The organism is Hyphomonas adhaerens MHS-3 (assembly GCF_000685235.1).
GTDB classification, from domain to species: domain Bacteria; phylum Pseudomonadota; class Alphaproteobacteria; order Caulobacterales; family Hyphomonadaceae; genus Hyphomonas; species Hyphomonas adhaerens.
On sequence record NZ_ARYH01000001.1, the window covers coordinates 2,133,279 to 2,248,621 of the forward strand.

General features: G+C 56.7%; 84 protein-coding genes and 7 pseudogenes (2 of these 91 cut by a window edge). 63 read left to right on the forward strand and 28 right to left on the reverse strand.

Going from position 1 to position 115,343, the window contains the following annotated elements; all coding sequences use genetic code 11:
- Window positions 1–1,636, forward strand: partial view of a sulfatase family protein gene (locus tag HAD_RS10500; protein ID WP_084331876.1) — the 3' portion only. The gene continues 110 nt to the left of window position 1, outside the view; only the last 1,636 of its 1,746 coding nucleotides appear in the window; its start codon lies beyond the left edge, outside the window; its stop codon occupies window positions 1,634–1,636.
- Between the two features lie 120 nt (window positions 1,637–1,756).
- Here HAD_RS10500 and HAD_RS10505 read toward each other — a convergent pair whose 3' ends face one another.
- A complete protein-coding gene (locus HAD_RS10505) occupies window positions 1,757–2,398 on the reverse strand; it encodes a TetR/AcrR family transcriptional regulator (protein ID WP_084331877.1) in 642 nt (213 codons plus the stop codon).
- A gap of 131 nt (window positions 2,399–2,529) precedes the next feature.
- On the opposite strand from HAD_RS10505, the gene HAD_RS10510 reads away from it, so the two are divergent.
- The 7 genes and pseudogenes from HAD_RS10510 to HAD_RS18860 form a co-directional block, all read left to right on the forward strand.
- On the forward strand, window positions 2,530–4,872 hold the full coding sequence (locus HAD_RS10510) for a TonB-dependent receptor (RefSeq protein ID WP_162177498.1): 2,343 nt from the start codon (window positions 2,530–2,532) through the stop codon (window positions 4,870–4,872).
- A gap of 215 nt (window positions 4,873–5,087) precedes the next feature.
- Window positions 5,088–5,948: a fumarylacetoacetate hydrolase family protein gene (locus HAD_RS10515; RefSeq protein ID WP_035570927.1), complete on the forward strand. Its 861-nt coding sequence runs from the start codon at window positions 5,088–5,090 to the stop codon at window positions 5,946–5,948.
- Window positions 5,945–6,796 (forward strand): polysaccharide deacetylase family protein, encoded by an 852-nt coding sequence (locus tag HAD_RS18390; protein ID WP_084331879.1) that lies wholly within the window; start codon window positions 5,945–5,947, stop codon window positions 6,794–6,796. Before HAD_RS10515 ends, HAD_RS18390 begins: the two co-directional genes overlap by 4 nt.
- 17 nt (window positions 6,797–6,813) lie before the next feature.
- Window positions 6,814–7,635, forward strand: coding sequence for an alpha/beta hydrolase (locus HAD_RS10525; protein WP_035570929.1), 822 nt, complete (start codon window positions 6,814–6,816; stop codon window positions 7,633–7,635).
- 27 nt (window positions 7,636–7,662) lie between these two features.
- Window positions 7,663–8,373 (forward strand): VOC family protein, encoded by a 711-nt coding sequence (locus tag HAD_RS10530; protein WP_035570930.1) that lies wholly within the window; start codon window positions 7,663–7,665, stop codon window positions 8,371–8,373.
- Window positions 8,374–8,483: 110 nt separating this feature from the next.
- Window positions 8,484–9,563, forward strand: coding sequence for an NAD(P)/FAD-dependent oxidoreductase (locus HAD_RS10535; protein WP_035570931.1), 1,080 nt, complete (start codon window positions 8,484–8,486; stop codon window positions 9,561–9,563).
- Between the two features lie 210 nt (window positions 9,564–9,773).
- Window positions 9,774–10,025, forward strand: a pseudogene (locus tag HAD_RS18860) (DDE-type integrase/transposase/recombinase); the annotation flags it as partial.
- A 68-nt stretch (window positions 10,026–10,093) separates the two neighbouring features.
- Here the strand turns inward: HAD_RS18860 and HAD_RS10540 are convergent.
- Together HAD_RS10540 and HAD_RS10545 are read right to left on the reverse strand one after the other, a co-directional pair.
- On the reverse strand, window positions 10,094–10,720 hold the full coding sequence (locus HAD_RS10540; protein ID WP_035570933.1) for a TetR/AcrR family transcriptional regulator: 627 nt from the start codon (window positions 10,718–10,720) through the stop codon (window positions 10,094–10,096).
- Window positions 10,721–10,762: 42 nt separating this feature from the next.
- Window positions 10,763–12,739: an oleate hydratase gene (locus HAD_RS10545; protein ID WP_035570935.1), complete on the reverse strand. Its 1,977-nt coding sequence runs from the start codon at window positions 12,737–12,739 to the stop codon at window positions 10,763–10,765.
- Window positions 12,740–12,944: 205 nt separating this feature from the next.
- Between HAD_RS10545 and HAD_RS10550 the strand changes: the two are divergent.
- Window positions 12,945–13,270, forward strand: a pseudogene (locus HAD_RS10550) (IS6 family transposase); the annotation flags it as partial.
- A gap of 56 nt (window positions 13,271–13,326) precedes the next feature.
- Here the strand turns inward: HAD_RS10550 and HAD_RS10555 are convergent.
- A complete protein-coding gene (locus tag HAD_RS10555) occupies window positions 13,327–14,586 on the reverse strand; it encodes a TetR/AcrR family transcriptional regulator (protein WP_035570936.1) in 1,260 nt (419 codons plus the stop codon).
- Between the two features lie 219 nt (window positions 14,587–14,805).
- On the opposite strand from HAD_RS10555, the gene HAD_RS10560 reads away from it, so the two are divergent.
- From HAD_RS10560 to HAD_RS18400, 3 genes and pseudogenes are all read left to right on the forward strand, one after another.
- Complete coding sequence (locus HAD_RS10560) at window positions 14,806–17,337, forward strand: TonB-dependent receptor (protein ID WP_035570938.1); 2,532 nt, start codon at window positions 14,806–14,808, stop codon at window positions 17,335–17,337.
- Window positions 17,338–17,525: 188 nt separating this feature from the next.
- Window positions 17,526–18,542 carry a tyrosine-protein phosphatase gene (locus HAD_RS10565; protein WP_162177499.1) on the forward strand — a complete coding sequence of 339 codons (1,017 nt, stop codon included), beginning with the start codon at window positions 17,526–17,528 and terminating at the stop codon, window positions 18,540–18,542.
- Between the two features lie 137 nt (window positions 18,543–18,679).
- Window positions 18,680–19,080: pseudogene (locus HAD_RS18400) on the forward strand (DDE-type integrase/transposase/recombinase).
- A gap of 95 nt (window positions 19,081–19,175) precedes the next feature.
- On the opposite strand, the gene HAD_RS10570 reads toward HAD_RS18400, so the two are convergent.
- Both HAD_RS10570 and HAD_RS10575 read right to left on the reverse strand, forming a co-directional pair.
- Window positions 19,176–20,756: an amidase gene (locus HAD_RS10570; RefSeq protein WP_084331880.1), complete on the reverse strand. Its 1,581-nt coding sequence runs from the start codon at window positions 20,754–20,756 to the stop codon at window positions 19,176–19,178.
- Between the two features lie 264 nt (window positions 20,757–21,020).
- Entirely contained in the window at window positions 21,021–21,671 is a 651-nt protein-coding gene (locus HAD_RS10575) for a TetR/AcrR family transcriptional regulator (protein WP_035570939.1), read from the reverse strand.
- A gap of 76 nt (window positions 21,672–21,747) precedes the next feature.
- Between HAD_RS10575 and HAD_RS10580 the strand changes: the two genes are divergently transcribed.
- The 6 genes and pseudogenes from HAD_RS10580 to HAD_RS18865 all read left to right on the forward strand — a co-directional run bounded on the left by HAD_RS10580 (window position 21,748) and on the right by HAD_RS18865 (window position 33,606).
- Entirely contained in the window at window positions 21,748–22,683 is a 936-nt protein-coding gene (locus tag HAD_RS10580) for a VOC family protein (RefSeq protein WP_035570940.1), read from the forward strand.
- Between the two features lie 20 nt (window positions 22,684–22,703).
- On the forward strand, window positions 22,704–23,549 hold the full coding sequence (locus tag HAD_RS10585) for a fumarylacetoacetate hydrolase family protein (RefSeq protein WP_035570941.1): 846 nt from the start codon (window positions 22,704–22,706) through the stop codon (window positions 23,547–23,549).
- A gap of 3 nt (window positions 23,550–23,552) precedes the next feature.
- On the forward strand, window positions 23,553–25,028 hold the full coding sequence (gene mhpA, locus HAD_RS10590) for a bifunctional 3-(3-hydroxy-phenyl)propionate/3-hydroxycinnamic acid hydroxylase MhpA (RefSeq protein WP_035570943.1): 1,476 nt from the start codon (window positions 23,553–23,555) through the stop codon (window positions 25,026–25,028).
- 933 nt (window positions 25,029–25,961) lie between these two features.
- Window positions 25,962–31,097: an MBG domain-containing protein gene (locus HAD_RS18020; RefSeq protein ID WP_162177500.1), complete on the forward strand. Its 5,136-nt coding sequence runs from the start codon at window positions 25,962–25,964 to the stop codon at window positions 31,095–31,097.
- A gap of 1 nt (window position 31,098) precedes the next feature.
- Window positions 31,099–32,844 carry a ShlB/FhaC/HecB family hemolysin secretion/activation protein gene (locus HAD_RS10600; RefSeq protein ID WP_051596128.1) on the forward strand — a complete coding sequence of 582 codons (1,746 nt, stop codon included), beginning with the start codon at window positions 31,099–31,101 and terminating at the stop codon, window positions 32,842–32,844.
- Between the two features lie 71 nt (window positions 32,845–32,915).
- Window positions 32,916–33,606, forward strand: a pseudogene (locus HAD_RS18865) (IS6 family transposase).
- A gap of 147 nt (window positions 33,607–33,753) precedes the next feature.
- Here the strand turns inward: HAD_RS18865 and HAD_RS10605 are convergent.
- Window positions 33,754–34,668, reverse strand: coding sequence for a LysR family transcriptional regulator (locus tag HAD_RS10605; RefSeq protein ID WP_051596129.1), 915 nt, complete (start codon window positions 34,666–34,668; stop codon window positions 33,754–33,756).
- A gap of 132 nt (window positions 34,669–34,800) precedes the next feature.
- On the opposite strand from HAD_RS10605, the gene HAD_RS10610 reads away from it, so the two are divergent.
- The 9 genes and pseudogenes from HAD_RS10610 to HAD_RS10650 all read left to right on the forward strand — a co-directional run bounded on the left by HAD_RS10610 (window position 34,801) and on the right by HAD_RS10650 (window position 45,028).
- On the forward strand, window positions 34,801–36,069 hold the full coding sequence (locus HAD_RS10610) for an acyl-CoA dehydrogenase family protein (protein ID WP_035570944.1): 1,269 nt from the start codon (window positions 34,801–34,803) through the stop codon (window positions 36,067–36,069).
- Between the two features lie 14 nt (window positions 36,070–36,083).
- Window positions 36,084–36,821, forward strand: coding sequence for an SDR family NAD(P)-dependent oxidoreductase (locus HAD_RS10615; protein ID WP_035570945.1), 738 nt, complete (start codon window positions 36,084–36,086; stop codon window positions 36,819–36,821).
- Between the two features lie 14 nt (window positions 36,822–36,835).
- Window positions 36,836–37,891 carry a phosphotransferase family protein gene (locus HAD_RS10620; protein WP_035570946.1) on the forward strand — a complete coding sequence of 352 codons (1,056 nt, stop codon included), beginning with the start codon at window positions 36,836–36,838 and terminating at the stop codon, window positions 37,889–37,891.
- Window positions 37,892–37,966: 75 nt separating this feature from the next.
- A complete protein-coding gene (locus tag HAD_RS10625; RefSeq protein WP_035570947.1) occupies window positions 37,967–38,725 on the forward strand; it encodes an SDR family NAD(P)-dependent oxidoreductase in 759 nt (252 codons plus the stop codon).
- Between the two features lie 126 nt (window positions 38,726–38,851).
- Window positions 38,852–39,514 (forward strand): annotated as a pseudogene (locus HAD_RS10630) (IS6 family transposase).
- A 294-nt stretch (window positions 39,515–39,808) separates the two neighbouring features.
- Window positions 39,809–41,950 carry a TonB-dependent siderophore receptor gene (locus tag HAD_RS10635; protein WP_035570950.1) on the forward strand — a complete coding sequence of 714 codons (2,142 nt, stop codon included), beginning with the start codon at window positions 39,809–39,811 and terminating at the stop codon, window positions 41,948–41,950.
- Between the two features lie 15 nt (window positions 41,951–41,965).
- A complete protein-coding gene (locus tag HAD_RS10640) occupies window positions 41,966–42,568 on the forward strand; it encodes a hypothetical protein (RefSeq protein WP_035570951.1) in 603 nt (200 codons plus the stop codon).
- On the forward strand, window positions 42,568–44,106 hold the full coding sequence (locus tag HAD_RS10645; protein WP_051596130.1) for a PepSY-associated TM helix domain-containing protein: 1,539 nt from the start codon (window positions 42,568–42,570) through the stop codon (window positions 44,104–44,106). The genes HAD_RS10640 and HAD_RS10645 overlap by 1 nt, the downstream gene beginning before the upstream one ends.
- Before the next feature lie 313 nt (window positions 44,107–44,419).
- Window positions 44,420–45,028, forward strand: a complete 609-nt coding sequence (locus tag HAD_RS10650) for a 2-hydroxychromene-2-carboxylate isomerase (RefSeq protein WP_035570952.1) — start codon at window positions 44,420–44,422, stop codon at window positions 45,026–45,028.
- A 15-nt stretch (window positions 45,029–45,043) separates the two neighbouring features.
- On the opposite strand, the gene HAD_RS10655 is transcribed toward HAD_RS10650, so the two are convergent.
- Complete coding sequence (locus HAD_RS10655; RefSeq protein ID WP_035570954.1) at window positions 45,044–45,913, reverse strand: LysR family transcriptional regulator; 870 nt, start codon at window positions 45,911–45,913, stop codon at window positions 45,044–45,046.
- Window positions 45,914–46,177: 264 nt separating this feature from the next.
- Here HAD_RS10655 and HAD_RS10660 point away from each other — a divergent pair, with 264 nt between their 5' ends.
- Window positions 46,178–47,311: an acyl-CoA dehydrogenase family protein gene (locus HAD_RS10660; protein WP_035570956.1), complete on the forward strand. Its 1,134-nt coding sequence runs from the start codon at window positions 46,178–46,180 to the stop codon at window positions 47,309–47,311.
- A 76-nt stretch (window positions 47,312–47,387) separates the two neighbouring features.
- Here HAD_RS10660 and HAD_RS10665 read toward each other — a convergent pair whose 3' ends face one another.
- The gene (locus tag HAD_RS10665; RefSeq protein ID WP_051596131.1) at window positions 47,388–49,034 is read right to left on the reverse strand and encodes an AMP-binding protein; all 1,647 of its coding nucleotides are present in this window, start codon (window positions 49,032–49,034) and stop codon (window positions 47,388–47,390) included.
- A gap of 886 nt (window positions 49,035–49,920) precedes the next feature.
- Here HAD_RS10665 and HAD_RS10670 point away from each other — a divergent pair.
- The 5 genes from HAD_RS10670 to HAD_RS10690 all read left to right on the forward strand — a co-directional run bounded on the left by HAD_RS10670 (window position 49,921) and on the right by HAD_RS10690 (window position 56,750).
- Complete coding sequence (locus HAD_RS10670) at window positions 49,921–50,997, forward strand: acyl-CoA dehydrogenase family protein (protein ID WP_035570957.1); 1,077 nt, start codon at window positions 49,921–49,923, stop codon at window positions 50,995–50,997.
- Between the two features lie 30 nt (window positions 50,998–51,027).
- Complete coding sequence (locus HAD_RS18025; protein ID WP_051596132.1) at window positions 51,028–52,194, forward strand: acyl-CoA dehydrogenase family protein; 1,167 nt, start codon at window positions 51,028–51,030, stop codon at window positions 52,192–52,194.
- 23 nt (window positions 52,195–52,217) lie between these two features.
- Entirely contained in the window at window positions 52,218–53,057 is an 840-nt protein-coding gene (locus tag HAD_RS10680; RefSeq protein WP_084331882.1) for an SDR family NAD(P)-dependent oxidoreductase, read from the forward strand.
- Window positions 53,058–53,248: 191 nt separating this feature from the next.
- The gene (locus HAD_RS10685; protein WP_035570958.1) at window positions 53,249–55,627 is read left to right on the forward strand and encodes a TonB-dependent receptor; all 2,379 of its coding nucleotides are present in this window, start codon (window positions 53,249–53,251) and stop codon (window positions 55,625–55,627) included.
- A 100-nt stretch (window positions 55,628–55,727) separates the two neighbouring features.
- Complete coding sequence (locus HAD_RS10690; protein WP_035570960.1) at window positions 55,728–56,750, forward strand: zinc-binding dehydrogenase; 1,023 nt, start codon at window positions 55,728–55,730, stop codon at window positions 56,748–56,750.
- Between the two features lie 27 nt (window positions 56,751–56,777).
- Here the strand turns inward: HAD_RS10690 and HAD_RS10695 are convergent, their stop codons facing one another.
- The 5 genes from HAD_RS10695 to HAD_RS10715 all read right to left on the reverse strand — a co-directional run bounded on the left by HAD_RS10695 (window position 56,778) and on the right by HAD_RS10715 (window position 63,508).
- Window positions 56,778–58,316 carry an acyl-CoA synthetase gene (locus HAD_RS10695; RefSeq protein ID WP_035570961.1) on the reverse strand — a complete coding sequence of 513 codons (1,539 nt, stop codon included), beginning with the start codon at window positions 58,314–58,316 and terminating at the stop codon, window positions 56,778–56,780.
- Between the two features lie 200 nt (window positions 58,317–58,516).
- Window positions 58,517–60,556 carry an acetoacetate--CoA ligase gene (locus HAD_RS10700; protein ID WP_156942227.1) on the reverse strand — a complete coding sequence of 680 codons (2,040 nt, stop codon included), beginning with the start codon at window positions 60,554–60,556 and terminating at the stop codon, window positions 58,517–58,519.
- A gap of 182 nt (window positions 60,557–60,738) precedes the next feature.
- A complete protein-coding gene (locus HAD_RS10705; protein ID WP_035570966.1) occupies window positions 60,739–61,401 on the reverse strand; it encodes an alpha/beta hydrolase in 663 nt (220 codons plus the stop codon).
- On the reverse strand, window positions 61,398–62,510 hold the full coding sequence (locus tag HAD_RS10710; RefSeq protein ID WP_241765360.1) for a zinc-dependent alcohol dehydrogenase family protein: 1,113 nt from the start codon (window positions 62,508–62,510) through the stop codon (window positions 61,398–61,400). The genes HAD_RS10705 and HAD_RS10710 overlap by 4 nt, the downstream gene beginning before the upstream one ends.
- 47 nt (window positions 62,511–62,557) lie before the next feature.
- Window positions 62,558–63,508 carry a LysR substrate-binding domain-containing protein gene (locus HAD_RS10715; RefSeq protein ID WP_084331883.1) on the reverse strand — a complete coding sequence of 317 codons (951 nt, stop codon included), beginning with the start codon at window positions 63,506–63,508 and terminating at the stop codon, window positions 62,558–62,560.
- A gap of 101 nt (window positions 63,509–63,609) precedes the next feature.
- Here HAD_RS10715 and HAD_RS10720 point away from each other — a divergent pair, with 101 nt between their 5' ends.
- Complete coding sequence (locus HAD_RS10720; RefSeq protein ID WP_035570973.1) at window positions 63,610–64,419, forward strand: SDR family NAD(P)-dependent oxidoreductase; 810 nt, start codon at window positions 63,610–63,612, stop codon at window positions 64,417–64,419.
- A 231-nt stretch (window positions 64,420–64,650) separates the two neighbouring features.
- Here HAD_RS10720 and HAD_RS10725 read toward each other — a convergent pair whose 3' ends face one another.
- The gene (locus tag HAD_RS10725; RefSeq protein ID WP_035570974.1) at window positions 64,651–66,279 is read right to left on the reverse strand and encodes an FAD-dependent monooxygenase; all 1,629 of its coding nucleotides are present in this window, start codon (window positions 66,277–66,279) and stop codon (window positions 64,651–64,653) included.
- Between the two features lie 196 nt (window positions 66,280–66,475).
- Between HAD_RS10725 and HAD_RS10730 the strand changes: the two genes are divergently transcribed.
- Window positions 66,476–67,867, forward strand: a complete 1,392-nt coding sequence (locus HAD_RS10730) for an FAD-dependent oxidoreductase (protein WP_162177501.1) — start codon at window positions 66,476–66,478, stop codon at window positions 67,865–67,867.
- Between the two features lie 9 nt (window positions 67,868–67,876).
- On the opposite strand, the gene HAD_RS10735 is transcribed toward HAD_RS10730, so the two are convergent.
- Genes HAD_RS10735 through HAD_RS10745 form a run of 3 tightly spaced genes read right to left on the reverse strand, consistent with a single transcriptional unit; the run spans window position 67,877 to window position 70,408 of the window.
- On the reverse strand, window positions 67,877–68,770 hold the full coding sequence (locus HAD_RS10735) for an NAD(P)-dependent oxidoreductase (RefSeq protein WP_051596134.1): 894 nt from the start codon (window positions 68,768–68,770) through the stop codon (window positions 67,877–67,879).
- Window positions 68,767–69,528 (reverse strand): short-chain dehydrogenase/reductase, encoded by a 762-nt coding sequence (locus tag HAD_RS10740; RefSeq protein ID WP_035570975.1) that lies wholly within the window; start codon window positions 69,526–69,528, stop codon window positions 68,767–68,769. The genes HAD_RS10735 and HAD_RS10740 overlap by 4 nt, the downstream gene beginning before the upstream one ends.
- A 55-nt stretch (window positions 69,529–69,583) precedes the next feature.
- Window positions 69,584–70,408 (reverse strand): enoyl-CoA hydratase-related protein, encoded by an 825-nt coding sequence (locus HAD_RS10745; RefSeq protein WP_156942228.1) that lies wholly within the window; start codon window positions 70,406–70,408, stop codon window positions 69,584–69,586.
- Between the two features lie 310 nt (window positions 70,409–70,718).
- Here HAD_RS10745 and HAD_RS10750 point away from each other — a divergent pair, with 310 nt between their 5' ends.
- The 5 genes from HAD_RS10750 to HAD_RS10770 all read left to right on the forward strand — a co-directional run bounded on the left by HAD_RS10750 (window position 70,719) and on the right by HAD_RS10770 (window position 76,692).
- Window positions 70,719–71,630, forward strand: a complete 912-nt coding sequence (locus HAD_RS10750) for a VOC family protein (protein WP_035570978.1) — start codon at window positions 70,719–70,721, stop codon at window positions 71,628–71,630.
- 177 nt (window positions 71,631–71,807) lie between these two features.
- Complete coding sequence (locus HAD_RS10755; RefSeq protein ID WP_035570979.1) at window positions 71,808–72,650, forward strand: alpha/beta fold hydrolase; 843 nt, start codon at window positions 71,808–71,810, stop codon at window positions 72,648–72,650.
- Window positions 72,651–72,848: 198 nt separating this feature from the next.
- Complete coding sequence (locus HAD_RS10760) at window positions 72,849–73,991, forward strand: acyl-CoA dehydrogenase family protein (RefSeq protein WP_035570980.1); 1,143 nt, start codon at window positions 72,849–72,851, stop codon at window positions 73,989–73,991.
- Window positions 73,992–74,368: 377 nt separating this feature from the next.
- A complete protein-coding gene (locus tag HAD_RS10765) occupies window positions 74,369–75,583 on the forward strand; it encodes an acyl-CoA dehydrogenase family protein (RefSeq protein WP_051596135.1) in 1,215 nt (404 codons plus the stop codon).
- Between the two features lie 8 nt (window positions 75,584–75,591).
- Window positions 75,592–76,692, forward strand: a complete 1,101-nt coding sequence (locus HAD_RS10770; protein ID WP_162177502.1) for an acyl-CoA dehydrogenase family protein — start codon at window positions 75,592–75,594, stop codon at window positions 76,690–76,692.
- A 111-nt stretch (window positions 76,693–76,803) separates the two neighbouring features.
- Here HAD_RS10770 and HAD_RS10775 read toward each other — a convergent pair whose 3' ends face one another.
- Window positions 76,804–77,529 (reverse strand): FadR/GntR family transcriptional regulator, encoded by a 726-nt coding sequence (locus tag HAD_RS10775; RefSeq protein ID WP_051596137.1) that lies wholly within the window; start codon window positions 77,527–77,529, stop codon window positions 76,804–76,806.
- 300 nt (window positions 77,530–77,829) lie between these two features.
- Here HAD_RS10775 and HAD_RS10780 point away from each other — a divergent pair, with 300 nt between their 5' ends.
- The 3 genes from HAD_RS10780 to HAD_RS10790 all read left to right on the forward strand — a co-directional run bounded on the left by HAD_RS10780 (window position 77,830) and on the right by HAD_RS10790 (window position 80,712).
- Window positions 77,830–79,119: an aromatic ring-hydroxylating dioxygenase subunit alpha gene (locus HAD_RS10780; protein WP_051596138.1), complete on the forward strand. Its 1,290-nt coding sequence runs from the start codon at window positions 77,830–77,832 to the stop codon at window positions 79,117–79,119.
- A gap of 44 nt (window positions 79,120–79,163) precedes the next feature.
- The gene (locus HAD_RS10785) at window positions 79,164–79,640 is read left to right on the forward strand and encodes an aromatic-ring-hydroxylating dioxygenase subunit beta (protein WP_206741259.1); all 477 of its coding nucleotides are present in this window, start codon (window positions 79,164–79,166) and stop codon (window positions 79,638–79,640) included.
- Window positions 79,641–79,704: 64 nt separating this feature from the next.
- Window positions 79,705–80,712 (forward strand): amidohydrolase family protein, encoded by a 1,008-nt coding sequence (locus HAD_RS10790; RefSeq protein ID WP_035570981.1) that lies wholly within the window; start codon window positions 79,705–79,707, stop codon window positions 80,710–80,712.
- Between the two features lie 32 nt (window positions 80,713–80,744).
- On the opposite strand, the gene HAD_RS10795 is transcribed toward HAD_RS10790, so the two are convergent.
- Window positions 80,745–81,533: an IclR family transcriptional regulator gene (locus tag HAD_RS10795; protein ID WP_051596140.1), complete on the reverse strand. Its 789-nt coding sequence runs from the start codon at window positions 81,531–81,533 to the stop codon at window positions 80,745–80,747.
- A 129-nt stretch (window positions 81,534–81,662) separates the two neighbouring features.
- Here HAD_RS10795 and HAD_RS10800 point away from each other — a divergent pair, with 129 nt between their 5' ends.
- From HAD_RS10800 to dmpG, 3 genes are read left to right on the forward strand one after another with little or no spacing between them, the layout of a single operon-like run.
- Window positions 81,663–82,451 carry a 2-keto-4-pentenoate hydratase gene (locus HAD_RS10800; protein ID WP_051596141.1) on the forward strand — a complete coding sequence of 263 codons (789 nt, stop codon included), beginning with the start codon at window positions 81,663–81,665 and terminating at the stop codon, window positions 82,449–82,451.
- A gap of 2 nt (window positions 82,452–82,453) precedes the next feature.
- Window positions 82,454–83,395, forward strand: coding sequence for an acetaldehyde dehydrogenase (acetylating) (locus HAD_RS10805; RefSeq protein ID WP_035570982.1), 942 nt, complete (start codon window positions 82,454–82,456; stop codon window positions 83,393–83,395).
- Window positions 83,395–84,432 (forward strand): 4-hydroxy-2-oxovalerate aldolase, encoded by a 1,038-nt coding sequence (gene dmpG / locus HAD_RS10810; RefSeq protein WP_035570984.1) that lies wholly within the window; start codon window positions 83,395–83,397, stop codon window positions 84,430–84,432. Before HAD_RS10805 ends, dmpG begins: the two co-directional genes overlap by 1 nt.
- A gap of 107 nt (window positions 84,433–84,539) precedes the next feature.
- Here dmpG and HAD_RS10815 read toward each other — a convergent pair whose 3' ends face one another.
- Window positions 84,540–85,259 (reverse strand): TetR/AcrR family transcriptional regulator, encoded by a 720-nt coding sequence (locus tag HAD_RS10815; protein ID WP_162177503.1) that lies wholly within the window; start codon window positions 85,257–85,259, stop codon window positions 84,540–84,542.
- Between the two features lie 447 nt (window positions 85,260–85,706).
- On the opposite strand from HAD_RS10815, the gene HAD_RS10820 reads away from it, so the two are divergent.
- From HAD_RS10820 to HAD_RS10845, 6 genes are all read left to right on the forward strand, one after another.
- On the forward strand, window positions 85,707–86,612 hold the full coding sequence (locus HAD_RS10820) for a VOC family protein (protein WP_035570985.1): 906 nt from the start codon (window positions 85,707–85,709) through the stop codon (window positions 86,610–86,612).
- A gap of 142 nt (window positions 86,613–86,754) precedes the next feature.
- Complete coding sequence (locus HAD_RS10825; RefSeq protein ID WP_035570988.1) at window positions 86,755–87,075, forward strand: 2Fe-2S iron-sulfur cluster-binding protein; 321 nt, start codon at window positions 86,755–86,757, stop codon at window positions 87,073–87,075.
- A 108-nt stretch (window positions 87,076–87,183) separates the two neighbouring features.
- Entirely contained in the window at window positions 87,184–88,326 is a 1,143-nt protein-coding gene (locus tag HAD_RS10830) for an acyl-CoA dehydrogenase family protein (RefSeq protein WP_035570990.1), read from the forward strand.
- Window positions 88,327–88,418: 92 nt separating this feature from the next.
- Window positions 88,419–89,174 (forward strand): enoyl-CoA hydratase/isomerase family protein, encoded by a 756-nt coding sequence (locus tag HAD_RS10835; protein WP_051596143.1) that lies wholly within the window; start codon window positions 88,419–88,421, stop codon window positions 89,172–89,174.
- Entirely contained in the window at window positions 89,174–89,446 is a 273-nt protein-coding gene (locus HAD_RS10840) for a hypothetical protein (RefSeq protein WP_035570992.1), read from the forward strand. Before HAD_RS10835 ends, HAD_RS10840 begins: the two co-directional genes overlap by 1 nt.
- A gap of 182 nt (window positions 89,447–89,628) precedes the next feature.
- Window positions 89,629–90,963, forward strand: a complete 1,335-nt coding sequence (locus tag HAD_RS10845) for an MFS transporter (protein WP_035570994.1) — start codon at window positions 89,629–89,631, stop codon at window positions 90,961–90,963.
- 253 nt (window positions 90,964–91,216) lie between these two features.
- Here HAD_RS10845 and HAD_RS10850 read toward each other — a convergent pair whose 3' ends face one another.
- Entirely contained in the window at window positions 91,217–92,425 is a 1,209-nt protein-coding gene (locus HAD_RS10850) for a CaiB/BaiF CoA transferase family protein (protein ID WP_035570996.1), read from the reverse strand.
- Between the two features lie 567 nt (window positions 92,426–92,992).
- Here HAD_RS10850 and HAD_RS18870 point away from each other — a divergent pair.
- Together HAD_RS18870 and HAD_RS10860 are read left to right on the forward strand one after the other, a co-directional pair.
- Window positions 92,993–93,602, forward strand: a pseudogene (locus tag HAD_RS18870) (IS6 family transposase).
- Window positions 93,603–94,247: 645 nt separating this feature from the next.
- Window positions 94,248–94,826, forward strand: a complete 579-nt coding sequence (locus HAD_RS10860) for a VOC family protein (protein ID WP_035570997.1) — start codon at window positions 94,248–94,250, stop codon at window positions 94,824–94,826.
- A gap of 63 nt (window positions 94,827–94,889) precedes the next feature.
- Here HAD_RS10860 and HAD_RS10865 read toward each other — a convergent pair whose 3' ends face one another.
- The 4 genes from HAD_RS10865 to HAD_RS18035 all read right to left on the reverse strand — a co-directional run bounded on the left by HAD_RS10865 (window position 94,890) and on the right by HAD_RS18035 (window position 99,100).
- Complete coding sequence (locus HAD_RS10865; RefSeq protein WP_051596144.1) at window positions 94,890–96,443, reverse strand: AMP-binding protein; 1,554 nt, start codon at window positions 96,441–96,443, stop codon at window positions 94,890–94,892.
- 3 nt (window positions 96,444–96,446) lie between these two features.
- Complete coding sequence (locus tag HAD_RS18030) at window positions 96,447–97,256, reverse strand: enoyl-CoA hydratase/isomerase family protein (RefSeq protein WP_051596145.1); 810 nt, start codon at window positions 97,254–97,256, stop codon at window positions 96,447–96,449.
- 50 nt (window positions 97,257–97,306) lie between these two features.
- Window positions 97,307–97,726, reverse strand: coding sequence for a GlcG/HbpS family heme-binding protein (locus HAD_RS10875; protein ID WP_035570998.1), 420 nt, complete (start codon window positions 97,724–97,726; stop codon window positions 97,307–97,309).
- An 81-nt stretch (window positions 97,727–97,807) separates the two neighbouring features.
- Complete coding sequence (locus HAD_RS18035; RefSeq protein ID WP_162177505.1) at window positions 97,808–99,100, reverse strand: spinster family MFS transporter; 1,293 nt, start codon at window positions 99,098–99,100, stop codon at window positions 97,808–97,810.
- A 354-nt stretch (window positions 99,101–99,454) separates the two neighbouring features.
- Here HAD_RS18035 and HAD_RS10885 point away from each other — a divergent pair, with 354 nt between their 5' ends.
- Both HAD_RS10885 and HAD_RS10890 read left to right on the forward strand, forming a co-directional pair.
- A complete protein-coding gene (locus HAD_RS10885; RefSeq protein WP_035570999.1) occupies window positions 99,455–101,770 on the forward strand; it encodes a TonB-dependent receptor in 2,316 nt (771 codons plus the stop codon).
- Between the two features lie 155 nt (window positions 101,771–101,925).
- Window positions 101,926–102,600 (forward strand): TetR/AcrR family transcriptional regulator, encoded by a 675-nt coding sequence (locus tag HAD_RS10890; RefSeq protein ID WP_035571000.1) that lies wholly within the window; start codon window positions 101,926–101,928, stop codon window positions 102,598–102,600.
- A 59-nt stretch (window positions 102,601–102,659) separates the two neighbouring features.
- Here the strand turns inward: HAD_RS10890 and HAD_RS10895 are convergent, their stop codons facing one another.
- Together HAD_RS10895 and HAD_RS10900 are read right to left on the reverse strand one after the other, a co-directional pair.
- Complete coding sequence (locus HAD_RS10895) at window positions 102,660–104,384, reverse strand: N-acyl-D-amino-acid deacylase family protein (RefSeq protein ID WP_035571002.1); 1,725 nt, start codon at window positions 104,382–104,384, stop codon at window positions 102,660–102,662.
- Window positions 104,385–104,387: 3 nt separating this feature from the next.
- Window positions 104,388–105,053, reverse strand: a complete 666-nt coding sequence (locus tag HAD_RS10900) for a GntR family transcriptional regulator (RefSeq protein WP_084331888.1) — start codon at window positions 105,051–105,053, stop codon at window positions 104,388–104,390.
- Window positions 105,054–105,208: 155 nt separating this feature from the next.
- On the opposite strand from HAD_RS10900, the pseudogene HAD_RS18875 reads away from it, so the two are divergent.
- From HAD_RS18875 to HAD_RS10930, 7 genes and pseudogenes are all read left to right on the forward strand, one after another.
- Window positions 105,209–105,283: pseudogene (locus tag HAD_RS18875) on the forward strand (IS6 family transposase); the annotation flags it as partial.
- 330 nt (window positions 105,284–105,613) lie between these two features.
- Window positions 105,614–107,458: an aminotransferase-like domain-containing protein gene (locus HAD_RS10905; protein WP_051596148.1), complete on the forward strand. Its 1,845-nt coding sequence runs from the start codon at window positions 105,614–105,616 to the stop codon at window positions 107,456–107,458.
- A gap of 165 nt (window positions 107,459–107,623) precedes the next feature.
- Complete coding sequence (locus HAD_RS10910; RefSeq protein ID WP_084331890.1) at window positions 107,624–108,553, forward strand: carbon-nitrogen hydrolase family protein; 930 nt, start codon at window positions 107,624–107,626, stop codon at window positions 108,551–108,553.
- A 52-nt stretch (window positions 108,554–108,605) separates the two neighbouring features.
- Entirely contained in the window at window positions 108,606–110,990 is a 2,385-nt protein-coding gene (locus HAD_RS10915; RefSeq protein WP_035571004.1) for a TonB-dependent receptor, read from the forward strand.
- 50 nt (window positions 110,991–111,040) lie between these two features.
- Window positions 111,041–112,609: a tetratricopeptide repeat-containing sulfotransferase family protein gene (locus HAD_RS10920; protein ID WP_162177506.1), complete on the forward strand. Its 1,569-nt coding sequence runs from the start codon at window positions 111,041–111,043 to the stop codon at window positions 112,607–112,609.
- Entirely contained in the window at window positions 112,610–114,784 is a 2,175-nt protein-coding gene (locus tag HAD_RS10925; protein ID WP_051596151.1) for a serine hydrolase domain-containing protein, read from the forward strand.
- Window positions 114,781–115,343 carry the start of an MFS transporter gene (locus HAD_RS10930; protein WP_035571006.1) on the forward strand. 622 nt of this gene lie beyond the right edge of the window, so 563 of the gene's 1,185 nt are visible here — the first part of the coding sequence; the start codon lies at window positions 114,781–114,783; its stop codon lies off the right edge, out of view. The genes HAD_RS10925 and HAD_RS10930 overlap by 4 nt, the downstream gene beginning before the upstream one ends.

Consider the following 115,343-nt stretch of genomic DNA (forward strand, 5'->3'; position numbering starts at 1 on the left):
GATCGGAGTTGCCCCTGGGCGGATCCGACGGCAACGCCCGAATATTCTCCTTGTCATGTCTGACCAGCAGTTCGGCTTGCCTGATCTGCCAAGCAGCCTCGATCTGCCGGGGCATGAGGCCCTGCTGAAGACAGGCGCTTCCTTCACCAATTTCCACGTCCACTTGACGCCATGCGGACCTTCCCGATCAACCTTGTATACTGGGCGACACATTCAGCAGACCAAGGTGATCGCCAATCCGAGTAATCCGCCATATCCGGAGCTGTCGCCTGATATAGCCACTGTAGGAACCTTTCTGAAGGCGCGCGGCTACCAGACGCGCTATAAGGGCAAGTGGCATCTCAGCCTGTTGGGGGACTCATCCGAGAAAGCGCTTATCTCGGCGTCAAAGAGTCGGGCGCTTGAGCCTTATGGTTTCTCGCAATTCAATGAGTATGGTGACCCGACGGGCTATACTTGGGGCGGGCTACGCTATGATCCCGGTATCGCTTCAGACGCGATCAGCATGATCGAAGACATGCGCGCTGATGCTGATGACGGGACCCCCTGGTTCCTGGCAGTCAACTTCGTGAACCCGCATGACATCATGTTCTATGACGCGACCGGCGAGCAGGAGCAAACGCGCCTGGCACAGGGCTTTATTAGTCCGCTCAAAGGTGACCCGGAAATTGGCCCGTACAGGGATTTTTTAGACGCTCCCTTGCCAGCGAGCCTGATGGGCGACGATCTGTCGACCAAGCCCCAATCCCACCGCGACCAGCTTGTTGGGCTTGACTATATTTTTGGCGTGATGGAGCGGAAGGACGAGGAAGCCTGGCGTCGGTATCGCAATTATTATTTCAATTGTGTGCGCGACCTCGACAGGAGTGTCGACGTCCTGCTGCGAGGGCTCAAGGCTTCAGGTCAGGCTGACAATACAATTGTTGTCTTCTGTGCGGACCATGGAGAAATGGCTGGTGCGCATGGTTTGCGGCAAAAGTTGTCGACAATCTACAAGGAGAATCTTCGTGTACCATTCATTGTTCGCCATCCGGATGTGAATGGCGGCTTTGAAACGAAGGCGCTGGCCTCGGCGGTGGACCTTGTCCCGACACTTCTTTCGCTGGCGGGCAATGGAAAGACCGGCGAGGATGATGCGGTCACGTTGCCGGGTCTGGATGTGTCTGGTGCAATCGGGTCGGCCTCGGGGCGGACCCGGCGGGACGAAGAAGGAATTCTGTTCAACAATGCCACTGTATATGGATGGGATAATGACTTCCTCAAACAGCAGCTCAATGCGTTCGCCAATCGGGATACCGAAACGCTCGACGCACTGCAGAAGACCGGGCCTAGCCTGAAAAATCGGGTGCTGATCAGAGGTGTCCATGACGGGCGCTACAAGTTTGCGCGCTACTTTGCTCCGGCGCAGCATCACATTCCAGACACTTGGGACGACCTGCTCCAATACAATGACCTTGAGCTTTATGACACGCTCAATGACCCTGATGAAATGGTCAATCTGGCCGCCGATCCCGGGTTGTATAAGGGGGAAATTGAGCGCCTGAATGGCATGACGAATGCCCTGATCCGGCGCGAAGTGGGGGATGATACAGGGGCAGAATATCCTGGTCCGCCAGAGCGTTACAACACGGTCTGAACAAATTGGGTGGGGGAGTACGCTTGTATCAGAGGCTTCATCATACGATATGAAGCCTCTGCGGCGAATGAAAATTCTGGGTGCAGATCAACCGGAAGCTCAACATCCAAAGTCCGGAGCTCAGAGGTCGGCTTGTCTTGCGAGTTTGGCAGCTTCCGTCGCCCGAGCCTCTGGCGTACCAAGAGCCAGCAAAATGCTCTTTGCCACATGATAAGCGTGATCAGGTCCTGTTCGGCCGGCCAGCGTTGAGTGCATCGCCTGGGTGACAGTGCCGACCATAATATTAATCGCGACCTCGTCGTCCTCTAACGTGAACAGACCCTGATCGCGTCCAGCTTGCATATCGCGGGCAATATTCGCTCCGGTTGACGCTCCAACTGGATGAGGAAAGTTCATGGCGGCGATACTCAAAATGACCCGCGCCCAGACAGGGTCGGCTTTCGTGCGATTTAGGAAACTGCCAAACGTCCAGGCTAGGCGTTCAGGCGTACCGCTAATTTCTTCCGTGTAGCTATCGATCTGATCATTCAACTGGTCGACTAACTCGCTAGCCACAGCCTTCAAAAGATCTTCCTTGGTTTCGAAATAATTATAGAAGGTGCCACGAGAAACGCCTGCCTCGCTAAAAACCTCAGCGTTTGTTGCAGCCTCTAAACCTTTCTCAGCAAAAACGCGCATTGCGGCGTCGACGAGAATAGCGCGTGTCTTTCGACGCTTTCTCCGACCGATCTCGGCTCTTTCCATGATTGTATGAGAGTTCATTCTGCTGACTTCGATTGCCTTCCAAGGACCCTAAACCAGATACCGCAAATCATCAAATTGACTCTTACTCCAATTTGGATTACGAATCCAATTCAAATCCGGCATTGGATAGCTGGGACAGGGAGGAAGTCTTGAAGAAAAATATATGGTCACTCACGTCTACAATTGCCTTGCTGTTGGGGGGCGTGGCGATTGCCGGTGGGGCTGCCTCCGCTCAGAATGCTGATGCAGACAGAGCAGACACGGAAGTCCGGCAACTCGATACCGTAACGGTGACTGCTCAGAAGCGAGAGCAAAGCGCTCAGGACGTTCCCGTTTCGATTACCGCAGTTTCGGGCGAGCAGATCGTGGAGGCTGGAGCTGGCAATTTGGAAGACCTCAAAGGCTATCTTCCGAACGTGGAAATCGTCGACTCGCCGGGAAGGAACCGCGTCGTGATCCGGGGATTAGGCAGCGGAGCGGGAAATATCGCGTTTGAGCAATCTGTTGGTATGTACATCGATGGGATCTATGCTTCGCGGGCTGCTCTTTTCCAGGCTCCGTTCCTGGATATGGAACGTGTTGAAGTTCTGAAGGGCCCCCAGGGGGTGCTGTTTGGAAAGAACAGCATTGCTGGTGCTGTAAGTGTTATCACCAACAAGCCAACGTCTGAATTTGAGGCGGAAATCTCGGGCTCCTACGAATTTGAACACGAGAGCTATGAGGTGACTGGAATCCTTTCCGGGCAAATTGCGGAGGGTCTCTACGGGAGAATTGCTGCGAAAACCTCTGATGAGGGCGCGTTCATGGACAACCCGGTCCTCGGGCGCGACGTACCAGAACTAAATACAAACGTCGTACGCGGCACGCTTGTCTGGGACGCTAGTCCCGACACGGAACTCATGCTCAAAGTCGAAGGCAGCAAGTTCAATAATGATGGTTCGTCTTGGCAGCTTTTCGCTGATTACTCGCCTGGAACACTTCCCTATATTGCGGAAAACGACCCAGCATCCCTCCCGCCCGGTTTGTTCGCGCCAATCTACTTCGGTTCGCGCGCACTTGGCGAAGATTTCATCTTGGACAACACCTCATTCATCAATGAAGAAGAGGCGACAGAGCAGGAATCTTTTACAACCACCTTTCAGGCAAAACATGATTTCGGTTCGAATGAACTGACTTACCTGTTCGGCTATGGTGAATTTGATCGGAGTCAATTTACTGATCAGGATTTTTCGGCGGCTCAGGTTCTGAGTCTCGACCGTGGAGAGGACTTTAATCAGTTTTCTCACGAGCTAAGGCTGGCCTCTACCGGTGGTGGGCCATTGGACTACCTTGTCGGACTTTACTATCTGGACCGGGAATTCACCCTCACAACGTACCAGAATCTCTTGGGAAACCTTCCGCCGGCAGCGGCCTTCAGCCTAGGTGGTAGTTATACGGAGAATACAAGCTCATTATCTGCATTTGGTCAGGTGACATGGCATGTGAGTGATGTGTTGCGCCTTACCGGAGGGCTGCGCTACTCTGAGGAAGACAAGGATGCGTCCAAGGAAAATTCCACATATGAGTTTGGGTCAACGAGTGTCCTAAAACCTCAGCCCACAAATCCTGCGCGTCCGAACTATTCTATTGATGACAGCCGTAGCGAGAGCGGTATCGATCCGGCAATCAGTGTTCAATGGGATGTCGGTCCCAGCGCTATGCTTTATGCCAGCTGGACACGCGCTAGCAAGGCAGGCGGGTTCAACTCTCAGGATGTGACGGGAACCCTGGAGAATTTTAGCTATGATGAGGAAACCGCCGAAGCGTGGGAACTTGGTGTAAAGGCCGAACTTCTTGATCGTCGACTAAGGACGAATGCATCGATCTTCCGGACAAAATTCGATGACCTGCAGGTTGGTGCATTTGATCCTAGAATTAGCGCTTTCGCTGTGACGAATGCCTCCAAGGCGATTTCTCAGGGTGCTGAACTTGAAGTGCTGTTCGCGCTGTCGGATTCAATCACGATTGGTAGTAATATTGCCTATCTTGATGCGGAATATGAGGATTTCGTTGTCAGCTGCCCTGACAATCCCGTAGCGGCAGCCAGGCTCGATTGCTTTATTGGCGGCACGCCTGCCCGTCCGCTTGTGGATCTTGAGGGTGTCACGTTGGAGAACGCGCCGGAGATTACGTCGTCGTCGTTCATCGAATACAACCAATTGGTTGGAAATTCCTTTGAATTTACAACTAAGCTCGATGCCAGTTTCAAAGACGAAACGACACTAAATTTCTCACAGGACTACAATCTTATGTCAGAGCCTGTCTGGAAGCTTAATCTGCGTGTGGCGCTTGCGAATTTGGACAATGGCTGGGAAGTGGCCGCTTCGGCTTACAATCTCACGGACGAACAGCCGATAACGTTCGCCGGGCAGGCATTCTCACAGCCTGGTGTATATTGGGCGACAAGGGACAGAGGGCGCGAGGTGCGGGTGTCGGCCAGGTACAGGTTTTAGCTGTGGTGTATTTGAGAACTGCCGGGCTTAAGCGTCAACATGGCGTGGCCGGCCCGGCGAACTCGATACCAGAGAAGCAATGTATTCCTCCCAACGTTGCTTCGCCAGAACTGGGGGAACACGGACGGGATGCCGTTGAGTGTTCTCCGCTTTTATTCAGAAGAAGCGAACCCATGCCAGCTCAGAAAATGACGTTGCAGTCACAGGACTAACTTATGAAGCTTGCGACCATCAATAATTGCACACATCTGATCACCGAAGCTGGAGGCGTCGATATTGCGCGCGCCTCTGGTGGGCGGTTCTCAGCAGACATGAAACCGCTGCTCGCCCAGTTAAGCGATTTGCGCGCTTGGGCTGACGACGCAGACTTTGTGTTTGACCCAAGTCTAGCCGAGGCGCGCTTACTGGAAGACCTTAGCGTGCTCGAAGCGCCCATCAGCAATCCAGATCAGTTATTTGCAATCGGCTTAAACTACCGCGCCCATAGCGAGGAGACCGGGTTGGACGTTCCGGACGAACCGATGGTCTTCACCAAATTCGCATCATCGATCGGAAAGCCGAGCGCAGATGTTGTTTTGCCGACTTTGACGTGTGACTGGGAAGTGGAACTCGTCGCCGTGATCGGCAAAGGCGGGCGAAACATCCCGGAAGCGGAAGCGCTCGAACATATTGCGGGTTATTGTGTGGGGCAGGACGTCTCTGAACGCACACTGCAATTCGCAAATACTCCGGCGCAATTCAGTTTGGCGAAGAGCTACCCGAATTTCGCTCCGATAGGTCCCTGGATTACGACGACAGACGAAGTGTCAGTGGACCAGCTGAAGATCGGGTGCCATCACCAAACCGCGACATTGCAAGACGGAAACACCGCGCAAATGATTTTCAGCGTCGCGGCGCTTGTCAGTTATTTATCCAAAGTGTGCGAACTAAGAACAGGCGATCTTATCTTTACTGGGACGCCTGAAGGCGTTGGTCTGGGCGATAAGCCACCAAGGTACATTGAGCCGGGCTGGGTGATTGAGTCTGAAATCGAAGGTCTCGGTCGGATGTCGAACCGTTTTGAGGTGGCGTCGTGACCGAACCCTCTGCGCATATCATCAGTTTGACCTTTGACAATTTTGGCGAGGCGTTTGATCTGCAGAATGATCGGCATCCAGATGGAATCCCCTTGGGCATGCATGCGTCTGCGAGAGTGCTGCCTGAAATCTTGGACCATCTTGAGGAGGTGGGACTCAAGGCGACGTTCTTTGTCGAAGGCTGGAATGCGGAACACTATAGTGGCTCGCTCGCTGCGATAGCGGAGCGAGGACATGAAGTTTCCCTTCACGGATGGCGGCACGAACATTGGTCAAACCAATCCGAGAGCGATCGACGATTCATTCTCGAAAGATGCATTGCGGCCTTTGAGGCAATTGGTTTGACGCCGTCAGGGTTGCGACCACCTGGCGGAGTGAGCACTCCCGATACCACAAATTTGCTGAAAGAGTTCGGACTGGTCTACCAGTCACCACTCGGAGACACCGTCAATGTCAGCCCGGAAATTGTCACGCTTCCATTTTTGTGGCCGCATGTTGATGCGCTTTATTTCGAGCCACTGCTTGCAAATGGGCGCGCGCGACTTTTGGGGCATCCGGATGTCGCAGATGTGTCTGTATGGGAGTCCGCGCTTACGTCGCTTCTCCATTCTGACACCAGCGCAGCTTCGTATCGCGCAGTGATCTTTCATCCTTACTTGCTCGCGTCTGACCCATACCAGATGCAGATCTTCAAAACTTTCACCGAATGTCTGTCTGACTGGACTCATGGGTCATGGCTGCCGTGCCGCGCCGTGGCGGACTTTGCGCGTACCAATCCGCAATGGGTGTCCGACCTGCGCTATTCGCAAAAGACGCCTGACCGCGCCGACCTTCTCTCAGCCTTTTAAATCCCCAGGAGCCGATCATGCGTCTTGAAACCCATATCCTCAATGAATTGCACAGTTTCAGATATTGTGGCGAGGACGCCAAATATGCGCTGGTCATCTCCCATGGCATCGGTGGGCACGGCGGCATCTACGATGATTTCTGCGAGCACCACGCCGCCAAAGGCGTCGATATCTGGACCTATGATGCGCCAGGACACGGACGCTCGACCACCAATCGCCCGAAAGGACAATGGCGGTTTTCTGAATGGGCGCAGGCCAGCATGGATTATGCGAGCTATGTCAAAAACCTGACCGGCTTGCCTGTCTTTACAATGGGGTCGAGTCTGGGTGTCGGCGCCGCCATCTCCGCGATCAGCCATGAGGATGTTGCCGGCTCGGTTTTGATGGGCTCAATCATTGTGCCAGGTCATCCGATATTCAATGAAGTCGGCAAACCATTTCGCACAGATGGCTGGTCTGAAGGCGTGAAACTGCTTCGGGGCGCGGGCGTCCTGGACATTCGCCGTTTTTTCAATTTCGACGTGGATTATGGCTACAAAGGTGCCCAGGCGCAGAAGGAATTGGATCCGTATAATACGTGGGCTTATGACTTAGAAAGCTGGGCAAGTCTGTGGCAATATGAGCCGCCCAAGCCGCTTTCTGAAAACGATAAACCGATCCTGTACACGGTCGGCGATAGCGACCCGACTTTCCCGGTCGATCTCGTCCGATCTGTCGCCGAAAGCATCGGCGGGCCTGTAGATTTCGTGCCATTCGAAAATGCGGGTCACCAGCTGATGCTCTTCCAGACTGAAAAGTTCTCAACCACCGTCCACGATTGGGCGCTGAAGCAAATTTAATCCGCAACGCCAACTTAGGAGGCCGTTATGTCTGCCAACATTAGAGCCAATGGAATTAATCACCTGGCGCTTTCAACAAACAGTATGAAGGAGCAGATCGAGTTCTTTTCTGATGTGCTGGGGATGGAACTGATTGCGCTTTACTGGATGCATGGCACCGAAGGTTGCTGGCATGGCTTCCTCCGCTTGAACGATAAAAGCGCGCTGGCTTTTGTCTTCAATCCAGCAAATGCTGACGCTCAAACGCTATATGGTGTCACGCAACCGGGACATATGACGGGATCGTCTGCACCAGGCACCATGCAGCATGTGGCGCTAAACGTAGATGGGATGGAGGCACTGCTGAACATGCGTGACCGTATTCGGTCGCGGGGCGTGAATGTGACGGGCCCAATCAATCACGGCTTTGCCAACAGCATTTATTTCCAGGGGCCGGAAGACATCAGTCTTGAAGTCTGCACTTTTGAAGAATGTGAGACGCCGGTTGGACCAAAAGATTGGATAGATCCTGAAGTCGTGGAAATTGCCGGCATCTCTCAGGAAGAACTCGGGCGATACATCAAGCCTGCGGAATACGCCGGTAAAGCAGGCGCCGTCGAGCAACCCCCCTTCAATCCGAATGGGTACAATCCGAAAATGCCGGAAGAAATGCTGAAGGGCATACTTGCAATGCCAGACGAGCAGGTCACGCAAATGCTCAGCGAACCGACGCCACCGTCTCAGATGCACAAGACCTAAAGCCGAAATACCAAACAAGGTACAAACCCCATTTTATACTAGGGATAATTTCAATACCCGGCCTTCCCGTGCAGGGCGAGGCCAGGTCGAATGTGCGCAGGGAGCCGAATTTGAGGAAAAGGATCGTTATCGTCGGTGGCGGCTATGCTGGCATGCGCATGGCGCATGGCTTGGACGAGCTCGCCGATGTGACCTTGATTGAACCGCGTGAAGCGTTCTTCCACTGCGTGGCCGCGATTCGGGCTGTGGTCCAGCCGGCGCTTCTTGATCGGCTGATCATTCCTTATGACCGTCTGCTGAGGAATGGCAGGATCATCAAGGCGCGTGCCGAACAGATAAGTGAAGGTTGTGTGGTCTTGGGAAATGGCCAGACAGTTGAAGGCGATTTCATTATCGCAGCGACCGGTTCCAACTATGCCCGGCCCTTCAAGGCGCAATCCGATTCGATCGCCGACTTTCGCTCACATCAGGCCGCGGCGCACGCCGCAGTCGAGGCCGCGCAGACCATCATTGTCGTCGGTGCCGGACCCGTGGGTGTGGAACTGGCAGCAGAAATCAAGTTTGCCCATCCCGGAAAGTCGATCTCGATCTTGGCGGCTTCGGATGACGTGGTGCCCGGCATTGCCTCGAAACTCTCAAAGGCGTTGCGGCCGCAGATTGCAGACATGGGAATTGATGTTCAGCTTGGAGCATTTGTCGATGGGGTGGATAGGACGGACGCTCCCTTCGCCGGGGGCCTTCATGCCGGAGGGAAGACCTACGAGGCCGATCTGATCGTTCCTGCTTTTGGTGCAAAGCCTGTACTTCCGCCTGTTGAGTGTGCTGCCGCATCGGCTTCCGGGCGCTTGGAAGTCGATCAGTGGATGCGACCGTGTGGGTATCAAGCGGTCTTTGCTCTGGGAGACGCTGCCGATAATGGTGATCCGATGACTATTGTTGCTGTGCGTCGGCAGGTCAGTTGGCTTCTCAAGACAGTGAAAAAGCTGATTGATGGTACATCTGTCGAAACACTGCCTGCCTATACACGGGCAACAAAACCCTTGCTGCTGGTTCCTTTGGGCCAGAAAAAGGGAGCTAGCATTCTGCCCATCAGCCGCTCAGGCTGCCTGGCCGGACCGTGGCTGACGCAAAAGGCCAAAGGCAGGGACCTCTTCTTGACGGATACTCGCAAGGAACTCGGATACACGTGATGGTGTTGTCAGGGCAAAAGCCCTTTAGGCGACCGATCCTGCAGCTTAGCTTGGGGGGCATTGTCAGAGGAAATCGGTTTGGTATGATATTGATGCCGGTTGTTTCTCGTCGCTCACCTCCGCACTGTAGCGGTATCAAGCTTGTTCGTCCGAAATTGGGGTGACAAGGCGGGAAGAGACAGCCAGATCTCTTTCCTCTGACAATGCCTCATTGGGAGTGAAGGTCGCCAGGAGTGCGGCCCGCACATGAACAATCGTGCCAAAAATTCCCACCTTCCTTTCCGCCGACGAGAGCGGGCGATGTCTCGGTTCCGGCGAATGCGAAGTTTGCAAAAGTTCGCTTCAATCCATTCGTCTGTGTGCAATCACTTCAATCATCAAAGGAACATCGAGAGCAGGGTCAGGTTCAAATCGCTACGCAACGCCGCTCTTCTCGAATGGCGCGAGCTTCTCGCTGCCTGAGACCTGCTCGTCCGCGAATAACGGAGACTGGTCGCATTAGCCTGACCGGACCCCTCGCATTGTAAGTCTTACCCCTTCAAAGGTTTGGGGCACACAATCAATCCTTTGAGATGGGTCAGAAGTACGTCCGCACGAGATGTCGTCTCACCCTCGGTCCGAGACAGAACGAGTCCGGACCACAGGGCGTAAAGGCTGCTCGCAAGCTGCCGTGTTGGAAGCTGATAGCTGAGCTTGAAGCGCGTTTTCAGCGTGTTCAGAACCGAGGCCAGAGCGTCATAGCTGGCGTTGCGCGCGTGTGCGCACTGCGCGGCGAAATTGGCGTCACGCTGCGCCTGTAACTGCAGCTCGATCGCCAGCAAGGACCATTGCGTTTGCTCCGCGATCGCCGTGAGGTGCTCTGCAAACCCTGCCAGAGCGTGATCGAGCGTATCGCTCGACGCGGATTTCACCAGAGACTGAAGCAGGACGGCTTCCCGTTCGATATGACGTTGGAGAACCGAGAGCAAAAGGTCCTGTTTGCTTTCGAAGTTTGAATAGAAAGCGCCCTGGGAGAACCCTGCCTTCTCGCACACGTTCCGAAGCGATGTCGCATTGACCCCGCCTTCGGCGAACAGGCTTTCGGCCGCATCCAGAAGGCGCTCGCGTGTGCGCTGTTGCTGTTCCTGCCGCGACAGTCGACGGGGCGCATGTGTCATGGCGAGGCTCTTCTGGCTGTGGCCCTGGGTTCAGTGCTCAATTCACTCAAACCCTTTGCGGACATTGGCAATCCAGCTCCCCAGCAACTTCAGCGCGGCGCCGCCCCTGGCGGCCAGGGTATCGACCTCGGCCTCAAAGGCTTCACGACGCTGAGTATCGGGTTCAGGCAAGGGTGGCAGGATGTGCGCATAATAGGTCTTGTCCAGCAACCGGTGCAGCAATCTTTCCCCCAGGAACGGCTTGCCGCTATTCAGGGCGCGCGCGGCCCTGAGCAGATTGCGGATGTCATACTGGGTTGGGCTGATATCGGGCGCCTGCTTGGGAATGTTCAGCAATTTGTAGACCCCGATCCGGGCAGTGCGGATAGACGCCTCCATGGTGAATATGATGTCGTTGCGGGTTTCCACGAACTGCCCGATCAGGCCCAGATTCGTGCATCCTTCCGGCACGACCCGGGGGCGGTCGCCGGCTGCGCGCTTCATGAATTGCGCCGTGATATAAGGCATCAGCGCAGTGCGCACCTTCGTGTTGGCGACCACGGCATCGATCTGGTCTTCAATTCCCAGATGATAGCAGAGTTCGCTGAGAATCTCCCGGCCCGTGCACTCCGACATGGTCTTGCCGACATGATTGCCGGGCTGGTCCATCAGCAGGCCGTAGACCCACAAGACAAGCGTGTCTTCGGGTTGATCACGGAAATGGGGCTGCCGGTTGCACGTCACGTTCAGCAGCCAGTTCGAGTCCGTGAACGTGATGATGCCGCCTGTCACCGTGCGCCCCGAATACGGATCATTGACGGAAAGCGTCTTGAGCTTGTCGACCAGAGGCGAGGGTTTGCAGGTCAGGGTGGCGGACTCCCAGATCGACTGGTCGGTGTCGCCATAGAATTTTTCGGGATGGCCGAAGACATCTGACTTTTCCGCCAGGTTCCGCCAGAGCGTCCAGCCGCTGTACTCGCCGGGCTCATGCCGTCCGACCGTCAGTTGGGGCACGGTATCCAGATCGCCATAGGCCGTGTTCTCCGTCATCGAGCCTGTCAGTGCAAAGACGAGATCGGTGTCACCGACTTCTAGTCGCTGCGGTTGACCCGAGACAGTGCAGACAATGCCGGTCACGGTTTTACGCCCGTCGGCCTCGCTCAGCTCCAGATCCTGCACGCGCGTGTCGAACTGAAAGCGCACGCCTTTTTGGCGCAGCATGTCTGCCAGCGGTTTGATGAAGGTATCGTATTGATTGTACTTGGGGAAAACGAGGGCTGACAGATCGCCGAATCCGTCCACCGAATCCAGGAAACGGTGCATGTACAGCTTGGTTTCCAGAAGGCTGTGACAATTCTTGAAAGCGAACATGGAGCGGAACAGCGCCCAGAAATTGCTGCTCAGAAAGCCTTTGGAAAAGTATTCCTCAATGGTCACATCATCGAGGTCTTCCTTTCTCTTCAGCATCAGACGGATCATTTCCCATTGCTGGGATTTGGTCAGCCCCATGTCGGTAAAATCCACGATTTCACCCTGATTGCGCATCAGACGCGCCTTGGAATAATTGGGGTCGTTGTCATTCAGCAGGCGGTATTCATCCAGGACCGAATAGCCTTCAGGCAGTTCCACGGCCGGGACATCCTGGAACATGTCCCACAGGGTGTCATAGTTCCAGTTCATCTCCCTGCCGCCTCGGATAAGGTAGCCGTCATCGGGGTTGCCAGCGCCGTCCATTGAGCCGCCCTCGATATCCATCTCTTCAAGAACGGTGATATTGGCAGGCGACATATGGCCGTCCCGGATCAGGTAAAATGCTGCAGCGAGCCCGCCAATGCCGCCCCCGACAATCCAGGCTTTCCGGTCTTCCACGCCGGGGGTGGGGAGGGGGCGGTGCCGGGCATAGGGGCCAATGAAATCGGGGGGCGGCAAGGTGTTCTTCGCCCGGTGGCTCCAATAGCCCGATGTGGCATCAGGTTCGTGCTCGAAACCATCCGGAGCGGTGGAAGGAGTGAAAGGGCCGAATTGTGTGCCATGGGTCATGTGAGACTCCGCTATTTGTCATCTGGCCGTGTGAACGTGACGACCTTGCAAAAGACAAATAGTGAGCGAAATCCAGATATCAATTGATATATAAAATTGCCGCCCTGTGCATAATGTCGCATCAGGACAGGCCCGGCGGCTCTTGTTCGTGCATTGTCAGTGGAACTGAGTTTGAGGCAGCTAATCCTGATGCTTAAGCTCGTAAATGAGCCAGAACCCATTTCGCTACTTCAAAACACCGCCTGAAATCATCCAACTTGCGGTAATGATGAATATCCGCTCCCTGCTGTGTTTGCGGAATGTTGAAGACCTGCTTCGCGAACGCGGCATCGACATTTGTCATGAAATGGTGCGTCAGTGGGTGGATCGCTTCGGCACTTGCTTCGCGCAAAAGATCCGCAAGTGCCGATCGGAGGGCATGAAGCAAAGTCCGCAGTGGCAATGGCATCTGGATGATATTTTTTGAAAATCCGTAGACAGACACATGATCTCTTGAGACCCGTCTATTACAAAGGCGAAGTGCTTGAAACCTAAGTCACGAAGTAGCGTGCCGATTGCTAAGCATGCCGACGGTTCGAATGCCGCTTTCACAGTTTAGGGATGCAAAGAATCTCTATCAGCTTTTTCATATCCGACCGGTTCTGCATCAGAAGTTCGTCCGAGGGCTCCATGCCTTCGAGTAACTGCACGAACCATATATTGGACGCACAAAGACTGAAGATCTGGGCATCTAGCCGACCGAACCCTGACGCTTCCTCCGCGACTCTAGACAGAAGGTCCATCGAGGTATCGCCGAAACGGGCGAATGTTCCCTCTACATGACTGCGGCTCGACTCCTGAACGCTTGCAGTCAACATTGCTCCAAATGTTCCGGCAAGGTCCTTCAGGAATGACCAATCAATGGTGTCCGGACTGAACATGCTGTTAGCCATTGCTTCAATTGATGGTGGCTTTTTATCTGCGCGTATCGTGTCTGTTCGTGACCGGGTTCGTTGAAACAGCGCGTCATGAGCCTGTTTTAGGAGCTCTTCTTTTCCCTTGATGAAATGAGTGACTGAGGAAAGCGAAACGCCCGCGGATGTGGCCACCGACCGGTGCGTAATTGCCTCGGCGCCGTCTTTCAGGATGATGTCGACTGCGGCATTGATGATTTTGACATGCGTCGGATGCATGCTCTGCGGCGCGGTCGGAGCCATGTTCCATGATGCGGCTGATTGACGAAAGGCGTTGTCGCCGTCCAGGTTAACCGGCCGGCCCTGAAGCCGTAGTGCAAACTGCCCGCACAGGCGGTGCGCCCACGGATCGAACTTCCACTGGTCTCCAGTAACCAGATAACCGAACCCCACGCCGTGTGAGAAAGCTCTCAAGGCCGCTACAAGCTGCTTATCGACCCCCGCCGTCTCAAGCAGGCGGTCCCAGAAAATCCTGGCCGCCCTCTGGCCGGCATGTGCGGACATCTGTGCCTTTGCCCGTATCGAGCGCAGGAGGGCATGCCACTGCAGCGCATGCTCGCGGTCCAGCCGGCAGTGAAGGTCACGGATGGCGGCAAACAGGCAGGCCTCGAAGTCACCCTCTCTGAGAGATGTATCGCAGATCAGCTGCGTCCAGTCTGACCAGGCAGCTTCGATACGCTGATCAGCAACAATGCACGCCTCTTCGATCAGAAGTGCCTGCGAGCCGAAATGGTAATTTACCAATGCCGGCGAAACGCCAAGTCGCGTGCCGATCTTCCTGACGGTCAGATCACCTAAGCCATCCTGCCTGACGGTGCTGAGCACGGCCTCGATGATCGCCGCCCGCATGGCTTCCGATTCGCGGACACCAGATTGATACATACGTTCAGGCATAACTACTCCACGCCGATGCTGATAATTGGCTTCTCATCAATGGGTTTTCCGTTCTGGGTCAAGGCCTTGCTACAAATATAGATTAATTAGGGCACTACAAACGATCTACAACACTTCGTAGCCTTCTTTGATCGTTCGTGACGTCACAAAAAATTAGCTTGGTACAATCGTACAGTTTTGATTAACGCCGCGCACTCCCAGAACGCAAGGAAACCTCCCATGTTCAGAACTCGCAAAGCGCTCAACCTCTTGCTCGCGACCTCAGTGCTGGCCTGGCCAGCCGCCTGGGCCCAGGAAGGGACGGATGCTGAATCCCGCCAGCAGACCGTCGTCGTGACGGGAACACCAATCCGCGATAGCCAGGTCGCTGCTATCGAAACAAAGCGGAACGCTGAAAACGTCGTCGACATCATCGCGGCTGATACAATCGGTCGTTTTCCCGACCAGAACCTCGCGGACTCGCTGGGCCGCTTGCCGGGTCTGGCGATCGAGCGCGACCAGGGCCAGGCGCGTTACATCAACTTCCGCGGTCTGCCGTTCCGCAACACCAAGATCGCCTTCGATGGTATGGATATTCCCGGTGCTGAAAACGGCCGTACGACGCGCTTTGACGCGTTCCCCTCGGTGATCACTGCGGCAGTCGAGGCCAACAAGGCGATCACGCCGGACATGCCGGGCGAAGCTGTCGCCGGCTTCGTCAATATCCGGACCTACAGCCCGTTCGACCAGGAAGGTTTCCACGTCTCCGCTGAAGCAGGATACGGGGAGCAGGAACTGGGCGGCGGCCCCGTGAAGAAATACAACGGCCGGGCATCTTGGTCGAACGATACGCTCGGTGTTGTCGTGTTCGGCTCCCACAATGCTCGTGTTCAAAATACGGACAACCGCGAGTACAGTCTCAGTCTCAACGAGACGAATGGGGAGCTTACGCTCAATTCGGTCGATTTCCGCAGCTATTTCGTCGAGCGCGAAGACTCTGCCTATGGTGGTACGATTGAGGTGCGACCGCAGTCCGATGCCGTTGATCGCCTGTTCTTCTCAACGCTCTACTCGGAGTTCATAGATACCGAACAGCGCAACCAGTACACTTTCGCTACGCAGGATGCGCCGGAAGGCAGCGAGGCGAACGGTGTCGTAGCGTTGGTGACGCGCGCACTTGAATACGGCCAATATGACAATTCGACCTTCACCAACACGCTGGGCGCAGACTTCGCGCTTTCCGGCTGGGATGTGGAGGCCCGCTACAACTACACCAAGACGGAAGACAATCTCTACCTTCCGCTTCCGTACTCTGTGTATGGTGTCGCTGGCGTCAATTACGACATCTCCAATCTGGAAGACCCGATCCTGACCCTGGTTCAGCCTGGCACTTCCACGCCGATGGCGCTTAGCGACATCAATTACGCGACGACGCTCGGCCTGTTCTACACCGGCGCATTCGACATCGATTCCAACAAGCTGAAGCTCGATGCAAGCCGCTACACCGATTTGTTCGGCGACACCGCTGTCAAGCTCGGGGTCCAGTATGACACCCGACAGGGCAAGGGGTTCGTTCCGACGGCGTCCTATATCGCAGCGCCGAGCAATATCGGCTCATATGAGACAGACACGCTCTGGTATTCGGACTTCACCAACTCCATCAATGGACACTATTACAGGAACGAGCAACTGCGTGCGGACTGGGCCGCAGAAATCGGTGGCTTCCCTGATGTGACCGCGCCAGAGGACCAGGCCACCAAGATCGAAGAGAAGATCCTGGCGCTTTATGCCATGGGCACCACGACTTTCGGCCGCGGTAGCCTGACATACGGTGCGCGTATGGAATCCACGGACTACACCTCCGATGGCTTCACGGTCACTTCGGGTGTGTCCTCACCGAACAGCTACAGTGACGATTATGTCAACGTGCTTCCCAGCGTTCACTTCAACTATGACCTGACCGACGAACTGAAATTCCGCGCGTCCATGTCGACTGGTGTGTCGCGTCCGAACTATACCGAGATGCGCTCTTCGGTGGGCGTGAACCCGCTTGCCACGCCGCGTCCGCTGGCCAACGGCGGCAACCCGCGACTTGATCCCGAAGAAAGTATTGGTGGCGACCTTTCGCTGGAATGGTATCACGGCGACGCCAGCCTGCTGTCCGTTGGTGCTTTCTACCGCTCGATCGACAATGTCATCTACGCGCAGACCGGGGAAATCGAAGCCAATCTGATTGACCCCGCGCAGGCTGACGGCGTGATCTGGGACTACAAGTCATTCTTCAACGGCTCGGATGGCCGGGCGAATGGCATCGAGGTAAATGCGGTTGTCGACCTCGCGGATTTCCTGCCTGTTGAGTCGCTGTCCGGTGTCGGCTTCAACTTCAACGCCACGCTGCTCGACAGCGAATTCAAGACCCGCGATGGTATAAAATACTCACTGCCGGGCACCTCCGACGCGATCTACAACGCATCGATCTACGTCGAAAAGTGGGGCCTGTCCGCACGCCTGAACTATCAGTATCGCGACGACTGGATGTCGACGACCGAGAATGATGGTCTGGACGAGTACTGGGCAGCGGAGACCCGGGTCGATGCCTCGCTCCGCTACACGCTGCCGTTCGAAACACGCGGTGCTCAGTTCACAGTGTTCCTCAACGGGAACAACCTGACGAACGAGACGGACGTGCGTTACACCGATACGCCGCGCACGCCGAACCAGGTGGAAGGCTATGGCCGCTACTGGCTGATGGGTCTGCGCGCCGACTTTTGATCAAACCAAAGGCGTCCCCGGATAGCGGGGGCGCCTTTCATTCTTCTATCCGAAAGGCATAAGCCATGATCCGTTCTGAGATATTTATTTCGACATTCCTCCTGGCCGGTTGCGCGACGGCTGCTGTTACGCCTGCGCCCGTGGCTTCTGTACCCGCGCCTCGCGTCGAGATTTCCGGAGCGGATGTGGTGGTCCGACCTGATGCGGGCATCTATGATATCACCTGGACGACAAGTGCCGCGGCGGCTCCGGTAGATATCTTTGTCACTTCCGACCCTTCGGGCGATGTCGGCGAGGCACGCCAGATCGCCGATGACGACACGGATGGCAAGTTTGAATTGTCCGCTCCTGAATCCGAGGAGCGGCTCTACTTCCTGCTCGTGCCCGAAAACGGCGAAGCTGTCCGGATTGCGAGTCGGCTGCTGCCATTGGAAGGTGGCCGGAATTTCCGCGACCTCGGCGGATACGAAACGACAAATGGCCAGCACGTCAAATGGGGCCGCCTGTTTCGGTCGGGCACCATGACGGGCCTGACGGACAAGGACTACGAGTACCTTTCCAGCCTTGGAATTGCGACAATTGTTGATTTCCGCACAAGCGAGGAGCGTGCTGCGGAGCCGACGAAGTGGCGGGCTGGCGACATCAGCTACGAGACGTTTCCGGATCCGGCGGAAGACGATGCGAACCCTCTGGCGGCTGTCTTCGCATCTCCGGACGTTAAGCCAGAAGACGTTCGGGCTATGATGACGCATCTGTATTCCGAAATCCTTGAGCAGCAGACGCCAGCCTATCGCGTCCTGTTTCATGACCTTACGGATGACAACGCGCCGCTAGTGTTCAATTGCTCTGCCGGAAAGGATCGGACCGGGGTCGGTGCCGCGCTGATACTCTCGGTGCTGGGCGTTCCTCGGGACGCGGTTGTCGCCGATTATGCCTTGTCGGAAAAGCTTGTGGACTACAGCGCCGAGTTCCAGCTCGGGGCGGATGGCGAAGCCAGCCAGGATGATAATAGCCCCTATGCCTATCTCCGTCGCCTGCCGCCGGAGCTTGTCGCACCGCTGATGCGCTCCGATCCGGCCTATATTGAAGCTGTACTCGACCGGATCGATCAGGACTATGGCTCGGTCGAAGCCTTCGTTCGCGAAGAGCTCGACGTCAGCGTCGAGGACCTGGCGCACATCCGCCGGAATTTGCTTGAGGACTGAAGGCGCAAGCTTTTAGTAGGGGCATTGTCAGGGCGAACAGCCTTGAGGCGTAGGGCAGGGGCGTTTAGCCTTGGAAAATGACCTAGAACCCCTTCCGCTACTTCAAGACGTCACACGAGGTCAGCCAGCTTGCGGTGATGATGTGCATTCGATTTCCGCTATCTTTGCGGAATGTGGAAAACCTGCTTCACGAGCGAGGGATCGACATTTGCCTTGAAACGGTCAGGCACTGGGTGGATCGCTTTGGCACTTACTTCGCGCACAAAATCCGGAAGCGTCGGTCCGCAGCGATAGCGAAGGGCGCCGGGAAACTGGCCGGCATCTCAACAATCGGGCTGAAAATTCACACCTGCCGTTTCGAAGGCGTGGGCGAGCTGTGTCTCGCTTTCGGCGCATGCGAAGTCTTCAGAAGTTCGCTTCAATCCATTCGTCTGTGTACAACCACTTCAATCATCTGCGAAACATCAAGAGCAGGGCCAGGTTCAAGTCGCTAAGTGACGCCGCTCTTCTCGAATGGCGCGAGTTGATCGCTGTGTGAGACCTGCTCGTTCGCGAAATGCGGAGACTGGTTCTGGTTCGTCCGACAGCACGCTCTCAAGCCCGGTTCGACTGACAATGCATATCCGGGAAAGATCAATCTCGGGCTTTCGTCAGCGTCCCCGGCTGGCAGCACGCACTTGGCGGACGACGGTGATGCGTCGCCTGTTCATACCCGTATCCTAGTTTGTAAAGGTCTGCTTCGCCTTTTGTACGGCCGAGAAACTGAATCCCAGCGGGCAGACCTTCGTGGGTGAAGCCCATCGGTACGGTCAACGCCGGCAGTCCGCTCGGCGGCGCGAGGAGTTGGGAATTATCGCCCTTGTAATCTTCTTCGACCCGATCGAGCCGCGCGGGCGGATAACGCCATGACGGATAGATCAATGCGTCCAGTTGGCCGTCAACCAGGGCTGTCAGCAGATGATTCCTGATCCGCTGGCGCACCTCATTTTGAGACAGATCTCCGCATGGCGTCCCGTCTGCTCGAGTCGGATCATCCACGCCAGATTTTCCAAACCATTCCCAGGCGCCTTTTGTATAGGAAGCATAGACGCCTGCTTCGAAGGCCTGCATAGGGTCATTGATCTTCACGTGCATGCCGGGCTGGGTGAGGTATTTATGCACATCCTTCCGAAAAGAGCGGCACCCCCAGCTTGCTTCCAAGTCTTCCTCTATATTTGGAATTGGTGCCGGGTCGACGATGATCGCTCCCGCTTTCTTCATGTCTTCCAGTGCGACGTCAAATAGTGCCAACACTTGCGGATCGGTATCTTCAACCGAGGCCAATTCGCGGACGACGCCGATGCGCGCGCCCTTCAGCCCGTCGATGTCCAATGCTGTCGTGTAGTCGGCACCATCACCGACGAGCACGGACAGCATCCGTGCATTATCTTCCACGGTACGCGTGATGGGACCGACCACATCGGAGCCGAGGACTAGCGGCACGATGCCGTCGAGACTGATCAGGCCATGCGTCGACCGCATACCGACAAGCGATAGGTGCGAGGATGGACCGCGAATCGAGTTTCCGGTGTCGGTTCCCAGCCCGGCGATCGCAAAGCTCGATGCCACGCCGGACGCTGTTCCGCCGGATGACCCGGCAGGCGTGTAGTCCAGATTATAGGCGTTGGCGGTGACGCCGGCGGTGGTGCTTTCTGTCCGCTTGGGACTGAATGCCCATTCGGCCATATTGGTCTTGGCAAGCACGATCGCCCCGGCGGCTTCAAGCCGATCGATGATCATCGCATTGTCTGGCGGAATATTGTCGATCAGCATTTTCGAACCCGCCGTGGTCGGAATCCCTGCGACGTCTATATTGTCTTTCACGAGTATGGGTGTGCAGAAAAGCGGCGGCCGGGCGTCAGAAACATCGAAGAGCCGGGCGTATTCGCGCGCTCGGTCGTACTGCTTGAACGTGATTGCGTTCATATGGCTGGCTTGGTCGAATGTTTCGATGCGTTCGATATAAGCTTCAACCACGGCCGTGCAGCTGGTCTCGCCCGCGAGGATTGCCGCCTGCACATCAGCGATGCGGCCTTCAACGATCAAGTCATCAGACGCTATGCCGGTCATCGCCTGCGTTCCGACCTTCTGATCCTGTTCCTGTCTCTGCGGACTAAAGCAACCCGCTCCCGCGCAGCACGCCAGAGTCACCCATATGATTTTTTTCGCGATCATGATTTTCTCCTGGCCTACCTCATTCGAGTGGCCAAACGTGACGTTGGCCCCTGCGTGATGCGTAACGGCATTCACACCGCCGCGCCCCAACGTATGGCTGTTAAGAACCGCCGACAACACTGATGATGAGCACAGAATCTGGCAGCCCGCCCTGAGGTGCTGTCAGACGAGAGAAAAATTCGAACTCTCAGTATCTTGACCCAAGCAACTAATGCGCCGTTACGAATTGAATGCCGGAAAAGGGCGCAAATGCAGACATTGGATTCAGCGGGACGATTTCAGCATCTGTTCCATGGATTGTTTTGCCAGTTTCCGAGATTGTACCTGATCCACGCCCAGTCCGGTCAGGGCCATGACCATCAAGTCGTGCACCCGCGCCGCCGCCTTCGGACGCGAGAGGCCTCGTTCGATGATATTGGCCATGACGGAGTGGCAGGCGCCAAGCCAAAACAGCAAGCCCGCCTCCTGAGCCTCTGGCCGAAGCAGTCCTGCAGCGGACGCAGCATCCATGTCTCTCTTCAGGCCGGCATTGAGCGGATGGTCCCGCCCAGTGGCAAGCCTGAACCCATTCACCATGATGATAGCGCGATCCTGCTCGGTCAGCGCATAGGTCGCCGCTGTCCGCATTCCGCCGGCCAGCCGTTCAAGTGGGTCAGTCAGGTCCCTGTTTGCCTCAACAACGCGCGCCTCAATGTCCAGCCGGATCTCGGTGGCAATGGCGCTGGCAAATTTCTTCTTGTCTTCGAAGTGATTGAAAAAACTGCCTTTGGCCACACCTGCCACAGCGACGATATCGTCGATCGGCACAGCATCGACAGGTCGCTTTGCAAATAGCTGCAATCCAGCGTCGATCAGGGACCGGCGCGTACGGGCGCCGCGGAAACTGGCGCGGCTTGATGAAGTGTTGGCTGGCATCAGGAAACTCACTTGACTGAGTAGTCAACTAAAAGTAATTGACTAAAAAGTCAATAATTTATCTGAGGAGGAAGGCATGACGCCTATCATCAAGATCGAAGACATTGCGCATGTCCGGTTTGCAGCGCCAGACCTTGGCGAAATGCAGGCTTTCCTCGAAGATTTCGGCCTGGATTGCTCTGTACACAATGGGCGTCTGTACGGGCGAGGAAGCGATGGTCGCCCCTTCCTGCATTCAACCGAACCAGGTGACCCAGCCTTCAAGGGGCTCGGCCTGCGGGCGGAAAGCATGGACGCGCTCGAAGCCTTGGCCAGCGCGGAAGGCGCGGCCATTCACTCCCTGGATGATCCGGGAGGCGGCAGCGTTGTTCGCCTCACCGACCCGGATGGATTCAGAGTAGAGGTTATTGCCGGCCAACAGGTGACCGCGTTAGAAGGCAACCTGGCAGACGGCCCCCACAACAATGCCTCGAGTCGCCAACGTGTCCGCAAGGCGGTGCGCCTGTCGCAAGGCCCCTCCCACATTGTTCGCCTGGGGCACGCCGTGTTGAACGTCTCGGACTTCCGGGTCTCTGAGGAATGGTACAAGCAGCGCTTCGGTTTCCTGACCTCTGATGAAGTCGAATTGGCGCCCGGAACCGCAATGGGCGCCTTTATGCGGTGCGACCGCGGGGACCAGCCCACAGATCACCATACGCTCTTCCTTGCCCAACTGCCTCAGCCAGTCGGGTTCCTTCATGCTGCCTTTGAAGTGGCGCATTTGGACGACCTCATGTTGGGGCATGCCCACTTGAAATCGAAGGGGTGCGACCAGGCTTGGGGCGTCGGCCGCCACATCATGGGCAGCCAGGTGTTCGACTACTGGCGCGATCCCTGGGGGCATGAGCTGGAACACTGGACAGATGGTGACCTGTTCACGGCTGCAGACCCGCCCAACAAGATGCCATTTAGCAGCCTGCTCGCCGTTCAGTGGGGGGCGCCTCACCCGATGGTGGCAGGCGAGTCCAAGTAACTAAGATCAGGATACAGACCGTGAAAATCGCAAACTATTCCACGATTGCCGGTGGTCATTCCAGGATTGGTATCGTGACGGGCGACACCCTCATCGATGCCGGCTTCCAGGGATCCATGGCAGAACTGATTGCTCAATGGCCCAGTCAGAAAGACCGCCTGCAGGCACTTTCCGCGTCTGGTAAGGGCCTGCCATTATCATCCGTCAGGCTACACGCTCCCATCGAACGTCCGGGAAAGATCTGGGCGATTGGGCTCAATTATGCCGATCATATTGAAGAATCGAAAATGGAGACGCCCTCCCAGCAGGTCTGGTTCACCAAGGCTCAGTCCTCTATCAATGGTCCCTACGACCCGATCCTGATCGCGAAGGGCGGCGATTTCGTTGATTACGAGGTCGAGCTGGTGGCTGTGATCGGTAAGCGGGGCAAGCACATCCGGGCCAGTGATGCGCGCGACTATGTGTTCGGCTATTGCGTCGGCAACGATGTCACCGAACGCAGGTGGCAGCACGCCGGCCCCCAATGGTCCCTCGGCAAGAGTTTCGACACGCACGCCCCGATCGGCCCGTGGATCACCACCGCGGATGAGGTGGCCGATCCTCACGCCCTTGGCATCTCCTGTTCCGTCAACGGAGAGACCCGACAAAACTCAAACACGCGTAATCTCGTCTTCGACCTCTGGCAGCAGATCAAGCATCTCTCCGGCGCCATGACCCTCGAGCCCGGTGACCTGATCTTTACCGGCACACCCGGTGGCGTCGGCGCGGCAATGGATCCCCGCCAGTTCCTCCAGGCAGGTGACGTCGTCCGTTGCGATATCGACCAGCTCGGCTTCATCGAAGGTACGATGGAACGGGAGGTTTGAGGCATGTCCGGTCCTGATTGCGACGTCCTTATTGTCGGTGCCGGTCCGACGGGGATAAGCTTGGCGCTAGTCGCCGCACAATACGGGGCATCCGTCATTGTTTGCGAGAAAGAGGCAGACATCTATCCCCTGCCACGTGCGGCACATATCGACCACGAAGTCATGCGCATCTTCCAGTCAGTCGGGGCTGCGGACCAGATCGCTGCGACCTGCCGCACCACGAGCCATTACGACTTTCTGACGTCTGATGGTCAGATCCTGTTGCAGTTCGAAGGATCCGACCAGTTGGGTCCCGGGGGCTGGTCTGGCGCCAACATGATCCACCAACCGTCACTCGAACGTGCCCTGCGCGATAGGCTGCCGAACTGTAACAGCGTCGAGCTGCGCTCGCTCTGGGCTTTCACTGGCTACGAAGAGTCGGGTGAATCCGTCTCTGCCAGGTTTGAGGCACCCGATGGACAGCGCACGGTAACCGCGCGTTTCCTCGTCGGCGCCGATGGCACACGAAGCCCGGTACGCACAGCCGCAGGGATTGAACTCGACGATCTCCAGTTCGATGAACCGTGGCTGGTGATTGACATGGTCGTCCAAGACGCTGAGCGACTACCGAAAGTAAACCTCCAGATCTGCGATCCTGCGCGGCCCACGACCTGCGTGTTGATGGGCGAAGGCCGTCATCGCTGGGAGTTCATGCTGCTGCCCGGTGAAACACCCGAGCAGGTGCTTGACGACGCCTTCATCGAGGGCCTGCTGAAGCCCTGGAACGTCGATGGCGCCGCTACCCTGGAACGGAAGGCCGTCTACCGGTTCAATGCAAGGGTAGCCAAAGCATGGAAAAAAGGTCGTGTCCTGCTCGCAGGCGATGCTGCACATCAGACCCCGCCTTTTGCAGGCCAGGGAATGTGCGCGGGCGCACGGGACGCTGCGAATCTTGGGTGGAAGCTGGGGATGGTCGCGTCTGGAACGACAAACGAAACCCTTCTTGATACCTACCAGCTGGAACGGGATCCGCATGCGCGGGCGACGATTCAAATGGCAATGATGATGGGTCGGACGGTCTGCATTACCGACCCGGCGGCGGCAGCTGAGCGGGACAGGCAAATGCTGGCCGCACGTGCCGCCGGACAGTCGCCAGATGGTCGTACAGATTATCCCGACATCGGCACGGGTCTGTTACTGGATGGTAGCGCCGGAGCGGGGACCTACTTCCCGCAATTTCTTTCGGCGGACGGCTCTTCAAGGTTGGATGACAGTCTGGGCCCCGGAGCCTGGCTGATCGGAGACGGCACGTTTCCCTCTGTTCCGGGTCTGCAGGCCGTAAGCCTTAACTCTGGCAAACTTGATCGCTATTCCAACGAAATTCGTAAATGGCTGGAGCGCCACAATACAGAGGCCGTACTTGTTCGTCCCGATAGATATGTGTTTGGCACGGGTACATCCGACGACCTGATAAGGGCGTGGAAGGATGCAATTGCCTGAAGCTTTGCTCAATGGAGCAGATATCTGAACAAGCGCATTGTCAAAGGTACTTCGGGAATGGGGCCAGATTTAAATTTTTGCGTCACTCTGCTCTTCTCGAAGGGCGGGCTTTTCGCTGTCTGAGACCTGCTCGTCCGTTAAAAATAGAGACTGGTTCGAGTTTGTCTGACAGCGCCGCCAGCCGCATCCCCATACAGAGAAAAGTACCGTCGCTTCCGCACAAGCCCCACACCCCGCGGGGGGGGGGCTCCAGGGCTGTGTCTCCGTGTCCGGAACAGGGTAGATTCCGCGCCCGAATTCCGCCGCCGCCTTCAATCGCTAAATGCAACAGTACCCTCAGGGCAGCACCTGCTCGTCCGCGAATAACGGAGATTAGTTCGCATTAGCCTGACAGCGCCCACGATTACACTTAGAGCGGGCCTCACATGGTTCACAATGGACAATCTCCTGCTGAGTTCGCCCGCAACGTCGGCCTATGCCATAGTAGCATTGGTAAAATCGCCGCTCGATTTTAACGCCAAGGTCGAACCACTAAAGCCAGCCAACTTCAGTTGGAACGGTCCGATTCGGCAAGCCACCGTTAACAAATTAAATTGTCGCAGGTCTCGTTCTGATGGAACGAAATTCGGCGTGAGGCATACACGGTCTTTGAATACCCGATTATATTAGCTGTTCTGTCATTGTCCGTTGAAATTGCCGATTTTCCTGTTGTTCCAGAATGCGCGACCAATTCAGATCGAATTGGTCGCGCATTCTGGTGTGCCGGATTCTTTGCCACTTGCGCGCGATGCACTCCCCCCAAAAGCGATGTCAATTTGCACCCCGAGGGTGCGACAAATTTACCTTGAAAGGCATACCTGAATGTCGTGTTTTTCCTCTGATCCGACCCCCGATACACGGCCTGCCTGGCCTTCTGTGGGCCGCCTGTTCCCAATGCTCCTGGCGTCCACGGCCCTGACCGTTCCTTGCGCCTATGCAGACGGACCTCTGCCCTCGGGCGCAACCGTTTCGGCCGGAAATGCTTCCATAGAAACTGCGGGATCCGCCCTTACGGTTCGTCAGGATACAGACCGGGCAATTGTCGACTGGAACAGCTTCTCGATCGACCGAGGCTTTTCGGTGGATTTCATCCAGCCGGATGCATCCTCAGCCATTCTCAACCGGGTCACAGGAAACACTACCTCTGTCATCGCCGGGACCCTTTCCGCAAACGGACAGGTCTATCTGGTCAATCCGAACGGGATCGCCATTACGGCTGACGGCGTCATCAATGTCGGAAGCGGCTTTGTCGGGTCGACGCTTGATATCACCAATGAAGACTTCCTGAATGGCCGCCTGACGTTCCGGGGAACAGGCGCGTCGGCGGGCATTTCCAATGCTGGCGTCGTGCAGGTCGGTCGGGAAGGATATGCCGCCCTGATCGGTGGATCGGTTCGGAACGATGGTCTGGTTGCCGTTCCACTCGGGCGGATCGGCCTCGCGGCGGGTGAGCAGGCGACGCTTGATTTTTCCGGGGATGGCTTCCTGCAGGTCGCCGTGGCGACGGAAGCGCCGTCAGGCGATGCCCTGATCGACCAACGCGGAACGCTCCGCGCCGCAGGCGGAATGATCGTCATGTCCGCCGCAATGGCCCGCGAAGCAGCCCGCCATACGATCAACCTGTCGGGCGTCGTCGAAGCGAACGCCGTTGACGGGCATGATGGCGCGATCATCATCCGGGGAGGCGAGGGCGGCGCGGTTACCGTGGCTGGCAAGCTCACTGCAACGTCTGCTTTCGGCGAAGGCGGTGCCATCGAGGTCACCGGTCGGGACATCCTGCTGAGCGGCGCGACACTCGACGCGTCCGGCGCGGCAGGCGGCGGTTCCGTCAGGATTGGCGGCGACTGGCAGGGAACCGGCACACTGCAGCGCGCGGAGACCACGCAGATCGACGCGGGATCAACGATCCGTGCCGATGCCACAACCGATGGCGATGGTAGCGACGTGGTCGTCTGGTCCGACAGTCTGACGACTTTCGAAGGTCTGATCAGCGCGCGCGGCGCCGGCGCGGGCAACGGCGGCGATGCGGAAGTCTCCGGCAAGGCAAAACTCGCCTATGCCGGCTATACGGATCTGTCCGCAGAAAACGGCACATTCGGTACTCTTCTGCTCGATCCCTACAATCTGACAATTTCAGATCAGGCAAGCAGCAATATTGCAGGCTTCACCGCAAGTGGCGAAGATAGTATCTTGAATGCCACGACCCTGACCGATGCTCTGGCCGGAGCCAATGTCACCGTCTCGACCAGCGGCGCCGGGTCGCAGGCTGGCGACATTCTGGTGGCGAGCAAAATCGCCTGGGACGCCAACACCACGCTGACCCTCGATGCGGCGAATGACATCGGCATATTCGCCGACATCATCGCGACGGGCGACAGCGCCGGCCTCGCATTGAACTATGGCGCTGGCCGAGATTACATCTTTGCCCAGGGCGCGACGGCGACCCTCTCCGGCACCAACGCGACCCTCGCCATCGATGGCCAAGCCTATACGCTGCTCCATTCCGTGGCGGAGATTAACGCCATCGATACGACCGGACTCGACGACCATTATGCCCTGGCCGAACCGGTCGGTCCGAGCTCATACTGGAGTATCCTGTATCCGGGGGCCTTGGTCGGATCGTCCAGTACGCCCTTCACTGGCGTTTTCGCCGGGCTTGGGCACGAGATTTCCTGGCTAAGAATTTCTGCGTTTGGTTCTGGCAATTTGGGCCTGTTCGCCAGCAATGAGGGTGTCATCCGCGATCTCGGTTTCCGCAACGGCCGTGTCGAGGGCGGGAACAATGTCGGCCTTGTTGCGGGCGTTAATTCCGGAACCATCAAGAACGTGTGGGCGACCGGCCTGGTATTCAACCAAGTGTCTGGGGACAATAACACGGGGGGGCTCGTCGGATACAACACCGCCGCCGGCGTGATTGAGAGCGCTTATACAGATGGCACCATATCGGGTGATGACAGCGTCGGCGGCGTGGTCGGGTTCAATGCCGGCTCGGTCAGCAATACCTATGCGACGGGCAAGGTGACAGGCCGCAACTATGTCGGCGGATTGATCGGAAATCTTTCCGCTGGCACGGTCGACGATACTCATGGGGACGCGGATGTGTCGGGGGCGGCCTATGTTGGCGGTCTTGTCGGAATGGCCAGCACCGGTGTTGTTGTCAATGATGCCTATGTAACAGGCTCCGTGACCGGTTCGGGCGCCTATGTAGGTGGCGTGATCGGGTATAATCAGGGTACGTTCAACCGTGTGTATGCGAGCGGTAAGGTTGTTGGCGGGTCTGTTACAGGCGGCGTGATCGGGCAGAATACCAGTGGTGTTGTCTCATCATCCTTCTACGACCAGGACACTACCGGGCAGACGCTGGGGATTGGCCTGAACTCCGCCGGTTCTGTGACGTCCGTCGGGTTGACGACGGCAGAGGCGCGGGACGCCAGCAGTTACACCACCTTCGATTTCTCCAGCACCTGGTTTCAGGACGCTGACTTAACGTATCCACGCAGCGACATGCGCCCGATCCTGCGCTCGGAAGCCGGCCCCACCATCAACGGTGTCACCGCTGTTTCCAACCTGCACCAGCTTGCTCTGATCGGCGTCGACCTTTCGGGCTCTTACCTTATGACCAGGGATATCGATGCCGGCGCGACCGACGGCGCCGATGCGGCGGGCATATGGAACACGACCGGCTGGGTTCCTCTGGGCAAGCACAATCCCACAGAATTCCAATTCTCCGGCTCCTTTAACGGAGGAGGCCACGTAATCTCCGACCTGAACATTAATCAGCCGGGGGCGAACGCGCGGGATATCGGCATGTTCGGTTTCGTTTCAGGCGAGATCAGTAATATCGGTATGGAGGGCGGCGCCATAGTGGGCAATTCTTCGGTTGGAGCCCTGGCCGGCAGGCTCGGCGGTACCGGCTCCATCTCCAATGCTTATGCGACCAGTTCGGTTACGGCCGGCACCTACACAGGGGGGCTGATCGGCTATGTCCATAGCGGCGCCTCCGTTTCCAATTCCCATGCGGGCGGAACCGTGACCGCAAGCGCGACGGTAGGTTCTCTGGATAGTACTGGCGGGCTGGTCGGATACAATGACGGGGGCATCCTTCAGGATGTCTACGCCACTGGGGATGTATTGGGGGGAAACTATTCCGGCGGTCTTGTCGGTCGCAACGTGGGGAACGGAACAGTCACCAATGCCTATGCAACCGGCGCCGTATCTGGCAACAGCTGGGTTGGCGGACTGATGGGCCGGAATGACGTCGGTGAAATCACGAGGTCCTATGCGACCGGCGACGTAACTGCCGTGAACCTTAACTCTTATGCCGGGGGACTCGTAGGCCAGAACCTCAGTCGAGGGAAAATCCACGAATCCTATGCGACCGGCGCCGTGTCGGGCGACAACTATGTCGGCGGGCTGGTCGGGAATATGACAGGCTCCATCGCCAACGCTTATGCGACCGGCGACGTTGCCGGGAGCGACAATGTCGGCGGGCTGGCCGGCTGGATTGAGACCGGCTCGATCACCAACGCCTACGCCACCGGCGCCGTCACGGCTACAGGCTCCAGTGTCGGCGGGCTGGTCGGATACAATAATGGCGGCGGTGCGACGCTCACCGCGTCCTATTTCGATACCGAGACGACAGGACAGTCGGAAGGCGTCGGCACGGGGCTGAGCGACGGCGTTATCGGCCTCACGACGGCACAGTTCCAGAATACGGGTTATTTCTACGCCCTTGCTGATGCGGCGGGCTGGGACTTTGAAACCGCCTGGGCGCCGCCGAGCGCCGGCTATTATCCTGAGCTTTATGCGCTGAGCCCGGTGGTCTGGTTGGGCGGCGTCTCCGCGAACTCTACCTATGGCGACAGCACTGCGGCCATTGACGCCGTCACCGCTTCCTATGGCGGGCCAGCTTCCTATATCTTCGGTTCATCCGGCGATGACCTGTCAATCAACATCGGTAGCCTTGGCGCAATTTCGGTCGATCCGACCCTGGATGCCGGGGGGCAGACAGTTGCGTTCCTGACCCCGGTCGTGACCACGACAAGTCGTGAAGGTGTTTCCTATCGCGTGGTCGGTTACGGGAATGCTGACCTGACCATCGATCCGCGGGCGATCACGGTGAGGGCCGACAATTTCGCCCGTATCTATGGTGACGCCAACCCGGTGCTGACCTACGCCCTGACGTCCGGCAACCTCGTCAATGGCGACACGCTGAACGGAGCGCTGGCAACCTCGGCCGATGGGACATCCGGTGTCGGAACCTATGCTATTACACGGGGCTCTCTGGCGAACAGCAACTACGCGATTACCTTCGTCGATGGCGACCTGACCATCGATCCGCGGGCGATTACGGTGAGGGCCGACAATTTCGCCCGTATCTATGGTGACGCCAACCCGGTGCTGACCTACGCCCTGACGTCCGGCAACCTCGTCAATGGCGACACGCTGGCCGGGGCACTGGCAACATCGGCCGATGGAACATCCGGTGTCGGAACCTATGCGATCACGCAGGGGGCTCTCGCAAACAGCAATTACGCGATCACCTTCGTCGATGGTCAACTGACCATCGATCCGCGGGCGATCACCGTGACGGCCGATAATCTCTTCCGGTTCATTGCCGGCCCCAATCCGGGGCTGACATATGCCATCACCACCGGAAACCTCGTCAACCGCGACACGCTGGATGGCACCCTTGCGACGGACGCCAATGTTGCTTCCGAAGCCGGTACCTATGACATCACGCAAGGCTCACTATCTGCATCGTCCAATTACGAGATGACCTATGTCGGCGGTACACTGACTGTTCGGAAACCGGAGCGTATGGACAACGGCCTGAACGGCACGCTGGACCAGAATACTCTCCTGCCGAACGGAACTACGCAGTTGCCGCCCGTGGTGCGCACAAGTCGCTCCGCCGACAGCGGAAGCGGCCTGCAGACTTACGAAGACCCACAACTGGAAAACGCTGTTTGTATGGAGGACACCCCCTTCGCCGTCGTTTGTTCCAAATCTGCCGACAAGGACAACTAAGATGACGGATCTCGCAAAAAAAATCTTCTACTCGACGACAGCCTTTGCGCTTATGGCCATCATGCCGGATATCCTCAGCGTCTCGTCCGCATCGGCGCAAACGGCAAGCCAGGTTACCCGGGACAGCTATGCGCCACCTGTCATCAGCAAGGCAGAAGGCGGCGGTCTGTCGCTGACCGCTCCGTCGGGGCTCGATGCGCCCGAGGGGGCTGAGGACCTGGAGGTGAGACCTTCAGGACTTCTTGTCGAAGGCGCATTGCCGGATATGGTCGACGCGACCGAGGCCGTGGACGCCCAGATCAGGGACAAGCTGGTCACCGGCGCCGACCTTTTCGCGGCGGCGCGCCAGCTTGAGGCGGCCTATGCCAATGCTGGTTACATCCTTGCGCGCGTAAGCCTGCCGCCGCAGACGATCAAGGATGGCATGCCGCTGAAATTGGTCGTCACCGACGGCTATGTCGAAAGTATCGATACGTCGGCTCTTCCGGAAGGTGTTCGCGGCCGTGTCGAGGCGATGCTCAGTGTTCTGGTCGGCGAGCGGGGGATAAACCTGTCGCGATTAGAGCGCCGGCTGCTGCTTGCCGGTGACACACCTGGCGTCGTGCTCAGGTCCACACTCAGGGCAGGGCAGGCTCCCGGTTCGACCATTATCGTCGTCGAGGGGCGCTATGATCCCGCTGCGTTTACAGCGGCTTACCAGAACAGCATGGCGGCCGGGCTGGGGTCGTCGGCCCTGACATTCGGAGCCGATGCCAACAACCTGCTCGGGCTCGGCGAGGTCGGCTATCTGCGGCTGGTCGGTCACACGGACGGTTTCTTTACCGATGATCCGCGCAATCGACAGGTCGTGCTGGGCGCAACCATTCCGCTCGGCCGGACCGGTGCCTGGTTCAACATCGAAGGGATCGATAGCGAAACCCATCCAACGTCTGACGTGAATTTCTCGCTGTCCGGCCACTATCAGCGGGCTGCCGTCCAGCTCGGCTATCACTGGCTGCGCAGCCGCAACTCGAACCTTTCGACACTGCTTTCCTTCGATCTCGCAGACGAAAAGCAGACGCTCGCTTTTGCCGGCATACAGACAGCCTTCTCGGAGGACAATTTGCGGGTCGTCCGTCTGGGCGGGGTGGGTGATCTCTACGACCCCTGGGGCGGGCAACTGGCTGGCAGCCTTACCGCTTCGTTCGGTGTCGATGCCCTGGGTGCGCGTCAGGCAACGGCTGCCAAGCCGATGTCGCGCGCCGGGGCCCAGCCGGACTTCGAAAAGGCTGAGGCGAGCCTGCGATACGTCAACACGCTGGCCGACAACCGGCTGCAATTCCTGTTCTCGACCCGTGGTCAGCTGTCCTTCGGGGAGCCGCTGCCGGCATCCGAACAGCTCAGTCTCGGCGGCCTGGACCAGCTTTCGTCCTTCAATCTCGGTGAAATCCAGGCCGATACGGGCGTTGTTTCGCGGGCCGAGCTTTCGGCCCCGAATATCTTTAGCCCGTTCGGTCGCGATGCCTCGATTGGCGGAGTGGTCTCGCCTTACGTCTTCGGTGCTGCCGGGGTTGCGAAGTTTGAGCAACCGACCGCCGTGGAAAGAGAGACGACGGAAGCTGCTTCCTTTGGCGCAGGGTTTCGCCTCGGTCTGTCCCGGCGGGCCAGCCGGGACTCCGCGACCCTGTCACTCGAATACGCGCGCGATGCAGGAAACGACTACAATCTCGGGGACAGTGTTCGCGTGCAGCTGATGACCCGTTTCTAGGAAACATTCAGGACGGGATTGTCAGAGCAACTTGGCTTGAGGCGCGACACCTTGGCGGCGAGCCTTAGGAAATGACAAAATCGCCATTCCGCGACTTCAAGACGCCGCCCGAGATCATCCAGCTTGTATGTTTGATCTCCGATGTCGTTGCGGAATGTCGAAGACCTGCTTCACGAGCGCGGCATCGACATTTGCCATGAGACGGTTCGGCATTGGGGCGATCGGTTCGGTATTTATTTCGCGCATAAGATCCGCAGACACCGATCTGAAAGAATGAGACAACCGCCGCAATGGCGGTGGCACCTGGGCGAGGTGTTCGTAAAGATCCGTGGGAAGACTCACTACCTGTGGTGAGCGGTCGATCACGAAGGTGAGGTTGTGGAGTCCTTCGTCACGAAGTCTCGGGACAAGGCTTCCGCATTGAAACTCCTAAGGAAAGCAATGAAGGGGTATGGTAATCCGGATGTCGCGCTGACGGATATGCTTCGGTCTTATGGCGCTGCTGTACGCGAGATCGGAAATGCTCGCCGCCGGGAAATGGGGCAATACCGGAACAATCACCCCGAAAATTCACACCAACCGTTCCGTCGAGAGCGGGCGATGTCTCGCTTCCGGCGTATGCGAAGTTTGCAAAAGTTCGCTCCAATATATTCGTCTGTATACAACCACTTCAATCATTAATAAAACATCGAGAGCAAGGCTAGATTCAAGTCGCTACGTGATGCCGCTCTTCTCGAATGGCGCGAGCTGATCGCTGCCTAAGACCTGCTCGTCTGCGAAAATCGGAGACTGGTTCGCATTCATCTGACGGCACCCTCAACAAGAACGAATACTCACAGTTTGAACCGCGCCGATTTTGCATGCTTTGAGCCGTTAGATAGCGCCATATTCAGCACCTTTTGATAAAGGTCAGCACCTCGTTGCCGCTGTCCAGAATGTCTCAGCGAGCGGCCGAAGCGAATCTGACCGACGCCGGATGACGAAATGAGTCTTGATCCCCCCCTCTTCAAATGGAAGGGTCCGGGAATTCTGCCCGCAGGTCTCCGTATCTTCCGTGAACCAACCGAGGCAGATGGCCGGCACCTGAAGCCGGCGTGCGAGCCGGAGCGTCGAAACCGCATTGGATTCCGGCAGTTTGAACTGCGTGGCGCCATGCGCATTGAGGAAACGGGCGACCCCCTCCGAGAGGGCCACCCCGTGAACACGGCTGATGGACGCGACCGAGCGGCCTTCCAGGTCGGCGGCCTCGATCACCGTCTTGCCGTACAGGTCACTCGACTCCGGTACGGATAACTGAAGCTCACGGCTCTCGATGACATGTCCGCGCAGATCGGTCTCGGCTGCGGGGCTGATCGCGGAATCAAACCAGTGTTCTTCAGGCTCCAGCACGAGCGCAAGATCGATATCTTCAAACGCAAGCGCCCTGTAGAGCCGGTCATGGCTCATTCCGATGATTTCGATGCCGTCTGCCCCATGGTTGGCAATGAAATCATCTGTCAGCCCGGTCCGCGCCGGGATGTTCGAGGAATAATAGGGAACACCGATCCTCACCGCATTCTTCCGGATATCCCGGATCTTCTGATGCATCCATTCGGTCTCGAGAACCATACGCCGCGCATGCGCAAGAAACGAGCGTCCGCCCGGCGACAGTTCCACATGGCGTTTGCTCCGCTTGAGCAGGTCGAAGCCCAACCGGCGCTCAAGCTCCTTGATCTTCGCCGACAAGGCCGGCTGCGACATGTTCAGCTCTTCGGCTGCCCGCGTGAAAGATTGCGCGTCCGCAACCGCCAGAAACGCCCTCAATGGTGTGGCATGCAGGTCCAACGGTTCTTCCTTCCAATCGGCGATTTCTTATAACCTACTCCTATTAATCGGCAAAAAAAATCAAATTCGACGCTCGTCCCCACGGTTGATAGCAAAGGCCCGAACTTATCGTTTCGAAGCGGGGAAACACCTATGTGGTCATTTCAGACGGAGCCGGAGTTCCAGGCCGAGCTTGATTGGATTTCCGAATTTGTGCGGGAAGAAGTCGAACCCCTGGATGACGTGCTGGGCAGTCAGTGGAATATTCGGGATCCGCTGTTTGAAAAGCTGGTTCGACCGCTCCAGGAAGAGGTCAAGAAACGTAAATTGTGGGCATGCCACCTGGGCCCGGAACTTGGGGGCCCGGGCTATGGCCAGCTGAAGCTGGCCCTCATGAACGAGCAGTTCGGCCGCTCGCGCTTCGGCCCGATCGTCTTCGGTGCACAGGCGCCCGACACCGGGAACTCTGAAATTCTCGCCCATTACGGAACGGACGAACAAAAAGAGCGGTATCTGAAGCCGCTGCTCAACAATGAGATCGTTTCCTGTTTCTCGTTGACGGAGCCTCAGGGGGGCGCTGACCCGACCATGGTGAAGACCATGGCAGTCCAGGATGGGGATGACTGGGTCATCAGTGGCGAGAAATGGTTTGCCTCCAATGCGCGCTTTGCGGCGTTCTACATCATTGCGGCTGTGACAGAGCCGGAGGCCAACAATCCTCATCGCCGTATGTCGATGTTCATCGTGCCGGCTGACTCGCCGGGGATCGAGATTGTCCGCGACTATACCTTCCATGGCGAGCCGGAAGGCACGCACGGCCACGTGAAGTGGAACAATGTGCGTGTACCGAAAGAAAACATGCTGGGAGGCCGGGGAGATGCTTTTGTCGTTGCCCAGGTAAGGCTGGGTGGGGGGCGCATGCACCACGCCATGCGGACCATCGCCGAGGCAACGAAGTGCTATGACATGATGTGCGAACGCGTCAAATCACGGGAAACAAAGGGCGAGCCGCTTTGGCAGAAGCAGATGGTTCAGGAAAAGATTGCCGACAGCTGGATTGAGCTTCGGCAGTTCCGCCTGCTTGTGCTGGAAACCGCCTGGCTCGCCGACCAGGGACATGACTGGAAAGCCATCCGCGCGAATGTCTCTGCGGTGAAAGCCATCATGCCGAAAATCCTGCATGACATCTCTTCAAGAGCCCTTCATCTGCACGGAGCCCTCGGACTGTCGACACAGATGCCGTTTACGGCCGCGCTGGTGAACAGTCATCATGTCGGTCTCGCGGACGGACCGACGGAGGTGCACAAATTGGTCCTGGCACGCGAGGCCCTGAAAGAGGTCGAGCCGGCAGATTCCGATTTCCCCGAATATATTGCCTACAAACGCGAAGCCCGCGCCAGGGCAAAATTCGGCATCAACTGATCAGGGGGCACGAAATGAACAATCCACTCGATTTTTCCGGTAAGAGCGTTCTCGTCGTTGGCGGCACGACAGGCATTGGAAATGCAACCGCCCGCACTTTTCGCGACGCTGGCGCAAAGGTCTGGGTGTGGGGAACCAGGCCGAACGCGGCAGACTATCACAAGGAAGAAGACAGCGACCTGTCGGGCATGATCTACCAGACGATGGATGCCACGGACGACGACCGTGTCCGTGCCTATCAGGCGGAATTCGACGGCCTGGATGTCCTTGTCCTCTCTCAGGGACTGGTACTCTACAACCGGCAGGAATATGAAATGGATGGCTTCCGCCGTGTTGTTGACGTGAACCTGAACAGCCTGATGGCCTGCGCAATGCGCTTCCATGAGGATTTGAAGAAAGCTGGCGGTTCACTGATTATCGTCAGTTCCTCTGCCGCATTTCACGCGACACGTGGAAACCCGGCCTACAACGCCTCCAAGACGGGTGCGTACGGGCTTTGCCGCACCCTCGCCCAAGCCTGGGCGCACCAGGGGATCAGGGTCAATGGGCTCGCGCCCGGGTTCATTCCCACACGCATGACGGCGCAGACAACAGAGAACGAGAAACACAAGGATGCCGCAATGTCGCGCATTCCCATGGGGCGGTTCGGCACGCCTGACGAAATGGCGTCAATCGCGCTTTTCCTTGCCTCTCCCATGTCATCTTACATGACGGGCCAGATGCTCGTCGCGGATGGCGGATTGCTCCTGTAGAAAAGGGCCCGAGAATGGACAGTTCAGCGGTGCCGGGTATCGATCAGGTCCGACTTGAGAGATGGATGGATGCGAACGGGATCGGAAAAGGTCCCATCACCAGCCTCACGCAACTGGCCGGCGGCACACAGAACATTATCGCGAAGTTCGAGCGCAGCGGAGCCCCCTTCGTCTTGCGGCGGCCAAGCGTGACCCCTCGCGCGAAAGCCAATGAGGTTATGGCCCGTGAAGCCCGGGTGCTTGCCGCTCTTGCGGGAACGAACGTGCCTCACCCCCGGTTTGTTGCGGTCTGCGATGACCCGGATGTGTTGGGCGCAACCTTTTACCTGATGGAGGCGGTCGATGGCTTCAACGCCGTGACCGGCCTGCCTGAGCTGCACCGGTCACGCCCGCAGATCCGCCGTGAAATGGGGTTTGCCATGGTGGACGCCGCAGCTGAACTTGGCAGTCTGGATCATGAAGCCCTCGGCCTGGGAGACTTCGGTAAACCGGAAAACTACCTGTCCCGTCAGGCCGGCCGGTGGATGTCACAGCTGGAAAGCTACACAAAGCACGAAGGATGGCCCGGCGGCGAGGGACTCGGTGATGTTCATACGCTGGCGGACTATCTGAGTGCCAACCTGCCACCAGACTTCAAGCCAGGCATCATGCATGGTGACTACGCCATCGGGAATGTCATGTTCCGGAATGACGGCCCGCAACTGGCGGCTGTCATAGACTGGGAGCTTTCCACCATCGGCGATCCCCTGGTCGATCTGGCCTGGGTGATCTGTACATGGCGCGATCCTGCCTGGCGGGACCTGCCGGTCCTGGTGGTGGAGCCCTGGGAAGGGTTTCCGGCGATTGATGAGATGATCCAGCGATATGCAGACCGCTCTCAACGCGACCTTTCACATATCGATTGGTACATCGTCCTCGCCTGCTTCAAGCTCGCCATCATCCTTGAGGGCACATATGCGCGCGCGTTCAGCGGCGCCGCGCCCAAGGCCATTGGCAAAACCCTGCACGAGACATCCGTGACCCTGATTGAACGGGCTCATGCCCGATTAAACCGAACCGTTTGGCAATAGATAGACGCCACCACCAGCAGCGTCCGAAGACCTCCTCCCGACAGGCTTGCTTCACTCAATACAAGGACAATTTACATGACCCAGCTCGATAAGAAGATTGCCATTGTCACCGGGGCCGGTAGCGGTATGGGCGCGGCAACTGCCGTTCTGTTTGCCCAAAACGGTGCCACGGTCGCATTGCTGGACCGGAACAAGGATGGTCTTGAAGCGACGCTAAAAAAGATCACGGAGGCAGGGGGCGCGGCAAAGTCCTGGCAAATCGACCTTGCCCTCACGGACAAAATTCCCGCCGTCATCGAAAGCATCGCCGCAGAGTTCGGGGGCATTGACATTGTCGTGAACAATGCCGGAATCGCAGGCTTTCTTGCCATAGATGATCCCGACTATGACGCGCACTGGGACCGGATGATCAACATCAATCTTACGGCGCAACAGAAGATTATCCGGAGCGCCTTGCCCTGGCTCCGCAAGAGCGAGTCGCCCAGGATCGTGAACATCGCCTCCACCGAAGCGCTCGGGGCCACGCCACTCGACAGCGCATATGTTGCAAGCAAGGCAGGTGTCGCCGGACTGACGCGGGCGCTGGCTGTGGATCTTGGCCCGGAAGGTATTCTGGTCAATTGCATCTGCCCCGGCCCCATCGACACGTCGATGACGTCTTTCGTGCCAGCTGATCACAAGGTGATCTTTGCCAAGCGGCGCACCGCCCTCAAACGCTATGGCGGTCCGGAAGAAGTGGCACAGATGACCCTCGCCATGAGCCTTCCGACACAGACGTATCTGACTGGAACAGTCGTGCCTGTCGATGGTGGTCTCATGGCTCGCAATGCCTAGCGCAAAGATAGGCGATCGAGGGCGCCCGGCATTGTCAGCGGAACTGGCCTTAAGGCGCCGTATCCAGGCGCCTAGCTTCGGAAAACAACAAAGTCACCGTTTCGCTACTTCAAGACACCCCCCGAGATCATCCAGCTGCGGTCATGATGTACGTGCGTTTTCCGTTGTCACAGCGCAATGTCGAAGACCTGCTTCTCGAACGAGGGAGCGATATCTGCCACGAAACGGACCGCCATTGGGGTGATCGCTTTGGCACTTACTTCGCGCACGAGATCCGCAAGCGCCGGTCGGAAGGCACGCGGCAGAGTCCGGAATGGCAATGGCACCTGGACGAGGTTTCCCTTAAGATCCGTGGTCAGACTCAACTACCTTTGGTGGACGGCGGATCATGAAGGAGAGGTGCTGGAGTCATTCGTCACGAAGGTCCGTGACAAGGCTTCAGCACTGAGATTTATGAGAAAAGCCATGAAACAATATGGCGCCCCTCAGGCCGTAGAGACCGACAGGCTTCGATCGTATGGTGCTGCAATTCGCGAAATCGGAAACGCACACCACCGGGCAACCGGCCGTCACTTAAACAACGGCGCCGAAAACTCACACCAACCATTCCGACGAAGAGAGCGGGCGATGTCCCGATTCATCCGAATGCGAAGTCTCCAGAAATTCGCTTCAATCCATTCCTCAGTGTGCAATCACTTCAATCATCAACAGAATATCGAGAGTAGAGCCAAGTTCAAATCGCTACGTGACGTTGCTCTTCTCGAATGGCGTGAGTTGATCGCTGCCTGAGTCCTGCTCGTCCGCGAAAACGGAGACTGGTTCGAATTCGTCTGACACCACCCGGTCGCGGTCAATTTGGTGTTCGGGCACTCCAAGCCAGTCGGCGATCGATAATGCCGTCCGGAAGTGACGCGGCTGATTGCGTGGACCAATGACGCTCGATGTCCGCTCAGCGAATGAGGGGCGTCACTATTGAGCGCGGCTTTTTTGTCAGAAAGCGCTCTTGCAACAGGCGCTGATATTGATAATGAGAATAAGTCGCATATTCAAATTGCTGTCGCGGGGCGGCCAGGGGAGTTATTTATGAGTTTGAAACGTTTGCTTTTGGCAGGAGGCGCTTCGGTATGCCTGGCACTGCCTGGCTACACACAATCGCAGGATGAGGAAGCAACGAAACTCGATACGGTTGTTGTTGTGGGCCAGTATACCGTCGACCAGCAGATCGATACGGCCACCGGGCTTGGCCTGACCGTAAGGGAGACGCCGCAATCGGTAACGGTTGTCACGCAACAGCGCATGACCGACCAGAATCTCGAAACGATTGCCGATGTGGTGCGTAACACGGCTGGCGTGTCGATCGTTGAGGTCGACGATGTCCGCAATGTCTTCAACGCCCGTGGCTTCGAGATCACCAATTACCAGATTGACGGCGTTCCACTGTCCTGGAGCCTCGCTGGTGATTCGGCGGAAACACTGGCCGACGTTTCGATCTATGAACGGGTCGAACTGGTGCGCGGTGCGACCGGGCTCCTGACCGGTGCCGGCGACCCTTCCGCCTCAATCAACCTTGTCCGCAAGCATGCCGATGCACTTGAACTGGAAGCCTCGGTTACGGGCTCCATTGGCAGCTGGCAGAACCGGCAACTCGCGGCAGACATCGCATCACCGCTGAACGAAAGCGGCACGATCCGCGGCCGCTTCGTCGCGAAATACGAAGAAGGCGAATCCTATATCGACCTCTTCAACTCCGACAAAACAGTCTTTTACGGCGTCGTTGAAGCAGACCTCGGCGACTCATCCATCATCCGCGCCGGCGCCAGCCAGCAGACGATCAATCCGACCGCTCCACTCTGGGGTGCCTTGCCCACTTTCTACGATGACGGCACCTTAACCAACCTGCCTGTCTCGCAAAGCACCTCGGCGAACTGGGCCTACTGGGATACGGTGAACACCAACTATTTCGTCAATGTCGACCACGAGTTGGCAAATGGCTGGGACCTGAGCTTCAACTATAACCGGCTCATCAACAGCGCTGATACTGAGCTGCTGTATCTCTTTGGTGTCATCAATGAAGCCAGCGGCACAGGGCTCTCGACCTGGCCGTACAAGAGTGACGGCGAAAGCGTGCAGGACAGTTTCGACCTCCACCTCAGTGGCGATTACACGCTGTTCGGTCGTGAGCACGAGTTCACGTTGGGCGCGCTGCACAGCGTCCAGAATGCCGACACCTATGCATATGCCGCATCCGGGCCGAACGCTTTCCTGCCGGCCACCAGCCTCTACGACTGGGACGGCAATTTCCCGCGCCCGGAATTTGCAACCACGGGCACGCACGACCAAGCCATCGATACCGAACAGACCGGCTTCTTTGCGGCAACGCGCATCAACGCCACGGATGCATTGCGCCTGATTGCCGGTGTCCGCGCATCTTCCTGGGAACGTAGCGGGACGGAATATGGGGCGACGCAGAACTATAGCGCCGACGATATCGTCATCCCCTACGTGGGGGTCCTGTATGACCTGACGCCGAACCATCGCCTCTATGCGAGCTATACGGAAATCTTCCAGCCACAAAATCTGCGCACCGAAACCGGGGCGACACTGGAGCCGATCATCGGCGAGGCCTATGAGGCCGGTATCAAGAGTTCCTTCTTTGAAGATGCGCTGCAAACCTCGTTCGCTATCTTCAGCATCAAGCAGGACAGCCTCGGCCAGCCCACGGGAGGTATCGTCGCAGGCAGCAGTCCGCCCGAACAAGCTTATCGCACCTCGGAAGGTGCAACGAGTGAAGGCTTTGAATTCGAGGTCCTTGGCCGCGTTACCGACAACTGGAACTTGAGCTTCGGCTACAGCCAGTTCGAGATCGAGGATGCCGACGGAAATGACGTGAATACAGATCAGCCACGCCAGAGCCTCACGCTTTTTACGACCTATGGGTTCGATAGCGTGCTGGAGGGCCTGATCGTAGGCGGCGGATTCAGCTGGCAGGATGATATCTATTCCAACGCCACCAACCCGATTACGCTGGCGCCCGCCCGGATTGAGCAGGACGCCTATACGCTTGTGAACCTCATGGCCCGGTATGACTTCAACAATCATATCTCGCTGCAGGCCAATATCGATAACCTGTTCGACGAAACGTACTACAGCCAGGTCAGCTATTTCGATCAGTATCGCTACGGTGCACCGCGTAACTATACTGTCTCGCTGACCTATCAATACTAGGCAGCGGGTGCGGCCATGGAAGTGATCCTGCAGACATTGGGCATCGCCGGACAAGCTGCCGGGATCGCGTTGCTTTACCTGAACTGGCGGACCCGCCAGGGGCGTGGCGGCGCAATTCTGGCCGCAGGCTGGACGCTGATTTTGCTCGGCATGGCCCCATGGCTGCTCAATGTCTCGGTGGAGCGAGGGCTTGCCATCGCCTCCCTGGCACCGATGGTCGTGGGCCTGCTCCTATCGGCCCCGAACGGACTGACTGATCTGAAGCGCAATTTGAGAGAACGCCCGGCGAGATCGCGGACAATGCGTGAAACGGCGCTGTCCGATGCTGAGATTGCTACACCGGGACGCGTCAGCCGTAACATGGCACGCTGGGCCGGCGCTGTCGTCGCCACGCCGGCCCTGTCGATTGCGGCAATGGCGGCGTGGCAGGCGTCCATGCCGGGGACGCCCGCCAACCGGGTGGGGTTCAGCATCTTTGTACTGATTGTCGTGTGGGTGGCTGCCTTGCTGTGGCTGCTTGCTAGCGAACGGCCCTGGCGCACGGCACTGCTCACCTGCGGGGGGGCGGTGGTTCTCGGCGGGGGCGTCTTTATTCTGGCTTCCGGAGGAACTGCCTGATGGCCTCAGGTGCAGGAAAACCGATTTGGCCGCGCGTTCCGCCGGGCTTCGTCAAAGGTCAACTGCTTGCCCACAAGCTGTTGGGATTGACGCTCTCGGCCGTGATGTACCTTGTGTGCCTGACAGGTGCGGTTGCCGTATTCTATGCAGAGTTCGAACGCTGGGAAGCGCCGGGCGTTCCGGAAATGGCAGAGGTTTCGCCGGAAGCCGTCGGCCGTGCTGTTGCCTTCGCCCGGCAACACATCTCTGAAGCGGGCGATACGCCGGTCGATGTCTACGTGATCACCCCCAGCCCTGAAATGCCACGCCTCATCATCGACTATGAAGAGGATGTTCTGGCATTCGACCAAAACGGCGACTATGTGGGCCCCGGGGCTCATGAGCTCACCCATTTTCTGACCGAACTCCACTACGCGTTGCACCTGCCATGGCAGATCGGTTTCATTGTTGTCGGCATTCTCGGTGTGCTGCTTGTTGCCCTCATCGTGGGCGGTGCGCTCGCATTGCCGCGCATGTTCCGGGATGCCTTCACGCTGCGCCTCGGCAGCGGGCGCAGGCTCGCGCGCGTCGATATTCACAACCGCCTTGCCGTCTGGGGCCTGCCATTTCACCTGGTTGTCGCGGTTTCAGGTGCCGTTATGGGACTTGCCATGGTCGCGATCTCGGTCGCTAGCCCTGTGATGTTCTCTGGCGACAGCGGCCGGGCAATGGCCGCACTTTATGGCGATACCGCTGCTCTCAGCGCGCAGGCGCGTGAGGCCGGCCCGCCATCCCGCAGCGAACCGGAGGCACGCATTGTCGCGGCACTGAAAAATCTCGCCATCGAACGGCCCGGTAATCCGCCAATCTACTTGGCGCTTAACCAGTTCAGCACGCCAGACGAAATGCTATCCATTGCTGCCGGTCACCCGGACAGGCTCATCTACAGCGAAGTCTATAGATTCGACAGCGCAGGGGGACTTATGAGTTCGGACGGTTACGCTGACGGCAACGCGAGCCAGCAGGTTCTGGGCAGCATGTTCCGGATACATGCCGGTGCATTCGGCGGAATCCTGGTCAAGCTCATCTATTTTGCTCTGGGCCTGGGGCTGAGCTTTATCTGCACGACGGGGGTCGATATCTGGCTTGCCAAGGCAGCTGCGCGTGGACGCCAACATCCCGGCATTCAGTCGACCTGGACAAGTTTTGTTTGGGGGACCCCGGCGATGCTGGCAATTGCGGGTGCGCTTTATATACTGTGGGCAGTTCCGCCCGAACCGGTATTCTGGATCGGGCTGATCTTCATTAGCCTTGGCGGCATATGGGTGCCGCAGAGGCTGCTTCACTGGATCGGCCCTGCGGCGACTGCCACAGCAACGCTCTTACTGCTGACTGTACATGCTGTCCGGTTTGGACCCGATGTCGCCACACATGCCGGGCTCGGCGTAAGCGCTGGCTTATTCGCAACCTCATTCGCCCTGGCTGCCCTGGGCTGGCGCAATTGGACGAAAGCGGGAACCGTACAAACGGGATTGTCAGGGGAACCGGGCTTTAGGTGACCAATCCTGCCGTTTAGCCTCGGGGAATGAGCAAAACCCTCTCAGCTACCTCAAGACGCCGCGCTTCGCGAATGGTGGAAGCGGTTGCGGCCTGAGGCCCGCTCATCCGCGAAAAGCGGAGACGGGTTTGAGTTAGTCTGACACCACCCGATCGTCTGAAAGAAACCCTGAAACGGACTTCATCAGGGGCAGCGGTCACATGCCGCGCAAATAGGCTGGACATATCACAGCACCATTGCGCTAGTTGCAGCAGAGCGGTCGGAGCAATAACATACTTCGTGCAGGACCGCGCCTGTGCATCGGGAGGTATGGTTTGGCATTCGTCGAGTTCTTTTTCGATCTTTCGTCCCCATGGACGCGGATCGCGTTTCACAACATTCAGCCCGTCATTGCCGAAACCGGCGCGGAGATCGTCTGGCGGCCGTTTCTGGTCGGAGGCGTCTTCAATGCCGTGAACGACAGCGTATATGCTGGCCGGAAAAACCCGGATTCGCCGAAGCTCAGTCATGCAAACAAATGGCTGAGTGAGTGGGCGGAGCTGGCGGGTGTGGGGATGAAATTCCCTTCCAGATACCATCCCGTGAAGTCGGTTCATGCCATGCGGTTTTGCTGTGTGCTGGAGCACGATCAGCCCGTTCTGCTTCGTTTTGCCAGCACGGCTTTCGACGCCTATTTCGCCGATCAGCGGAATCTGGACGATCCGGAGGAGCTGATTGATATTGCCAATCAGTGTGGGCTCGACGGAAAAGGGATTGCAGAAGAAGCGACAGGGCAGGCGATAAAGGACCGTCTTCGCGAAAACACGCAGGAAGCCATTGATCGGGGGGCGTTCGGTTCGCCCACCATCTTCGTGAACCGCACAAATCTCTACTTCGGAAACGACCAGCTGCCCCTTGTGAGGCAGGCCCTGTTGCGCGGCTGAAAAGTCTCCCGTCCCTCAGGGCAGGCGTGCAAGCGCCTCCACGAGGAAGTCCGACATGATACGATTTCTCGTCAGGCTTGCGACATCCTCATGCACGGCCAGCCAGAATGACCGCGTCACCGAGATGTCGCTCTGAAGAAGGGGCGTCAATTGCGGGACGCGGTTGGCCATGAAGGTCGGAAGAATGCCGAGCCCGGCACCTGCGGCCACCATCTCAAGCTGAGCGACAATGCTTGGACTGCACAGGTGGGGCGTCAGGCCGGGTAGCAACTCATCAAAATAACGAAGCTGGGAGGAGTAGATGAGGTCATCGACATATCCGATCAGCGTATGGTTCTGGAGATCTGCGCGGGAGTCTATCGATGCGCTGTTCTTCAGATAGTCGCGGGCCCCGTACAATTGCAAAGAGTAATCCGTAAGCTTGCGCACCTTGAGGCGGCCGGAAGAAGGCCGGGTCAGCAGGATCGACATGTCAGCCTGACGTTTCGGGACGCTGACGAACCCCGAAAGGGAGATAAGATCTATGTCGATCTTCGTGTGGCTTTCCCTGAACTGCTTGAGGGCAGGTGCGATCATGGTTGAACCGAGGCCTTCCGTTACGCCCAGCCGGATGCGTCCCGCCGCACTTTGTTCCGAAGCTGTCTCCGCGCGAATATCGAGGTACACCGACTCCATGGCCTCGGCCTGGGACGCCAGGCGCTCACCGGCCGGGGTCAGCACGTGGCCCCTGCGGGTGCGCTCGAACAAGGTGATGCCAAGGTCGTGCTCAAGCCGCTTGATGCGGCGGCTGATTGTGGTGGCGTCGATGTGAAGATGGGCAGCAGCGCCTTCGAGCTTCTGCTGCCGTGTCACGTCGAGAAAAATTTTAAGGTCATCCCAGTTCATTCGCTGACTTTATCCTGCAAAATTGCAGGTGTCATCTGCAATCGTCTCTGTAGACCCGCATTCCTCCAGTGCTTATTCCTGATAGCGGGACACAGAAACGTGGAAGGCTTCGGCCTGTGAATCCAGGCGGTACGTCGACTTGAATGGGGACTTGGCTCGCGGCCCGGAGGAGCGTTCTCTCCAAGGGCTTCTGGGGGAACTGGGGCGCCGTAGCCGGTATCAGTTTTTCATGATGGCGGGCGCCCCATTTTTTATTGAGATGATATGTCTTTGACCGAAGAACAGATGATGATTTCTGACATGGCGAAGAACTTCGCCATGAATGAACTGCGCCCGCATGCGGCAGAATGGGACAAGTTGGGCCAGATGGACCGGTCAAAGCTCGTTGCCCTTGGCGAGCTTGGGTTTGGCGGCATTTATACCCGGGAAGAATATGGTGGATCGAATCTCGGCCGGTTCGATGCTGCGCTGATTTTTGAGCAACTCTCCCGGGGCGACATCAGCCATGCCGCCTTTCTGTCGATCCACAATATGGCGACCTGGATGATCGACAGCTTCGCAGATGACGAGGTGCGTGCACATTACGTCCCCCGCCTTGCAGCGGCTGATCTCATTGCGTCTTATTGCCTGACCGAGCCGGGCGCCGGATCTGATGCGGCGAGCCTCAAGACGAGTGCCAGGCGCGAGGGCGAAGAGTACGTTCTCAACGGCACCAAGATCTTCATCTCTGGGGCGGGCTTTTCTGACGTCTATGTCGTCATGGCGCGTACCTCGGATGATGGCGCGCGTGGCGTCTCCACCTTTATTGTTGAGAATGGGACGCCCGGCCTTTCTTTCGGCAAGCACGAAGACAAGATGGGCTGGAGGGCGCAACCGACCGCCATCGTCAATTTTGACGATTGCCGCATTCCTGTGAGAAATCGAGTCGGCGATGAGGGCAACGGATTCAGGTTCGCAATGGTCGGACTGGATGGCGGAAGGCTGAACATTGCGGCGTGCGCGCTCGGCGGCGCGCAGGATGCGCTGGATCGCGCCATGGCCTATGTGAAAGAGCGCAAACAGTTTGGCCGAGCGATTATCGAATTCCAGGCGACGCAATTCAAGCTTGCGGACATGGAGACTGAACTCGCCGCAGCGCGGTCGCTGCTCTATGACGCAGCGCGCAAGGTGGATGCAGGGGCTGTGGACAAGACGAAATTCTGTGCGATGGCGAAGCGCTTCGTTACCGACACAGCCTTCAAGGTTGCGAATGATGCGCTGCAGCTACATGGCGGTTATGGCTATCTGGCTGATTTCGAGGTCGAGCGGATCGTGCGGGATTTGCGGGTTCATCAGATCCTGGAAGGCACAAATGAAATCATGCGGGTCATCGTCTCGCGTGAGATGATGAAGGAATAGGGGCTGTCCTGACCGACCGGGACAATGCTCCCGCCAGGAAGTTTGTGAGCGGGGGCGCGCGGCCTTGGCGGCAGTTTCATCCCTGTCCAGACTGTTCTGCCTTGGCCTGTGCTCTCAATTCACGGCGCAGGATCTTGCCCGTCGTCGTCATCGGGAATGAGTCCACAAATCGTATCTCCCGGGGATATTCATGCTTTGACAGGCGGTCGCGTACGGACTGCCGAATCTCATCCGCGAGCGCGTCGCTCGGTTCGTGGCCAGGCAGGAGCATGACATAAGCCCGGATAATTTCGGTACGCTCAGGGTCTGAGACGCCGATCGCGGCCGCCATGCTCACAGCGGGGTGCCGGATAATTGCGTCTTCGATTTCTGTCGGACCAATCCTGTATCCTGAGCTTGTAATCACGTCGTCGGCTCTGCCGTGAAACCAATAGAAGCCGTCTTCGTCCTTGCTGGCCAGATCGCCGGAAATCATCCAGTCGCCGATGAACTTGCTGGCCGTCGCTTCCGGAGCGCGCCAGTATTCCAGCAGCATGACAGGATCCGGACGCTTGAATGCAAGATTGCCCACTGTGCCCGGCGGCAATTCATTTCCTTCGTCATCAAGGATGCTGGCCTTATGGCCGGGTAGGGGCGTGCCAAGCGAGCCGATGCGATAGTGGTTGAGGCCACTGCAATTGCCGAGTGTCATGTTGGCTTCGGTCTGCCCGAACCCTTCATTGATGGTCGCCTTGAAAATGTCGAGCATTGCAGACAGCAGGTCTTTTCCGACTGCCTCGCTTCCGCTGATGATACTTCTGAGGCGCACATTGTTCCGCTCGACAAGATGTGAGTGTGGCTTCAGGAGCTTCATCATTGTCGGCGTCATAAAGGCGTTTCGGATAGCGTGTTCGCCCATTCTTCGCATCGTGAGTTCCGGATCGAATCCGGCCATGGGGAAAACCAGGATTGGCGTTCCGTAGTTCCACCCACATAGCAACGTGTTGCCAAGTCCGCCCATCCACGCCCAATCCGCTGGGGACCACATCTTGTCGCCGGGCTGAGGATAGAGGTCGAACAATACTTCTGCGCCCGGGAGATGGCCAAAAAGGACCCGGTGTCCATGAAGCGTCCCTTTCGGCCAGCCTGTTGTGCCGGACGTGTAATTAATAAGGGCCGGTGTATCCGGCGAAAACATCAGGGTACGAAAGCTATCGCTGGCTCGATCCAGAGTCTCGTAGAATGGCATGGCGCCACCCTCCGGCGAACCATCAATGACGAATATATGCTCGAGGCTGGGGGCCAGCTTCTTGGCCTCAAGCACTTTTTCCAGGTTTGCCTGATCGGTGACCACCGCGCGGATTTCCGCATTGTTCAGACGGTATTCGAGGCCGTCGACGCCAAACAGAATTGACGTCGGAACCGATATGAGGCCAGCCTTCCAGCAGGCGATATGTGAGATCGCCGTTACCGGATGTTGGGGAAGGAGAACCATGACGCGGTCGCCCTGGTTGAGCCCCAGACCCGTCAGCACATTGGCGAACTGATTGGCTCGCTGCTGGATTTCGCGGAAGGTGTAAGTCCGGATATCTGCACCAACATGATGAATGAGGGCAATCTTGTCGGGATCTTCCGCGTGGCGGTCGCAGATCTGATGCGCAATGTTGCATTGATCGGGCAGAGCCCAGCGAAACGTGTCATAGATCTCCGAATAGGTCTTCGCGGGTGTGATCAGGCGTTGCATGCGTGTCTCTTTGGTTGAGCTGGAATGTAGCGTCAGTGCGCCAACGTTACTGGGACATCGTGTCGGGCGCTTTTTGTCAGCGCCACGACTGTGTCATGGCTGATTGTGGGAAGAGAGGGGGCCGGAATAAATGTCATGGTCCAGTTCCTTTCCTTTCTTAGCGACGCGGATGTGGAGAGAGGCGTCGCCTTCCTGACTTTCAGGCTATGGCACGGAAACAAGAAAAGCAAAACATTTGCTTTATCCTTGGGGTGACCTGAGGACGATAGGCTTCGGGACCTTGCTTCGTTAAATCATGCGGCCGCGGCATAGCTGCATTATTGCAGGTGCGGACTGCAAAATTGTCCAGTTTACGGGATAAATGCGTGCTGATAGATCTGGTTAGAACGATTGTACTGTCACTATACAAATTAATATTTCTGCATTCTTGCAGTTTCTGCTGCCGGTGCACTCGTACGTCCATGGTGTTCGTCGTGCATGGCTCGCAGCACCGAGTTTGACCTGCTTCGCGACCTCCGAGCGTGGCCGGTGATAGACTGGCGCCCGCAATTATCCAATGTTTCCAGAACCTGCGGGCGCCTCTTTTTCTCATGCGAACTCTCATTGTTGCGCATGGGGTGGTGCGTGCTTTCCGGCGCGTGCTCCGGAGCAGTCCAACTCCAGGTTCGCGGTATGGGCGGTGGGTGGTAGCGATACCCGAGCTATTCCGGGCCAACGAACAGTCGGTGTCTATTCTCAGTTGGCGAGCCTAATGAGGGGCGGGGCTTGTGTGGGCGAGGGGCCCCATGTCGTGTGGGCTGCGGTTGTGCGGGCGCTTGACCCAAATCAAAATGAATGTACTAATTTTATGATTGGTATTTCGCGTTGAAAATTCGGGGTGGTGTGAATGATTGATTTCGAGCTGACAGATGAGCAGCAGGCGATACGCGACATGCTCCGTGAGTTCAGTGCGAATGAGATCGCGCCGCGCGCGCGCTCGCAGGACGAGGCCGGCCAGATCGATTCCGAGCTGATGAGCGCGATCTGGAAACTGGAGATCATCCAAAGCCAAAGTGAAGGGGGCGGGCGGTCGCCATTTCTGGCTGCAATCGTGCTGGAAGAGCTTGCGGCTGGAGATGCCAGCGTCGCGACTGCAGTTGCTTCGACGATGGCTTACAGCTTGGCCATTGTCGATTATGGTACGGAAGAACAAAAGCGCCGCCTGACAGAGGTTCTCAAGGCTCCGGAGTTCCAGGCGTCGGCCATTGCGGTGATGGAGCCCTCGTTCGCGTGCCCCGCAGAGAGGATGAAGACAGAGGCTGTTGACGAGGGGCGGCGGACTTATCTTCGCGGTACGAAGTCGATGGTGCCGCTGGCGTCGGGGTGTCGCGACTTTCTGGTTCTGGCGCGTTATAAGGGGCAGGAGGCTGCCTTTATTGTGCCGCGCGAAACGCGGGGCGTCACTGTCCGCGAGCCATGCCAAACGGTCGGGCTGCGCGCACTTCAGCTTTCTGAAGTTGTCTTCGACAATGTCGAAATTGATCCAGGCATGCAGCTGGGTGGGGTCGATGGCTGTGACACGCAGAAGATCAGGGACGGTGCTCGCACGGCGCAATCCTGCATCATGACAGGGCTCAGCGTCGCTGTGATGAACCACGTGGTGCCGTATGTGAAGGAGCGTGTGGTGCACGGCGCTCCTCTTGCCCAGAAACAGTCTGTGGCATTCAGAGTCGCGGATATGCGGATTGATACTGAAGCAATGCGCTGGATGAACTGGCGGTCTGCCTGGGAAATCGAGACGGGGCAGAGTGCGACCCGGCTGGCCGCTCTCGCTTGTGCATTTGCGGGGGAAAAAACGATGAAGATTGCAGACGAGGGCCTGCAGATGTTCGGCGGACATGGCTTCGTTTGCGAGCATCCGCTTGAGATGTGGTACCGCAACGCACGCGCAATATCCGTGCTTGAAGGTGTCGCCGGCCTTTGAGCGGGCCAGGAATTCAAAGGATAATAGCGAATGGTTGATTTCAGTCTGACCGAGACAGACCAAAAACTTGTGGACCTCGTAAGAGAGGAGAACGATCTTGGTCGTCCGTATGCCCGGGAGCTGGACAGAACCGTCGAAATCGAGCCTTCCCGGCTACGCGGGATCCATCCATCGATCGCGGGGCGGGAGAACCCTTACGAGCTGCTTGAGCGCGTTCATGAAGAAACCAGTGGCCTGGTTATCGCAGAGGCGCTCATGTTCATGGCCAGTGCCAATGATGTGGAGCTACGCGACGTCGGAGGCCATGAGGCCTTTGGGTCCATGGTGCTGCGCAATTTCGGAAGCAGCGCCCAGAAGCAGGAATATGGGCATCTGAATCTCGCAATCGGTATAACGGAGCCCGATGCAGGGTCCGACCCCGCTGCGATGCGCTCCATGGCAAAGTATGATCCGGAAACGGATGAATACGTGTTGAATGGCGAGAAGATCTTTATCTCGTTCTTCAACAAGTTTGATGGTGCAGTAACCCTCGCGAGGGTGGCGGGAGAGGACGGCGCGCGTCCCGAATTCGGAACGTTCGTGCTGGTGAAGGGCACGCCAGGACTGATGGAATCGCCGCAAATGCGCAAGCTGGGCGTGAGAAAACACGAGTTGTCCGGATTTGTTATGCAGGATGTGCGCATTCCTGCTTCAGCGCGTCTGGATGCCGATTTCGGTAAGACGCTGAGCAATTTCAATCATAATCGGCCGATTGTCGCTGCCGTTGCCCTCGCTTCGTGCCGGTCGCTTCTGGATTTCACTCGAACTCAGCTGGAGGAGGCGGGCATCGAGATCGACTATGTGGCGAACCTGGCGGGGCGGAGCGCTATCGTGGATCGTTTCCTGCGCCTCGAGGCGTCATGGGAAGCTGCATGGGGAACAGTCATGCGCGCCAAGTGGCTCGAGCACAAGCAGGGCATGTACTCAAACGGCTACCGCACCGAGGCATCCATCGCCAAGGCATTGGGGGCCAAAGTTGCGCGGGAGATCACGCAAGGCTGCCTGGAGATCCTTGGGCCGGAGTCCCTGTCCGAGGCATATCTTGCTGAGAAATGGTTCCGGGATGTTCGTATTGCGGACATCTACGAAGGGGCCGGAGAGATCCAGAGAATCCTGATCGCGCGTGAGATATTTGGTTTTAAAAGAGAGTTGAGCTGAAGACAGCTCTGCGGCTTCCGCACATGAACGACTGGAGTGGCGATATGAGGCTGGCAGGCAAGGTTGCATTGATTACCGGCGTTAGCCCGAACATTGGGGGCGGAATTGCCGAAGAGTTGTGGCAGGCCGGCGCACGGATCGTGGCGGTAGATGCCAATGCGGGCAATGCGAACGATTGCGCGAACTACATCAATGCCAATGGTGGTGAAGCGATCGCACTCGTCTGCGATGTGACGGATGAGGCGCAGGTCAGGCAATCTGTCGACCAGGCGGTCGAGCGGTTCGGTGGAATAGACATACTGGTCAACAATGCGGCCTTCTTCAATCAGAAGGGCGTTGTCGATATGAGTTACAAGGAGTGGCAGGATCAGACCGGAGTGATTCTGGATGGAGCATTCCTGTTCACGAAGTATGTTTCTTTGGCCATGATTGAAGCTGGTCGACAGGGGAGCATCATTAACATTATTTCTACTGCGGGGCACCAGGGGCAGCCGGGCAATGTTGCCTACTCCACCTCAAAAATGGGGCTTATCAATTTTACGAATTCGGTGGCCATGGAGCTTGCGGAGTGGAACATCCGTGTCAACTCACTCACGCCGACCGCAACTGATCCCAGTGAGTCGGTGGACCGTGCACGTCGCTGGGGGCGCAAGGTGGCCGAAGACCCGCGTGTCGCGGAATTGATGACCCAATTTGCGAGCCGCATCCCACTACAGAAATTGCCCAAGCCCAGCGACTATGGCAAAGCCGCCGTTTTCCTGGCCTCGGCGGATGCGTCGATGATTACAGGCACCGACATTCGGGTGGATGCGGGGGCCGTCTCAAAATACTGGGCATGGGATCCTGCGTCGGGGCGCAGTTGATTGGCTGCCTCGTTGTGGGCGTCCATTCTTCTCGCCCTTAGATCGCCCGAATTCATGCGGCTTAGATGCAACAAAAATAAAACAAACGTTCTTTTTATACGAATGACCTATTGTTGAGGGCCGCTTTCAGCATTAAGAAAAACTGGTTCTGGAAAAAAACCAACAAGAGCTTCTAGGGAGGAAGACGGAACATGAAAAAGTTCAATAGAATATCCATAAGCAAGTCAGCGGCTTCGATTATCGTTCTTGGGTTTCTGGCGACCGAGTTTGTTGCTGTCGCTCAGGAAGTGGAAGGCGGTACCGAAGCGAGCACGGATGCCGTAGAGCAGACCGATCCGGCCACGGATGAGCAGGCAAAACAGCTCGGCGTCGTCTACGTCACGGCGCGTAAGCGCGAGGAACGCGAGATCGATGTTCCAGTCGCCATTTCTGCGCTCCCGTCAGTCGAAATTGATCAGCGCGGACTTACAAATCTCTCCGAAATTTCGACCGCAATTCCCGAGCTGCGCATTGCCGAGAATACGATCGGATATGGCGGTAACCTGACCATGCGGGGCATCTCCAGCTCCACCAATACTGCATCGGTGGATCAGGCCGTCACGGTCAATATTGATGGGGTTCCGGTTTCTTATGCTGGCGTTGTCAAGCTCGGACAATTCGATCTCGGACAAGTCGAGGTGCTCAAAGGTCCGCAGGCCCTTTTCTTTGGTAAGAATGCAACGGGCGGTATCGTGTCGCTGACGTCGGCAGCGCCAACCGAGGAACTCGACTACAGGATGCGGGGGGAATATGAGGCCGAAGCAGCTCAATATGCCGGCGAAGCCTACATTTCCGGTCCTTTGTCTGAAGGCGTGCGCGGACGTCTGGCCGTTCGGTATTCCGACAGCGAGGGATGGCTGAAAAATGTCGTTCCAGATCCTTCCGTCAAGCCTGGTGCTATTCCTCCAAAGAACGACAAGGGGCCCGGGATAGAGGAGTTTCTTGCCAAGGGTAGCCTGGTCATTGAGCCGAGCTCTGCATTTACGATCAAGCTCAATGGCGGCTACAGCGATACCGAAAGCACTGGCAACTATATGCTGTCGCAGCGCATCTATTGCCCCTACGGGCAGGCGCAAGGGCCTTTTGCTTATGCAGGTCAGGACTGTAAGCTCAATGACATTACGACTCAGGGGGACATGCCCGGAAGTTGGGCGAGCCTCGACCCCCGCTTCCCTTCGGATGGGGTTGCGTACACGAAGACGAAGCAGCAGATTCTCGTCGCGGATGTGAACTATCAAGTCACAGATGATATCTCGTTGAATTCCATTACCGGCTTCTATAACGTGAACTTGGATGCTTCGGACCACGTCTCCAACGGCGCGGTACCGTTTGTCGGATTTGCGACCAGCATTGAAAAGACAACCTACTCACAGGAATTCAGGTTGTCGAACGCCGCATCCAACCGGTTCACCTGGATGCTGGGCCTGTTTCTTCAGGACGACGAGTATCTTGAGGACCAGTCGACAATCATTGGTGTGCTGCGACCCAAAGCGGATTTCCGCATCACGGGCGATACCCTGTCACCATTTGTGCAGCTTGGGTTTGATCTGACGGAAAAGCTCAGTCTGACGGGCGGTGTTCGCTATACTGAAGAAACCAAGCAGCAACAGATTGGTACCGGCCAGTTCGAAGGCTTGTATCCGAAGGAAATCAGCTTCCAGAACTGGTCGCCTGAAGTCACGCTGTCCTACGCTTTGACACCCGATGCCAACATATATGCGGCGTACAAGGAAGCCTACAAGTCAGGTGGTTTCCAGACAGAGCACGTCGCCATTCCCGGCGCGCTCAACGCTGGAACGGCGCTGGACAACTCGTTCAAGGAAGAGAACGCCGAAGGTTTCGAGGTTGGTGCCAAGGCATATCTCTTTGACCAGACTCTGCGGGTTTCTGCAGCAGCCTACCACTTCGAGTACACCGATCTGCAGCTCAGCAGCTTTGATTCTGCCATTGTTGCGAACATCATCCGAAATGTGGGCGCTGCGACGACGGAAGGTGTGGAAATGGACTTCCAGTACCGCCCGGCTGCTCTTGAGGGATTCTCGCTCAACGGAGCTATCGCCTATAACGATGCGACATACGACAACTATAGTCCCGCCTGTTACAATGGGCAAACGGCTGCGCTCGGCTGTGACATTGCAACAGACACCTCCGACCTTGCAGGACACCACCTCCCGAGGGCGCCGGAATGGAGCGCGACGCTTTCCGGTGTCTACGAAGGCTCCCTGAGTGCCGCTCTGGACTATCGTCTGAATGCGGGCCTTCAGTATAGCGGAGAATATGAAGGCAACTCGGATGCTATTCCGAACTCCGAGGAAGACGGTTACGTTTCGCTCGATGCCGGCTTTGCGATTATGGACAAGGATAAGGTCTGGGAACTTGCCTTTATAGGTCGTAACCTCTCGGATGAGTACTGGGTCAGCAGCTCCTACCAGGTGCCCGTAACCGGAAGCGACACAACGCTTTCCGACATCGCGGCAACGATCAATCGCGGACGGCAGCTCATGGTGCGCCTGACCTATCATCCGCAATAGGAATAAATTATCCAGGAAACAATTGGGGCATCGGAGCGGTTAGTCGCTGTCGCCGGTGCTCCTTTTTCTTGCAAACAGGCAGAGACAGGAAGCGACAATCATGAAAGCAGCAGTACTGGAGAAACGTGGGGCTGATGGGCTTAAATTCATGACGGTTCCGGACCCGCAGCGAAAGCTAGGCGAAGCCGTGATGAGAGTTCATGCAAGCTCGCTCAATCGCGTCGATGCCTATATGCGAGACAATGGCCAGGGGATCACCCACGAGCTGCCAATCATTCTTGGCGTCGACGGGGCCGGCGAAATTGTTGAATGTGATAGCGACAGCGCATTTAAGCCCGGTCAGAGGGTGATGCTGTTCTCATATGATTTTTGTCAGAAATGCCGTTACTGCTTGGCTGGAGAGCAGCCGCTTTGCCTGCGCGCAAAAATTGCGGGTGAGCATCGAGACGGGTGCTTCGCTGAATATGTTTCAATGCCGGAGCACTGTTTCGTGCCTCTCCCAGATGAGATCAGTTATGACGCGGCCGGGGTCCTGCCAGCGGCTTATAACACCGCCTACCGGATGCTCTTCGGGAAGCGGGCGCTTTTGCCGGGAGAGAGTGTGCTGGTCGTAGGTGCCGGTGGTGGGGTGTCGGTGGCCTGTATACAGTTGGCTTCGCACATCGGAGCGCGCGTGCTCGTGACGACGTCAAGCGAAGCGAAACTTGAGAAAGCCCGGTCTATCGGGGCGGATGGTGGCGTAAACTACAGGACCGAGGCTGTGAGCCGGCGCATTCTGGAGCTCACCGGTGGAGAAGGTGTCGACATGGTGATCGACAGCGTGGGGGAAGCGAGCTGGGGCGAGTCGTTGAGGTCATTGCGCCGTGGCGGGCGCATTATCAGTTGCGGCGCGACGACCGGTGGAAATCCGCCTGTCGAGTTGCAACGCATGTTCATTCGCCAGCTTGAGCTCTACGGATCGACGGGTGGCAATTTCGATGAAGCCCGTCGCCTGCTGTCGTTGATTGCGGAATGTGGGATTGAGCCGGTCATAGACAGTCAATTTGGCTTGAGCGACATATCGAAGGCTTATGACCGGCTGGAGGCGCCTGATCGTTTCGGTAAGGTTTCGCTGGTGATATAGGCAGGGCCCGGAAGACCGCCTATGAAGCTAGGCGATCTTTTCTTCCTTCCAGTACGCGTCTCGCAGCACTCTCTTGTAAAGTTTTCCGGTCGGCAACCTTGGCAATTCTGCCATATAGTCGATCTGCCGGGGGAGCTTGAGCCGGCCGAGATGGGATAGAACATGCTCCTGAATGTCCTGGGACAGACGCTCTCCGGCATCTGACATGTCGAGGGGCTGGATGACGGCGACAAGCCGCTCACCAAGATCGGGATCAGGCGCGCCGATGACTGCAACGTCCGCGACCTCGGGGTGGGTCACGATAACGTCCTCGATCTCCTGCGGATAAATATTCACCCCTCCGGAAATGATCATGAAGCTTTTGCGGTCTGTGAGATAGAGATAGCCGTCCTCATCAAGCCAGCCGATATCGCCGAGCGTGCTCCAACCTCGGCTATTGTATGAGCTTGCGGTTTTTTCGGCATCCTTGTGGTAGCTGAATCTGTTGCCTCCTTCGAAAAAGATCATGCCTTCCTTTCGTGCAGGCAACTCCTTGCCGTCGTCCGACAGAATGTGCGCTGTTCCGAATTTGGCCTGGCCGACTGAACCCTTGTGCTGCAGCCATTCCTCGGGAGTGATAATCGTCATCCCATTGAATTCAGTTCCAGCATAGTACTCGTGGATCATCGGCCCCCACCAGCTAATCATTTGTTCCTTTACAGGGACGGGGCAGGGGGCGGCGGCATGGAAGGCGAGTTCGTGCGACGACAGGTCATAGCGGGAACGGTCTCCTTCCGGAAGTTTCAGCATACGAATGAAGTGTGTCGGAACCCATTGCGAATGGGTGACCCTCTCCTGTTCAATCAGCTGCAGTGCGTATTCGGCGTCAAATTTGTCCATCACGATCACGGTGCCGCCGAGCTTCATGACGCTCAAACTCCAGCGAAGCGGGGCGGCATGATAGAGTGGTGCGGGAGACAGGTAGACCATTTGTGAGTTGAAGCCAAAGCGTGTCACGGCAAGCTCGGTCAGCGAGTCCATTGCATCGATCGGGATCTCCGGCAGCTCGAATTTCACACCTTTAGGTCGCCCGGTCGTACCGGAGGAGTACAGCATGGGGGCTCCCATGCTGCCATCCGGAATTGGAGAGGTCGATTGCTCAGCGCGTTCAGCGAGATAGTCACGGAAGTGCGCGTTTGTTCCGTCGACGATGAAGACGGTCAGGTCCGGGTTTTCTGCCACAATTTCCCGAGCCGCCGGGAGTGTCTTCATCGAAGCGAAGAGAACTCTCGCATCCGAGTCTCCTACGATGTAGCCGGCCTCTTTGGCCGAGAGGTGAGTGGAGATGCCGGTGAAGTATATGCCAGAGCGCTCTGCGCCGAGGGCGATCTCGAAATAGCGCGGATGGTTTTCCAGCAGAATGGCAATCACGTCGCCGCGCTTGAGGCCGCACGCTCTCAACAGATGTGCGCATTGATTGGACCGACTCTCCAGCTCAGAGAACGTGACCGTTTCGCCGTCCGGGACCATCTTATAGGCTGGCTTGTTCGGTGTGGTGCGGGAATGATTGTGAACGTGAAGAAGCATATCTGGTCCCTGGATTTCAATATTGATCTGAAGCGAATTAAAACACCTATTTTATATTTTGCAAGGCGAAGAAGGGGTGTTCATGGAACTGAGGTTGCAGGCGGCGGACCGTTCCTGGCCGGACGAGCCGTTCGCGGGGAAAGATGTGGCCGGGAATAGCCGCTTGGGTCGAACGTGGCTGCCAAGGGCGGCGCTTCAGTTCAAACGGCGACGGCCGAAAACGTCTCGAACCATTCCAACGCGGCCGCGTCTCTTAGCATCTGTGGGTCTGCAACCTGTTCGATCGGTGAGCCCTCGAGCAGACGCCGGACCGGGACCTCCAACCGTTTTCCGGTGAGCGTGTAGGGAATTGCCGGGGCTTGGACGATTTTGTCAGGCACGTGTCGTGGACTGTTTTCCAACTTCAATCGCTTGCGAATTTCATCGCCAAGTTCGTTCGTGAGTGCTTTTCCTGCAGGCATCTGAACGAACAGGATGGTCTCGTCAGAGACGCATACGACAAGTCCATCTTCAATCTCGCTGATCGAATCGAGTGTCCTGTATATCTCAGCCGTCCCTATACGGACGCCATGCCGATTCAACGTAGCATCGGAGCGTCCAAACACGTAAAGGCCGCCGCGGTCATTGATGAGGCAGAGATCACCCTGCTGCCAGACCCCCGGGTAGGTGCTAAAATAGCTTTCTCGATAGCGGGCGTCGTCCTGGTCCTTCCAGAAGCCAAGAGGCATGGAGGGAGATGGTGAGCGGATGACGAGTTCGCCGGTCTCGTTTCGAAGGCTCTGACCGCTAGGGGAAAGGCAATCGACATGAATACCGAGCGCCGCGCCCTGGATTTCCCCGGCATACACAGGTGCCAGGGAAATGCCCCCGGCGATCGTGCTGCAAAGATCAGTACCTCCGGTCTGTGATGTCACCCAAAGATCTTTCTTCACATTTTCATAGAGCCAGCTGAAAGTTTCCGGGGTGGAGGGCGCACCGCCAAGTACGATCATTTCCAGCTTTGCGAGGTCGAAATTGGCCGCTGGCGTCATTTGGACCGCAGCCATCTTCTGCACGAGGCCGGGGCTACAGCCGAGCACAGTTGCTCCTGTACTTTCCGTGATTTGCCATAGAGCGCTTGCATCCGGATAGACCGGGCTTCCATCATAGATCACGATGCTGCAGCCGGTCAGCAGGGTGCAGACAAGTGAGTTCCACACCATCCAACTGGTTGTTGTATAGAAGAAGATTCTCGAGCCGTGTGTCAGTTCGGCGGTAAAGTGCTGAGCCTTCAGGTGCTCGAGCAGAATGCCGACATGACTTTGGACGATTGCCTTTGGCAAACCGGTTGTCCCCGAGGAAAACAGGATCCAGAGCGGGTGATCATGACCAACCTGTTCGAATTCGAAGGGGCCGCTGGACAAGGCGCGGCCTGACTCCATCAGGGAGTCCCAGCTATGTGATTCAGTGCCGGGGAATGAAGAGCCGAGTTGGTGTCCCGATGACACGTAAACGACATGTTCAAGGCTCGGTATTGCGTTGACGACCGCGCCGATGCTCTCGCTCTTGTCCCTGTCGGCTCCATTGAAGCGGTAGGAAGGTGCGACGAATATCAATTTCGGATCGAGCTGTCCGAACCGGTCGATAACGGTCTTGGCGCCGAATTCGGGAGACGCAGAAGCGAATATTCCGCCGACTGCCGTAGTTGCGAGCAGGGCGACAATCGCTTCGACTGTATTGGGCAGGTAAGAGATGATGCGGTCCCCTGGTTGAATGCCAAGATTACGCAGTGCTGTTGCAAGGGTACGCACGGAGTCGCCAAGCTCGGACCACGACACCTCTCGCGTCGGCACGTCTTCGGAGACGGCAATGATCGCGGCTTCGTCAGGCATGTGCCGTTCATGTCTGAGGACATTCTGGCTAAAGTTCAGGCGGGCCCCTTCAAACCATACGGCCCCAGGCATCTGACGGTCCGAGATGACCTGATCGTAGCGCTTTTCAGCTTCCACACCGAAGTGGTCCCAAATGGCTGACCAAAAACCCTCTAGATCGGAAACCGACCAGTTCCAGAGTTCGTCATAGCCCGAAAAATCGAGGCCTCGTTCGCCCTTGAGCCAGGTCAGGAAGCGTAGAAGGTTTGAATTCCGGATCCTGGATCGGGAGGGGGTCCACAGGCATTCGCCCCAGTCGGGGGGCATTGACGTGAGAGATGCCGGTCTCTGCCTGATGGCAACAGATGTTCCAGTCTGCGACTTCGCCATATTGATCTCGCTCCCTTTTGTATGACTGTTGCCAGCTTCTTTTGGCAGCAGACTATTCGGGCAGCGTCAGGATCGTAAAGGTATTGCCATTGAGACGGTGGTCTTCCGGGGCGCGCGGGGGAGAGTTTATTCTCGATATGTGAGAATAATCTGGTGTGTGCGCCGCTTTGGGCATCAGAGCCTTATTCGCCGACGCCCATCATCTGTCGTATCCGTCTGGAGACCACGCCGTTGGCGGCGTCTGGCCATTCGTGGCCTCCGTCATGTGGTAGCCAGGTCACTTCCAAACTGTCCTGCCGGAGGCTTTCGGCGGTCGCCTGCGCTGCGCTAAATGGCAGTATCGGATCGTCTTTGCCGTGCGTCCAGATGAGCGGAACGTCGCGATGGGCCGGTCCGATCGGATATTGATCGCGTATGTGTGGCATGACCCTGGCTGCCCCCAGCACACACAATTGCATCTTTTCGGGGTGTTCCAGGTAAAGGTGGGCTGCAAGGACGGCTCCCTGCCCAAATCCCATAAGGATCAGGGGGAGGTCAGTCCCGCAGGAATCAATGAATTCCCCGATGGATGCCCGGCTGGTCCGTTCCTGCTCGAGATTTGGCTGCGGTGGGCCGGAGGCCACCGGTGTAATTTCAAACCAAGCATATCCGGTTCCGGACGTTTGTCCAAAAGGGATAGGCCCCCGAAGCGCAAAGGTGCGGACATCATTCGGAATTGCAGCCGCCAGATCATGAAAGGCGATTGCATCCGTGTGTCCCATCCCGTGGAGCAGGATGAGATTGGCCTTGGCTTTTTCAGATGACGGGCCGTGGGCGGTGTAGGCGAGCGTGTGATTTGTCTTCATTGTTCAAAATCGATCACGATCTTCCCGAAATGCTGTCCGCTGGCGAGGTGGCGAATGGCATCCGGAGCCTCTTTGAGCGGAAACACCCGATCAATGACGGGTTTCAGCCCCTCCTTCGAGATGGCCTCGTTCAGAGAATCGAAATGTTGCCGACTTCCGACCGAAATTCCGAACAGCTTAAGGTTCTTGCCAAAGATCGCCGGCATCAGAAGCTCTTGGGACCGCCCACCAAGGACGCCGATGATCGCGATTCTTGCGCCCACGGCAGCAGCGGCCAGTGATTGATTGATCGTGCCGCCGCCGCCGACTTCAACGATGATGTCGGCTCCTCGTCCGTTGGTGATTTCAAGGGTTCTTTTGCCCCATTCCGGCGTATCGCGATAATTGATCGTCTCGTCAGCCCCAAGCGACCGGGCGCGGGCAAGCTTTTCGTCCGATGAAGAGGTGACGATCACGCGTGCACCGAGCATTTTGGCAATAAGCAGTGCGAAAATGGACACGCCGCCAGTCCCCTGAACCAGCACCCAATCGCCTCTCTCAACCTGCCCTTCTTCGACGAGGGCACGCCAGGCTGTCAGGCCGGCGCAGGGAAGTGTGGCGGCTTCCTGATAACTCAGCGTGTCGCTGAATCGCGATGCTGCCTGCTGTTTTGCGACCACGAACTCCTGGAGGACCCCAGGAGCGGAAGCCGAGCCCAGGGAGATGGATCTGTCCGCATTGCGGACCGGTCCCGTTTGCCAGTTCGGAAAAAAGCTTGGGCATACGCGATCGCCCACAACAAACCTGTCGACGCTGGAGCCAACGTCCACGACTTCTCCTGCGGCGTCCGACAGGGGAATCTGGGGCAACGCGCCGAAAGGCGTCCTGTTCTCGATTGTGACGAGATCCCGATAGTTTACCGAGGCGGCATGCACCTTGATCAGAAGCTCGTCCGGAGCGAGCGCCTGAGGGGCTTCCTTGGTAACGAGCCGCATGTTGTCGATGCCCCATGCGTCCTGAACTTCCCATGCCTGCATTGCTGTCACCTTTGTTATTCTGGCCGGTGGGCACCAGCCAATCAAAACAAACGTATTATATTTGTTTGGCAGAACCGCAAGGGGGCGGCGCACAAAAATCAAGGGCCGAGCCAGATGGAAAGCACGCCAGTGACGGTGATCTAATGGCTTTTGATCACTGTCACAGGCGACGCTATGATCGAGCCAAACAGGCTTTCCAGCTCAGCATTTGTTCTGGCAGCCTGTGCCTGGACCCAGGAAGCGAAGGATTCTGTGTCCGGATGTTTTTTGCGGTCGGTGCGGACATACAGATACTGCGGAAGTTGCATGTCGACGCAGATCCTGGAGGCCGGTACCAACGTGCCCGCCGCAAAATCGTCTGCGACAAAAAAGAGTAAGCCGAGCGCCACGCCGGCGCCGCGCCTTGCCGCCTGGTAGGTGAGACTCAGGCTGTCGAACTCAAGACCGCGGTCAAACGCAGGGGGCGGCAGGCCTATTTCATCAAATACGGTCTCCCAGAACGGAATTTCCCGTCTCGTAAAAAGGAGGGGGAGGGCGTTGGGTCCTGTCAGGTGTTCGGCAGGTGAATCCGTTTTTACAAAGGGGGCCGCGACCGGCGTGAAGATCGTCGGAAACAGCTCGATTTGATCGATACCGCTTTCGAGAATAATTTGCGCCGTGACCGCGGCATCTAGTGGGTCTGCGGTAAAGCTGATCTCGCTGAAGGCTTGTTTGAGCTGCACGGACACATTCGGTTTAGCGCTTCGGAATTCCCCAAGTCGAGGGGTCAACCAGTCGGTCGCCATGCTGGTGAACGTGCGCAGGCGGATTGGCCGGGACGTACCGTAGTCAACATCCCGGCATGCTGAATCGATTGTCTGGAAAGCAGTGGAAATTGCAGCGTGAAGAGGTTTGCCCCATTGAGTCAGGCCAACGCCGTCATGGCGACGTTCGAAGAGTTCGCAGGCGAAGTACGTCTCGAGGATGGAGACGTGACGGCTCACAGCACCGACTGAGACCCGAAGCTCCCGTGCGGCCGCACTCAAGCTGCCCATGCGTCCCGTAGCTTCGAATGCCTTAAGCGCGTTCAGCGGAGGTAAATTGTATCGCATATTGGCTTTCCAGAAAGCTGAAAGCTCACTTGTGCAGAATATGACTGCAATGACAACGTTCCGTGGCTTAAAATATATGTACTAGAATAATGGGAGGTGTGATGCGTAATTCATTGGAGGGCAAACTCGCAATCGTCACGGGCGGCGCCGGCGGAATGGGACGGGCTCATGCACTGCGGTTTGCAGAACTGGGGGCGAATGTCGCTATCCTGGATGTTGACCTCCAGGTTGCCCGGCGCCACGGCGAGGAACTTACAGCCCCTACCGTCCGTGACGAGATCCAGGCTCTTGGTCGCGATAGCATCGAGATTGAAGCGGATCTGTCTGACCGCGAAGCGGCGTTTGCGGCCGTGCAGCAGATTGAGGGGCATTTCGGGCGCATTGATATCCTCGTCAACAATGCGGGTGGAGCGATTACACCAATTGAACACAGCTCCGCGACAATGGTGAGTGAGCAAGACCGCCGCCAGTTGTTCGCCGTGAATTTTGATACGGCGGTCAACATGTGTCAGGCCTGTGCCCCGTCTCTGAGCCGGCAAGGCGGTGCGATCGTGAATGTTTCCACGGTTGGGGTCTGTGTGGACGATACCGGAGCGCGCTTTGCGATGTATACGGCGGCCAAGGCTGCGATTGAAAAATACACAAGATCTCTCGCTGTAGAGCTCGGGCCCAAGGGAGTGCGCGTGAACTGCGTTGCCCCGGGCCTCGTTATGACGCCGCGTGTGGCCGGACAGGCCGCGGCGCGGAAGCTTGCCATGAACGAGCAGGCAGCCACCATTCCCCTGAGACGCCTTGGCCAGCCGGCCGATATTACGGGCGTTGTCGAGTTTCTGGTGAGCGAGCAGGCCGGATATGTGACCGGTGAGTGCATTCTCGTCTCCGGTGGCCTGCAGCTTGTTTCGGCAACTTAGGCCGCCAAGCAGGCGATAGCGATTGTCCGGGAGGCTGCCAGAACCCCTGGGAGCCGATTCCGGGCGGAATGTACCAGGTCAAGATCAAGGACTGAAACCTCAGCGAGGTGCCGTTGAACTTTTGAGGCGAGGTTGCCCTCGTGACGCGTGCAGCGAGCGGATTGGGGCTGGCGCATGCCCGCTTTCTGGTGGAACGGGACGCCAGGGTTTTTTCATTGTCTTCATCCATGCTTATGGGGGCGAATGCCCCGTAGCCAAATTGGCAAGGGCGTCGGGTGCGGCCGGAAGGCAGTTTCCTGACCAGACGATGTGGAGGTCCGGACGGACCAGCAGGTAGGGGCAGCCATAGATCATGCGTACATGTTCCTCATCGCGGCTGACGATCTGAAGCGGTGCGCCGATTGCCGCAAAAGCCTCTTCAAGCGCGGACGTATCCGCTGAGCCTGTAAGGTCTATGAAGCTATAGTCGGGTCCCAGAACATCTTGCATGGCGGTTCGGTCCTTGAGCCATATGTGCGGGATCCGGATTCCGGGCTCGGTCGTAGGCAGATAACGGACTGTGTCCCAACTGGTTACAGCATCAGGCACGGAATCGATGAGGGGGGAGCCCGCATAGGTGTAGCCAAGTTCTGCACCAACCATCTCGTGCACACGACGGTGGAATCGGTTGGCGAGCCGTGATGCCCTGTGCCTTTCTGCCAGTCCATCCTCGGTGTCCTCATTGACCGCACCCGTTAGATCGGCGCGCCATAGTCCAAGGCCCTGAGCTGCCCATCCGGATGCTTCGACATTTTTCATGCCGACCGGCCGTCTTTCAGTCTCATAACTTGCCAGCAAGCCCGGGCCGCCCCAACCCTGAACGGTGCCGGCGAGCTTCCACGAAAGATCCAGGGCGTCGCCAACTCCCGAATTCATGCCGAGCCCGCCAGTTGGGATCACGAGATGGACCGCGTCGCCAGCCAGAAACACCCGGCCCTCGGCGTATTTTTCTGCGAGCAGCAGGTGGAGTGTCCAGTTGCTGACGTTCAGTATCTCGTAATCAAACTCTATGTCCGATCCCATCTTCTTTCGGATCCAGTCATGTAGATCGGCGTCGTCGGGAATGTCAGAATTCAGCGTGAACTCTTTGCGATCCCCCTGGACGATCATCGCCGATCCCTCAGGATCGGTGAAGTAATAGTGCCGCCCATTTCCCATGGGAATCCGATCATAAAGGGTTTCGGAGCGGAAGCAGATCTGCTTCATCTTCCGAATGTTCCCCTGTCCTTCGAGCTTGATGCCGAGCGCCTTACGGACCGTGCTCCCGCCTCCATCGCAGCCGGCGAGATACCCGCACCTCAGTTGCTCTTCGGCCTCACCCTCGGGCTTGAGGGTGACGGTGACGCCATCCTCGTCGTGAGAAAGCGCCGTCAATTCACATGCATATCTGACAGTAACATTGGGCGTGCTCTCTGCGATCGATTTCAGTAGGGGTTCCAAGCGGTTCTGCGATACCAGTTGGTACGGTTCCAGCGGCTGAGAATGATCGGTCGTTTTTGCAATGCGTTCGCGCATGACGCCGACGGAAGGGTAATGCTGCTTGAGCAAGGGGGCTTCCGAGAGTGAGCGGACAACAAAGATGTCCATCGGCGCATCAGCGGGGTAACCGAGTTCGCGGACCTTGTCGGCGATGCCAAGGCGGCGGTAGAATTCCATGGTGCGGGAGTTGGAGCGGTCCATCTTGGGCCATGGGCCTGTGGTTGGATTTCGTTCGATCAGCAGGGTCTTGACGCCGCGCCGCCCCAGATCAATTGCCATGGTCAGCCCGACAGGGCCGGCGCCAGCGACCACGACATCGAATTGCGGTGATGGATTGGACATTTGCGCTCCATTCAGAAGATTTTGAAGTGCTAACGCTACTGCCAGTGGCTTGCGGTGGAACTCACAGAATAGGAGATGCAGACTTCAGGAAAGTTGAAAGCCGCTTGGCCGATTATGGCATTGCGGTATTCGCCTGAATTCATACGCTCCAATTCTCGTTGAGCTCTCAGTGAGCAGAGTGTGAGGGGTGACCAGGGTGCTGAAGGAAGCCGGCGAATTTCCCACTGAGACGGATGTTCTGGTATTGGGGGCCGGTATAGCCGGGCATTGTGCAGCCCTTTCTGCTGCGAACGCTGGTGCCTCCGTGCTGTTCCTGGAGAAATCATCGCTCCCCGGAGGAAGTTCAGCTATCGCAGGCGGTGCCTTTGCCTTTTGCGGAACTGATGAACAGAGACAGGCTGGCATCGACGACTCCATTGAGGCCTTTCGCCAGGCTTTGTTGTACTCAGGAAAGGGCAGGAATAATCGGGAGCTTCTGGAGCTGTTTCTCGCAAAGCAGTTGGTAGCTTATGATTTCCTGAAGTCGCAGGGGATTGGATTTGAGCTGTTCATGTCCCCGCCGCCAGATGTTCCACGTGCGCACATGACTGGCACGGGAAGGGTGGTGACAAAGCTGCACATGAAGGCTCAGGCGCATTCGGGCATTGCATTTTTCAGTAAATCCTCAGGGGTGCGCCTTGTTAGGTCCCAGGGGGGCGGCCGGGTTGAGGCCTGTATCGTCATGTATGGCGATCGCGAGGCCGAGATCCGCGTGAACAAGGGGATTTTACTCGCAACGGGAGGCTTTTCCCGCAGCCGCGAGCTGTTGGGCATTTATGCACCGGAACTGGCTGAAGGCGTGAAGCATGGTGGTGTTGCCAATACGGGGGATGGCCTGATCATGGCGTGCGACCTTGGCGCCGGGCAGGCAGACCTAGGATATGTCTCTGGATCATTCGGTGGAGCGATACGGAATTATCCCGATGATGTGATCAAACCGGATGAGATCCCGCCGCTGATCTTTGCGTTCCAGGACACCGCGATCATGGTCAACAAGGCCGGCCGCCGTTTTGTTAATGAGGCTCAGAGCTATAAAGCGTTGGGGGCCATCGGCATGACCCAACCTGGTGGAATTGCCTTCCAGGTCTTTGATGAATCACTCATGGCCGGATCACTCGATGATACGAGTGTGAACAACTATAAGGAAGCCCTGCTGGGCGGGTACATACGTAAAGCGGATACGATCGGAGAACTTGCCGAGTTGGTCGGGCTTGATCCTGCTGTGCTGGAGGAGACAGTGCGAACCTACAATGCCGACGCGAATGAAGGTAGGGACTCCATGTTCGGTCGTGCGCGGGGATTAAAGCCGATTGACACAGCTCCCTACTATATTGCTGCAACGGCAAATGCGATTACCTCAACCTATGGCGGCGTTGCGGTCGACGGCAGAATGGCTGTCGTAGATTGGTTCGGCGTGCCGATAGGCGGGCTTTACGCCGCTGGGGAAGTTGTGGGCGGTTTCCACGGTGCGGGGTATTTCAGTGCGTCGTCTCTTTCAAGCTCCGCTACATTCGGGCTTGAGGCTGGACGGAACGCAGCCCTGTCCTGATCGTAATGGCTATTCTTTCAGGTGGTGGATCAGTCTGAATACAGAATCGAAGTGAGATATGACGGGTAGGGGCACTCCGTGAATTCGGGCCATATCCATGGCCATCGAAAGATCCTTCATCAGAATTCCGAGCCGACCGGCGAGGTCCGTCTGGAGGTTGCCTTTGTAGGATGCTTCAAGTGTCTCGACGAGGAGCCGGACCGGGCTGATGTCGTCTTGGGCAAGCGAGCGACTGAATTCGCGGCAGACATTGGAATCCGCAAATCCCCCTGATACAGCCTCAACGATATTGGCGGGCTCAAGACCATACTGTTCGCCTAGGGCAAGCGCTTCGGCAAGAGCAGCCATGGTGCCAAAATTGAGCACCTGATTGCAGGCTTTCATGACTTGCCCAGCTCCCACAGGGCCGAGGTGCGTGATCTTGCTGGCAAAGGTCTTGAGAACCGGTTCGGCCTGGGCGACATCGGTCGGATCGCCGCCAACCATGACCGCGAGCGTACCTGCGCGGGCGCCGACCGCGCCGCCGGAGACAGGCGCGTCTATGAAGCCTATTGAGGCTTCAGCCAGGCTCTTTGCAAACACTTTCGCGTCAGCAGGCGGAACGGTCGAATTGTCCACAACCAAGCGGACGCGGCGGTCAGGTGCTTTGAGAATGCCGCTGTCGCCCGTCAGGACGTCATGCATCGCCGATACGCTTCCGAGACAGGTGAAAACAAGATCACATTCGGCAGCCAGTTCGGCGGGAGACGCCGCCGCCTGGGCGCCCGCCTCAACCAACGGTCTGGATTTCTCCGCGGTGCGATTCCAGACGACCAGCGGCCAGCCTGCCCTGACAATGCGTTCCGCCATTGGGGCCCCGATGTCACCGAGACCTATATAACCGATGATCTGCGGACGGGTCATTGATGCCCACCATCAATCGTCACGATTGTACCCGTTGTATAGGCAGAGCGGCGCGAGGCGAGAAAGGCAATCGCATCTGCTACTTCCGCAGGAGCTGCGGCTCGGCCAAAGGGGAGATCCTGCATCAGTTCTTCCCAGCGTGACGGATCAGTATACCGGCGTTTTGCCTCTGCTTGCAGCAGCATCCGGAACCGGTCCGTAAGCACCGGACCTGGATTGACGCCTACGACTCGGATGCCGTTTGTCCGGGCCTGTTGAGCGAATGCCTGCGTGAACATCATCAGGGCCGCGTTTCCGGTGCTGCCGCAAATATAATCCTTGTTGGGGTTCTCTCCGGCCGATCCGATTATGTTAATAATCACGCCCCCCGGTGCGGTCAGGTGCGGATACAGCGAGCGGGTCAATTCGATATATCCGAATACCTTCAGATTCCATGCGTGACGCCATGTTTCCAGCTCGGTATCGAGCAGAGAGCCGGGCGGAATGGCGCCGGCATTATTCACGAGGATGTCTACGTCGTGTGCGGCTTCGGTCAGCGAGGCGATACCTCCGGGTTCTGACAAGTTGGTGCAGATGATCTGAACATGGTTGCCGTACGTCGATGAAAGGCTGATCTGGGCGGCGGCCAGGTCTTTTTCTGTGCGGCTGACGAGAATGAGGTTGGCGCCTTCGCGGGCAAATGCCTCAGCTGTCGCCAGGCCGATCCCCTTGGAGCCGCCGGTGATCAAAACCCGCTTGCCCTGAAGCTCGAGATCCATCGAATTTTCCTTTCCGCGCGATACGCGAATGCTGGCGAATAAGACCAGAAGCAGGCTAGCGGCCGGTCCAGCGTGGTGGACGTTTTTCCTTAAAGGCGGCCATGCCTTCTTTCGCGTCCTGGCTGCCTGAGAGCTCCTCAGTCATTTTGATCTCAAGTGTTTGAAGCTGTTCCCTGAGAATTTCCGGGTCTGCCGATGCCATTGCCAGCTGCTTGGACATGCGTAGGGCCAGAGGTGAACAGGTGAGCATATCCTCGGCCCATTGCTTCGCTGTGTCCAAGACTTTGCCGGGAGGGGAGACCTCGTTGACGAGGCCGAGGTTTGCAGCATCCTGAGCGGAAAGCTTTCGGCCCGTCAGGATCAGACCCATGGCAATGTGATGGGGGACGCGGTGGGGCAGGAGCCTCGCGCCGCCGCCCAGGGCGACGAATCCGACCTTGGGCTCCGGTAGTCCAAAACTTGCGCGGGCGTCCGCGATGACGACATCGCACAGCATTGCGAGTTCCCATCCGCCGCCAAGGGCAAGGCCGTTTACCGCTGCGATTAGTGGCTTATTCAGTCCTGACCTGTGTGAAAGCCCGGCCCAACCGGTTGCGGGCATAGGATCGGAAATGTCATCAGCAAGGTCGTGGCCGGCACAAAATGCTCTATCTCCCGCACCTGTGATGATGGCGACGCGGAGTTCATCATCATTCTCGTAGCGATCAAAGATGTCCGAAAGCTCGAAGCACGCTTCGGAGGTCAGGCTGTTCAGGGTCTCCGGGCGGTTGAGCGTTACGGTCAGGATGCCATCTGCGCTCTCGGTTCGAACTAGATTTGCCATGAGCTTCTGTACCCTTCTTAGGCCGATGCGGTGAGGTCCGCTGACGGTTCTTTTCACTGCGTCCAATCGAAATAGTTCAAATGTATTAATTTGGCAAGCATTCGCCGGGCGGCTGGGCGTTTGCGTGTCGTCGAGGGCCGCACAAACTCTGGTCTCGTCAGGGGTTGGCAGTGGGATGGATGAAAATCACAATAATACAGAGGATTATTGGGTGTTTCGGTCTTGGGGAGGCTTTCTCAGACAGTACTTGACCCAAGAATTTATTGGTAATACCAATGTTTTGTTAGCTGGCGCCAAGGGTTCATTTGATGAGCGAATGGGTCTCAATTAATGAGTATGCTTCATTTATTCTTTGGGGGAAGCGTTGATGTCAATTGATGAAATTAGATTCCGTCGCCTTGGTTACCTTGCGCTCAATGTCACTGACCTGGAGCGATCAAGCGCGTTCTATGAAGAGATCGTGGGGCTCACCCCGGCGGGAAAGTCTGATGGATACCGCTTCTTCAGGTGCAGCGACAAGCATCACGATATTGCGCTGGTCGAAGCTGGAGAGCCGGGCATCAAGCGTATTGGTTGGGAGATGGAGGGGCCTGACGCCTTGGCGGCGATCCGGGCGCATTTCAAGGCATGTGGGATAATACCCACACCTGTTTCCAACTCTGAGGCAGATGCACTTGGGGTTGGGGAGGCCTTCCGAATCTCCGATCCGGTTTTGGGAGCGACCATGGAATTCTATGCGTCCATGGACAGAGCCGAGCTGCCCTATGAGCCATCGCATACACGGATCGTAAGGCTCGGCCATGTTGTGCTTGCTGGCCCCGACTTGAGCGCGGCTGAAGAGTTTTTCTCGAAACAGATGAATTTTCGCGTTTCCGATCGGATTGATGGTGCTGTTGTTCACATGCGCTGCTTTCCCAATCCCCTGCATCATTCGTTCGGTATTGGGCGAGCGGCTGCGCCGCAGCTTCATCATGTAAATTTCATGGTGACAGATATCGATGATATCGGTCGCGCGAACGTGCGGATGAAACGGAAAGGTGTGCCAATTGTCTATGGGCCAGGTAGACACCCGCAGTCGGAGTCGATGTTCTTCTATTTCCTAGACCCCGACGGCATCACCCTGGAATACAGCTTTGGCATGGAAGAGTTTCCGGAAACCAACGCGCGGGAGCCGAGGCTCTTTCCGCTATCTGTTGAATCTGCCGATCATTGGGGCGGCATGCCCGAGCCCGGCTTTGCCAGCGTAGGGGCCATTGAGCGTCTGGCTCTTGAGGCATGATCCTCCCGCTGTGGCGGCCTGAGGCGGCGTTGGATGCCTCCAGGTCGAGGCGGCGATCCTGACCGCACTCAAAAAAAATCGTCCCGGATAGCCGTAGACGGGTTGATAAATTCACAAATAGAACGGATGTTTCAATTTATTGAGACGGCCAGAGATTAGGGAAAAGGGAAACAGTCCATGTTTGACGCGCCATATGAGAGCAAGTTTGTCGATGATCCAAAAGGCAAGGTTCACTATCTGGATACCGGAGAGGGCGAAGTCGTCTTCCTGATCCAGGGTGGCGGCCCCGGCGCGTACGGCTATAGCAATTATCGCCGCAACGTCGGCCCGTTGGCTGATCAGGGGCGCCGAGTGATCACACTGGACCTTCCGGGTTTCGGAAAATCCGACAAGCGCACCGGCTATGAAGGACTCTTTGACCCGATGGCGGAAGCAGTTCTGAATATCATGGATCATGAAGGTATCGAGAAAGCGAGTTTTGTCGGGAACTCGCTCGGTGGTGGCACGTCCATGCGGTTCGCACTCGACCATCCGGATCGTGCGCATAAGCTGATTTTGATGGGCCCGGGCGGCAGCATCCCGATGACTTCGACGTTTCCGACGGAGGGGCTGCTCCGTATGCTTACATTCTATGACGGTGAGGGGCCAACGATGGAGAAGCTTCGGAAGGTTGTTGAACTTCTTGTTTTTGACCCATCGCAGATCTCTGACGAGTTGCTGGAAGAGCGGCTCAAAACGGCTATGGCGCCGCAGACGATGAAGGATCCGCCGCTGCGCGGTCAGGCCCATAATCCGCGAAATGACCTTTGGCGAGAACGTCTGGATCTGCTGCCACACCCCACCCTGCTTCTCTGGGGCCGTGAGGATCGTGTTCTGCCGCTGGATGCTGCATTCATCCTCCTGAAGACAATCCCAAATGCGGACCTTCATGTCTTCTCAAAGTGTGGACATTGGTGCCAGTGGGAGCGGGCAGACGAGTTCAACGACATTGTTGGCGCATTTCTTGACCGCCCGTACTGATGGAGTGCTGCTGATCGACCGGCATTAGCCCTGAGTTTCCCTGAGCGTTGGTAAGGTGTGATGCTCAGGTCGGCTCGGCGCGAACTCCTCCCAAGCGCGCTAAGCCGTGGCTCCCTTCCTGAATTTCGGGAAGGGAGCAGTGGCCGTGAAGCCGCGCATCGGCGGAGATCTTGATTATATAAAGGGAAGGAAAATTCGATGCTCGACTACAGCAGACGTACCGTATACGACGCCGATCAGGAGGCGTTTCGGGAAACCGTCCGGAAATTCTATGCCAAGGAGGTCATTCCTCATCTCGACAGATGGGAGGAGGAAGGCGTAATCGAACCGTCCGTCATGAGGAAGTTCGGGGAGGCAGGCTTCCTTTGTCCGACGGTACCCGAGGCATATGGCGGGCTCGGACTAGACTTCCGCTACAATGCCGTGGTTGCGGAGGAGAATTCCTACGCTGATTCAATGGTTCTCGTCACTTTGCAGTCAGATGTTGTTGTCGAATACATCGTCCACTACGGAACTGAAGAGCAGAAGCAAAAATGGCTTCCGCGTTGTGTCTCTGGCGAGACCATTCTGGCGATTGCCATGACAGAGCCCGGCGCGGGCTCTGATCTTCAGGGTATCCGGACAACGGCTGTCCGGGATGGCGATGAATATATTATCAATGGCTCGAAAACCTACATTTCAGCTGGGCAGACCTGCAATCTGGTTGTCGTCGTCGCGAAGACTGATGTGAGCGCAGGTGCAAAGGGGACGTCGCTATTTCTCGTCGAATCCGACCGGCCAGGCTTCAAACGCGGTCGCAACCTGAACAAGATCGGCCAGAATGCCGCCGATACGTCAGAGCTATTCTTCGACAACGTTCGTGTTCCTGCAAGCAACATGCTCGGTGAAGAGAATCGTGGGTTCGTCTGTATGATGAGCCAGCTTCCTCAAGAGAGATTAAGTATTGCAATATCGTCACAGGCCATGGCGCAGCGCGCATTTGACGAAGCCGTGCGGTTTACAAGTGAAAGAACTGCATTCGGCAAGAAGGTGATTGAATTCCAGAACACGAGATTCACGCTTGCTGACCTGAAGGCGAGGCTGCAGGTTGGCTGGGCGCATCTGGACTGGGCCCTTGCGCGCCATGTCCGGAAGGAACTCACAGCTGATGAGGCAGCAGCCGCAAAATTGTTTCACACTGAATTGCTATGGGCTGTATGCGATGCGTCCCTACAGCTGCATGGCGGTGCGGGATATATGAACGAGTATCCGATTGCGAGAATATGGCGCGATGCTCGGGTCATGCGAATCTTTGGTGGTTCGTCGGAGATCATGAAAGAGCTCATGAGCCGCACCCTTTGATCTAGCTCGCTTGGGTCAGCCGGTCGGTGGGGGGCGCTATGAGCGGACGGGCCTCGGTGTTCGACCCTACTTTCCAATATGGTTTTGCTCTACGCATAAGGCGCGTGCGCAAGGGCGTATTCACTGTCTGGCCCTTCACGGTTCGGGAAGGACCAGACAGCGGGCTTGAGGCAATATGGCTTCCAACGGTTCCATGAGGACGAATGCACATGAGTGTCATTTGGAGAATCGTGCGCCTCGGCGAGGCCTTAACCCTTGACCTAAAACAAATGAACTAATATCTGCGTAGGTGACGCCGCTGCCTATTGAGTAAGCGCTGGGATGTCGCGCTTTTGGCAAATACGGCAAGGTGCACCATATTTTGAAAGGGCCATGGAATGGATTTCAATTTGCCGGGAGAGGATGACCCGCGGCGTATCAAGGTTCGCAAGTGGTTTGAGGAAAATCCCAATCCGACCTATGCCCAACTTGCGAAGCAGGGGTGGACAGCGTCCAATTGGCCTGAACCTTGGGGCGTTGGCGCTGACGCCGAAATGCAATGGATCATCGATGAGGAAATCGTACGCGCTGGCCTAGAACTACCGTACACGATCAATGCCATCGCGCTGAACCAGTGTGGACAGTCGCTCCTGAACTATGGAACGGAGGCGCAACGCCAGAAATTCCTGCCGGGCGCGCTGGCCTGTGAAGAAATCTGGTGCATGCTCTTCTCCGAGCCGTCTGGCGGATCGGATTTGGGGGCGTTGCGGACCACAGCGCGCCGTGAGGGCGACCATTATGTCGTGAACGGCCACAAGATCTGGACCTCCGTGGCCGATCATGCGTCGGTTGGTGTGCTTGTGGCCCGGACAGATGCGAGCAAGCCCAAGCATTCGGGACTCAGCATGTTCCTGATCGATATGAAAAGCCCCGGCGTGACGGTTAACCCGATCATCGACATGACGGGCAATAAGAATGAGTACAATGAGGTATTTCTGGACAATGTGAAGGTCCCGGCAGATGCCCTTCTGGGCCAAGAAGGTGAAGGCTGGAAGCTGACGATGGAGCAGCTTCAGACCGAGCGCGTGGGGATGACTAAACCAGGTGTGGTATGGGGAATGGGTCCTACGGCTCGCGACCTTATGAATGGATTGATCGAGACGGGGCGGATTCGCGATCCGCTTCTTCGCGACGAAGCGGCCAAGCTCTATATTGAAGGCGAAATTCTGCGTCTCCTGACCTACAGAAATATGACCAGTCGCATCAACGGAACGCCCGCTGGATTTGAGGGGAGTGCCGGGAAGATGCTATCCTCTCCTCACGGACAGAGGATGGCGGATCTCGCCAAGCGATCACAAGGAGTGTCGGGCATGATCCGGAACCCGGATGTCCTTCCGTTGCCTGAGAAAAAATGGGGAATGTTCTCCAATTGGGACTACGCCTATTGGTTCTCGCCCGCCAATACACTTGGCGTTGGGACGCAAGAGGTGCTCTTGAATGTCGTTGCAGAGCGCGTGCTCGGATTGCCTCGCGAGTCTGACCCGACAGCGAAGGTGCCATTTTCGGAAATTTCAAACACGTCCGCAAAGGCGGCAAAACAGGTGCGGCAATGAATTTTGCATTGAGTGAAGATCATGAGTTCTTGAGGGATTCCGCCTCAAAGTTCGTTGACGAACAGGTCGACCTTTCTCCACTGCTGCGGCCCGGGGCGGATGTAACAGATGCGGGCTATGATCAGCTCTGGAGCAGGATCTCGGAGCTCGGTTGGAGCGCGATAACCGTGCCCGAGGTCTATGGCGGGTTGGGTATGAGCTACATTGATCTTGTCATGATTGTCGGTGAAACCGGCCGGACGCTCGCGCCGTGTCCGCTCTTCGGCACGCTCGCTGGTGCGTGGTCGATTGAGGCGGCGGGGTCTGAGGCCCAGAAGATGGCGCTGCTGCCAAAGCTGGCGGAAGGCATGACGCTCGCGCTCGCTGTAGCAGATGAAAGCGGCTCGTACGACAATATGGCAACAGATGTTCATGCTACGCCGTCTGCTGATGGATATGTACTGTCGGGAACAAAATCGTTCGTCGTTGATGCGGCATCGGCAGACAAGATCATTGTTTCCGCCCTGATCGACGATCGGAAGGACTACTTCATCGTCGATGCGAATGCGGCCGGAATTGCAATCGAGATCCTGCAATGGCGCGATATCACCCGCCAGGTTTGCAGGGTGGAACTGGATAACGTGTCAGCGGAGCGCCTGGAGGCAAGCAGCGAAAATGTATGGCCGTGGGTTCGTGACCGGCTTTATCTGGTCCTGGCTGCAGAAAGTGCTGCGGGTATCCGGACCGCTCTGAATGACGCTGTGGCGTACGCAAAGGAGCGGATTGCATTTGGAAAGCCAATCGGTGCGTTTCAGGCCATCAAGCACCAGCTCGCCAATCTTGCGGGTGCGGCTGAAGGCGCCAATGCGATGGTGCAATATGCGGCCTGGAGCCTTTCAGAGAATGATGAGCGTGGCCCTCTCGCAGCGGCCATGGCTCAGAGCTATGCCAGTGAACAGTATCGCGAAGCGACGCACCGCAACATTCAGGTCTTCGGGGCCATTGGCTTCACCTGGGAAATGAAGAACCATCTCTACTACAAGCGGGCGCGATGCAATGCCGAGCTGCTGGGGGCGCCTGCTTCTCAGCGTGAGCAGGTTGTCCGTTTTCTTGAGGAGCAGGCGGCGTAGAGGTCTAAGTCCGTAAGAATGGAGGGGAGGGGCGTTGCGATTCCCCTCCCTTGCTACTCTCGAACTGTGCGCTGCAATGCGTCTTTGTCTTTGCTCGGCTCAGAACCTGACTCAGGCCTTGGCATTAATGGGTTCAAGATTCAGCGAGTGGAGGTTCTGGGACTTCGCGACGATATAGTCGTGTAGAACGCTCATGTGCGCATTCATTGCCGCTGAGGCTGCCTCGCTGTCGCGACGCCTTATCTGACCAAGTACTTCCCTGCGCATGCTGACAAGGTCCGTCAGATAGTCCGGTTTAAGCGCGAGAAGGATCTGAGCGATAACCTCCGAAAGGGACTCAATCATGACCGTCAGTACATCATTCTTTGCTGCGGTCCCAAGCAGGGCATAAAATTGCATGATTTCGGAAATCGAGGTCTCGACGTCTTCAGCTTGCAGGGCGAGGCGCATCCGCTCGATATTGTTTTCGATTGCGAGGAAGTCTTCTTCCGTGCCGCGCTCGCAGGCCAGTCTCACCGCCTGATCCAGGAGGCATTTGCGTGTTTCGGTCAGCTGATCGAGCGACAGCCGTCCAAGGAACACAAGGTCATTCACCGTACGTGAAACCGCCCGTCCGTCGCCCTCACGAATAAAGGCGCCGCCGCTCGTTCCTTTCCGGAATTCCAGTACACCAGAGTTCTCAAGTGCGCGCAGTGCCTCGCGTACAACCGGTCTACCGACACCAAGCTGGGCAGCAAGGTCCCGCTCGGACGGGAGCTTATCACCAGGCTTGAGTTTGCCGTGCATCAACTCGCGGCGGATGGAGTTGTAGACTTCTTCAAAGAGACGCAGGGTCATGTTGGATCCGTGTTCGAATCAGCCTGCCGACGGCAGGGCAGTGATATCCGATGGTTGTGCCTGCCCAAATGGACATTGCCAACCCATTCATCCGGGCGCGCCATGGGGCGGAGATTGACGCGCAATCGGCAAGATGTAAAACATATATTTTAGTTTGACAGAGGGTGTCGTCAGTCATATTTATTGGTAATACCAATGGGTGGGCGCTTCAAGTCGTATCGGACCTCAGCTGCGTCGTGACAATTGGGAAGACAAGGCTCCCGCCAGCACCCGGACGGAGCCAGGCGAAGGAGGATTGAAATGCCGGATACATTGGCCTCGCAAGATAAAACGCAGGGAACGTCTCTGATTGTCGATGACCGTGAGGGTGGGCTGTTCAGGGTCAACCGTCAGGCATTTCTTGACGACGAAATCCTGGAGCAGGAACGGGATAAGATCTTCAATCGCTGCTGGCTGTTTCTTGGTCATGCATCGGAACTGCCAAATCCGAACGACTTCGTTACACGTAACGTCGGCGGGAAGGAGCTCATCTTCAACCGGGATCGCAAGGGCGAATATCATGCCTTCCTGAACACATGCCCGCACCGGGGAGCAATGGTCGAGCGGCAGGAATTCGGCAATGCGCTGGGCTTCAAATGCTTCTATCACGGCTGGGCATTCAATAATAATGGCAACTACGCCACGCGCCATCAGCCAGGTGTTTACCCAGAAGATTTCAATGGGGATGGCTGCGCGAATCTCGTGCCGGTTAAACTGCAGCAGTATCGCGACTTCTTCTTCGTGAACTATGACAACGGAGCGAATTCCCTCGAATCGTATCTGGCCGACTCGAGGATGATTCTTGATCTGATCGATGAGCACGGGCCGAATGGCATGGAAGTCGTGGGCGGTGCTCAAAAATACAGCATACGTTCCAACTGGAAGCTCCTTATGGAGAACAGTTACGATGGCTACCATGCGCTGGATACGCACGAGACCTATTTCAAATACCTGACGGATGCCATCGGCGGGCCCGCGGAAATGCCGAAGGTCACGAATGTCATGAACCTTGGCAATGGTCATGCCTCGATCGAAGGTGATGCGCCCTGGGGGCGCCCTGTGGCCAAGTGGATCCCGGCATGGGGCGAGAAGGCGAAGACGGAGATCGAGGAGATCAAGCGCGAAGTTGTTAGCCGCGTTGGCGAGGAGCGAGCTGGTCGCATTTGTCAACTTGGCCGGAACACCGGCATATTCCCCAATCTCGTTATAAACGATATTATGGCGATCACGATCAGAACATTCTATCCCGTTGAGCCGGGCTTGATGGATGTCACTGCTTGGGCGCTCGGGGTGAAAGGGGAGTCGCGTGATTTCCGCAAACGCCGTCTGGATAATTTCCTTGAATTTCTAGGGCCGGGTGGGTTTGCAACGCCTGACGATGTTGAAGCCTTGGAGTCCGCCTATCGTGGCTACGCTGCTTACAAGCTCGCCCCTTGGAATGACATTTCCCGAGGGATGTCGAGGGCCGACGGCGAGCCGTTCAAGGCCGACGATGAAGAACAGATGCGCTGCTTCTGGCGTGAGTGGGACCGCAGAATGGGGGCAGAATAATGTCAGTCCAAAATCAAAAGGTGAGTGCAGGTACCGAACATGTCTTGGCGCGATCAGTATATGAGGAATTCCTCTACGAGGAAGCGGCCATGCTTGATGAATGGCGGCTCGATGAATGGTTGGCGTTGTTCACCGAGGAGTCTGTTTATGAAGTGCCTCGGGCCGGCGCCAAGGATTCTGCTGATTCCTCCGAGGATCTCTTTTACATCGCCGATAACTATTTCCGGCTTGGGCATCGTGTGAAGCGCATGCTGGACAAGGCCGCCCATGCGGAGTGGCCAAGATCCGTGCAGTCGCACATGATTTCAAACGTACGGATTACAGGAAGCGACGAGAAGGGCGTGCATGTCACCTGCCGGTTCATTACGCACCGGGCGAAAAATGATGTGACAGACACCTATGCCGGCCATCACAACTATATCTTGAAGATGGTAAACGGAGAACTCCGGATCATTTCGAAACGGTCGTTCATTGCATCCGACAGTCTGAGAGAACAGGGCAAGGTCACAATCATCCTATAGCATAGCTGCACACTGATTTTGCGTTGGATGCTTCGGCCCCTGAACGAATCGACGGAGACTGCATATGCCATTGATCGATGTTCACTGCCATGTGTCGCCATTTGATTTTCCGGCTGCACCTGGCGGTGAAGTTGCGCACCGATGGCCGTGCATGAAGTGCGGGAGCAAAGCCGCCGGTACACTCATGATTGGTGACAAACCCTTTCGTGAGCTCGACAATCGGTCATGGGACGTCTCGCGACGTCTCGAGGATATGGATCGGGATGGTGTCGCTATCCAGGTTCTATCTCCGATGCCGGAACTTCTGTCTTATTGGTACGACGTCAAGGATGCGCTTCTAATCTGCGATGCGGTCAACGCGCAGATTTCCGGCATGATTAAACAGCACCCCACCAGGTTCCGGGGACTGGGGGCGGTTCCTCTGCAGGATCCGCTGGCGGCCGCTCGCTATCTCAGACGGGTCCGGGAGGACTATGGTCTTTCCGGCGTAGAGATCGGCAGCAACATAAACGGAATTATGTTGGGCGATCCTTCGTTCGAAGGGTTCTTCGCGGAAGCTGAAGCGCTTGGCATGTGCGTTTTCGTGCATGCGCTGCATCCGATCGCCGCGAAGGCGGCGGCCGTGCCTCCCGCTGATACCGCCTTTGTCTATTTTCCGATTGATGTCGCCATGGCTGCTGCATCCGTTGCCATGGCCGGCCTTCTTGACAGATTTCCCCGGCTTCGGATTGCCTTCAGCCATGGAGGTGGGGCCCTCGGCTCTCTCGTCGGCCGGATGGATACGGGGTGGAATGCGACGGGTGGGTATGGTGGCCGAATGGCCGAGGCCCCGAGTGCTGTAATCGGCAAGATGTTCTTTGACAGCAACGTCTTGAGTGCAGACTATCTATGCTACCTGGTTCGCCAGGTTGCGCCGGGCAAAGTATTCGCCGGAACGGACTATCCGTATTTGATTCAGCAGCAGGATCCTGACAGCTTCATTTCGAATCTTCCGCTTTCTGCGGACGAAATTCAAAGTTTGAAGTGGCGCGCGGCAGAGGACTTTCTGAACGAAAGGTTCGCGGGATTTTGACCGTTACGGTAAATTCCCCCGCTCAAGGGGGGCTACACTCCGTCCGGCTCGGGCAATCTCTTGTTTGATCGCAGAAGATTGCTCAGGGCCAGTGCGCAGCGCTGCAGGGGCTTGTGGAAGGCCATGGGAGTGGGAGGCGCTTTTGCGCTATACGGCATGGAGACCGAGAGGGCGGCCACCGTTTCACCGTCCGGGCCGGTAACTGGCACGGCGAGACAAATCATGTCCTCTGCCACTTCGCGGTCATCGATTGCGACGTTTGATTTGCGAATTGAAAGAATCTCGGTCCTCAAGGCAACTGGATCCACGATCGTCTGAGACGTCAGAGGAACGAATGCTCCCTCACTCAAGTATTCATTGAGTGCCTGGTCATTCAATCCGGCAAGAAGGACTTTGCCGACGGCCGAACAGTAGGCTTCAAGTTGCATTCCCTCGCGTGTGAAGTCGGCTGCCCTCGGCGGACGACCAGGCATTCGGACCTTGTAGGTCACCATGCCATTCTCGAAGACGCCGAGGTGTGAGGTCAGGCCCGTTTCGGACGAGAGTTTTTTCAGTAGAGGTCGGGCCAGACGCGCCATCAGTGCGGCAATATCATTGCGCCCATACAGGAGCGTCGCCGCCAGACCTGGCCCAATAATATTCGGGCCGTATCGGCTGGCGAAGCCGGCTTCGACAAGTTGGGAAACGAGTCTGTAAGCAGTAGACGCAGGCAGATCTATCCGGGATGCAACTTCATTGAAGGGTGTATTCCCGCCATCCGCCACGATTTCGCGGAGAAGCGCGAGCGACTTTTCCAAAGATGTTGTGTGCATTCGAGCCATAAGCGGTTCTCCCATATCGTGAGAATTTCACGTTTGGGGTAGATTGAAAATGCGACGACTGAAAATTAAAGCTCTTGTCTGATTGTTGTCCGCTATCGCGTTATCGAATTTGGGAAGGGGGCTATCAGAGTGTCCAAACGGGAAATCCATGAAACCGCCGCGTTAAGGCTGCGCGAGGCGTATACGGGCGGCACCATCCCTCCGCTTCGCAATTTCCTGGACCCGACAGATGTGGACGGCGCTTATGCGGTGCAGGCGATAAACACTGAATACTGGCGCGGTACCGGCAGACGAATTGTAGGACGGAAGGTCGGGCTCACAGCCAAATCTGTGCAGCAGCAGCTTGGTGTCGATCGTCCCGATTTCGGTGTCTTGTTTGACGACATGCAGGTTCCGAATGGTGGGACCTTGTCCGCTGAGAAATGCATCCAGCCGAAAGCGGAAGCTGAAGTTGCTATTATTCTGAATAAGGACATCCCGAACGCCGCCGCCACCCGCGCAGACGTAATGGAGGCAGCTGACTGCGCCGTTGCAGCGATCGAGATCGTCGATAGCAGAATTGCGGATTGGAAGATCAGTTTTGCTGACACTGTTGCCGACAATGGATCCTCGGCGTTCTTCGTTCTTGGAGACACAAAAAAGCGCTTGGAAGCGCTCGACCTCTATACGTGCGGAATGGTTTTGGAAGTAAACGGCAAAGTCGCATCTCTTGGTGCCGGGGCCGCCTGTCTCGGTCACCCGCTCGAAGCGGCTGCCTGGCTTGCGTCTACGCTTGCGGCACAAGGGGATCACCTCAAAGCCGGCGACATCGTCCTGACAGGTGCGCTCGGGCCAATGGTGGCATTGGCGCCCGGCGATGACGTTGTCGCCAGAATAGGCGGTATCGGAACGTGTCAATTTGCATATAGTGGGAGCTGAATATGACTGGTAAGACCAAGGTCGCAATCATCGGTTCAGGGAATATCGGTACGGACCTCATGATCAAGGTCATGAGGAAATCAGGTGTGCTTGAAATGGGTGCTATGGTTGGCATCGATCCTGAGTCAGACGGATTGGCGCGTGCCAAGCGTATGAAGATTGCCACAACTCATGAAGGCATAGATGGACTGACGAAGCTCGATGTCTGGCCGGAAATCGGGATTGTATTCGACGCCACATCCGCCGGCGCGCATAAATACCATAATGAAGTTGTCACAAAGGCCGGCAAGGTCATGGTGGACCTCACGCCTGCGGCCATCGGGCCCTACGTCATTCCGGTTGTGAACGGCGACGAGCATCTGGAGACGACGAACGTCAATATGGTAACTTGCGGCGGGCAGGCCACAATACCGATTGTGGCCGCGGTGTCTTCAGTAGCCAAGGTTCATTATGCCGAGATCGTTGCGTCAATTGCATCGCGGTCAGCCGGCCCGGGAACACGGGCGAATATTGATGAATTCACCGAAACCACGTCTGCCGGAATCGAACAGGTGGGAGGCGCGGCGAAGGGCAAGGCAATCATAATTTTGAATCCGGCCGAGCCGCCTATGATCATGCGTGATACCGTCTTTACACTGTCCAGTGGCGCAGACGAGGCCGACATTGAGTCTGCGATCGCCAGTATGGTTGAGAAAGTGCAATCCTATGTTCCGGGATATCGCTTGAAGCAGAAGGTGCAGTTTGAGCGCTTTGGATCCAACAATCCTGTGCACATCCCTGGCATCGGAGAGTTCGAAGGAATTAAGACCAGCGTGTTCCTCGAAGTCGAAGGGGCAGCTCACTATCTGCCCGCCTATGCCGGAAATCTCGACATAATGACTTCTGCAGGGCTTGTAACTGCCGAAAAGATCGCGGTTCGCCGCCGCGAGAAGGAGACCGCGTAATGTCATTCGATCCGAATAAGGACAAGCTTTACATTCAGGATGTGACCCTGCGCGATGGCATGCATGCCATTCGCCACCAATATGGGATTGAACATGTCCAGAAGATCGCGTCTGCCCTGGATGCTGCCGGCGTGGACGCAATTGAGATCGCTCATGGCGACGGATTGAATGGGTCGAGTTTCAACTATGGTTTTGGAGCCCATACGGATTGGGAGTGGATCGAGGCAGTCGCCGACGTGGTGGAAAATGCCGTCCTGACGACGCTTTTGCTGCCTGGAATTGGGACGATTGAAGAGCTTAAGCACGCCTACAACCTCGGGGTGCGGTCTGTGCGTATTGCTACGCACTGCACCGAGGCGGACGTCTCCAGGCAGCACATCGAAACCGCGCGCGAACTGGGCATGGATACGGTCGGCTTTCTCATGATGAGTCACATGGTCGAGCCGGAGCATCTGGCCGAGCAGGCAAAGCTGATGGAGACCTATGGCGCCGAATGCGTGTATGTCACGGATAGCGGCGGAGCGTTGGATATGGATGGGTATGTTGCAAGGCTTAAGGCATATGACCGTGTGCTGAAGCCTGAGACCCAGCGGGGCGTGCATGCGCACCACAATCTTTCGCTGGGCGTGGCAAACTCAATGGTCGCCGCTCAGAATGGCGCATGCCGGGTTGATGCGTCACTCGCGGGAATGGGGGCAGGGGCCGGGAATGCCCCTCTTGAGGTCTTTATCGCAGCAGCGGAAAGAAAGGGCTGGAAGCACGGATGCGATCTGTTCGGGCTGATGGATGCCGCCGAAGAGCTTGTGCGTCCCCTGCAGGATCGGCCAGTCCGTGTCGACCGCGAAACACTATCGCTAGGCTATGCGGGCGTTTACTCATCCTTTCTGCGTCATTCCGAGAAGGCAGCGACGCAATATGGCCTTGATACCCGCGATATTCTCGTCGAATTGGGGCGTCGCCGCATGGTTGGCGGTCAGGAAGACATGATTGTAGACGTCGCGCTTGATCTCCTGGAGGTGAAAGGCGCTCAGGCATGATGATCGTGCGCAGACTTTTGGCGTGTCCGTGTGTTTCCCGGATGGGAATGCTCGAACGCACCCAACAATCTGCGACCGGGATGGGCAGATTGAGCGGTCTTTCCGAACTAAGACGGGAACGCAGCGTCGAGCGCGCGGGTGCGAGCATGTGCCTTGCTGGCCTTTTTAGAGCCGCTGCTCGCCTGCGAAATTTCCAGTTCCTTGCCGGAGCAGGGGGCTTCCAGAAGGCCTGTTCCGCAGTCGATCAGATTCTGCAACGGGTCAAAACCTTCCCAGATCGGGTTTTTCTTGCCGGAGGCGATATAGCTCTCATACGCCGCCTTTGCTGAAATAATGTACCAGGAAAAGTAAATGAGCCTCTGCTCGATCACGGGCTGCGGCAGATCAGACTTCATTTCACGGATGTAACGCAGCATTTGGCCGAAGACGGAAAAGTTCATTGTCTCAAGAAAATCGCGAACCGTTTTTCGCCGAGTGCTCAGCAGGCTATTGAGAAACCGGTTTGCCGTCGGAGAGGGATCTTCCATTTTGGATTCGGCCGGCCAGCGGACGAGAACGGTTACAACGTCCCGAACAGAATTCGGGCCGCCGGCTCGCTGAAGCGTCGACAGGCCTTCAAGCCAGCCGTCGCTACTATCCCTGAAGAGATCTGTAAGCAGCTCAGAGATCAGGCCTTCTTTGGATTTGAAGTAATAGTTCAACGATCCGCCATTTTTCGCGCCGGATGCGGCAACGATTTCCCTGACGGTTACAGCCTCAACGCCGCGCTCGGCAAAGAGCCTTCGCGCACAAACTTTGATCCTGCTCTTGGTGTCGAGACCGTCCATGCCTGCCATTTCTCCTAAAGGTTTTGTCATTCCTCAATACCATCCATAACGGCATGGCATGAATTCATCCTTAAATGCTGCGCCGCACAAGTTCAATCGTTTGTCTAAAATAGCCCTTGTGGGTGCGCGGCTTGCTGAAATGTTAGGCGGCCGACGGACCTGTTGTCACCCCCGTAATTATACGCGGTAGCTACGCCTTGCGAACAATGTGCCAGTTGCTCAATGCCAGAAAAACCGGCCAATCGATGCTCTCACTCACGATTAAATGGCAAGGACGGGGCACTCAATCCCTCAGGATTAAGGGGGGAGCCAAAGAGCTTTCTCAATTTCCCGCTTCACCTTTGTAGAAGAGTATTTTATACAAGCGTTCTAAATGTTTTTGCGGCTGGCCGGCTCTGATACGCTTGTTGTGAACGCGAATTCGACCCGATTTTAAGGAGTATTGCCATGAGTATTGATGACATCAGGTACCGGCGCATCGGCTACGTGGCCCTTACGGTGACCGATCTCGAAAAGTCCAGGCACTTCTACGAAACTTTGGTTGGCCTGAAGATGGACGAGGAGCCCGATGGCGAGTGCGCCTTCCTCAGATGCAGTGATCGCCACCATGATCTGGTCCTCTATAAGGGCCAGGAACCGGCATTGAAACGCGTTGGCTGGCAGATGGAGAGCGAGAAGGCTCTTGAAGCTGTGCGCGCTCACTTTGGCAAACTGGGGATTGAGTGTGTAGCAGTCAGTGCGGAAGAGCGTTCCAGGCTCGGTATCGGTGAGGCTTTCCGGGCAACCGAGCCGACGACCGGCGCGACGTTTGAGTTTTACTGTCACATGGATGCGGCGCCAGGTCCCTACGAGCAGACCCATACGAAAATTGCTCGTTTGGGCCACCTTGTGCTCAGCAGTCCCGACCGCGCGGCAACCGAAAAGTTCCTCATGGAGGAGATGAATTTCCGCGTTTCCGATCGGATCAAGGGCATGGTCACGTTTATGCGCTGCTTCCCCAATCCCTATCACCACTCCTTTGGAGTCGGCTCTGCAAAGACAGCTGGGCTCAATCACGTGAACTTTATGGTCACTGAGATGGCAGATGTCGGTAAAGCCAACAATCGCATGAAGAAAGCCGGCGTTCCGATCGTTTACGGCATTGGCAAGCATCCGCCATCCGAATCCGTGTTCATCTATTTTCTCGATCCAGACGGAATGACGGTCGAATACAGCTACGGCATGGAGGAGTTTCCAGAGGAGTCACCGCGTACGCCGCGTGAGCTGCCAGCGTCGCTGGAGTCAATTGATTACTGGGAAGGCGTTCCCGATCCCAGGATGGCAAAGGTCGGTATCCTCGAACCGCTTAAATAGACCGCGGGAAGGGCATCTGATTGACGCTGAGCGCACCTGCGGGCCGTAAAAGTCCGCCCGCAGGTGATTTCATCCTGATAGGGATTTTAATCTTTCCGAGGAGGACGGATCGGGAGCATAGAGCCTGGTCCGCGCTAAAACCATGCCAAGAATTACCTTTATCGATCACGCCGGTGGGGCGCGCTGCGTTGAGGCAGTAGCCGGCGAAACACTTATGGAAGCTGGCGTGAAATCCGGCGTCCCCGAGTTGGAGGCGGAGTGTGGTGGCGCCTGCGCATGTGCGACCTGCCACGTTTATGTCGACCCAGCATTCCTGGCGAAGTTGAGTGCCCCGAGCGACGTTGAGCAAGGGATGCTCGATTATGCGGAGGCGCCTGTCCGGGAGAATTCAAGATTGTCGTGCCAGATCATTGTCAGTGACGAACTTGATGGCATGACCGTTCATACGCCGCCTCAGCAGTGATGAAATCGCGACGTCCGGAAGGGCGCAGGACTTCTGCTGTTTCCGAAGTGCGAACAACACTCAGAACCGATGCTTCTGTAATCAAGCATCTTCGAAGGAATATCTACGATGCCAATACCCGTTGACCGTCAGGGCCAGAGCGAGATGCATACCATCTTCCGCGATTCCGTGAGGCGCTTCTTTGCGTCTGAACTAGATCTTGATACGTGGGAGCGCGACCGTCTGACGCCGCGCTCATTCTGGCTGTCCGCAGGAAAGGCCGGCCTGCTATGCCCCACGGTGCCCGAGGCTTACGGCGGACTGGGGCTCGACTTTTCGTATAACGCCATTGTCACCGAAGAGCTCACCTATGCAGGCTCGTCTGCGAGCCTGCCGCTCCAGTCCGACATTATTGCAGACTATTTCGTGCATCTTGGGACGGAGGAGCAAAAAACCAAATACCTTCCCGGCATGGTCGATGGATCCCTGATCGCAGCCATCGCAATGACGGAACCAGGCGCCGGATCGGATCTTCAGTCAATCCGGACAAGAGCGGTCCGGGATGGGGATGAGTATGTCATCAGCGGCGCGAAAACTTACATTTCAAGCGGTCAGCATGCCGATGTTGTGATTGTTGCCGCAAAGACAGACCCTGAAGCCGGTGCGAAAGGCGTAAGCCTGCTCATTGTGGATGCTGATCGTCCGGGATTTTCCCGTGGAAGAAAACTGAACAAGATCGGGCAACATTCCGCGGACACGTCCGAGCTGTTCTTTGACGAAGTGCGCGTTCCCGCAAGTGCGCTTCTCGGGCAGGAAGGCGGTGGCTTTTCCGCAATCATGACACTGATGCCACAGGAGCGCCTTTCGCAGGCGATCATGGGGCAGGCGGGTGCACAGCGTGCGCTCGATGAAACGATCGGTTTCACCACAGATCGACGCGCATTTGGCCAGGCGGTCTTTGATTTCCAGAACACACAGTTCGTCCTCGCAGAGATCGCGGCATCCCTTCAGGTGGGCTGGTCGCATCTGGACTGGGCGATCCAGCGGCATGTGGCTGGCGGGCTTACTGCGACCGAAGCGTCCGCAGCGAAACTCTGGCATACAGAGATGCAATGGTCGGCGCTCGATAAATGTCTGCAGCTTCATGGCGGGGCAGGTTATATGGAGGAATACCCTATCGCACGCATGTGGCGCGATGCCCGGGTGCAGCGCATCTATGGCGGGACATCCGAAATTCTGAAGCTCGTCATTGGCCGTTCCCTGAAGCGGTAGGGAGCAGTCAGGCCTGGAACGGGCCAACTGCCGGAGAAGAAACGGCGATACGCGCGCCATAGACTATTCAATCGTCAAGTCGGAGGAGAGGCATGGAAGATTTCAAGACCATCGAGGTCGAACGGGAAAAAGGGCTTGCCCTCATCGCATTCAATCGCCCCGATAGCATGAATTCGATTATTCCGCAGATGCTCCACGAATTTGAGGTCGCCATGGCGCACCTTGCCGAGGATCCGGATATCGAGGTGGTCATCCTGACAGGGCGTGGGCGGAACTTCTGCGCTGGGCTGGACGTCGGAATGCTGAAGGCGGAAGGCGCGGGAGCTGTCACCGGCTATAATCCTTCCCAGACAATCGCAGACTGGCCGGGGCCGGTGATCGCTGCGGTGCAGGGGGCAGTGGCGACGGGCGGATTTGAGATAACCGTTGCCTGCGACATCATAATTGCGGCCGAGTCTGCGCGATTTGTCGATACGCACTCCAGGGTCGGGCTCTTGCCCGGATGGGGGCTCAGTGCTCGCCTGCATCGGGCCATTGGAGTCTACCGGGCAAAGGAGCTGGAGATGACGGGGCGCCCGCTTCATGCGCGGGAGGCGTCGGACTGGGGGCTCGTGAACCGTGTCGTCCCGGACCGGGATCTGTTGGGTGCGGCGCGCGCGATGGCGCATATGATTTTGGCCGGGGCGCCTGGTATGGCGAAATCGACCAAGGAACTGATTGATGGCAACAGCATGAGAACGCTGGAGGAGGCGCTGGCGTTTGAGCGGCAAATGGCGGAGCAGGTCAATCTGCGCAACGCTCCGGGCGATCTCCAGTTCGGACATGTCGGGACCAGCAAGAAGCTTTGATGAATCCGCTGGCCGCTCAAGCGAGAGGCCTTGATCTAAAACAACTGCACTTTGATGTCTGCTTATATCTAAAGCTCATGGCAGCCGGTACTTATCTCGGTTGGCTGCTGACGTGGCGTGTCATGATCGTAGTTTCGGGTAGGCGCAAAACTCATAACGGTTTGAATTTTCATAAGATGCCAGGTGAAATGAATGAGGAACGGTTCGAGCGGGTGGATTTGGTCGGTACCGTTCGCCTCAGTCGGGCGCACATAATTAAAACGTTTGCTTGACCTGTGTGACCGGCGCAAATACTCCTGAAGATAACGCGGCAAAGGTCAAATCGCGGCACAGCGATGCTGCACTCCATCTCTCCCTTCCGGAAAGAGGCGTGCGGAAACAAGATCAGATAAGCCGCCTGCCGCCAGAGTGACCATCGGTCCACCAGGCGCCGCCAGGAAGTTGAGGGAGCAAGATGAAATCTGAAACTGCGTCCGCCGGCGCTTTGTCTGCCGAGCAGGCAAAAACCTCCAGGCCAACAGCGCTTCGAGCCTGGTATACTGTCGCGCTGCTCACTCTCCTCTTCATTCTGTCATTCATTGACCGCAGCATCCTGGCGTTGATGGCGGAGCCTGTCGGGAAGTCCCTCGGCCTTGCAGATCGTCAGCTTGCGCTGCTGCTCGGATTTGGGTTCGCGCTCGTATACTCCATTGGTGGGCTCCCGCTTGCGCAGCTGGTTGATACCCGCGACCGGCGGGCAGTCGTTGGTGTCGGTGTAGGAATCTGGAGCCTTGCGACGGTGCTGTCCGCCTTCGCAACCGGCTTCTGGAGCCTACTTGTGCTTCGTTGCGGCGTCGCACTCGGGGAGGCTGTCCTCACGCCCGCTGCTGTGTCGTTGATCGCAGATCTTTTTGCGAAAGAGCGACGCAGCTTTCCGATGTCGGTGTACTTGTCGGTGGGAAGCTTCATGTCCATTGGCTCTTATACGGTCGGAGCACTGACGTATGACTTTGCTGCAAGTTTAAGGGATGCCACCGGGCTTGAGGCCTGGCAGTTGACATTTGTCCTGGTCGGAATGCCGGGCGTAGTTCTTGCTTTGGTTTTTGGCTTTACAGCGGCTAATCCCCCGCGGGGTGAGTCGCTAACGATCGGTCAGGATGACGCCACATGGGGGGGCTTCCTGGCCTATATCAGGAAGCGTGCGCTCTTTTTTGTGCCGCTACTGACGGCAGCCGGCCTCTACTGTTTCTACGGCTTGGCTGTGGTGACATGGCTGCCGACGCTTCTTGTGCGCGAGGAGGGATTGAATATCTCGAACGCAGGCTACCTGTTGGGGTGTATCGGCGTACCTACAGCGCTCGCAGGGAACTTCATCTGGCCACAGGTGGCGATGGCGATTGACCGGAAGCGGCCGAAACGAGGCGCGGTCATCGTTCTGATGTTTGCAGCACTCTTGGCGGGGCCTGCGTTTGCCGTCGGTATATCCATGGGCGGCACCGTGATGTATGTCTGCCTCGGTTTGGGAATATTCTTCGGCTCCGCGTTTGCCGTCATTCCGCCGATTGCGTATCAACAATTCGGACCCATAAGGATGCGGGCAAGACTTACCGCTGTGAACCTGCTCGTTATTGCCATTCTCGGTTATGGCCTCGGGCCTTTGATTGCAGTTGAGCTGGGAGCGCTGATCGCAGGTCATGAGCATGGATTGTCAGCGGGATTGATATGGATGTCGGCGCTGACAACTCCGGTTCTTGCGGCTTTGGCATTCCTCGCCACGCGTCAATCAGCTTTGGCCGACGACCAGGATTGAGCGTCAATCGTGATTCAATGCCTACGCCTTCGCCCTGAGGGGGAAGAGCCGAAGCAATACTTGTTGGCTATCCCCGGCAAGTCCGTACCGGGCATGATCGGTATCCGGTAACATGTGCCGACGGACAATGCTCTGGTGGGGCTTGAGAGGCGCTGAAGAGCACGTGACCAGGCCGGCAGTGTCGCATTTGAGGATAAGGGAGTGAGGGAGGGGGTACGTCGACCCACTCCATACAGGGCAAATATTCCTGAGATCAGCCGATTGCGCGAGCGTTCCTGGCTGCAGCGATTTCTTCGCCGCTTTTGCCTAGCTCGGTGAGAATTTCTTCCGTGTGCTCGCCGAGCTTCGGTGCCCGCATACGGACGGAAGCGGGCGATGTTTCGAAGTCGGCGAAGAAGCCCGCCATGCGGGTCCGGCCGTATTCCGGATCTTCGATGTCGATAAAACATTCCGTGTGAATGGCTTGAGGGTCCTCCATGAACTCCTCGACCGTATTCACCGACGCGATCGGAACCCCATGTTCATCCGCCAATGCAAGCAGTTCGGCTTTGCTCATGCGGGACGCGGATTCCTCCAGTTCTTTCCAGAATAGAGCATAGTTGAAGATACGGGCCCAGGGCGTGTTGAAGCGCTCATCCTCAATCAGGTCCTCGCGCCCAAGGATCCTGCAAAGTCCCTGAAATTGGGGGTTCAGTTGAACGTGACCCATAACATAGCCATCCTTCACCTTCAGCGGGTGGTGGATCCGGATATTGGGAATCTTCTGAACCGGAGCAGACTGGAAATAGAAATTGTTCAGCAGATCCGGCATCAGGAATGCCGCATAGGTTTTCATAAGGGACGTCGAAACTTTCTGGCCAACACCGCCATTTCGCTCCCGATGTAGCAGTGCAGCCAGGATCGCGTTGCATGTCATGATGGATGCAACCTTGTCAGCAATGATATGCGGAATGGGGGCCGGATTTTCCGGTGATCCCATGATCGGCATCGAGCCGCTAAGTGCCTGGATCACGTGATCATAGGCAGGCTTGTTCTTGTAGGGCCCGTCAGTCCCGAAGCCCGAGAGGCCGGCATAGATGAGCCCGGGATTGCTTTCCTTTAAAACATCATACCCAAGCCCGAGGCGTTCCATCGTGTCAGGACGGAAGTTCTCCAGCACGATATCTGCTGTAGAAATAAGGTCGGCCGCGATCTGCCGTCCCTCATCGGACTTGAGGTCAAGGCAGATGCTCTTTTTGTTTCGATTGAAGAGGGAGAAGTAAGCGGACATTCCCTCATGCATCGGATGGTTGGTCCGCATGGGGTCGCCTCCCGAAGCTTCAATCTTGATCACGTCGGCACCGAGATCCCCCAGCATCTGACCGGTATAGGGGCCTGACACCATGGTCGCGATTTCGACAACGCGAAGACCGGCGCAGGGGCCCGCTTCTGTCGTGTTCTGGCTCTCACTTTTTGCAGGCATTGTGGCCTCCCCTTGATCTCGCCGAACAGGCGGCTTGTTGTTCGCCTCGCCTTGCTCATCGCGTTAATTTGGACGAGGTTCTGACTGGCGTGAGTAGTACAAATGTATTAGCATACATGGCACGCTCTTTTCAGTGGTGCAAGTGCTGACACATTCGCAAGAAAAGGGATGGCTTAGACGAGAAGCGCCGAGGGCATAAACAAATCCGATATGGGGGCGAGTTCAGGAGTCTCGTCTCCAACCGCATCACGCTTTCTGGCAGTGTTTGCGTAGATCGAATGGTGTTCGATGCGGTTGTTTCTAGCGCGGTCGATCATGTGGTGGAGGAGCTTGGTATCTCGGAACGCCGGACCTGGCGCGTGGTTGGCCAGCACCGTGCCACCCAGCGCGGGTTGCCGGCACTCCGCGCCGATGATGGGGGCAGGGCGTCATACCCGATTGTCTGAAAGGAACCTGGAAGCGGGCCTCATCAGGGCCAGAGGTCATCCTTGCTGCGCAATCGGGCCGGGCAGCATTGTCGGAGCAAACGGGTTTGAGCCGTAAGGCAGGGGCGTTTAGCTTCAGGGAATGAGCAAAAATTCGTTCCGCTACTTCAAGACCTCCCCCGAAATCATCCAGCTTGCGGTCATGATGTATGTCCGTTTCCCGCTGTCAGTGCGCAGTATCGAAGATCTGCTTCGCGAGTGCGGCATCGATATTTACCACAATGGTAGTGGCACCTGGACGAGGTCTTCATCAAAACCAGAGGCAATCGACACTACCTCTGGCGCGCAGTGGACCATGAAGGAGGTGCTGGAACCCCATGTAACGAAGAGGCGGATTAAGGTATCCGCGCTGACATTCCTCAAGAAGGCAATGAGGCGATATGGAACCGTGCTTGTTGTAGTGATGGACAATGTCCATCGTGTCGAGCGGCTATGAAAGTGATCGGCAGCGAAAGTCGCCAGGAAACTGGCGGGCATCTCAAGAACCGTGCTGAACACTGATATCTGCCATTCCGACGAAGGGAGGGCGCCATGACCCGCTTCCGGTACGTGCGGAGTTTGCAGGAGTGGCTTCAATTCATTCGTCAGTATACAGTTACTTTAATCATCAAAGGAATATCGAGAGTAGAGCTAGGTTCAAATCGCAGTGTGTCGCCGCTCTGCTCGAATGGCGCGAGTTGATCGCTGCCTAAGACCTGCTCGTCCGCGAAAAACGGAGACTGGTTCGAGTTGATCTGACAGCGCCACCGGGCGGTGCATGCTGTACTTTCCGGTTCGGTATCCGCTTGTATAGCGGGACTGGTTCGCCAGGGGATTGTTTATTCTTTCCTCCGCAGACTGTTCGATGAACTCATTGATGCGGGTAATCCTGTTGTCTGAGATCTTGAGGAAGATGACCGCCTGAATTGCGGTTTCCGATCCTTTGTCGCGCCGAGTAAGATGGAGCCGGTAGAGCTGGGCAACCACATCACCCTCGACTGACCGTTGGAGGATTTAATATTTGAATTCGACGAATCCGGCTGCGCGTTTCAAAACGGCAAGATTTTCGGCTTTTCCCTGTGCCTTATCATCATTGCTTTGCCAGACGGCAACATCGTCTGAATATATGTCTTGGACCTCTGAAAAGTTGCCCCATTCAATCGCGCGACGAACTTTATGGCGGTTCTGCCGGGATTATTCATGGATGAGTTATTTCACTTCCTGGTTAGGACAGAACACATTGACAGGTAATCCTGATAAAACTATCAGAAATTAGATGCATTGTCAGATGTGATTCCGTTTGGGGTTGTGGCCCGGGTTGCAAGGCAAAGATACGAGTGAATGTAGGGAGAGATCCAATGCCAGAAGAAGCACAGAACATTCTCAATAACGCAAACCATACGGCGTATCGTTGCCGCGACGCCGAGCAGACGCGCTGGTTTTACGAGGACGTGCTGGGGCTGCCGCTTCGGATCGCGTTCTCTGAAGAAAACGTTCCGGGAACGAATGAGCCGACGCCATTCATGCACCTGTTTTTCCAGCTCGGAAATGGCGATTTTATTGCCTTCTTCGATGAGCCGACCAACGCTACGCCGGCCCACTTTGCGACGGCTCACAGTTTTGATCGGCATATCGCTTTCGAGGTGGACTCCGAAGAAGAGATGCTCGCGTGGCAAAAGAAGATCAACGAGAAGGGTGTCATGTGCCTTGGGCCGGTGGACCACGGGTTCCTGAAATCGGTCTACATGTATGATCCAAACGGCATGCAGGTGGAGATTACCAGCAAGACCCCGATTTACACGGAGTATGCCATGGAGCAGGGGCCCAAGGCGCGCAAGAACCTGGATGAATGGGTCCAGCGCACCCGGGAGCAAAAGGTCGGCAAGTTCGGCGCCGAGGCGCTCGACAAGCGTAAAATTCCCTATCCGGGAATCTGATCACCCAATCTGATCGCTGAAGGCAAATGGCCGCTGATTTCTATTGCGTTATCCGGCGGCGTTTCAATCTGCAAAACGCTTGCGCAGTTTTGCCTTTGCGATCTTGTTCAGCTCTGCGCGTGGAAAGTCGTCCACAAAGATCACTTCGACCGGTACCTTGAAGTCGGCAAGCTGCGTCCGGCAGGTTTCAAGGATAGCTGATGCCAGCGCGTCGGACGCTTCCGCAGCGCGAACGAACACGGCCGGAACTTCATCCTTCATCTTATCGGGCTTACCGACAACGGCGCACTCCAGCACACCTTCCGTTAGCATGACAGCGCCTTCGATTTCTGACGCGGCGACATTCTCTGCGCCGACTTTCAGCATGTCCTTGGCCCGGTCTGCGAAGCGAAGATGACCGTCGGCCGTCTGGAACACCCGGTCGCCGGTATCGAACCAGCCTTCGTTGTCGAAACTGCCTGAAGTCGCTTCCGGATTGTACAGGTATTCCTTGAACAAAGTGATCCCCGGGATTCCGCGTACCTTCAGAAGGCCGGTTTCGCCTGGTGTCACATCCTGTCCGCTGTCATCCACAATTTTTAGTTCAAATTCTGGGGCAGGCATTCCCATAGATCTTTCGGGGCTGGATAACTGGGGCGGTGTATATGTTCCGTGAGCAATCAGCTCGGTCATGCCCCAGGCGCCGACAAAAGTGATGCGGAAAAGGTCTTCCGCAGGGCCGATGTTGGCTGCACCGATTACCCAATAGCGGAATTTGTGATCGTCCGGAACGGGCAGGGTCGCCAACGCCTGCATCGCAAACGGAATTACATTTGCCCAGGTGCAGCCATGCTTCAGCGCTACCGGCCAGAAGCGGCTGGCCGAGAATTTCGGCTGTAGCACCATGGCGCCGCCGGACCAGAGTACCCCATAGTGCGCCCAGCTCATGGCATTGGTATGGCAGAGGGGGGTGAACACGATGGCCGTGTCAATGTCCCGCAACAGATTGTGGGAGGCAACGGTCTGCGCGCCCCAAAGAGCATTGGCGTGCGTCCACACAACGCCCTTGGGCCGAGATGTCGTACCCGATGTATATTGAACGGAAAACGGCGCCATCGGATTATTTCGCTCAATCTCGAAATCCCTGTCGTCGGCAAAGAGATCGTCAAAAGGCACAATGCCGGCCGGAAGCGGCTGAGATGGCTCGGTGCTGTTGTGGGCCGTGCTCGCAATCCATTCGAGGTCGGGCCCCGTCTCACGGATCAGGTCCACAAATTCCGGCTGCGTGATGGCAAAGCGCGCCCGGGAGTGGCTGATGAAATAGCGCATTTCCTCGACGGCTGACCGTGGATTGGTCGTCACCACGACCGCGCCAAGCGCAGCGCAGGCATGATAGGCAATCAGGAACTCCGGGCAGTTGTTCGCATGCAGCAGGACGAAGTCGCCCCGGCCTACTCCTTTTGCATGCAGGCCCGCCGCACAGCGGCGCACATCCTTGTAGAATGCGCCATATGTCCAGGTCTGCGCTTCGCCCTCAAAAGGCTCCCAATGAAGAAACGAAGCATTGGGGCGTCGTTCTGCGTGATTTTTCAGGAGCCAGTGGAAATCTTTGTCCATGGCCATGTGCAGGGTACTCATCGGCTATTTGCCTTTGAATTCGGGTTTGTAAGCTTCGGGATCGGGATTATTGATCCACATGCCTAGCGCGTGCTGGGCATCTTCAGAGACGATGATTTTCATGATCTCCTTTGCCTCCTCAGCCATGAAGTTCAGCTGATCCTGATTAGATCCGGCATTTACCAGATGTTTGATGCCGCGCATCGCGAGCGGCGCGCGGGCGGCGAATTTTTCCGCGAAGGCTTTTACTTCGGCGTCAAACTCAGCTTCCGAATACAGGCGGGAGATCAGACCAAGTTCCAGCGCCGTGCTAGGCTCGAGAAACTCACCATGGAGCAGGATGTCCAGGGCCTTTGCCCGGCCAAGGTATTTCAAGGCGTACCAGGCGCCGCTGCCGCCGGGTACCAGACCGAAGCTGCTTTGAGGCAGGGCGAAAGTGGCAGTCGGAGAATCCTTCATGAGGCGGAAGTCGAAGGACAGGGAAAACTCGCAGCCCCCCCCGCCAACATTTCCATTGATTGCGGCTATCGTCACGACCGGGAGGGCTTCGATCCGGCGAGCCAACGTGTGGTTGGCATTAACGACCGACGGGATGTCTATTTGCCGCTCACCCTGCGCCAGGCTTTGCATCTCGGTTAGTTCCATCCAGCGCAGGAAGACATCATCTGTGCCTGTCACGACCAGGACGCGCAGGTCGTGGTCCTCTTCAACCGCATTGAGCATGTCATGCAGTTCGTAGAGCATCTGGGTGTTGAGCGTTTGGTTGGGTGGATTGTACATCCGGCAGGTCAGGATGTGACCTTCCCGCTCAAGTATCAGGTGTTGGTAGTCCATAATCCGCTATTCCTCCCGGTTATCGTTTTTACTGCGGCTTGCCTGACGGGTTAGCTGATGGCAGCGAGCCCGGCCTCGGCGACTTCCATGTCGTCAGAATAGTGACCACCGCTGACACCGATGCCGCCAACGAGTTCGTCGTTCACAAACACCGGATAGCCACCGCCAAAAACGACAAGACGATCGGTTTTCACGATGCCGTGCAGCAGTGGCGGATCGTTCTTGATGAATTCGTGCCACTCATGTGTTGCCATGCCGAAGGAGATCGCGGTGTAGGCCTTGTCCTGGGCAATATCGACGCTGAGCAGCGGGGCGCCATCCATCCGCTCATAGGCCTTGAGCGCGCCAGCATCGTCGACGACGGCAATCACCATGGGTTTACCCATCTCTTCCGCCTTGGCCTTCGCGGCCTCGATTATTTTCTGCGCTGCGTAGCTGGTGATGGTGCTTTTGGTTTTCACGAGATCCATGTGATCCTCCCACTGATTTGATAGACTTATTAGCTCAATTGATAGGTGTTTGCTGGAATTGCCGTCAATGGCGATTTCGGTTCACGTCGAGGGAAGTGGCGAGGGCGTGCCCTCTGCATGTTGTCCGGCATAGCGGAAGCACCAGATTGAGATCAAGGCGCATAGCCCGATGAGCGCGAGGCCTGCGTGTAGTGAACGTTCCCCCATCCCGGAGAAGACCGTATCACTCAGTGTTCCAACGACGACCGGTGTGATGGCATAGCCGACGATCGTGACGCAAAAGGCGAGCAGGGCGACCGCCAGAGCGCGTTCAGATGGGTCCGAATTCGCCTGAACAGACGCGAATACTGGGGCGGCCTCAAGATTGATGAAAATATTGAAGGCGCCAAGATAGGCAAAAAAGACCAATGGCGAATTTGCGCCCAGCATCAGGTAGTAGAAGGGAATAGATGCGGCGACGAAGATGGCGGGCAGCCAGCTCATCCATTTCAGGTCGCGTTTTGCCATGAGGTCGCAGAGGATTCCGCCGACAAACAAGGAGGGCATGGCGCAGAAGAGAAGCACGCCTGCTGCATACGCGCCGATTTCTGTTTTTGGCATGCCGAAGTTTCGCTCGATCAAGGGGTAGAGCCAGACGAGCAGTGCCTGCACGGTGACAAGTGCAAATGTGTGCCCCGCGACCGTTCCGACATAGACCTTGTTGCGGAGCAGCGAACGGATCGTGTCTCCCAGCGGCGCCTGGCCGGAGCGGCGGGCGTCGGCGTCAAGGAACCGTCCACGTGCTGGTTCCCGTACGGTCATGTAAGTGAGGAGACCGAGCAGCACGCCTGGAACACCCGTAATGTAGAAGACCATTCGCCAGCCATAAGCTTCAACGAGCGCCGTGCCGATCAGGTGGCCGCCCAGAACGCCGAGCGCCCCACCCATGGACAAGAATCCGATAGCCCGGCCGAGTTCGACTTTCGTGAAATAGTCGGACAGGAGGGAGTGGCTGGACGGTGTACCGCCAGCTTCTCCGATTCCCACGCCCACGCGGGCCAGAAAAAGCGAGACGAACCCACCTGCAGCACCACATGCGGCGGTCGCCAGGCTCCAGACCGTAACGGCGGCAGCGAAAATGTTCTTCCTGATCGTCCGGTCGGCCAGGCGGGCGATCGGAATGCCGAAAGCCGCATAAAACAAGGCAAAGGCTGTCCCTCCGAGCAGGCCAAGCTGTGTGTCGTTCAATTGGAAATCATTCTGGATGTTCGTCATGACCACCGAGATGAGACCGCGGTCCACCACGCTCAGCGTTTGTCCCATCATCAGGATGAACAGCACGTAATATCTATAGTGCCCGGTTAGGGGGCGACTTGCCTCTGATACCACAGACATTGAGAATCCTCCTTTAGCTCCGAGCCTCTTTTGAACGGGCATGCCAACCTTCCTGATTTGAAAGGGAGACCCCGAGCGGGCGGATCGAGCGCAAGTATTCTGATAAATCGATCAGGATCAATAGCTGTTATGGCAGACAGTCGGTTTCCGACGCGTAAAGGTGGGGCAGTTCGCGCAAGTTTCTTGATGAGGCGTTCTGGACCTAGGGACTGTTGGTGAGCGGAGGAAGGAATGCCGCTCTCAATTTAGTACGCAGAAAATATTTTTAATTGGGACTTGGCGGCCGCAAGGAAAGTCTTATAGACTTATCAGATAAGGCTCGCAGATAAAAACCGAGCGACCAGGGAGGTCAAAATGTATAAATCCAAGTTTGGTGCCAGCACCATTGTGCTTTCAATGCTGGTTGTGTCCGGTGTTCAGGCAGCAGTCGCTCAGGAAGTCGAAGCGCCCGCCGGCCGGGAAAACGAAAGCCGTCAGTCGGTCGTGATTGTTACGGCAACAAAAAGCGAAACCACGCTGCAGGATACGCCGATCGCGATTTCAGTCGTGAGCGGGCAGGACCTTGCTGATCGAAACATCCTCGAAGTCAGCGAAATTGCTCAGGATGTACCAGGCTTGACGTTCAGCCAGTCACCCGGTGACTTGCCGTCGATCGTCATTCGGGGAATCGGTACGAACAACGCCAACCAGACGGCTGAGCAGTCGGTTGGGCTTTTTGTGGACAATGTCTACAAGCCGCGGGCCCGCCAGTACCGAGACTCCTTGTTCGACGTGGAACGGGTGGAAGTCATCAAAGGCGCGCAGGGGGTCATCTTCGGTAAGAACACAAGTGTCGGTGCCATCAGCGTTGTCTCGCGCAAGCCGGGTACTGAGTTCGGCGGCGACGTTTACGGCAGCTATGAATTCGAGAATGAAAGCTATACGATCGGTGCGACAGCAGACCTTCCGGCCAGTGACAAGTTGCGGTTCCGGGTCGGTGGCCAGTATTCCGATACCGGCGGCTATGTGAAGAACCTCGCCGGTGGTGACGATGTGCCGGCTACCGAGCGATATATTGTTCGTGGGACCATGGTCGCGGAGCCGACGGATTCGTTGACCGCGACTTTCATGCTCCAGCACTCGGAACAGGATACGACGGGTAACGCATTCCAGTTGACGGAGGCGCTGAACCCGGCGCTCGTCTCTTATTTCGGTTACACGACAAACCCCTATGAAAAGCGCCTGACCCCGACGACGACTTTCATCGATGGTCTTTCTGTTCCGGCTGATGCCGATTCCCAGGATAGCACCGATGCCGTCCTGACCCTTGACTGGGAACTGTCCGATACCCTCTCGCTGACGTCCGTCAGCGCGTATTCGGTGATGGATTACTCCAACTATTCCAGTATCTTCTATTCCTCCAGCGATGCAGCAGGACAGCCCAAGGGCTACCAGCTGTTCGAAGAGGATTTCGAGCAATTCACTCAGGAAATACGCCTGAACTATTCAGGAGACTCCTGGCACGGGTTCATCGGAGGCATGTATCAGGACCAGAGCCTGGCATTCGACCGGACAGTCCGCTTGCAGACCTGGTTTTCACCCGGCACGATCAGCGGCGGTGTCGATGTTGGCGGATTTGCGTTTGCCGGTACTTCGAACGCTTTGCTCGATCAGGACATGGAATCCTATGCGCTGTTCGGCCTGATGACGCACGACTTTACTGACAAGTTTTCAGTCAGCGGTGGTCTCCGTATCGGATACGAAGAGAAGACGGCAGACTTCTCTGTCACTATTCTGGATCTGATCGGTCTGGATCCGATCAGTGTTCCGAACGACTTCTTCCGTCCGGTGGACCAGCGCGCCGGGATCTCGATTTATCCGCTGATCAACGCGGCAGGCGTCGTGCCGACCACGACGACGGATGATACGTCTGTCGATGGTAGCCTGAACTTCAGCTACGACATCACCGATGACTGGATGACGTACATCTCTTTCGCGCAGGGTACGAAGAGCGCGGCGTTCAACAATGCGACCATCAGCGGATCGTTCACACCCGAACCGTTCATTATCCCCGAGGAGGTCGCGCGCTCTGTAGAGATTGGTGCCAAAGGCAATTATGGCGGCGGCCGGGGAACGATGAGCGCCGCGGCGTTCTACACCGATCTGACAGACTTCCAGGACTCGGTTTTTGATCCGAATGTTGGTGTGACTGGGGCATTCGTCATCCAGAGCTTCGATGCCGAAACCTATGGCATCGAGCTGGAGACACGCTACAGACTGACCGACAACCTGACAGCATATGGTAATCTCGGCCTGCTTGAGGCCAAGAGCCAGGCGACAGGCGCCAGACTCGCAGATGCGCCAAAAGTCAGTGGCATGATCGGTGCAGATTACACCCGGCCAGTGTCCGGCAATCTGGAGCTCAATGCAGGTGGTCGGTTGACCTTCAGTTCCAACCAGCTCCACCGGAATCCGGCGTTGCCGCGTGGTACTGGCGAGTATCAGGTCGCGGATTTCCATATCGGCCTGGACAACACCGCATCGGGCTGGTCTGTGAGAGCAGAAGTCAAGAACGCGTTTGAAGAGCGGTATGAGGTCTTTTCGTTCATCCAGCCTCTGCTGTCGGCCGGGGTCGTGGGCGCGTACAATCCTCCCAGAACTGTTTACCTCTCCGTCCGAAAGTCCTTCTAGGCGGGACCCTCGGCCGACTAGACGGATCCTCCAATGCGACGGGTCACCTTCAGCGCCGGATGAAAGGCCAATGGCTTCTTCATTTGGCGCTGTTTCTTTTTCTGACGGCTAGCCGTATGGTTCAACTATCACCAAACAATTCAAGTACCTGATGAATGTTGAAGCGAGAAAAATACACTGAGCAGTACTCTCAGATCCTTGAGGCTGCGATCGAGCTCTTTTCGACCTGTGGTTACGATGCTGTAAGCACAACCCAGATCGCCGCCGCTGCGGGTGTGTCTCAACCCAGCATTCATTATCATTTCGGCAGCAAGACGGAGCTATGGGTCGCCGCGATCAAATCTCTGGCAACTCAAATTGGATCTGAGATCCCGACCGATTGGGAAACTGTCGAGGAAATGGAGCCGATCGAGGCGCTTCAATATCTATGTGGTCTCATTCTCGACGTTTCCATTCAGCGGCCGGAATTGGGCCGGTTCATCATGCTGGAGGGGCAGGCCGGCGGGGAGCGCCTAGAATGGTTGTATGACATGGTCATGAAGACCTCCTATACCGGGTTTTGTCAGCTCATCCAGCGGGGTATAGACAGTGGACAGATCAAAAATCACAAGCCGCACCAGATCCTGATGCTGCTTCATGGGGCGGTTGTGACCTATTTCAACGTTGCGCCACTGGTGGAGATCGCGTTCCACGAAAATCCCGGGGAGGAAAGGCCGGCCGCAGAGTACCGCGCAGCATTTCTCGATATTGTTATTGAGGGTTTGAAAGTGAATCCGACTTCCAAACGGAAGAAACGTACCAGCACCAGGAAGGCCACCGGGCAGACCTAGCAAAATCACCGATTGCGCCGGCCCGGCACACCTTACTTCCTGGGGTTGATCTCAGTAGCTCATGAAACCGCTTCTTTGCCGCGCCGCACGAGGCGACCCGGAAGCAAGCCTGTCTGTTCGCCCTGCCAATAAGTGATTTCACCTGAAACAAGGGTCGCAATATAGCCATCTGCAAGTTGGTTCATGCGTTTTCCGCCGGCTGGAAGATCATAATTGACCGTCGGGACATGAAGCGACAGAGCTTCGAAGTCTATAATATTCAAGTCAGCTTTCAGGCCGGAAGCAATGCGTCCGCGGTCGGTGAAACCTACCGTGTCAGCAGGCCGTGATGTGAGTTCTGCGATCGCTTGGGCGAGCGGTATCCTTTCCTCTTCCTTGGCGTCACGTGCCCAACGTTGCAGGTAATAGGTCGGGAAGCTTCCATCGCAAATCAGACCGTAATGCGCGCCGCCATCGGCGAGCGCCATGACCGTATCGGGGTGGCCCAGCATTTCGCGAACGGCGTTGAGATTGCCCTCAGTGTAATTCGCTGCTGGAAGGTAGAAAAGCCGCTTGCCTTCATCCTTTAACAGAAGGTCGTAGGCATACTCTTCGACGGTTTGCCCCGCGACAGTAGCGCGCGATTCGATGCGGTCCTCGCGCTTGGGCTCGTAGTTTGGCGTCTTGTCCCACTCATGCGATGCGCGGAATGCGTTGATGAGGTTCAGCGTGACGGGATTGGAATCGTCTGGTGTCTCGGACAGAAGCTGTGCGCGGAATTCCGCATCACGCATGATCCGGACACGCTCTTCCAGCGGCAGAGAGGCAATCTTCCTGTAGCTTGGATGCGCGGTGAAAGGATGCAGGCTGAGGTCGAGACCGAAGAACATGCCGACCGGCCTGGGCGCGACCTGACCGCGCATTTGCAGTCCATCCGCACGGGCCGCTTCGAGTCCTTCAAGCACTGAACGCCAGCCGCGTCCTGGCTGGTTCGGAACGTCGAGCAGCGTAAAGGACACCGGGCGGCGGCCATATTCAGCGACCTGCCGCAGAATTGAGAACTCAGACTCCGCATCCCCGTCCGGCGCAGGGATGATCTGGAAGACGCCAGCCTCAGCATCGACAAGCCCATCCATCAGGGCCTTTAATTCGTCCGTCTCCGAATACAGGCTTGGTGCCAATTCGCCAGCCTTCGTCCGGTGCATCATATTGCGGGAGGTTGTTACCCCGAATGCGCCTTCCGCGATGGCTTCGGTAACAAGCGACCGCATTTGGGCCAAATCCTCTGCCGTCGGGGGTTCCTTGCGGGCGGCGCGCTCTCCCATCACGTAAATGCGTAGGGCGGAGTGTGGGATCTGGGTTGCGACGTCGATGTCGAGCGCGCGATTGTCCAGCGCATTTAGGTAGTCCGGAAAGCTCTCCCAGTTCCAAGGGAGGCCGTCGACCATGACGACTTCGGGAATGTCTTCCACCCCTTCCATCAGCTTGACGAGCATATCCCGTTGGTGAGGTCGGCACGGGGCAAAGCCGACGCCACAATTTCCCATCAAGACAGTCGTAACACCGTGACCGGAAGAGGGAGCCAGTCGGTTCTCCCAAGTCACCTGCCCATCATAATGTGTGTGGATATCGATAAAGCCGGGCGTGATAATGTATTTGGTCGCGTCAATCTCGCGATCCCCTCTGGTGTCGATGGATCCGATCGCCTCGATCCGGCCGTTGCGGATGCCTATATCGGCGGTGTAGGGAGCGTTTCCGGATCCGTCGAAAACTTTTCCTCCCCGAATGACCACGTCAAAGCTCATCGCTTATACTCCCTTTTCGTATTCTTTCAGTGTTTCTTGTAACTTACAGACATGCTCACGGCTCAGCTTGCCAGCCCCGACTGGGTCGCCTTGCAGGACTTTTTTTCCGACAGCAATGAGTTCAGAGGCGTGCTGTCCGCGCAGCCTCAGGAAACCGTATTGGGCCCGCAGAACGTGAACCCGCACACGAGCGAGCAGGTGAGACAGTTCATCATTGTTCGCTGTGGCGGCCAGCGCGCTGTAGAATTTCCGGCGCGCCGTGACAAAGTCGCGGGGTGACGTGGAATTCTGGAGGCGTTCCAGCTCCGCTGTTGCTCGAGAGAGCCGGTCGCTGCTGGCCCCGTCGGCAATTTCACGCGCAGCGCTTTCGGCCGCCAGACCGAAAAGCAATTGGGTGACTTTGAGAGTGTCGGCACCCTGTTGGGGAGTGAGCGTGACTAGGGTTGCGCCTCGATTGGGAGTGATGGACACTACGCCCCGTACCTGGAGCTGCTGCAATGCATCTCGTACGGTCTGCCTTCCGACGCCAAACCGTGCACAGAGTTCCGTTTCCACAAGACGCTGGCCGGGTATGTAATCACCGACCTCCAGCCCCTCGACAATGGCGTGAACCATGCTGAGCGCGGAGGGCTTCGGTAATCGATTGGATGTCTGGGCGTTTGTGGACATGCCCGAATATTTCGACCCAGCTCACGATTGTCAACAATATTGTTGACAATCGTGAGCTGGGATGCTATGCAACACTGCGACAGCCTCAAGCTGCTGCTGGCATTGTCAGCGGAACTGAATTTGAAGGCGCCAATCTTGGTACTTAAGCTCGAAAATTGAACGAGAATCCATTCCGCTATTTCAAGACGTCACCTGAAGGCATCCAGCTCGCGGTCATGATGTATGTCCGACATCTCAACGATCGGGCTGAAATTTCAGATTTTCCGTTCGGCTGACGAGAGCGAGGAAATTCGCGTTTTAAGCGCAAGCGAAGTCTCCAAGAGTTCGCCTTAATCCACTCGTCTGTACACAACCACTTCAAACATTAAAAGAATACCGAGAGCAGGGTCAGGTTCAAATCACTACGCGACCCACGCTTCTCGAATGGCGCGAGCTGGTCGCTGGCGGAGACCTGCTCGTTCGCGAAAATTGGAGAATGGTTCGAGTTTGTCTGACAGCACCCACCATTGCGACCATTTTGTCATGGTGATACCCGTCCGTTTTGGTATTGGATGAATTTTATGACCCGTGTCCAGACGATAGAAGCTTCTGCGCTTGCTCCGCTTCTTCAGCTGGATCGGACAAGCAGTTTGTCCCTTCAGGATCAAATCCGTCGTGGGTTTTTCAATGCGATCGGCTCCGGGGTTTTGCCAGCCGGAGTGCGATTGCCTTCTTCGCGGAAACTGGCGGATCGTCTGGGGGTCTCCCGCAACACGGCTCTGATAGCCTACCAGACGCTCATCGCGGATGGGCACCTGGTCTCGCGAGAACGAAGCGGCGTGTTCGTGGCGACTGATATGCAGCGATATCAGGGATGTTCGATGCCGGTGATCGGCCCACGCAGCGGGCCTGTTCTATCGACGGTCAGCGCGCGCTTAAACGAGTCTGTTTTTGCTAGGTCGACCCACAGGTTTCCGTCTGACTGGCAAACCAACCGATACCCTTTTATTGAGGGGCGTTATGACCGGTCTCTGTTTCCGATCTTCGAATGGCGTGAAGCCAGTCGCCTGGCGCTTGCTGCGCAGGAGGTGGAAACCTGGTCTGTCGATTCCGGAGAAGCGGATGATGATGCCCTGATCGAGGAAATACGCACAAAGCTTCTGCCGAGACGGGGTATTATTGCCCGTCCCGACGAACTGCTGATAACCGTTAGCGAACAGCAGGCCCTGCATTTGATAACGAGACTGTTTGCCTCGGAGGGAACAGTGGCTGGCGTCGAAGAGCCCGGATTACCGGAAATGCGCGCCCTGTTCGAGGGACGCAAAGCTCGCCTGACCTTTCTCCCCGTTGATGATGAAGGGTTGATCGTCGACGACAAGCTCAAAGGATGCGACATTGTTCATGTCACGCCGAGTCGCCAACGCCCGACTGCCGTAACGCTCTCAAGCGCCCGGCGGGCCGAACTGCTCGATATGGCTGCGCAGAATGATTTCCTCATCATAGAAGATGATTTTGAGTGCGAGTTGAACTATCTCGATGATCCGATTCCGTCCCTTCGAGCGATGGAGGGGGGGGACCGGGTCATCTATGTCGCGAGCCTTTCAAAGGTTCTCGAACCGGGCGTCGGGCTTGGCTTCATGGTCGCGCCTCCAGAAGTCATTACTGCCGCCCGAAGGCTACGAAGCCTCACGACCGGACGCCCTTCGCCAAACAATCAACGAGCCGCGGCCTTTTTCCTGTCGCTCGGCCACTATGATTCCATGCTTCGCCGTCTCAACAAGGTGTTCGAGGAGCGCCTGATCGCGCTGCGAGATGCACTTAATCACTATCGGCCTTTGTCTATTGCTGTGGCTCCGGTCCGCGGTGGTACCACCTATTGGGTTCGCGGCGAAGAAGGCCTCCAGACGGATAAGCTGATGGCTGACGCACAGGCGCGCGGCGTCCTGATTGAGGCGGTGGAGCAGTATTTTGCGCCCGGCAATGCGCCAACGAATATGTTCCGGCTTGGCGTTACAAGCATCCAGTCTGACCGGATCCGGGATGGTATTGCGGCGCTGTCAGAAGCCATGCATGCGGTGTCGAAGGATGGGCCGCCTCCCTCATCGCAGCAAGCGACATTGTCCGGTGAAGAAATCACTAAAACGCTTGGCGGGGTTACTTTGCATTATAGTACTGTCTACGGAGAGCCGTGTACAATCAAACTGGAACCTGACGGAAATATGATCGGCCGGGCCGGTTCGGCAGGTGAAGACAAAGATACTGGTCGCTGGTGGGTCGAAGGTGAAAAGTGGTATCGTCAATGGCAACGCTGGGCGTTCACTGAAGTATTGGGATTCCGTATCTCGGTCGACGGTCAGCATTTGTCCTGGCTCGACGACTCCGGGCGCGTCGTGGACAGTGCCGTTATCATGGCACCCTCGGTCTGACTTCCCGGGCTGATACGGGTTGTATTGATTGTTCACAAAATCTGGCTCCAAAGAGGATCGGTTTTTGGCCCTAAGCCATAACTTGCGGTCCTGTCATGTTGCACTCTCTCGAGTCCAGCGTCGGCATCGTCCGACCCACAGACTTCGACAAGCTGGGGTGCAGGAATGTCACGATTGGGAGTTGCAGCGATCCAGACTGCCGGTGAAGCCACTGGAAATCTGGAACTGATCGAGCAGGAAGTCAGATCGGCTGCACGACGCTTCCCTTGGCTCAGCATGATCGCGCTGGGTGAACTCGCCATCCACGGCGCGAGTCCAGAGAAGGCAGAACGAGCGGGTGGGGCGACGGAACAGCGCCTTCAGTCGCTTGCCGCCGAAACGAGTCTCTGGATCATTCCAGGCAGCCTGTATGAAGATCGTGATGGGCAGGTATTCAACACGACGCCGATTATCGACCCAACAGGGCAAATCATCGCGCGATACGACAAGATGTTCCCGTTCCTGCCTTACGAGAAAGGTGTGGCTTCAGGGAACAGCTATGTCGTTTTTGACGTACCTGGTGCTGGAAAAGTCGCGGTCGCTATTTGTTACGATATTTGGTTCCCGGAGCTTGTTCGAACACTTGCAGCGATGGGCGCGGAAGTAATCATTGTCCCGACAATGACGAATACAATCGATCGCGATGTCGAACTTGCAATTGCGCGCGCCAACGCCGCGATCAGTCAATGCTTTGTTGTTGATTTGAATGTCGCAGGCCAGCAGGGCAATGGCCGCTCAGTCATATATGGGCCTGGCGGGGACCTCATTTATGAGGCTGGGGCTGGACGCGAAATCATGGCGCTTGAGCTGGACCTTGAGCAGGTTCGCAGCGCCCGTTCAAGAGGCTGGAATGGCCTTGGTCAGGTTATGAAGAGTTTTCGAGATATGCCCGGACGCTTCCCGCTGCACGAAAGCGTTGATGCGCGTTCTGAAGCTATGCGGGATTGGGGTGCGCTGGAAATGCCAACCCGTTCGATAGTGCCTGAATCGGCCAAATTATCACAGCCATCAAAAACACCTCGTCTGACCACTACCAATAATAAGGGCTCGGTTTAGGGGGCGACTTCGACCTCGTGCCAGATTGTCGTAACAAATAGGAGATAGCAAAATGAAGAATACCCGATTCAGTCGGCCAAAGGCGAGTTTGCTCACCCTTCTGATGACAGGCGTCAGCGCCACGTCGCTCGGAACTTTTACGGCAACAGCACAAGAAGACGATACTGTCAGTCGGCAGAATACGATCACTGTTACTGCAACCCGTCGCGACGAAAGTTTGGTGGATGTACCCTACAATATCTCCGCTGTTACTGGAGAAAGCATCGAAGCGGCGAGTATACTCGATGACGCTGAACTTCTCCGCTCGATCCCCGGAGTCGCCGTCGTCGATCGCGGTGCCCGCAATTCCGGCACGATGAATTCTGCCCGGATTCGTGGCTTGGCGGTTGATAGTAATGGTCTGGGTGACTACGCCGTCTCGGCGGTCGCGTCCGTTTCGACTTATGTCAACGACACGCCCATTTTTGCCAATTTTCTGCTGCGCGACCTGGAGCGAGTTGAGGTCCTCCGAGGCCCGCAGGGCACGCTTTATGGTTCAGGATCACTGGGCGGAACGATCCGTTACATTACACGAGATCCGGACCTCGGTGAGTATAATGGTTATGTCAGCGCCTCCGGCTCGTCGGTGGAGGGGTCAGAAGGCCTCGGTTATAGTGTTGACGGTGCATTTAACATGCCGATCGGTGACAAAGCCGCACTGCGTATCGTCGGTAGCGTCGGGGATTACCCGGGCATCACTGACTATGTGAACGTGTACGAACTGGACAGTAGCGGTATCCCTGTCGCACCCAACGGCATTCTGGATACAGCCGCTTCATACAAATCGGTGGAAGACGCAGACACTGTGGATGTCTGGATGGGGCGGGCGACTCTATTGCTGGAGCCTACTGACAAGATGTCGATCAAGATTGTCCACACGCGCCAATCTGATGAGGTCGGTGGACGGCGCCAGAGCACTGTCGGACAGGACGGTTTCGGAAACACATATGGCGATTATGAGAACGGATCTATCCAGCTTGAGCCATCCTCGCGCGATATCAATGCGACATCCCTCGAAGCCGAATTTGATCTTGGCTTTGCAACGCTGACATCATCGACGTCCCACTATGATCACACGGGTGAAAGTGTCAGTGAGAATACAGGTTTCTATGCGCAAGCTGGCTTCCTGAGCTTCTACTACACCTATCCGCGGCCGATGGCATCTGCTGTGCGTACGTTTGCTGATGAGGCTGTGGTTCAGGAGGTTCGTCTCGTCTCAGATGACGGTGATGCCTTTGACTATGTTGTCGGCGGGTTTTACCGCAAGCAACAGCTTGAAGGGACGCAATCAAGCTTTCTGCGAGGCTTCAAGAACTGGTGGGACGCTTACCTGCCATTCGCGGCAACAGCGGTCACAAGGGATCAGGATTTCGCGTATCGCCGGACAGAGAACTTTGAAGAAGTGTCTCTCTTTGGTGAACTGACCTGGCATACATCGCCTGATCTGGATCTGACCGTTGGTGCCCGGTATTTTGACAACAAGTCTGAGAACGTCACCTTCCTTGATTTGCCGCTCTATGCGGGTGTCTCGGATCCGACGAATGCGTCTTTTTCGGCGTCAGAAGACGACGTTTTGTTCAAGGTGAACGCGTCGTGGCACTACAATGAATATGATATGCTGTATGCAACCATATCAGAGGGCTATCGCCGCGGTGGATCAAATGCAGTGCCACTCACTGGCTCTTTTGCTGAGGACCCGCGCTGGCAGCTTTATACGCCAGATTCGGTCGTCAACTATGAGGTCGGCGTCAAAGGAGAGCGCGGCGACATTCGTTATGATGTAAGCGCCTTCCTCGTTGACTGGACTGACCCACAGCTCAATACGGCCTCGACAAATTGGGGGTTCTTCACCGTACAGAATGGCGGTGAAGCACAGAGCTACGGTCTGGAGGCGTCGCTCGATGGCTACCTCAATGATAATTGGCACTATTCGCTCGGCTATGCCTACGTGAATGCCGAGTTGACGAAGGATTTCTACGCCCCGGATCGTCCGGCCCCGGCTGCGCCAATTGCGTTGGACGGCGCAATGCTTCCGGGAACGCCAGAGCATCAACTTAACTGGGCGCTCGACTATACGCGGGATCTCAATAACTGGACCTGGTATTCGAGAGTTGATGGTTACTATCAGTCCGAAACCCGCAATGGTGTCGGTGTCTCACCAACCTACAATGTCCCGCTCGACGGGTTTGCCATCTGGAATGCGACGACGACTTTCACGCGCAATAATACTTCATTTTCACTGTGGATGAAGAACATCGCCAATGATGACGGGGTCACGGGTGTCTTTACCGAAGCTTATATGGGGACAGCACCAGCCCAGGGTTATTTCGGTAATGCGAACAAGCAGCTGATTTCCCTGCCGCGCACGATTGGTGTAACCGTCCGCCAAAACTTCTAAGAGGTTCTTTCGGCATGGCGGGTTATTGATCTGCCATGCCGGTAATCCAGATGACCATTGCTTCCCCATCCCAAGCACCAGATGCGCGTCTTGCGGAAATTGATCGGGCTTTGCGTGGGCGCGACGTGGGGCGAGCTGCTCAACTGATCTCAGAACTTACCCTCAGCAGACCGGCTTATGTAGACGGCTGGGTTGCTGCGGCGCGGTTGGCGCAATTGACGGCTGATCCTGCGCGCATGCGTGCTCATCTTGAAAAAGCCTTGACCCTGGCACCTGGGTCACCACTCATCCGGCTCTTGGATGTCGAGGCTCAGATCCATTTGGGTGACGTCCTCTCTGCGCTCGCTGCACTGAGGGAAATGGAAGCTGACGCAGAAGGTGACGCGGCGTGGCTGGGGCGCATCAGCGAAGCCTACAGCCAGTGCGGGAATTTTGATGCGTCTGAGCGATGCGCACGTGCCGCATTGGCTCTGGATTCTGAAAGTACGGCGTTGCAGTACGCGCTATCTTCAGCATTGATCGCAACTGGGAAGTTGGAGCAAGCCGAAGATTTGCTGGACAGGCTGATAGAGTCCAATCCCCGGGACTATGACGCTTATTACAACCGTGCGACCTTGCGCAGGCAAACACCAGACAAAAATCATATCGATGCCATTCGCAAAGCAATTGACGAAACTGCTCAGGATTCGATGAGCGCCGTCGGTTTGAACTATGCACTGGCTCACGAACTCGAAGACCTGGGACGCCATGAGGAGAGCTTCGTGGCCCTGAAGAAGGGGGCTGATGCCCGCCGCACAAAGATGGCCTATCGGGTCGAAAAAGACATCGTCACGATGGCGCGTATTGCCGAAGTCTTTGACGCAGAATTCTTTGGGAAAGCTCGCAACGGGTGTGACGATGAGGGATCTATTTTTGTGCTCGGTCTTCCGCGCAGCGGAACCACGCTCGTCGATCGTATTCTCAGTGCCCATCCGGAAGTTGAGAGTCTCGGTGAGCTGAACGATTTCCCGCTGACTCTGACGGCCATGGGCCGCACGGTCCCGGGACCGGGTGACCTCATTTCAAAAGCGGTAGGTCTGAACATGCGGGACCTAGGAGAGACCTACCTTCATAGGATTCGCCAGCGCGGTAAGGGAGCGCGGTTCTCAATTGACAAGGCCCCAGCCAATTTCCTTTATATTGGCCTTGTCGCGGCAGCCCTCCCGAATGCCAGGATCATTCACGTCAATCGCAATCCGATAGACAATGCATTTGGTATGTACAAAGCCTTGTTCCGGATGGGCTACCCGTTCTCATACAATTTTGATGACCTGGCCAAATATATGCGTGCGAAGTCGGGACTAATGATGCATTGGCACGCGATGTTGCCAGGTCGAATCATAGAAGTTCACTACGAAGACATCGTCGCAGACCAAGAGGTGCAGACCCGACGTCTGTTGTCCGAGGTTGGTTTGGCATGGGACACAGCCTGCCTGGACTTCCACAAGAATACCAGTCCAACGGCGACGGCCAGCGCGGCTCAGGTTCGCCGTCCGATCTATACAAGCTCTGTCAACCGGTGGCGGCGATATGAGAAACAGCTCGCACCCCTGATAAATGCCTTGGGAGACAACGAATAGATGTACCGCGCCGCCGTACTTGCTACTATCGCGATTTTGGGTGTGGCTTCCGCCTGCGCTCAAGGCCTGTGGTCGGAAACGTTTCAGGATGGTGATACTTCGGGGTGGACCGGCAAGCCCGCGCGCGGAGATATTCGGCTGACGGAATATGCAGGAAATATTTCACTTCGGCTGCAACGCGATGCCTCGGCGACCATTCGTCTTGCCCTTCCGCCGGGGCGCTACAAAGTCTCCACAGAATTCGCGGCTGATAATCTTGAGGGCAAGGATAGCTGTGTGCTGGAAGCGTCTGTATCGGACGGCGACTGGATTGAGCTTGGGCGGATATCCGATGGGCAGGACGATACTGTGTCCCTGCATAAAGTGTCTGGCGAGATTGTCGTACCGGCAGACCAGCTTTCGCTTCAGATCAAGGCAGTTGGCAATGCCGGCAATGACACATGCTGGGCAGACAATGTCAGCGTATCCAGCTTGCCGGAATCAGGAACTGACCGTGTTCCCAGTCTCGTAATTGCTCCGGAGTATCTGCTTGGCGAGGTTGAACCTCAAGGACCGTTTTCAACGGTTCAGTTCGCACGGTCCGCCGATAGTATTCCCAGTGAAGTACAGTTTGGTGGGAGGCTGACGTTCAAGCCTGTCGCAAAGCCTCAAACAACTCGTATTGTGGTAGATCGCTTTGGTCTTATGGCACTTAGCAAAACACCCTTGGCATCGCTTCCAGAGATCAAGGTCGCGCTTGTCCAGGACGGGGAGCGTTTGTTACCTGCCAAACGCGGCCTTGTGATTTCGGAAGACCCGTACTGGGATTATATTCTGACACCCGGCCGCGTTTGGCGTGAACCGGATGATGGCGGATGGAGCCGAGGGGCATTGCCATTTGCGCTGGTCGAGAAAAACGCCAATTGTGTTCACAACGGTCTTTTGATGTTCGGCTTTAAAGCCGATGGGTCGATCACGCCGGCGGTCTGGCAAATTGGGTCAGAAACCTGCGCTTATTTCCAGTTTGATGCTTGGGGTGTTGCGCCAACGGCGTATGCTCCCGGCGACATTCCCGAAGCGGCAGCGATCAGGAGCCGAGACGCATTGGAGCGATCCAGCCGTTTGCCATTGCGCCCGATAAGTGCGCTCAGCGCTGCCTATCCAGATGTGGACCAATCCGTATTCGGATCGGCAGAAGATGTTGCGCCATCTTCCATGACCCTATTTGGGCTGGTGGCGGACGGCGTGCACTATGTTGGTGGCTGCGAGACACGGTATGGCCCTTATCCTTATTGTGATGACCTCGTCATCCCGTCTTACTCATTTGCAAAGTCCCTGTTTGGCGGGCTTGGACTGATGCGGCTGGAAAAACTGTACCCGGGCGTAATGCAGGAAAACATCAGTGATTATGTTCCGGCCTGCGCGGCCAGCGAGAGCTGGAAGGGTGTGACTTTTGAGAACGCGCTCGATATGGTAACAGGGCATTATAACTCCGTCGAACCCGAAGCAGACGAAAACGCTGCCATTGATCAAGACTTCTTCATGGTTGAAGGGCAGAGCGAGAAAATAGCACTCGCGTGCACGCAATACCCATACCGGGAGCAGCCGGGGGAGCAGTGGGTCTACCATACATCCGATACCTTCCTTCTTGGAACTGCGATGCAAAGCTTTCTGAAGACGCACGAAGGTCCTGACGCCGATATTTATCGAGATCTGCTCGTGGACGCGATCTGGAAACCACTCGGCCTGTCTGCGACGCTAGATGAAACACGGCGTACAAAAGACGCCTATGCTCAACCTTTTACAGGTTGGGGGCTTTTCATGCAGCGCGGTGACCTGGCCAGACTACTGGAATTTATTGGTCACGAAAACGGTCAGATTGATGGAGTCGACATGTTCGCGCCGGTACCATTCGCGGCCGCTTTGCAAAAGGATCCGATTGATCGCGGTCTGCCAGCACCTGCCGCTCCGCTTAGCTACAATAACGGATTCTGGTCCTTTGATATTCAAACATACGGCCACTGCGACACGTCGGTCCCAATTCCTTTCTTATCGGGTTTTGGCGGTTTGGCAGCGGCGCTGATTCCGAACGGGACATCCTATTATTATGTCAGCGATGGTAGTGGGTATTCCTGGGCACGTGCTGCTTTCGAGACAGAAAAGATAACCCCCTTCTGTAGAGGTCTATCCGAATGACTACGACTTCAGCACCGCAATCAAAATTTTTGTCAGCCCAGGCGGATGGACTTGCAGCAGCGGTCCTCCTCGCGTTCCTTGCGACAGCCGGGTTGTTCTATGTCAACATCATGGCGGCGATTGTAGATGGTTTGGTCAGCGGTATCGGTCTCACCGAAGGCCAGGCTGGGCAAATCGGGTCAGTGAATATTTATGGGGCAGCACTTGGAGCGCTAGTGGCCGTGTTCCTGATCCGTGCGGTGCCCTGGAAAATCCTGGCTACCTTTTGTTTAGTCATCCTTGTAGGGATAGACCTGCTCTCAATTGGCCTTCAGACGTTTGAAGCACTCTTGCCGGTTCGCGCGGCGCATGGTTTTGCAGGCGGTGTTCTTACAGGCACAGCTTTTGCGGTTATCGCACGCACAGCCAATCCTGACCGGACATTTGGTATGTTGCTTTTCGTCCAGTTCGGACTGGGCGGTCTAGGTGTTATGGTCCTGCCGCCTTTAGCGCCTGTCTACGGTACGCAGGCCTTGTTTCTTGCGCTCGCGCTGTTCAGTCTGGTGACGCTTGTGATGCT

Bases quoted from the DNA above. Each gene is read 5' to 3' on its own strand.
- HAD_RS10505 (WP_084331877.1), bottom strand. From the start codon at position 2,398: ATGAACTCTCATACAATCATGGAAAGAGCCGAGATCGGTCGGAGAAAG.
- HAD_RS10515 (WP_035570927.1), top strand. From the start codon at position 5,088: ATGAAGCTTGCGACCATCAATAATTGCACACATCTGATCACCGAAGCT.
- HAD_RS10525 (WP_035570929.1), top strand. From the start codon at position 6,814: ATGCGTCTTGAAACCCATATCCTCAATGAATTGCACAGTTTCAGATAT.
- HAD_RS10530 (WP_035570930.1), top strand. From the start codon at position 7,663: ATGTCTGCCAACATTAGAGCCAATGGAATTAATCACCTGGCGCTTTCA.
- HAD_RS10540 (WP_035570933.1), bottom strand. From the start codon at position 10,720: ATGACACATGCGCCCCGTCGACTGTCGCGGCAGGAACAGCAACAGCGC.
- HAD_RS10545 (WP_035570935.1), bottom strand. From the start codon at position 12,739: ATGACCCATGGCACACAATTCGGCCCTTTCACTCCTTCCACCGCTCCG.
- HAD_RS10555 (WP_035570936.1), bottom strand. From the start codon at position 14,586: ATGCCTGAACGTATGTATCAATCTGGTGTCCGCGAATCGGAAGCCATG.
- HAD_RS10560 (WP_035570938.1), top strand. From the start codon at position 14,806: ATGTTCAGAACTCGCAAAGCGCTCAACCTCTTGCTCGCGACCTCAGTG.
- HAD_RS10570 (WP_084331880.1), bottom strand. From the start codon at position 20,756: ATGATCGCGAAAAAAATCATATGGGTGACTCTGGCGTGCTGCGCGGGA.
- HAD_RS10575 (WP_035570939.1), bottom strand. From the start codon at position 21,671: ATGCCAGCCAACACTTCATCAAGCCGCGCCAGTTTCCGCGGCGCCCGT.
- HAD_RS10580 (WP_035570940.1), top strand. From the start codon at position 21,748: ATGACGCCTATCATCAAGATCGAAGACATTGCGCATGTCCGGTTTGCA.
- mhpA (WP_035570943.1), top strand. From the start codon at position 23,553: ATGTCCGGTCCTGATTGCGACGTCCTTATTGTCGGTGCCGGTCCGACG.
- HAD_RS18020 (WP_162177500.1), top strand. From the start codon at position 25,962: ATGCTCCTGGCGTCCACGGCCCTGACCGTTCCTTGCGCCTATGCAGAC.
- HAD_RS10600 (WP_051596128.1), top strand. From the start codon at position 31,099: ATGACGGATCTCGCAAAAAAAATCTTCTACTCGACGACAGCCTTTGCG.
- HAD_RS10610 (WP_035570944.1), top strand. From the start codon at position 34,801: ATGTGGTCATTTCAGACGGAGCCGGAGTTCCAGGCCGAGCTTGATTGG.
- HAD_RS10615 (WP_035570945.1), top strand. From the start codon at position 36,084: ATGAACAATCCACTCGATTTTTCCGGTAAGAGCGTTCTCGTCGTTGGC.
- HAD_RS10620 (WP_035570946.1), top strand. From the start codon at position 36,836: ATGGACAGTTCAGCGGTGCCGGGTATCGATCAGGTCCGACTTGAGAGA.
- HAD_RS10625 (WP_035570947.1), top strand. From the start codon at position 37,967: ATGACCCAGCTCGATAAGAAGATTGCCATTGTCACCGGGGCCGGTAGC.
- HAD_RS10635 (WP_035570950.1), top strand. From the start codon at position 39,809: ATGAGTTTGAAACGTTTGCTTTTGGCAGGAGGCGCTTCGGTATGCCTG.
- HAD_RS10640 (WP_035570951.1), top strand. From the start codon at position 41,966: ATGGAAGTGATCCTGCAGACATTGGGCATCGCCGGACAAGCTGCCGGG.
- HAD_RS10645 (WP_051596130.1), top strand. From the start codon at position 42,568: ATGGCCTCAGGTGCAGGAAAACCGATTTGGCCGCGCGTTCCGCCGGGC.
- HAD_RS10655 (WP_035570954.1), bottom strand. From the start codon at position 45,913: ATGAACTGGGATGACCTTAAAATTTTTCTCGACGTGACACGGCAGCAG.
- HAD_RS10660 (WP_035570956.1), top strand. From the start codon at position 46,178: ATGTCTTTGACCGAAGAACAGATGATGATTTCTGACATGGCGAAGAAC.
- HAD_RS10665 (WP_051596131.1), bottom strand. From the start codon at position 49,034: ATGCAACGCCTGATCACACCCGCGAAGACCTATTCGGAGATCTATGAC.
- HAD_RS10670 (WP_035570957.1), top strand. From the start codon at position 49,921: ATGATTGATTTCGAGCTGACAGATGAGCAGCAGGCGATACGCGACATG.
- HAD_RS18025 (WP_051596132.1), top strand. From the start codon at position 51,028: ATGGTTGATTTCAGTCTGACCGAGACAGACCAAAAACTTGTGGACCTC.
- HAD_RS10680 (WP_084331882.1), top strand. From the start codon at position 52,218: ATGAACGACTGGAGTGGCGATATGAGGCTGGCAGGCAAGGTTGCATTG.
- HAD_RS10685 (WP_035570958.1), top strand. From the start codon at position 53,249: ATGAAAAAGTTCAATAGAATATCCATAAGCAAGTCAGCGGCTTCGATT.
- HAD_RS10690 (WP_035570960.1), top strand. From the start codon at position 55,728: ATGAAAGCAGCAGTACTGGAGAAACGTGGGGCTGATGGGCTTAAATTC.
- HAD_RS10695 (WP_035570961.1), bottom strand. From the start codon at position 58,316: ATGCTTCTTCACGTTCACAATCATTCCCGCACCACACCGAACAAGCCA.
- HAD_RS10700 (WP_156942227.1), bottom strand. From the start codon at position 60,556: ATGGCGAAGTCGCAGACTGGAACATCTGTTGCCATCAGGCAGAGACCG.
- HAD_RS10705 (WP_035570966.1), bottom strand. From the start codon at position 61,401: ATGAAGACAAATCACACGCTCGCCTACACCGCCCACGGCCCGTCATCT.
- HAD_RS10715 (WP_084331883.1), bottom strand. From the start codon at position 63,508: ATGCGATACAATTTACCTCCGCTGAACGCGCTTAAGGCATTCGAAGCT.
- HAD_RS10720 (WP_035570973.1), top strand. From the start codon at position 63,610: ATGCGTAATTCATTGGAGGGCAAACTCGCAATCGTCACGGGCGGCGCC.
- HAD_RS10725 (WP_035570974.1), bottom strand. From the start codon at position 66,279: ATGTCCAATCCATCACCGCAATTCGATGTCGTGGTCGCTGGCGCCGGC.
- HAD_RS10735 (WP_051596134.1), bottom strand. From the start codon at position 68,770: ATGACCCGTCCGCAGATCATCGGTTATATAGGTCTCGGTGACATCGGG.
- HAD_RS10740 (WP_035570975.1), bottom strand. From the start codon at position 69,528: ATGGATCTCGAGCTTCAGGGCAAGCGGGTTTTGATCACCGGCGGCTCC.
- HAD_RS10750 (WP_035570978.1), top strand. From the start codon at position 70,719: ATGTCAATTGATGAAATTAGATTCCGTCGCCTTGGTTACCTTGCGCTC.
- HAD_RS10755 (WP_035570979.1), top strand. From the start codon at position 71,808: ATGTTTGACGCGCCATATGAGAGCAAGTTTGTCGATGATCCAAAAGGC.
- HAD_RS10760 (WP_035570980.1), top strand. From the start codon at position 72,849: ATGCTCGACTACAGCAGACGTACCGTATACGACGCCGATCAGGAGGCG.
- HAD_RS10765 (WP_051596135.1), top strand. From the start codon at position 74,369: ATGGATTTCAATTTGCCGGGAGAGGATGACCCGCGGCGTATCAAGGTT.
- HAD_RS10775 (WP_051596137.1), bottom strand. From the start codon at position 77,529: ATGACCCTGCGTCTCTTTGAAGAAGTCTACAACTCCATCCGCCGCGAG.
- HAD_RS10780 (WP_051596138.1), top strand. From the start codon at position 77,830: ATGCCGGATACATTGGCCTCGCAAGATAAAACGCAGGGAACGTCTCTG.
- HAD_RS10790 (WP_035570981.1), top strand. From the start codon at position 79,705: ATGCCATTGATCGATGTTCACTGCCATGTGTCGCCATTTGATTTTCCG.
- HAD_RS10795 (WP_051596140.1), bottom strand. From the start codon at position 81,533: ATGGCTCGAATGCACACAACATCTTTGGAAAAGTCGCTCGCGCTTCTC.
- HAD_RS10805 (WP_035570982.1), top strand. From the start codon at position 82,454: ATGACTGGTAAGACCAAGGTCGCAATCATCGGTTCAGGGAATATCGGT.
- dmpG (WP_035570984.1), top strand. From the start codon at position 83,395: ATGTCATTCGATCCGAATAAGGACAAGCTTTACATTCAGGATGTGACC.
- HAD_RS10815 (WP_162177503.1), bottom strand. From the start codon at position 85,259: ATGGACGGTCTCGACACCAAGAGCAGGATCAAAGTTTGTGCGCGAAGG.
- HAD_RS10820 (WP_035570985.1), top strand. From the start codon at position 85,707: ATGAGTATTGATGACATCAGGTACCGGCGCATCGGCTACGTGGCCCTT.
- HAD_RS10825 (WP_035570988.1), top strand. From the start codon at position 86,755: ATGCCAAGAATTACCTTTATCGATCACGCCGGTGGGGCGCGCTGCGTT.
- HAD_RS10830 (WP_035570990.1), top strand. From the start codon at position 87,184: ATGCCAATACCCGTTGACCGTCAGGGCCAGAGCGAGATGCATACCATC.
- HAD_RS10835 (WP_051596143.1), top strand. From the start codon at position 88,419: ATGGAAGATTTCAAGACCATCGAGGTCGAACGGGAAAAAGGGCTTGCC.
- HAD_RS10840 (WP_035570992.1), top strand. From the start codon at position 89,174: ATGAATCCGCTGGCCGCTCAAGCGAGAGGCCTTGATCTAAAACAACTG.
- HAD_RS10845 (WP_035570994.1), top strand. From the start codon at position 89,629: ATGAAATCTGAAACTGCGTCCGCCGGCGCTTTGTCTGCCGAGCAGGCA.
- HAD_RS10850 (WP_035570996.1), bottom strand. From the start codon at position 92,425: ATGCCTGCAAAAAGTGAGAGCCAGAACACGACAGAAGCGGGCCCCTGC.
- HAD_RS10860 (WP_035570997.1), top strand. From the start codon at position 94,248: ATGCCAGAAGAAGCACAGAACATTCTCAATAACGCAAACCATACGGCG.
- HAD_RS10865 (WP_051596144.1), bottom strand. From the start codon at position 96,443: ATGAGTACCCTGCACATGGCCATGGACAAAGATTTCCACTGGCTCCTG.
- HAD_RS18030 (WP_051596145.1), bottom strand. From the start codon at position 97,256: ATGGACTACCAACACCTGATACTTGAGCGGGAAGGTCACATCCTGACC.
- HAD_RS10875 (WP_035570998.1), bottom strand. From the start codon at position 97,726: ATGGATCTCGTGAAAACCAAAAGCACCATCACCAGCTACGCAGCGCAG.
- HAD_RS18035 (WP_162177505.1), bottom strand. From the start codon at position 99,100: ATGTCTGTGGTATCAGAGGCAAGTCGCCCCCTAACCGGGCACTATAGA.
- HAD_RS10885 (WP_035570999.1), top strand. From the start codon at position 99,455: ATGTATAAATCCAAGTTTGGTGCCAGCACCATTGTGCTTTCAATGCTG.
- HAD_RS10890 (WP_035571000.1), top strand. From the start codon at position 101,926: ATGTTGAAGCGAGAAAAATACACTGAGCAGTACTCTCAGATCCTTGAG.
- HAD_RS10895 (WP_035571002.1), bottom strand. From the start codon at position 104,384: ATGAGCTTTGACGTGGTCATTCGGGGAGGAAAAGTTTTCGACGGATCC.
- HAD_RS10900 (WP_084331888.1), bottom strand. From the start codon at position 105,053: ATGTCCACAAACGCCCAGACATCCAATCGATTACCGAAGCCCTCCGCG.
- HAD_RS10905 (WP_051596148.1), top strand. From the start codon at position 105,614: ATGACCCGTGTCCAGACGATAGAAGCTTCTGCGCTTGCTCCGCTTCTT.
- HAD_RS10910 (WP_084331890.1), top strand. From the start codon at position 107,624: ATGTCACGATTGGGAGTTGCAGCGATCCAGACTGCCGGTGAAGCCACT.
- HAD_RS10915 (WP_035571004.1), top strand. From the start codon at position 108,606: ATGAAGAATACCCGATTCAGTCGGCCAAAGGCGAGTTTGCTCACCCTT.
- HAD_RS10920 (WP_162177506.1), top strand. From the start codon at position 111,041: ATGACCATTGCTTCCCCATCCCAAGCACCAGATGCGCGTCTTGCGGAA.
- HAD_RS10925 (WP_051596151.1), top strand. From the start codon at position 112,610: ATGTACCGCGCCGCCGTACTTGCTACTATCGCGATTTTGGGTGTGGCT.